The 87,364-nt window shown below is 51.9% G+C and carries 73 protein-coding genes and 1 riboswitch; of the genes, 10 read left to right on the plus strand and 63 right to left on the minus strand.

Features of this window, described 5'->3' with window-relative positions; genetic code table 11:
* Window positions 1-263: 263 nt before the first annotated feature.
* From M4D81_RS29830 to M4D81_RS29855, 6 genes are all read right to left on the minus strand, one after another.
* Complete coding sequence (locus M4D81_RS29830) at window positions 264-2,135, minus strand: M56 family metallopeptidase (RefSeq protein WP_260069125.1); 1,872 nt, start codon at window positions 2,133-2,135, stop codon at window positions 264-266.
* On the minus strand, window positions 2,135-2,545 hold the full coding sequence (locus M4D81_RS29835; RefSeq protein WP_071221516.1) for a BlaI/MecI/CopY family transcriptional regulator: 411 nt from the start codon (window positions 2,543-2,545) through the stop codon (window positions 2,135-2,137). Before M4D81_RS29835 ends, M4D81_RS29830 begins: the two co-directional genes overlap by 1 nt.
* Before the next feature lie 226 nt (window positions 2,546-2,771).
* Window positions 2,772-3,512: a hypothetical protein gene (locus M4D81_RS29840; RefSeq protein ID WP_260069126.1), complete on the minus strand. Its 741-nt coding sequence runs from the start codon at window positions 3,510-3,512 to the stop codon at window positions 2,772-2,774.
* Window positions 3,513-3,856: 344 nt separating this feature from the next.
* Entirely contained in the window at window positions 3,857-4,633 is a 777-nt protein-coding gene (locus M4D81_RS29845) for a DODA-type extradiol aromatic ring-opening family dioxygenase (protein WP_071221518.1), read from the minus strand.
* Between the two features lie 77 nt (window positions 4,634-4,710).
* The gene (locus tag M4D81_RS29850; RefSeq protein ID WP_260069127.1) at window positions 4,711-5,538 is read right to left on the minus strand and encodes an alpha/beta hydrolase; all 828 of its coding nucleotides are present in this window, start codon (window positions 5,536-5,538) and stop codon (window positions 4,711-4,713) included.
* A gap of 191 nt (window positions 5,539-5,729) precedes the next feature.
* Window positions 5,730-5,984: a hypothetical protein gene (locus M4D81_RS29855; protein ID WP_071221520.1), complete on the minus strand. Its 255-nt coding sequence runs from the start codon at window positions 5,982-5,984 to the stop codon at window positions 5,730-5,732.
* Between the two features lie 285 nt (window positions 5,985-6,269).
* On the opposite strand from M4D81_RS29855, the gene M4D81_RS29860 reads away from it, so the two are divergent.
* From M4D81_RS29860 to M4D81_RS29870, 3 genes are all read left to right on the plus strand, one after another.
* On the plus strand, window positions 6,270-6,605 hold the full coding sequence (locus tag M4D81_RS29860; RefSeq protein ID WP_009592352.1) for a PadR family transcriptional regulator: 336 nt from the start codon (window positions 6,270-6,272) through the stop codon (window positions 6,603-6,605).
* A gap of 2 nt (window positions 6,606-6,607) precedes the next feature.
* Entirely contained in the window at window positions 6,608-7,270 is a 663-nt protein-coding gene (locus M4D81_RS29865; RefSeq protein ID WP_071221522.1) for a DUF1129 family protein, read from the plus strand.
* Window positions 7,271-7,396: 126 nt separating this feature from the next.
* The gene (locus M4D81_RS29870; RefSeq protein WP_071221524.1) at window positions 7,397-8,335 is read left to right on the plus strand and encodes a hypothetical protein; all 939 of its coding nucleotides are present in this window, start codon (window positions 7,397-7,399) and stop codon (window positions 8,333-8,335) included.
* 145 nt (window positions 8,336-8,480) lie between these two features.
* Here the strand turns inward: M4D81_RS29870 and ilvA are convergent, their stop codons facing one another.
* Together ilvA and M4D81_RS29880 are read right to left on the minus strand one after the other, a co-directional pair.
* Window positions 8,481-9,749 carry a threonine ammonia-lyase IlvA gene (ilvA, locus tag M4D81_RS29875; protein WP_071221525.1) on the minus strand — a complete coding sequence of 423 codons (1,269 nt, stop codon included), beginning with the start codon at window positions 9,747-9,749 and terminating at the stop codon, window positions 8,481-8,483.
* A 147-nt stretch (window positions 9,750-9,896) separates the two neighbouring features.
* A complete protein-coding gene (locus tag M4D81_RS29880; RefSeq protein WP_260069128.1) occupies window positions 9,897-10,799 on the minus strand; it encodes a LysR family transcriptional regulator in 903 nt (300 codons plus the stop codon).
* 149 nt (window positions 10,800-10,948) lie between these two features.
* On the opposite strand from M4D81_RS29880, the gene M4D81_RS29885 reads away from it, so the two are divergent.
* A complete protein-coding gene (locus M4D81_RS29885; protein WP_260069129.1) occupies window positions 10,949-12,040 on the plus strand; it encodes an NADH:flavin oxidoreductase in 1,092 nt (363 codons plus the stop codon).
* 78 nt (window positions 12,041-12,118) lie between these two features.
* On the opposite strand, the gene M4D81_RS29890 is transcribed toward M4D81_RS29885, so the two are convergent.
* The 12 genes from M4D81_RS29890 to M4D81_RS29945 form a co-directional block, all read right to left on the minus strand.
* Window positions 12,119-13,996 carry a DUF2264 domain-containing protein gene (locus M4D81_RS29890; protein WP_260069130.1) on the minus strand — a complete coding sequence of 626 codons (1,878 nt, stop codon included), beginning with the start codon at window positions 13,994-13,996 and terminating at the stop codon, window positions 12,119-12,121.
* A 117-nt stretch (window positions 13,997-14,113) separates the two neighbouring features.
* The gene (locus tag M4D81_RS29895; protein WP_260069131.1) at window positions 14,114-15,250 is read right to left on the minus strand and encodes a glycoside hydrolase family 88 protein; all 1,137 of its coding nucleotides are present in this window, start codon (window positions 15,248-15,250) and stop codon (window positions 14,114-14,116) included.
* A gap of 18 nt (window positions 15,251-15,268) precedes the next feature.
* Window positions 15,269-17,143, minus strand: a complete 1,875-nt coding sequence (locus M4D81_RS29900; protein WP_260069132.1) for a heparinase II/III family protein — start codon at window positions 17,141-17,143, stop codon at window positions 15,269-15,271.
* Window positions 17,144-17,201: 58 nt separating this feature from the next.
* Entirely contained in the window at window positions 17,202-18,824 is a 1,623-nt protein-coding gene (locus tag M4D81_RS29905) for a response regulator transcription factor (protein WP_260069133.1), read from the minus strand.
* Window positions 18,817-20,628, minus strand: a complete 1,812-nt coding sequence (locus tag M4D81_RS29910) for a cache domain-containing sensor histidine kinase (protein WP_260069134.1) — start codon at window positions 20,626-20,628, stop codon at window positions 18,817-18,819. Before M4D81_RS29910 ends, M4D81_RS29905 begins: the two co-directional genes overlap by 8 nt.
* A gap of 98 nt (window positions 20,629-20,726) precedes the next feature.
* Window positions 20,727-22,097, minus strand: coding sequence for an ABC transporter substrate-binding protein (locus M4D81_RS29915; RefSeq protein ID WP_071221535.1), 1,371 nt, complete (start codon window positions 22,095-22,097; stop codon window positions 20,727-20,729).
* A gap of 155 nt (window positions 22,098-22,252) precedes the next feature.
* Window positions 22,253-23,092, minus strand: coding sequence for a carbohydrate ABC transporter permease (locus M4D81_RS29920; RefSeq protein ID WP_260069135.1), 840 nt, complete (start codon window positions 23,090-23,092; stop codon window positions 22,253-22,255).
* Between the two features lie 15 nt (window positions 23,093-23,107).
* Window positions 23,108-24,055 carry a carbohydrate ABC transporter permease gene (locus M4D81_RS29925; protein WP_260069136.1) on the minus strand — a complete coding sequence of 316 codons (948 nt, stop codon included), beginning with the start codon at window positions 24,053-24,055 and terminating at the stop codon, window positions 23,108-23,110.
* Window positions 24,056-24,201: 146 nt separating this feature from the next.
* Window positions 24,202-24,816, minus strand: a complete 615-nt coding sequence (locus tag M4D81_RS29930) for an alpha/beta hydrolase (protein ID WP_260069137.1) — start codon at window positions 24,814-24,816, stop codon at window positions 24,202-24,204.
* Between the two features lie 493 nt (window positions 24,817-25,309).
* On the minus strand, window positions 25,310-26,017 hold the full coding sequence (locus tag M4D81_RS29935) for a PIG-L deacetylase family protein (RefSeq protein ID WP_100540310.1): 708 nt from the start codon (window positions 26,015-26,017) through the stop codon (window positions 25,310-25,312).
* 35 nt (window positions 26,018-26,052) lie between these two features.
* A complete protein-coding gene (locus tag M4D81_RS29940) occupies window positions 26,053-27,009 on the minus strand; it encodes a GNAT family N-acetyltransferase (protein ID WP_260069138.1) in 957 nt (318 codons plus the stop codon).
* Between the two features lie 97 nt (window positions 27,010-27,106).
* The gene (locus M4D81_RS29945; RefSeq protein ID WP_260069139.1) at window positions 27,107-28,252 is read right to left on the minus strand and encodes a serine hydrolase domain-containing protein; all 1,146 of its coding nucleotides are present in this window, start codon (window positions 28,250-28,252) and stop codon (window positions 27,107-27,109) included.
* Window positions 28,253-28,688: 436 nt separating this feature from the next.
* Here M4D81_RS29945 and M4D81_RS29950 point away from each other — a divergent pair, with 436 nt between their 5' ends.
* On the plus strand, window positions 28,689-30,830 hold the full coding sequence (locus tag M4D81_RS29950) for an alpha-amylase family glycosyl hydrolase (RefSeq protein WP_260069140.1): 2,142 nt from the start codon (window positions 28,689-28,691) through the stop codon (window positions 30,828-30,830).
* Between the two features lie 619 nt (window positions 30,831-31,449).
* Here M4D81_RS29950 and M4D81_RS29955 read toward each other — a convergent pair.
* From M4D81_RS29955 to purE, 16 genes are all read right to left on the minus strand, one after another.
* Window positions 31,450-33,486: a methyl-accepting chemotaxis protein gene (locus M4D81_RS29955; protein ID WP_260069141.1), complete on the minus strand. Its 2,037-nt coding sequence runs from the start codon at window positions 33,484-33,486 to the stop codon at window positions 31,450-31,452.
* 131 nt (window positions 33,487-33,617) lie between these two features.
* Window positions 33,618-34,460, minus strand: a complete 843-nt coding sequence (locus M4D81_RS29960) for a sugar ABC transporter permease (RefSeq protein ID WP_071221547.1) — start codon at window positions 34,458-34,460, stop codon at window positions 33,618-33,620.
* Entirely contained in the window at window positions 34,460-35,773 is a 1,314-nt protein-coding gene (locus M4D81_RS29965) for a sugar ABC transporter permease (RefSeq protein ID WP_216532937.1), read from the minus strand. The genes M4D81_RS29960 and M4D81_RS29965 overlap by 1 nt, the downstream gene beginning before the upstream one ends.
* A 97-nt stretch (window positions 35,774-35,870) precedes the next feature.
* The gene (locus M4D81_RS29970) at window positions 35,871-37,181 is read right to left on the minus strand and encodes a sugar ABC transporter substrate-binding protein (protein WP_260069142.1); all 1,311 of its coding nucleotides are present in this window, start codon (window positions 37,179-37,181) and stop codon (window positions 35,871-35,873) included.
* 539 nt (window positions 37,182-37,720) lie between these two features.
* Window positions 37,721-38,989 (minus strand): phosphoribosylamine--glycine ligase, encoded by a 1,269-nt coding sequence (gene purD, locus M4D81_RS29975; RefSeq protein WP_260069143.1) that lies wholly within the window; start codon window positions 38,987-38,989, stop codon window positions 37,721-37,723.
* Between the two features lie 218 nt (window positions 38,990-39,207).
* A complete protein-coding gene (purH, locus tag M4D81_RS29980) occupies window positions 39,208-40,755 on the minus strand; it encodes a bifunctional phosphoribosylaminoimidazolecarboxamide formyltransferase/IMP cyclohydrolase (RefSeq protein WP_260069144.1) in 1,548 nt (515 codons plus the stop codon).
* Window positions 40,756-40,906: 151 nt separating this feature from the next.
* The gene (purN, locus tag M4D81_RS29985; protein WP_071221557.1) at window positions 40,907-41,518 is read right to left on the minus strand and encodes a phosphoribosylglycinamide formyltransferase; all 612 of its coding nucleotides are present in this window, start codon (window positions 41,516-41,518) and stop codon (window positions 40,907-40,909) included.
* Window positions 41,518-42,558 carry a phosphoribosylformylglycinamidine cyclo-ligase gene (gene purM / locus M4D81_RS29990; RefSeq protein ID WP_194540968.1) on the minus strand — a complete coding sequence of 347 codons (1,041 nt, stop codon included), beginning with the start codon at window positions 42,556-42,558 and terminating at the stop codon, window positions 41,518-41,520. Before purM ends, purN begins: the two co-directional genes overlap by 1 nt.
* Window positions 42,559-42,736: 178 nt before the next feature.
* Window positions 42,737-44,215, minus strand: a complete 1,479-nt coding sequence (gene purF / locus M4D81_RS29995; RefSeq protein ID WP_071221559.1) for an amidophosphoribosyltransferase — start codon at window positions 44,213-44,215, stop codon at window positions 42,737-42,739.
* Complete coding sequence (gene purL / locus M4D81_RS30000; protein ID WP_260069145.1) at window positions 44,200-46,443, minus strand: phosphoribosylformylglycinamidine synthase subunit PurL; 2,244 nt, start codon at window positions 46,441-46,443, stop codon at window positions 44,200-44,202. The genes purF and purL overlap by 16 nt, the downstream gene beginning before the upstream one ends.
* The gene (purQ, locus tag M4D81_RS30005) at window positions 46,421-47,110 is read right to left on the minus strand and encodes a phosphoribosylformylglycinamidine synthase subunit PurQ (protein ID WP_071221561.1); all 690 of its coding nucleotides are present in this window, start codon (window positions 47,108-47,110) and stop codon (window positions 46,421-46,423) included. Before purQ ends, purL begins: the two co-directional genes overlap by 23 nt.
* Before the next feature lie 4 nt (window positions 47,111-47,114).
* Window positions 47,115-47,360 (minus strand): phosphoribosylformylglycinamidine synthase subunit PurS, encoded by a 246-nt coding sequence (gene purS / locus M4D81_RS30010; RefSeq protein ID WP_012819094.1) that lies wholly within the window; start codon window positions 47,358-47,360, stop codon window positions 47,115-47,117.
* Window positions 47,361-47,410: 50 nt separating this feature from the next.
* On the minus strand, window positions 47,411-48,301 hold the full coding sequence (locus M4D81_RS30015) for a phosphoribosylaminoimidazolesuccinocarboxamide synthase (protein WP_260069146.1): 891 nt from the start codon (window positions 48,299-48,301) through the stop codon (window positions 47,411-47,413).
* A gap of 258 nt (window positions 48,302-48,559) precedes the next feature.
* Window positions 48,560-49,855, minus strand: a complete 1,296-nt coding sequence (purB, locus tag M4D81_RS30020; protein ID WP_260069147.1) for an adenylosuccinate lyase — start codon at window positions 49,853-49,855, stop codon at window positions 48,560-48,562.
* 3 nt (window positions 49,856-49,858) lie between these two features.
* A complete protein-coding gene (gene purK / locus M4D81_RS30025) occupies window positions 49,859-51,046 on the minus strand; it encodes a 5-(carboxyamino)imidazole ribonucleotide synthase (RefSeq protein ID WP_260069148.1) in 1,188 nt (395 codons plus the stop codon).
* The gene (gene purE, locus M4D81_RS30030) at window positions 51,043-51,528 is read right to left on the minus strand and encodes a 5-(carboxyamino)imidazole ribonucleotide mutase (protein ID WP_009592351.1); all 486 of its coding nucleotides are present in this window, start codon (window positions 51,526-51,528) and stop codon (window positions 51,043-51,045) included. Before purE ends, purK begins: the two co-directional genes overlap by 4 nt.
* A gap of 194 nt (window positions 51,529-51,722) precedes the next feature.
* A riboswitch (purine riboswitch) is annotated at window positions 51,723-51,824 on the minus strand.
* Between the two features lie 571 nt (window positions 51,825-52,395).
* Between purE and M4D81_RS30035 the strand changes: the two genes are divergently transcribed.
* Window positions 52,396-53,007, plus strand: a complete 612-nt coding sequence (locus tag M4D81_RS30035; protein ID WP_260069149.1) for a histidine phosphatase family protein — start codon at window positions 52,396-52,398, stop codon at window positions 53,005-53,007.
* Window positions 53,008-53,054: 47 nt separating this feature from the next.
* Here M4D81_RS30035 and M4D81_RS30040 read toward each other — a convergent pair whose 3' ends face one another.
* From M4D81_RS30040 to M4D81_RS30105, 14 genes are all read right to left on the minus strand, one after another.
* The gene (locus M4D81_RS30040) at window positions 53,055-53,333 is read right to left on the minus strand and encodes a winged helix-turn-helix transcriptional regulator (protein WP_260069150.1); all 279 of its coding nucleotides are present in this window, start codon (window positions 53,331-53,333) and stop codon (window positions 53,055-53,057) included.
* 188 nt (window positions 53,334-53,521) lie between these two features.
* A complete protein-coding gene (locus M4D81_RS30045; RefSeq protein ID WP_071221566.1) occupies window positions 53,522-53,956 on the minus strand; it encodes a universal stress protein in 435 nt (144 codons plus the stop codon).
* A gap of 137 nt (window positions 53,957-54,093) precedes the next feature.
* Window positions 54,094-54,357, minus strand: coding sequence for a DUF1294 domain-containing protein (locus tag M4D81_RS30050; RefSeq protein ID WP_071221567.1), 264 nt, complete (start codon window positions 54,355-54,357; stop codon window positions 54,094-54,096).
* Between the two features lie 231 nt (window positions 54,358-54,588).
* Window positions 54,589-54,726 (minus strand): hypothetical protein, encoded by a 138-nt coding sequence (locus tag M4D81_RS30055; RefSeq protein WP_181469949.1) that lies wholly within the window; start codon window positions 54,724-54,726, stop codon window positions 54,589-54,591.
* Window positions 54,727-54,827: 101 nt separating this feature from the next.
* Entirely contained in the window at window positions 54,828-56,963 is a 2,136-nt protein-coding gene (locus tag M4D81_RS30060) for a DNA topoisomerase III (protein ID WP_220686531.1), read from the minus strand.
* A 62-nt stretch (window positions 56,964-57,025) separates the two neighbouring features.
* Window positions 57,026-58,192, minus strand: a complete 1,167-nt coding sequence (locus tag M4D81_RS30065) for a bis-aminopropyl spermidine synthase family protein (RefSeq protein ID WP_260069151.1) — start codon at window positions 58,190-58,192, stop codon at window positions 57,026-57,028.
* A gap of 352 nt (window positions 58,193-58,544) precedes the next feature.
* Window positions 58,545-58,997 carry a GNAT family N-acetyltransferase gene (locus M4D81_RS30070; protein ID WP_260069152.1) on the minus strand — a complete coding sequence of 151 codons (453 nt, stop codon included), beginning with the start codon at window positions 58,995-58,997 and terminating at the stop codon, window positions 58,545-58,547.
* The gene (locus M4D81_RS30075) at window positions 58,997-59,650 is read right to left on the minus strand and encodes a sigma-70 family RNA polymerase sigma factor (RefSeq protein ID WP_071221571.1); all 654 of its coding nucleotides are present in this window, start codon (window positions 59,648-59,650) and stop codon (window positions 58,997-58,999) included. The genes M4D81_RS30070 and M4D81_RS30075 overlap by 1 nt, the downstream gene beginning before the upstream one ends.
* 258 nt (window positions 59,651-59,908) lie before the next feature.
* Window positions 59,909-60,730: an MBL fold metallo-hydrolase gene (locus M4D81_RS30080; protein ID WP_260069153.1), complete on the minus strand. Its 822-nt coding sequence runs from the start codon at window positions 60,728-60,730 to the stop codon at window positions 59,909-59,911.
* An 86-nt stretch (window positions 60,731-60,816) separates the two neighbouring features.
* The gene (locus M4D81_RS30085) at window positions 60,817-62,751 is read right to left on the minus strand and encodes an FtsX-like permease family protein (RefSeq protein ID WP_260069154.1); all 1,935 of its coding nucleotides are present in this window, start codon (window positions 62,749-62,751) and stop codon (window positions 60,817-60,819) included.
* Window positions 62,726-63,496 carry an ABC transporter ATP-binding protein gene (locus tag M4D81_RS30090; protein WP_260069155.1) on the minus strand — a complete coding sequence of 257 codons (771 nt, stop codon included), beginning with the start codon at window positions 63,494-63,496 and terminating at the stop codon, window positions 62,726-62,728. Before M4D81_RS30090 ends, M4D81_RS30085 begins: the two co-directional genes overlap by 26 nt.
* A gap of 576 nt (window positions 63,497-64,072) precedes the next feature.
* Window positions 64,073-65,059 (minus strand): sensor histidine kinase, encoded by a 987-nt coding sequence (locus M4D81_RS30095; protein WP_260069156.1) that lies wholly within the window; start codon window positions 65,057-65,059, stop codon window positions 64,073-64,075.
* A 9-nt stretch (window positions 65,060-65,068) separates the two neighbouring features.
* Entirely contained in the window at window positions 65,069-65,761 is a 693-nt protein-coding gene (locus M4D81_RS30100) for a response regulator transcription factor (RefSeq protein ID WP_071221576.1), read from the minus strand.
* A gap of 61 nt (window positions 65,762-65,822) precedes the next feature.
* The gene (locus tag M4D81_RS30105) at window positions 65,823-66,557 is read right to left on the minus strand and encodes an acyl-[acyl-carrier-protein] thioesterase (RefSeq protein WP_260069157.1); all 735 of its coding nucleotides are present in this window, start codon (window positions 66,555-66,557) and stop codon (window positions 65,823-65,825) included.
* Between the two features lie 196 nt (window positions 66,558-66,753).
* Between M4D81_RS30105 and M4D81_RS30110 the strand changes: the two genes are divergently transcribed.
* Complete coding sequence (locus M4D81_RS30110) at window positions 66,754-67,011, plus strand: GlsB/YeaQ/YmgE family stress response membrane protein (RefSeq protein WP_260069158.1); 258 nt, start codon at window positions 66,754-66,756, stop codon at window positions 67,009-67,011.
* 147 nt (window positions 67,012-67,158) lie between these two features.
* Here M4D81_RS30110 and M4D81_RS30115 read toward each other — a convergent pair whose 3' ends face one another.
* A complete protein-coding gene (locus tag M4D81_RS30115; RefSeq protein ID WP_260069159.1) occupies window positions 67,159-68,052 on the minus strand; it encodes an SDR family oxidoreductase in 894 nt (297 codons plus the stop codon).
* Between the two features lie 130 nt (window positions 68,053-68,182).
* Here M4D81_RS30115 and M4D81_RS30120 point away from each other — a divergent pair, with 130 nt between their 5' ends.
* The gene (locus tag M4D81_RS30120) at window positions 68,183-69,136 is read left to right on the plus strand and encodes a helix-turn-helix transcriptional regulator (protein ID WP_260069160.1); all 954 of its coding nucleotides are present in this window, start codon (window positions 68,183-68,185) and stop codon (window positions 69,134-69,136) included.
* Window positions 69,137-69,211: 75 nt separating this feature from the next.
* Here M4D81_RS30120 and M4D81_RS30125 read toward each other — a convergent pair whose 3' ends face one another.
* The 12 genes from M4D81_RS30125 to M4D81_RS30180 form a co-directional block, all read right to left on the minus strand.
* The gene (locus M4D81_RS30125; RefSeq protein ID WP_260069161.1) at window positions 69,212-70,186 is read right to left on the minus strand and encodes a ring-cleaving dioxygenase; all 975 of its coding nucleotides are present in this window, start codon (window positions 70,184-70,186) and stop codon (window positions 69,212-69,214) included.
* 333 nt (window positions 70,187-70,519) lie between these two features.
* A complete protein-coding gene (locus M4D81_RS30130; RefSeq protein WP_260069162.1) occupies window positions 70,520-72,118 on the minus strand; it encodes a response regulator transcription factor in 1,599 nt (532 codons plus the stop codon).
* A 21-nt stretch (window positions 72,119-72,139) separates the two neighbouring features.
* On the minus strand, window positions 72,140-73,483 hold the full coding sequence (locus M4D81_RS30135) for an ABC transporter substrate-binding protein (protein WP_260069163.1): 1,344 nt from the start codon (window positions 73,481-73,483) through the stop codon (window positions 72,140-72,142).
* Between the two features lie 15 nt (window positions 73,484-73,498).
* A complete protein-coding gene (locus M4D81_RS30140; RefSeq protein WP_071221583.1) occupies window positions 73,499-75,223 on the minus strand; it encodes a sensor histidine kinase in 1,725 nt (574 codons plus the stop codon).
* A gap of 79 nt (window positions 75,224-75,302) precedes the next feature.
* The gene (locus tag M4D81_RS30145; protein ID WP_071221584.1) at window positions 75,303-76,166 is read right to left on the minus strand and encodes a carbohydrate ABC transporter permease; all 864 of its coding nucleotides are present in this window, start codon (window positions 76,164-76,166) and stop codon (window positions 75,303-75,305) included.
* A complete protein-coding gene (locus M4D81_RS30150; protein WP_071221585.1) occupies window positions 76,163-77,119 on the minus strand; it encodes a carbohydrate ABC transporter permease in 957 nt (318 codons plus the stop codon). Before M4D81_RS30150 ends, M4D81_RS30145 begins: the two co-directional genes overlap by 4 nt.
* 118 nt (window positions 77,120-77,237) lie before the next feature.
* Window positions 77,238-78,587: an ABC transporter substrate-binding protein gene (locus M4D81_RS30155; RefSeq protein ID WP_071221586.1), complete on the minus strand. Its 1,350-nt coding sequence runs from the start codon at window positions 78,585-78,587 to the stop codon at window positions 77,238-77,240.
* Window positions 78,588-78,774: 187 nt separating this feature from the next.
* Window positions 78,775-79,755: a ketoacyl-ACP synthase III gene (locus M4D81_RS30160; RefSeq protein ID WP_260069169.1), complete on the minus strand. Its 981-nt coding sequence runs from the start codon at window positions 79,753-79,755 to the stop codon at window positions 78,775-78,777.
* Between the two features lie 176 nt (window positions 79,756-79,931).
* Window positions 79,932-81,248: an MBL fold metallo-hydrolase gene (locus M4D81_RS30165; RefSeq protein WP_260069164.1), complete on the minus strand. Its 1,317-nt coding sequence runs from the start codon at window positions 81,246-81,248 to the stop codon at window positions 79,932-79,934.
* On the minus strand, window positions 81,245-82,888 hold the full coding sequence (locus tag M4D81_RS30170) for an ABC transporter permease (protein ID WP_260069170.1): 1,644 nt from the start codon (window positions 82,886-82,888) through the stop codon (window positions 81,245-81,247). The genes M4D81_RS30165 and M4D81_RS30170 overlap by 4 nt, the downstream gene beginning before the upstream one ends.
* A 92-nt stretch (window positions 82,889-82,980) precedes the next feature.
* Window positions 82,981-84,048, minus strand: a complete 1,068-nt coding sequence (locus M4D81_RS30175; protein ID WP_260069165.1) for an ABC transporter substrate-binding protein — start codon at window positions 84,046-84,048, stop codon at window positions 82,981-82,983.
* Window positions 84,049-84,070: 22 nt separating this feature from the next.
* Window positions 84,071-85,108: an ABC transporter ATP-binding protein gene (locus M4D81_RS30180; protein ID WP_260069166.1), complete on the minus strand. Its 1,038-nt coding sequence runs from the start codon at window positions 85,106-85,108 to the stop codon at window positions 84,071-84,073.
* A gap of 173 nt (window positions 85,109-85,281) precedes the next feature.
* Between M4D81_RS30180 and M4D81_RS30185 the strand changes: the two genes are divergently transcribed.
* Together M4D81_RS30185 and M4D81_RS30190 are read left to right on the plus strand one after the other, a co-directional pair.
* The gene (locus M4D81_RS30185) at window positions 85,282-86,187 is read left to right on the plus strand and encodes a LysR family transcriptional regulator (RefSeq protein ID WP_260069167.1); all 906 of its coding nucleotides are present in this window, start codon (window positions 85,282-85,284) and stop codon (window positions 86,185-86,187) included.
* A 156-nt stretch (window positions 86,188-86,343) separates the two neighbouring features.
* A complete protein-coding gene (locus tag M4D81_RS30190) occupies window positions 86,344-87,213 on the plus strand; it encodes a hypothetical protein (protein ID WP_260069168.1) in 870 nt (289 codons plus the stop codon).
* Window positions 87,214-87,364: the final 151 nt, after the last annotated feature.

Genomic DNA, 87,364 nt, shown 5'->3' on the forward strand with positions numbered 1-87,364 from the left:
GTATTGCCAAAATAGCGGATCTGTGGTCCGATACTGCTGGGCCTAAGGACTGACCAAGTCACTGATCGGCAACTTATCGGGCTCTGTGTCCGATAAATCTTGCAATACTGTGCCGATAGCCAAAATAGCGGATCTGAGGTCCGTTACGGCCAGGCCGTAACTCGTTTGACATACCATTTCCTTAGCGGTTGTATAAAAGAGCCCATGCACTCCTACTTCCAGGACTGCATGGGCTTACCCAAGACCAAAGCTTGCTCAAAATATTATTTCTGCACCGCTGCTTTCAGAATATCGATCTTCTGTTCCTTGGACATATCCCATGTGGTTGAAATGCTGTATTCAAAGCCGCCTTCATGCCAAAACACGTATTTTGGATAGATATGCGCCGGGAAATCATCCTCAAAGAACCCTTTCTTCTTGCTTCCCTCTGAGTCCAACATAAATTTTGAAATGACCAGCGTGTCTTTCCCGTTCGTATATTCAAGACGAATGGTTGCCGCCTCTTTCCAGTCTATCTTTTTCGCGTAAATGGGTTTTCCGCTCTCCTTGCCTTCGGCCCTTACTTCATCAAGGAACTTTCCTTCGGTTGGACCTTCAATTCTCGCTTTGGAAAACTTATATCCCTCCGGCAAGTTGGCAGGCCGCTTCAGAATAGAACCCTCCAGCGTGGAAGCTCTATTCAAGTAGTCCTCGTAAGCAGTGAATTTTTCTATACCTCCCCAATAACTTAAGTCGAATCCGCTGTTAAGATCCTTATATTTATGATACAGAACATACATATCACCTGTCTCTTCGCTTAGCTTCTTCACTCTATTGGTCTCAGCTTCGATATACTTCTTATCCTCTGGAGTTAGAGCCTTGGCTGCTGCTTCTGCTTTCTTTTCGGCCTTTTCCAGTTCTTTTTTGTAAAGCTCGCGGTCAATATCCCCCTTGGGATAGATAATATCCGGCACGTTATTGACAACTTCTCCACCCTGTTCCGACTGCACGGAAGCCTTTGACGTGACGTTCCCTGCATCGCTTTCCTTAGCATTAACCAATGTCACGCTGCCTAGCGCGAGAATCATCCCCATCCCCAGAATGGACAGGCGATAGGATTTTTTGTGAAAATGTTTAATCATCGTAAGTCTCCTTTTCATTTGTTTATGTGTGGCGGACAGGCCGGCAAGCCCCGGCTGACGTTGGTTTCCTGAAAAATGGTCCAGCACATGGATGATCGTTTGTCCGTATGCATTGTTTTGCTGCGGGCTCATCCGATTCAAGGCGCATGCATCGCAGGCCATCTCCTGGTCTTGTCTCGCTTTATGTACGGCTAGCCATAATAACGGATTAAACCAATGAATGATCAGGATGATATGCATTAACCAGTTCACTGCAACGTCCCGCCGCTGAATATGTGCGAACTCATGCGCCAGAATATATTGAAGTTGATCCTTTTGCAGCGTGATGAGCAGACTGGGCGAAATGACAATCGCCGGTTTGTTAAAACCGACCACGGCAGGTCCAGGAATTCGCTCGCTGGCTACAAACTGCACGGTTTGCTTCACGCCTAATTGCTGTTTTGTCTCGTGAAACACGGTCAATAGAAAAGGCGTATCTATTTTTCGGCCCGTGCGCAGGGCTTGTTTCAATCGAAGCTGGTCGTATACCGTTTTGACGGCAAGAAGCAGCACACCCGCAAGCCAAACCGACATCAGTATATTGGTGAAGCCTATCTGCTTGAACCCATTCCACCAATAACCGCTGTTCTGCACGGGTCCCGATTCAAGGGATGGAGCAGGTACTTCCGAAGTTCCGCTTGCTTCCGGGTGTATAGAGCGCTCAACATGAATCGCCGCGCTTATTCTCCCCGTTTCCTTCCAAAGCGGTGAAACTTGAGTTTGTTGATGAATGCCGGGCACTATGGCCTCCAGAGACAAAACATTGTATAGGCTAAGCGAGGATTCCGGGGCCCAAGGGAGCAGCAAGCGAATGGCCACAGGAAACCAAAGCCAGTATCTCCATCTGGCTTCAATCTTGTTTTTTAGTAGAAATTGCAGCATCAGGACAAGGACGATCATGATGCCGGCCATGAACGATCCGCGAATGACCCAGCCGAAAAACAACAATAAATTTTCATGCAATGTATGACTCATCAGGGCTCTCTCTTTTCTGTTTCCCCGTCGCTGCTGTTCTCGTCAAACAAAGCCTTCAGATCCTCGATTTCTTGTGCATTCAGTTTTTTATCCTGCAGAAAGTTGGCCAGCATCGGCTTTAAAGCTCCCCCATAAAGTTTTTTCATGAAGGATTTGGTTTCAGACTGCAGATACTCCTGCTCGCTGATGATCGGATAAAATAGTTGGGTGCGCTTTGAACCCTTTTCCAGTTTCGCACCCGCTGCTTCCTTCTGCACCAGACGACTGAGGAGCGTCCGAGTTGTATTGGGGCTCCACCCCATCAGATCCGTCATTTTCTTTACGACCTCGCTGGAAGGACAGTCCGGATTAGCCCACAATACGCGCATAATTTCCAGTTCTGCATCCGTAATCGGTGGTATTTGATTCATGCATGAAACCTCCAATGTCAATTCAATAAAACTACATGTGTAGTTATGTTAATGCTACGATTGTAGTTTGATAATGTCAACATGTTTGGTGAAGAAAATTTTCTCGGTTTAGTTACATGCAGTATACTTGTACCGCTTGTGGGAATGTTGATCTGCAAAAGAACTCATGCCATCCTATTTCCAGAGCTGTATGGCCTGTCCGCAAGTCCTGCAGCTGACGCAAATGTTATTTTTTCACAGCTGCTTTCAAAATCTCGACCTTCTGTTTCCTGGACATATCCAAAGAGGAGGTTGAAATGCTGTATTCGAATTTGCCGCCATCATACCAAAAAACGTATTTTGGAAAGACATGCGCCGGCAGCTTATCGTCAAAGAAACCTTTTTTCTTGCTTCCCTTCGAATCTACCGTATACTTGGAAAAGCCCAGCGTGTCTTTTCCGCTCGCATATTTAAGACGGATGGTTGCCGCTTCTTTCCAATCGATCTTTTTCACATAGATGGGCTTTCCGCTCTTCTTGCCTTCGGCCCTTACTTCATCAACGAACTTTCCTTCGGTCGGACCTTCAATGACCGCTGTTAAAAACTTGTATCCCTTTGGCAGGTTGGCAGGCTGCTTCAAGATGGACCCCTTCAGAGTTGAGGCTTTTTTCAAGTAGTCCTCGTATGAAGTGAATTCATGTATCCCTCCCCAATAGCTAATATCAAATCCGCTATTTAATTTTGGGTACTTATGATACAGAACGTACATATCACCCGACTCTTGGGCCAACTCCTTCACTCTCTGGATCTCATCCTCGATAAGCTTTTTTTCCTCTGCAGAGATAGACTTGGCTGTTTCGGCTGCTTTCTTGACAGTAGCTTTTGGGGCTTTTTCGTAGGATTGCGCCTTCGCCGCGAGGTTTACGGAAGAACCCATTAATAAAATGCTGCTTAGTGTCGCGATTGCTACTTTCGTTGCTGCTTTCATTTGGTAATACTCCTCTCCGATAATTTTTATTTACAAACTACAGATGTAGTTTCAATACAATACTACAACTGTAGTTCAATAATGTCAACACGGTTGTGTAGAAAAATTTTTTGGGGTTTGGTTGAATACAAAAAAAAGAGCCGCAGCGCCTGCGGATCATGGCGAAAAAAGAGCCCATGCAATCTTATTTCAGACTGCATGGGCTTGTGTAGATCTATGGCACTACGTTCTTGTTCTCCGGCAAAATCAATCGAGCTAAGGTGCATCCCACCACCCCGCCTGAACATCTCATTTTTATCGGCCCACAACAAAAGCCGAGCTTGTAAACCAAGCCCGGCATCTCATTATTCGAATGACCAGCAGTTCAGACTCAAACTGCCATATTGGTAAGATTGAAACAATCGCTTTGCCTTGCGGCCGTTGTCGGCAGCACCCATTGCGTAGAACAAAGGGACAAAATGCTCCCGTCCATAAGAAGGGACAGCATCGCTGGCATGAGGCGCTTTTTTGTCAAACGCAAACAGATTATTCAGATTCCATTCCGTCAGCTGCTCCGCGATCCATTCATCGAATGCAGCCGCCCATTCATCAGGCTCATCGCTCTCGTGCACCATCCGCAGATTGTGCACCAAACCGCCGCTCCCGATAATCAGGATGCCTTCTTCACGCAGATCGGACAGCATCGTACCGATGGAATATTGTTCGTGCGGCGAGCGCTTGGAGTCCACGGACAAGGCCACCACGGGAATATTCGCATCGGGGTACATTTTTCGCAGAATGACCCATACGCCATGGTCCAGACCACGGCCGGTCACAGCTTTGGCATGCAGATTGTTAGCCTCAAAACGCTGACGAATCTGAGCAGCTAGCTCTGCACTGCCTGGAGCAGGATATGTGATCTTGTACATTTCCTCGGGAAATCCGTAAAAATCATGCATCGTGCCATGCTCGGCGTCTTCAGTAAGCCGCTGATCCGGATCGTCCCAATGGGCAGAAAATACAGCTATGCCCCTAGGCGTAGGCAGCTCCCGCCCCAACTGCTCAAGGAAGCGGGTGTACTCGTTGTCCTCCAGGGCCATCATCGGCGAACCATGGGCAATAAATAAAGCAGGTAACGTCATCGATGCCACCTCCAGCTTCAAAATCAAGGGACAACTCTATTGTACCGTTAAATCGCCCATTATGCCAAATAACTCCCTTAAATCATCCAGTGCTGCCATTCCTGCTGAATGTTCTCCTGCTCGTTCAACCAGTCCCGTGTCCGCTGAAGCAGCAGCTCGCGCTGTGGTCCGGCAGAGTACGTGTGATCGGCCTGGAAGATAATCTCCTTATCGCAGCGGCCTTCCTGGCGCATCCAGAACACTTTTTGGTACAAAAATGCGTAATCCACCGGAATGACCTCATCCGAGGTACCATGTATCACCAGCACATTGCCCGTAAACTTGATTGCTTCCTGGAAAGGCTGACCCTGTGCCAGCGATTCGAAAAAGACCGGGGTAAACGAGTATCCCAAATAATCGGCGGATCCCGACTTGACAGAGGTGTCGTATACATCGCGACCGGTGATTTTGACGATATCGTTGAACGGATATCCTACCGCAGACCACAGGATCAGATTCTTCACCCGCCGATCCCGAACGGCGGTTTGCAGGGCGACGGCGCCGCCCAAGCTATGCCCGATGAGTGTGATGCGCGTCGGATCGACATCGGTGCAGCTTAGTCCATAATCGAGGACGGAACGCGTCTGGGCAATCATCGAATCGAGACCCTCGCTGCCATAATTGCCCGAGCTCTCTCCGCATCCGATGTAGTCGAACCGGATCACCATGTACCCGTCTTCGGCAAACTCACGTGCCGTTTTGACAAACAGCCGGTCCACGCCGATCCGACTTCCAACGAAGCCGTGGCAGATAATGACCAGTGGGATCCGATTGCACCGGCCTCCTTGGGCCGCTTCCTTCAACGGGTAATGGATGGTTGCCGTAAGTTCCTCTTGATTATGCCGAATTGTAATTTGCCGCTCCATGCCGATTCCTCCTTGCGATAACACGCCGTAATCATAATATAAATAATTCCGATAAGTTTAATATGAATTAATTAAACTTATCTTAGCATCGTGATTATGGATTGTCAACGCATGGCAGATCGACAAACGCGGCATATTTCTTCACGCCTCAATTAATAGTTCCTTCCAGCTTTCGCACCGCACTCTCAGCCTTACTCGTAGCTCTGGCGGAACATGGCATGGGTCTCTTCGCGCCCGCTCCAATCGTTCATCCAGGTCTTCCCGATGGGGTCGTTCTCCCATAAGCTTGATGCAGACAGATCTGTTTCATCACCCTCGGAGGCGTATCCCCCTTCAGGCTGGCCAAATATCCCATCCGCTGTACTGCTGCCTGCAACAACATCTTGCCCATTGGCCGGCACAGCGTCTCCCCCATGCAATTCATCGTCAAAAAAGTTAGCACTCACCTGAGAACTCCTCCTTCTTATCCCTAAAGTGATTAGGGTGTCGTCTATAGATTCAGAATGCTTATTATTGTGAAATAGGAACGGCGGAATTATACCTAGTTCACGAATACGACATGGAATTTTCAATCTACCTTGCATTGCAAGTGTGTTGTTGGTATGATATATTGCATAACAAGGTAGTCGACAGTTTGTCACTCGTCATTCATCATTCCAATTGGCAGCCCTAGCCTCCACACGACCAACTACCTTGCATTGCAATATACTTAAAGGAGGATAATCCTATTCATGACCACCCAAAGTCAGATGCTAAAAGGCATTCTCGAAGGCTGCATTCTCTCGCTCATGGAGCATCGGGAGGTATACGGTTATGAGCTTAGCACGCTGCTGGAAGACAGCGGGCTAACGTTTGTGAGCGAAGGCAGCATTTATCCCCTGCTGCTTCGCATGCAGAAAGAGCAGTTAATCGAAGGGACACTTCGGCCTGCGCCCGGTGCCGGGGGGCCCCCACGCAAATACTACAATTTAACCGACAAAGGCCGACAGGTTCTTCAACAATTCAAGGAGCATTGGGGAACGCTTAAAGATAGTGTGGACCACATTCTAACCCGCGGAGGACAGTGAACATGAATACCAAACAGATGATTAAAGAGAACAATCGACTCCAGGATGCCATGAAACCAAACAACCTGAGCTATTACCAGGACATGGTGGTCTATATCCGCAGCAGCTCGGTGCAGGAACAAAAAGGCGAGGAGCTGCTGCTCGAAATCGCCCAGCACCTGCTGGACGCCCAATCCAAAGGTAAAAGCGCCGAGGACGTATTCGGAAGCGATCCCGAATCCTACTGCAAAGAGCTGGTAGAGCAGCTGCCAAAAATGAAGGGCCTCAGCAGTCTCCAATACCATCTCATGATCCCATGGATTGCTTTAACCTGGTTTTTCTTCGTCCAAGCGCTGGTCGGGTTCATCACGATGTGGGCCGGGGGACCGGTTGAACGCATGACGCAGGTCCGTATTTCTACCCTGATTCTGATAGCAGGCGGTTCCTATGTGCTGATCCACGCATTGTTAAGATCGATGAAGAGCGACACCTTCAAGCCGGAGGAGGACAAGCGCAAGATTAATGTCCGCAATATGGGGATTTATGTCGCCATCACCGTATTGATTCTGGTTGCCGGCGTGTGGCTGGGGCGGCTGCTCCCGGTTCTGACGATTGCGCCATGGATCAGTCTCGTCATATTCCTGGTCGGAATCGCCGGGACGAAGCTTCTTTTTTCGAGCAAATAATACAAACTCGTCATGATTTCGCGGCTTGCGCATAACAAAATCTTTAATATTTTTTCGTATATTGTAAACTAATGTTCTATAGAAGATGATAGGATAAGGGTAATGTGTGGTAAGGGAGGAATATATATGTCAAAATCCAAAAAGTCCGCGATTGCTGCCATCCTTGCACTTATTCTAACGATCCAGACCGGCGTCATCGCTAACGCAGCACCTGCATCCGTATCCCAAGCTGGTTCAACCGCAGTTTCAAGCAAAGCTACCGCCTTCGGCAATGCGGTGTACAACAAAGCGAGTAAACTTCTGAAGGAAACTGACGTGGCTTATGCCAAGGCTTACATCACCAAGCATATCCGCAGTGTTACCCCGTATCAGGCGACCCTGCTGGTGCTCAAACTGGAGAACGCGATGAATGATGCACTCCCGGCAAAAACCGATAAGGTGTATGAAATCGGCATTCAGGATAAGCTGATGAACCTGTACAAATTCGGGGAGCCGATTAACACGACCATTAACAAAGCCAAGGACGACACGCTTCGGAAGGTGCTCATCAATCTGCGGGACAGCGGCTACAGACTGTATACGACCGAAGGCGTCATCTTCCCGATTATCGACTATACGACACTGAAACCATATAAGCCTTACATCAATAAGGATCTTCAAGCCTACATCGACATCATGATTGTGGAGTCCGAGAAGCCTGCGGTCAGTGATGCCGCCCTGGTCATCCCTTGGTCCGAGGTCATTGAACGCGGACTCGCGCAGGAGGCTTTTATCACGACATATCCTAAATCAAACCGGACCGCTGACGTGAAGCTGAAGCTTCGTTTTACGGAGCTGAGTTTATTCTACGGTTATAACAATACGCCGCTATTCAAGTACGAGGACAATCTACTTGATCCGGAAGTGCGGCAAGCCTTCGATAGCGTGCTCAAGGACAGCGACGCCGTCTCCAAAAGCACTCTCCTGAAAAAGCTGAAGTCCTGGTCTGAAGTGCTTGAGAGTAACAAGGACAAGTTGACCCAGGAAGTGGAGCAGTATCGTGCGAAGGCGGTTCCGCTTGACTAGACGAACGAACCACAGACCATTCACCAACGTTAAACAAGATCGACAACCTAATGAATAGCTTATGAAAAAAAGCCGGATTCCCGTTTGTAGGAGAATCCGGCTTTTATACGTGGTCTGAGTCTATTTATCGCGGCCTGTGTACCTCTTAAATCAGCAGATTGAACAGGTTCATGTTCTTGTTCAGCTCTGTATAATCCAGACCCTTGCGCTGCATCCGCTCTACCAGCGGACCGTAATCCTCGGGCCTTAACAGCTCGATGCCCACCAGGGCAGGCCCGTCTTCCTTGTTATGCTTCTTCGTGTATTCGAAGCGTGCAATATCGTCGTCGGGACCCAGCACTTCTTCCAGAAACTCGCGGAGTGCTCCCGCACGCTGCGGGAAGTTGATCATGAAGTAATGCTTCAGCCCTTCATAAATCAAGGAACGCTCCTTGATTTCCTGCATCCGGTCGATATCGTTATTGCCGCCGCTGATGATGCATACGACCGTTTTTCCGCGAATCCGGTCCCGGTTCATATCCAGCGCCGCCACGGCCAGCGACCCGGCAGGTTCTACAACGATCGCATTTTCGTTATACAGCTCCAGGATGGTGGTGCAGGCTTTTCCTTCCGGTACCGTCACGATGTCATCGACAAGCTCGCAGCAGATATCGTAGGTCAACTGCCCGACACGCTTAACGGCTGCGCCATCCACGAATTTGTCGATCTCGTGCATGGTGACCACCTCACCCTGCTTCTTGGCCTCGATCATGGACGCTGCGCCGAGCGGTTCAACGCCAATGACTTGCGTCGTTGGGCTGACGGTTTTGACATATGTTGCTACGCCTGCGGCAAGACCGCCGCCGCCAATGGTGACAAACATATAATCAGCCGGAGCGTCCAGCTCCTCCATAACTTCCATCCCGATCGTGCCGTTGCCCGCGATGATCTTCGCTTCATCGAACGGGTGAATAAAGGTCATGCCATACTCATCACAAGCCTTGATCGCTTCAGCATAAGCATCGTCGAAGGTATCGCCTGTCAAAATGACCTCGACACTGCCCCCGCCAAAACGCTTCACCTGCTTCACCTTCTGATTCGGGGTTGTACTCGGCATATAAATCTTGCCTCTAATATTCAGCGCATTACAGGAGAAAGCCACCCCTTGCGCATGGTTTCCCGCACTCGCGCAAACGATCCCGTTACCACGTTCCTCGTCTGACAAGCTGCGAATCATATTGTAAGCGCCGCGGATCTTGAAGGAGCGAACCACCTGCAAGTCCTCGCGCTTCAAATACACTTCGCAGTCATACTTGGCTGACAGCACAGCGTCGCGCTGCAGTGGCGTCCGCACGATCACTTCACGAAGCACGTGGTGTGCGCGTACGATGTCCTCCATGCTGACTGCCCGTTTTGCCGTATACGTCTCTTCCATTCTCTCGATCACACTCCCACTTCGCTGCCAGGTAAACGTTGATCCTTCCGCTACCCTCATTTACGTATTTCTATCATTGTATCACTTTTCATGAAAATATCCCGCCCTTTTCTGGCAAGCTTTCGGAAACTGGTGATGTTTTCAAGATCAGGAGGCCTGAATTCCAGTCGAATTCAGACCGCCTGCTTCTCTGACGCATTCCGCGAAAGCGGCAAACGCCTTGCTGCGGAATGATTCATTGCGACGAAGTAGCCGGGTCGTGGCGCTGCGATACTCTTCCGGTACGGGGTAGGCACTTAATCCTGGATCGGACCAAGGAATCGCCGATGCCGGCAGAAGCGCGCAGCCCAGTTTGGCCCGTACGCAGCTGAGCATCGTTTCCAATGTGCTGATTTCGATCATGTTCGCTGCGGCGATCCCTTCGCTGCTAAGCCATTCTTCGTTAGACTTCCGGAACGGACATCCCTTGGGAAATACGATCCAGGAAGCACCCGTTAGTTCGAATGCCTTGAATGCCCCCTCTTCTTCGGATTCCACCGACGAAGCAAGCAGCGACACCTCCTCCCGGATTTCCAGCTCGCTCACAAGCAGCGACATATCATAATCACCGGTAATGAACGCACCGTCCAATCTACGGCTGAGCATGCCTTCATAATGCTGTGGAGATGTTCCGCTAACGAGAGATAGCGCGACCTCCGGATAGGTTCGTTGAAAGTGGGACAAGGCCTGAATAAAGGATGGCGATGTCGCCATCGTCTCCACGACGCCGATCACAAGCGGACCGCATGGATAGGGCGGCTCCTTCACGGCGGCAACGGCTTCCTCAGCCATGTCTAGAATCTCCTTGGCATATCGATAGAGAACGAGCCCCCTTTCCGTGGGAGTGACTCCTTTGGGGTGCCTATCGAACAAAGGAACACCCAGCTCGGACTCCAGCTTGCGAATGCGCGCCGTCACGTTGGATTGCACATACCCCATCTTCTCGGCAGCACCTGATACGCTGCCTTCCTCCACGATGACGGCGATCGTCCTCAGATCCGTTAAGTCCATCCAGCACACCTTCTTGGTATCATTTTTTTTGATACATGTATTAATTTCTATCATTTTACAGTATAGACCATGCGAAATACAATCAGAACATACCCACTAACAAGCGTCGGTCGCCATAAGACTGATCAACCAATGAGGAGGACAAAACCATGCATTCATATCCCAACCTGCTAACCGAGGCTTCATTAGGATCTTTGAAATTGCCCAATCGGGCCGTACTCTCGCCCATGACTAGAACGAGCGCGGAGCCAAATGGCTTGGCAAACGACCGAATGGTCCGATACTATCAGAGATTCGCAAAGGGCGGGTTCGGTCTGATCATTACGGAAGGCCTTTATCCGGATGACGTTCAGAGCCAAAGCTATCTCAACCAACCCGGCATGGCGAATGACCAGCAGGCCGCGTCCTGGAAGCCTGTCATCGAAGCTGTTCATCGGGAGGGAAGTAAAATCATTGCGCAGCTGATGCACGCCGGGGCCCTGGTTCAGCATGAGCGATTCATCCCGGTCGCGCCTTCAGCGGTGAAGCCGGTGGGCGCCATGCTTGAGGATCATGGAGGAAGCGGGGAATTCGCCACCCCTCGGGAGTTAACGCAGCCTCAGATTAAACAAACGATCCAGGATTTTGCGCAAGCGGCACTCCGCGCCAAGGCTGCTGGATTCGACGGGGTTGAAATCCATGCGGCAAACGGCTATTTGCTCGATCAATTCATAACCGATTACACCAACCGCAGAACGGATGAATACGGCGGGTCCACGGAGAATCGGATTCGAATTGTCGTTGAGGTGTTGGAAGCCATTCGGGCAGCCGTTGGCCCGGATTATACCGTTGGCGTGCGGATTTCCCAGGGCAAGGTGAACGATTTCCATCATAAGTGGGCTCAGGAAGTTGAGGATGCTAAGACAATTTTCGGTAAATTGAGCGGGGCCTCACCATCTTACATTCACACGACGGAGTACAAAGCTTACGCCCCCGCTTTCGCTGAAGGCGAGACCACCTTAGCCGAGCTTGCCGCAACATACGGCGGCGTTCCCGTCATCGCGAACGGCAAACTCGGCGAGCCGGTGGTCGCAGAACGAATCTTGGCTTCTGGCCATGCGCATTTCGCTGCGATCGGCACCAGCGCCTTGGTCAACCCGGATTGGGTGAATAAAGCTCGGGCAGGGACAGAGCTGCGGCCCTTTAATCACCAATTTCTGCAGCCCATCGCCACGATCAGGGAGGATGAGGTGCTTATATGAAGCGCACGAAAGCCGGGGTTATCAATCCCCCGGCTTTTGTGGTTTAGATTTATATGAAGGCGAATGAGGGCATGCCCTTCAGTCCATCGGAATCACGATGACTTTCCCCGTCTGTGTCGTTATTTCAATCTCACGCTGGCCAATCTCTACACCCAGACCCTTTGTTACGGCAACCATGGAAGGCTCTTCAACGACGTAAGGACCTGGATCGCCGTGTACAGCCGATATGAGCCAATGGGTTCCGGGTTCGAGCGCCGCCATCAACGTAGGAATGACGGTGCGGGGACGCAGGAGATTGGTATTGGCATGGGGATAGATGAGCTCTGCCGTATCGTAACCGAGCATGCCATAGATAGCGCTCGTACCGAAGGTGCCGGAAGCTGATGCTGCCCCTTCTCCCGCCATGGAGCTGTTTAGAGATCCCAAGCCTAAAGCAAACCCGCCTTCTGCAGCATCAAGCATTCTTCCCGTGCTGATCCGATGGATGCGAATATGCCAAGGGAGCCCCGCAGCTATCCAGGTCCGGACCTCCACGTCTCTCCACGGCTTCCATTGTGCATACAGCACATGCTCCTGAATCCATGTTTCTTCGCATAAGCGCTTGACCCGGAACAGCCGATCACCTTCGCTAAGCGCCAGCATGGAATCGTAAGCCCCCTGGGCCAGTCCCCATTCCGCCCTCGGAACGCTGAATGCAAAGGCGGTTGAGTAAACAAACTTCTCGTACTTGGCGGAAGTATGCGTATGCTCGTTCGTAGACGGATGGCCCGTATTGAACGCGGCCACATGGCCGGTCTGCTGATCCCGGCAAAACACCAGATGCGCTTGCTCCTGAACCGAAATATCTCCCGTCTCCGGCAGCTCCTGCTCCTCGGCCGTCCAGAACGGATGCTCGTCCGGCAAAGCCAGGATCAGGAACATCTTCAGCGACCAGTACACGGAGCCGGCCGCATTATAATTCTCCGACATGATCCGGTTTGGGTACGCGTAGCCGATCGTCAACACGCCGTCCCGGTCGAATATAGGCTGCTGAAACCACCATCTGAGATTTCTCAGGATCAGCCCTTTTAGCTCACCCGGACGAAACCCTTCCAGTCCGGCATAGGCCGCAGCCGACCAGAACGCCGACTGGGCAAAGCGGTACGTCAAGCTGCGCCCATAAGGAACGGCCGCCCCGTCGGGGGCGAACCAGTGGACGAAATCGCGGGCAAACAACGCCGCCCGCTCCCTGTAGCGCCCTGCGCGTTCCGGGTCCTCCTCTCCCATCAGCTGCGCATAGATCAGGCCGTAGAAATGAAAGGCATACGGCACGTAATAATCGCTGTGCCCCCCGATTCCGTCGCTGTACCAACCTGCATCCAGATAGAATTCCTCAATGCGCTGGAGATTGTTCTCCAGCTGCTCAGCATCGTGCGGCAAGCCTGCTTTGAGGAAGCCAACGTTGACAAATACATGGAAAAACAACCAATTGCAATCATGACAAGGGTGATAATTGATCTGATCGAGCCACTGATAGAGGTTTGTCCTCTCCTTCTCGTTCAGCGGCTGCCAGATTCGCTCCGGAATGAGGGCGAAGGCCAATCCGAATACCGCCATCTCCACCAGCCGTTGGTCATAATCATTCACCTTTCCCCAATACTCCGCATGCGTCGGATCCGTCCCTGAACGTATCCCTTGGAGAGACAGTTCCCACAGATCCTCATGGGATCCGCCGGCAACGGCGGGTACGAGTCCCCACAGGACTCGCGAGAAACCCTCCATCTCCGCAATATCGGAATAGGCGTCGGCTCCCGATCGTTCAAGGATTAATCGTGCTTGCCCCTCGCTGTACCGTTTATTCAGAGGCTCGAGCAGTTGGGTGAGTGCTTTCTGCACATCGTCTCTTGTCCGCAGCGGATTCCGGGCAACCGGATGGGTCAAGCCGCCATCGGGATTCCCCGTTGCTTGTATGCTCATCTTCCATTCTCACTCCATTTCCGGCATGCTTCTGTTATTCTGTAGAATCTACCTTACTATCCATTTCCCAGTGCTTCTTCTTCTCTTATCCTCTTACTCGCATGTACTTTTTTTACGTCATTCCCAGTAAAACGGCCCCTTCCCTCTCAGCCGCGCCACGCCTTCCACAAAGAAAAAGTCGCCATAAATTAAGGGCACGTCGATATTCCGTCCTTCCGGATAATGACTGGTCCCATGAAGAATCAAGCCTTCCTCCCCATCGTTGTCCCATGTACCGTAATTCCGGTACAGCGATTCCAAAATCCGGACCGCGGATTCCCGGTATACGGCTGCCTGTCCCTGATCCACCTTGTCGGCCAGAAGCAGCAGCCCGCTGGCGGCGCAGGCTCCGGCGGACGAATCCCGGTAGATGCGGGCTTCATCCGGCGCGCGGAAATCCCAGTATGGCACATGGTCTTCCGGAAGGTTCGCCAGAAAGAAATGTGCTACCGTTTTGGCTGTATCGAGGTATATCGACTTGCCCGTATGATGGTAGGCAAGCGTTAAGCCGTAGATCGCCCACGCCGTCCCCCTGGACCAGGCGGATTCGGGCGCAAAGCCCTGCCCGCCGATCCCTTCCACACGTTCACCGGTAGCCGGATCGTATCGAACGATATGATATACGGAACCGTCCGGCCGGACGAAGTCCCGGACCACCGTGTCCATATGGGCTTCGGCAATATGCCGGTAGCGGGGATCACCGCTAATCTCGGAGGCCAAAAACAACAAGGGGGTATTCATGGCGCAATCGATGATGGCAAGCCCGGCGTTATCCTCCCCTTCCGACCATGGATTCCAGGCTCGAATGTATTGGCCCTTCAGGTTGAAGCGTGCAGCCAGGTAGTTAGCCGCTTTGAGCGCGCGTACCTTGGACTCTTCGCTGCCGGTCAGCTTGTAGGAAGCCATACTCGTTAACGTCCACATGAAGCCGAGATCGTGATCCAGTCGTACATATTGGTTCAGCACGTCATCCAAAATGAGCTCGCACTGCTCGGCGGTCGTTCTAAACTCCGCCCGGCCGCTGTCGTTGTACAGAAGCCACAGCATCCCAGGCCAAAAGCCGGCCGTCCACCAATGCGGCGGCTCCAGCTGGTAGACTCCATTCTGGCTGGCATGCGGAAACCCCGCCCCAATCCGCGTTACGTTTCGCCGTGTCTTCGCAACCGACTTCTCCCAGGCCTCCGTCCACCAATCCAAAGCGATCTCCGTTTTCATTCCTCTCCACTCCTCTGTTCATATGAATTGAAATCTAAAGTCGATATTCGCATGTAAACCAGGGGTCTTCACTTTAAAATCAACGGCATACCAAGGTGATTCCTGGCCGAAGTGGTCACGGAAGACATGGCTTGTCAGCTCAGGCTCCACTAGCTTGCTGTCATATTGGATCAGCAGGCCTGGCCTGTCATCTAAGGCCTGAACAACTTCTGATCCTCCTGCCTCTGCTTGCTCATAAGTACCCGGTGCCCGCAACCTAACAACCTGCCGGCCATCCATCAGCACCAGCTCGGGCTGTTTCCTGGTGACGATCCGCTCCACCAGACTCTCCGGGGGTGAATCGAACGTAAACCGGTCGCTTAGCGTCAGCTCTGGCCGATTCCCCTTCTTGTTCCATTCCAGCGTCCTCGTGAATGCACGAAGCGCCGGAACCCGGTAGGCCGAGGTCAGCTCAAGCGCAAGCCGATCCACGGCTTCGCCATTCACCGCTTCGAGTACGACCGCAGCGCTATCCGGGCCCTCTCGCTGGTAATGGCCGTCGATAATCGGCACGGAGTGTCCTTGGGAGCCGTTGCAATCATAGCCATACCGTCCTTCGCCGAAATACTCCGCCGTGTACTCGCCGCAGCCGAGGTCCGGGCACCATACTTCCCCGGCGCCGTACAGGATAAAATGCCCGAGATCATTATGGTTGTGCGGCTCGCCGTTGCTGCCGCCCTTGGCGGCAAACGCGTACACTTCGTCTCCATGGGAGCTGCGAGAGATCAGCCACTGGGCATCAGGCAAATAATAACTCGCCTCTCCCCAATCGCTTCCCGCCAGCAAGGGGTTCCGCCAGATCAGGTTGCGCAAGGCCGGAGCCCAGCGGCTGCAATGGTCGTCGCGGTAAGCCGACCGGAGAGACTGCGGCGGAAACTCGAAGTCTCCGTACAATCCGGCCAGATAATGAGACAAGCCGATGTGCACCTTGCTTTCCGGTTGCGAATCGGAGAAGTTGACGACGGCCTTGCCTGCCAAAAAGCCCTTTTGCTGAAACAAGGCGATGCGGCCTACCTTCTCGGCACGGAACCAGTCCATCTCGCCTCGGGTGCGCTTGCGCAGCAAATCGGCATAATACACGAAATACCCGAACCCGTAATTCCAGTATCCCAGCCCTTCCAGACAAGCTCCATCGGGGCCAAAGCCCTGCAGATAATAGTCCATGCACCGCTCCGTCTTCAGCAGAATCTTCGCAAGAGATTCCCCTCTTTCCATAAGCAGCAGCGCGGCAGAGCCGATGGAACCGGCACAGACGGCAGACCAATTATGCGTCGCGGTCTCCCAGCCGTGCTCATGACTTAGGAAAGGGGTGAACAACCGCGCTTCAACCTCCTCCTCGATTCTAGAGATCAGCAGCGAAGGCAGATGGTCCCGCAGCAGCATGCGGATTTCGCTGAGGGTAAACCCGGTCTCGGCGCTGAACAGATCAATTGTCCCTTTGATGCCGCCCGGCGATTCCGTGTTCAGATGCGCCGGTAAACACCAGGTATACTCATCGCAGATGGACCAGATCATCTCCTGGAGAGCCGTCCGGTACCCTTCCCTATCAGGCTCGAGAAGGGTCAGCAGGGCAAACGTATTCAACCGGAGCCTTCGCTCGAAATAGACCTTCTCATAGTCCAGCCTCGTTCCATGCCGGGCAAACCGGGTGAATAGGTCATAGGTCAGGGGCGGATTCGGGACAGACAGCAGCCGTTCCCCTTCCTCGCGAATCTCGGATATGTCCTGCTCGTAATCTCCGCTTCGCCGAATGCCTTCCCAGAAGGATCTCTGGTCCCTGCCTTGGTAATACATCCGCCGATCGGCGGGAGCCATCCCGTTCACAATCGTTGTCAGCTTCTGCATCCTGTTCATCGGACTAAGGCCTCCTCCCCATTTCGGCGCCCGTTCAGACGCCCATTTCATCTCCCGTTCAACCGTTCCGGAACTCTACAGGGGTCACCCCCGCATAAGCCTTGAATGTCTTGCTGAAATAACTCACATTGTCGTAAGCCAGACTTTCGCAGATTTCCCCGACCGTGCGGTCCGTCTGCCGCAGCAGCTCCTTGGCTCGCTCCATCTTCATCCGGGTGACGTATTCGATGAAGGTGACCCCCGTTTCTTTCTTGAACATGCGGCTGAAATAGCTCGGATTCAGGTGCAGACAGCCCGCAACTTCATCCAGCGTGATCCTCTGGTCAAGCCGAAGGGACACGTATTTGCAGGCCTCCGCCACTTCCGATCTTCTGCTGCCCCCGAATCCCCGATCCATAGCCTGCATGGTGGATTCCAAATAATCGTGAAGCCAGGATTTCAGCTCGTTCAAGGAATCCATGTCCATGATCTCTTTGTGCAGCGCATCGGCCGTATAAGCGGGTGACAGCGAATGCAGAAGATGAAGCCTCAGCTTCAGATCCAGCAGAAGCTTCAACACCCAGTCCTTGACCGATTCCGGTGCGTACCGCTTGCCTTGAATCGATGCGATCCACCGATCGACCGTATCGCGCACCGCGCCGGAACCCTCTTTGCCGAGCAGCGATTCCCGCAGCTCCGAGCTGGCCCGGTCATAATAAATGAAGAGATCGGGATCCCCATGCAGACTGTTCTGTTCAAGCGCTCCGTTCAGTTTCGATATCTCCTGCGGCTCCAGATAGAATCGTTGCTGCCGGCTGGCCAACAGTCCATTGAGCCCTGCCTTTAAACTTTCTGGATCAGCGCAGCCCCGGCCGATCAGGAACGACATGCGGATTCGCAGCACGCGCTCGAGCGTCCGCTGCACTTCCTTCAGGCAGGCGGCGGCATCATCGTAAATGTTGCTGCCCAAGCCGGGTCGGTACGAGAACAGGAGCAGCGAAGACTTTGCATCGTATATGACATGGACCGCACTCGGATTCAGCTGCTCCAGCACCTCCCGCAGCACGTTGCCCAGGGCAAAATGCAGCGTCTGGTTGGAAGCGAAGCGGTGCTTGATATCCCGGACATCCTCCAGATGCCCGACGACGGGAAGGCAGTGAGAACCCGGCTTCAATATCCCGTACTCCGACAGCTCATGCCGCCATTTTTCGGGTGACAGCAGGGGCTGGTGTATGAAATTTTTGAGGCTCTGCTCCTTCCGCAGCTCCTTGGATTCGTCCACCAGATGGATCATCCGCGACCGCTCCCAGCCCTTCTGTGCTTCCTCGTCCATTGCCTGCTTGAAGCGCCTCAGCAGCTGTGCCAGCTCCTCGGGATCGAGCGTGTCCTTCAGCAGATAATCCTGCACGTTCAGGCGCATAGCCTGCTGGGCATATTGGAATTCGTTATGGCAGGACAAAATGGCGATCCGCACATCGGCTTTCACTTCTTTGATGCGTGCGGACAGCTCGAGCCCGTTCATTTTGGGCATGCCGATATCCGTAATCAGAATATCCGGAGGCGTAGACCTCGCATCCTCCCAGGCACTCATGCCGTTCTCATAACTTCCCATCAGATTCAAACCCAGCTCATTCCACGATATGGCCTCCGACAACAGCTCGATGACGGGATAATCATCGTCCACCAGCATCACGTTATACATCCGCATTCCCTCTTTCCGGTATAAACATCTCGATCACCGTTCCCTGGCCAGGCTCGCTGTAAACGTGACATTGAAAAGCCTCGCCGAACACCATACTCATCCGTTCCATCACATTTTGAAGACCGATATGGGAGAAACTGCCTCCGCTTGCCTCTTCCTGCGTCGAGGAACCGGCGGAGCCGCCTTGGATTCTGCGGGCAATCGACTCCCTGATGGCTTCATCCATGCCGATGCCGTCGTCCTTCACCGCCAGCACGAGGTGCCTGCCCTTCATGACGGCTGCAATCCGGATCATCCCTGCCTGCTGGTTGAGCCCATGGATTAACGCATTCTCCACGATCGGCTGCAGGAAAAAGCGCGGCACCTTAAAGAGGAAAGCCTCCGGCGCGATATCCAGCTCCAGCCTGACCTCCTCCTTCTGCCTGAGGTTCATCAGGGCCACATAATGCGAGATCAGGTCGATTTCTTCGTGAAGCGCAATCTCGTCCTCCTCGCGGCTGATCGTCATGCGGAGCAGCACGGACAGGGAGCCTATCATCTTGGCGCTTTCGGGATCGCCCCGTTTCATGACCTTCATCCGGATCGAATTCAGGACATTGAACAGAAAGTGGGGATGAATCTGGGCTTGGAGCATTCGGAGCTCCGCTTTTCGTTTTCTCGCCTGGTTCTCGGATATTTCCGATATCATGGCTTTGAACCGGTCCAGCATGTCGTCGAATAAATGACCGAGCCGACCAACCTCATCATTGCCATGAACATTCGACCTCACTTCCAGGTTTCCGCGCTGCACGGCGGTTGCCACCTTGCCGAGCTTGACCAACGGCTTCGTAAACGCGCGGACAAGGGCAATGAGCAGCAGCAGAAAGATCAGAAAGAAGCACATCTGAAACCAGAACACCTGGTTAAAAATCGAGTTGATATTGACGATCGCATCCTTGTACGGCTGCATCAGCACCAGGCGCCATCCGGCAAACGGAATGTCCTGGTGTACCATCAGCTGTTTCTCCCCCTTCATCGGTACGATCGAATACGGCTTATCTTGATCCAACTCATCAAGATAAGAAAAGGTCGTTCCGATCTGGTTCTGATAACTGCCGGAAACGATCGTTCCCTTGGCATCCAGCAGCACCATATCGTTGCCTTCCGAAAGGGAGTTGAAGATCCCACTGATCTGATCCTCCATGAACGTCACGATCACGTAGCCATATATCTCGGAATCCGGCAGCCTGAGCGTACGCACCACCGATAGCTGCGTCGGATGATCGATTTGGTCGGGGAGGAACATCGTCGCCTCCGGCTCCGTCCATAGAGACTCCAAGCCTTGCAGCTCCGAAATCCGGCTGAACCAAGGCCGCTGCCTGTAATCGAGCGGATTGTAATCGCTTACGGAATAATTCATGTAATAGGAGCCGTTCTCCAGGATGACGGTCACATAACTTTTCTCTCCGACCACCGTCAAGCTGAAAAGATGCTCCAAAACCCGGTTGGAGTCCATAAATCTGCGGTAAGGATCCGGGTCTTCGTTGCCGGAGACCACCTGCTTGAAGTAAGAATTCAACCCGGAATTCATCTGTATATAGTTGGCGATATTGATTTTGCTTAAAAGCAGATTCGTCACCGATCCGCGGACCAGCTGAAGGGCATCGCTTGCGTTGGATACCGCCTGCTGCCGCAAGGCTTCCTTCGTTAACGAATTATACAGAATCAAGCTGACGATGGCGGGAACGACGATGCAGGTGATGGCAGCTAATATCAGCTTATGCCTGATGGAGCTCGGGATCAGGCTCTTGAGTCGTGCGGGCATAGGATCCACCTCGGGTATGGCGTGACGGGAATGATGTACGCGAATTCAAAAAAAGGGACGAAGAATTCCGTCCCGATTTTTTTGTCTATTATACCAGATCATTTTTTGTTGGATTCTATAATTTTGTTCACTCGGTCCTGCGAATTCGCAACGGTCTGGTCGATATCCTGATTGCCCAGGATCAGCTTCTCGTACTCCTCGTTCACCGCCTCGTACACTTCCGCCTGATAAGGTGCCGGAGGCACGATGGCAGAGGCCTTCGAAGCGACCAAGGTGTCCACAAGCGATTTCTTGTCTACCTTCTCCGGACTCTTCGTGGCCGACAGAATGGTGTCGATAATCTCTTCCACCTGTTCAGTTTTCACCTGCTGCCAGGCCGGAATGTTCTTGCCCTGCACGATTTGCCCTTCCGTTGTGTACCAACGGACGAATTTATAAGCTTCTTCCTTATGCTTGGACTTAGCCGCCACCGCCACGTAATCCGTGGTGACCGGCGTAAGCCCCGTCGGATCGCCTTTCTCGTTTTTCGGGAATGGGGCAACGGCGACATTGAAGTCCAGCGGCACTTTATCCGTTCCGCCGATCTCCGTATTCATCCAGCTGCCAATCGTGATCATACTTGCGGATTGATTGAAGAATTGCGTCCGGTAATTCAGCTTCTGGGAGATCATGTCCGTGTACGGCACCGAGGATTGGTCCTCCTTCTCCATCCGCACGCGCAGCTCCAGCGTCTTCCTGAAGGTCGGGTTATCCAGATTGGAAGAGCCGTCGGCCTTCAAATAATCGGTATCTTGAGGCTGATTCGCCATCATCAGCTTCAGAAACTCCAGCCATCCTCCCCCTTGCGGACCATGGAAGTATGTTCCGTAGCGCTTTGACGCTCCTTCGCCCTGGGTCAATTTTTTGGCATAATCCGCATATTCGTCCCAGGTCCAGTCCGTCGGAACCGGCAGTCCCGCTTCCTCCAGATGATCCTTGTTCAGCAGCACATACCACGGGTTGAACTTGCCGGGCAGCGCGTAGACTTTGCCGTCGAGGCGTGTATCTACTTTATAATCCGTTTCCACGCTGTAGCCGTCCTTCGCAATGAAGTCATCCAGCGGCTCGGCCATGCCGAGCGCCACCCGCTGCGCGTAACCCGCCGGATCGCTGAACATCAGAATGTCCATCTGGGCCGAAGATGCCGCCTCCAGGTCGAGCTTCTTGAACGCCTCCTGCGTATCCCCCTTCTCGCTGAGCTGGACCAGCTCAATGGTCACGCCAGGCGTTGCCTCTTCATAGGCTTGGATCGTTTTCTTCCAATTGTAAGCTTCCTCCGTGCCATAGGTGTAAAGCCTCAGATTAGTCTTGCCCCCGCCTTGTTCGGAACCCTCTTGCGCCGCATTCTCCTTCGCTCCGCCGCAGCCGGACAGCAGGCCGATCACCATTGCAGCCGTAAGAACGCCTGACCACCATTTCTTGTTCATCATTGTCTATAACCCTCCCCATTGATATCAATATCGGTATGTAAGGTCGTGACGATTCTAGCTGTACTATCCCCATTATATAGAGCGCTTACATCTTAACCATAAAACAATCTTTACTGATGTTGGAACTATTTTTACCCCATTCATTCCCGGGGCTCTTAACCCTTGACCCCGCCCAGCGCGATGCCCTCGATGACACTCTTCTGGCCGATGATAAAAACGATTAGCAACGGGAAGATCGCCGACACGGCAGCAGCCATAATCAGGGAATAGAATTCTCCGCTCAAGGACGTGAATTTCTGCATCGCCAGCGGAATCGTGAACAGCCGGTCCGTCCGCAGGAAGATGAGCGGATTCTGATAATCGTTCCACGTCCAGATGAAACGCAGGATCGCATACGTGGCAACAGCGGGCTTCACCAGCGGCAGTGCAATCGACCAGAAGATTCGCGGATGGTTCGCGCCGTCGATTTTGGCGGATTCGATGAATTCCTGATGCACGCCCATGAAGAATTGCCTGAGCATAAACGTTCCGAGCACGCTGAAGCTTCCCAGCATAATGAGGCCGAAATGGTTATCGAACAGCCCGATGTTGCGGTACAGAATAAACTGCGGGATCAGGATGGCCTGGCCCGGAATCATGTAGGTAACCAGCACGATGATGAACAGCCAATTGCCTGCGGCGAACCGGATTTTGGAGAAGCCGTAGGCCGCCAGAGCGGATACCATGGCCGAGATGATTGTGGTCAGTATGCTGACCTTGATCGAGTTCCAGTAATAGAGATAGAAGGGATAATCACCGAACCATACCTCCTTATAATTCTCGATGGCGTTCCACTCCTGCGGAATCCACTGGATCGGATATACGAATACGTCTTTCTCCACCTTAAAGGATGTAACCAGCATCCATATAAAAGGAAGGAGAAACAGAATGCTCACCGCAAACATCGCGATCGTAACAATGAGCTTGCGCCAGTCGACGCCGACTCTTGTCCCCATATAGCGCCCTCCTTCCTAGTAGTTGACCCACTTCTTCTGAGCAGCCCACTGACCCAGCGTAATCAGCATGACAAAACCAAACAGAACCGCGGCAATGGACGATGCGTAACCAACCTTCAGGTTGACGAATGCCGTATCGTATAAATACCAGACCATCATGGTTGTCGATCCAATTGGTCCGCCTTGGGTCATAACAGCAATGATATCAAAGACCTTAAACGTGGAGATGACGCCCGTCACCAGCAGGAAAAATGACGTTGGCGACAGCAGGGGCAGCGTAATGCGTCTGAACTTGGTCCACCCGTTCGCTCCATCGATGTCCGCCGCCTCGTACAGATCCTTCGGAATGGACTGCAGCCCGGCGATATAGATAATCAGATTGAAGCCGATGGAGATCCAGATCGATATCAGCATGATGGAAATCAGCGCGAAATTCGGATCTGCGATCCACTTGGGCGGATCGGATATCCCGAGCGTCCGGAGGATTTCGTTGATCGGCCCGTAGGACGGCTGGAAGAGCACCTGCCATACGACGGCCACCGCCACGATGTTAGATATGTAGGGCATGAAGTAGGCCACTTTAAAATAGCCCTTCATATAGACAAACCGGTCGATCAGGATGGCCAGCGTCATCGAGATTATCATGTAGACCGGAACCGTCAAGAGAAACAAGATGTTGTTGCGCACCGACTTGATAAACATGTCATCCTCCAGTAGCTGGCGGAAGTTCTGAAACCCGACCCACTGAATGCCATCCCAGCCTTGAACGAAATTCCAATCGGCAAAACCCAGCACAAGCGTTGCCAATATCGGAAACAGCACCAATATGATGACGCCGATCAGCATCGGGCTTACGAATGCGATCCCCCATAGGTTCTCACCCCGCTGCAAGGATCCCCGGGATCTGTGTCCCCGCGTAGGCTGGGTGCCATGCTTCTTCATCGTCTCCATTGTCTGTGCCATGTCGGACCCCCTCGATTCTTATTCGATGGGTTAAGTATAAAAAAAATACCGCCAGCATTTTGACGGTATTTTGATCATATTCGCTTTCATTTTTACTTATTAGGTAAGGAATGCATGGTGCTTGGCATATCATGGCATCCTTGGTATTAGAGGAACTTCTCCTTAAACCAGGCAGCGGCCATCCCAACCTCTGCACGGCTCAGCTGATGCCCCCCGTTCTCCCAATGCAGCTTCACGTCCGCCCCTGCCACACTTAGCATTTCATTCAGGTCCTCGCTCTCCTGCGGGGTGCACATCGGATCTTGACGACCGGCCGCGATGAAGACGGGAATGCCAGTCAAATCCGGTAAGACCTTATCCCGCAGCGGAACCATCGGATGGTGGAGGATAGCCCCTTGCAGCGCATCTCCCTCGTGGAACAGCAGGCTTGCGGCAATGTTGGCGCCGTTCGAATAACCAACCGCTACGATACGGCTGCGGTCAAAACTGTATTCGGCGGCTGCCCAATTCAGGAATTCATTCAGGTCCTGCGTGCGTTGCACGAGATCTTCTACGTCGAATACGCCTTCAGCGAGACGACGGAAAAATCTTGGCATGCCGTTCTCCAGTACATTTCCGCGAACGCCGAGCACATTCGATGCGGGCGAGATCATCTCGGCCAGCGGCAGCAAATCCTCCTCATTCCCCCCGGTACCGTGCAGCAATAGTAAGGTTGGTGCCTCCGGAGAAGTTCCTTGGCGGTAAATATGCGTATGTTCCATTTGTATTGTCTCCTTTCGATTGGATATATGGTTAGATTTCGTTATACAACCATGAATGTTACAATTCCATTGAATAGCCCAATAGGACCATAGGCTACCCTAAAAATCACATTATAAACTAGGCTGCAATCCCTCTAGAGACTGCGCTAGAATCCCTTATTAATATCTTTAATTTAAGATTCTTTAAATACATAATACCACGGAATTATAAAAATGCAACAGCATCCCTTCCGCATCCCGGTCAGAGTTGCACTCGGAGATGCTTTGTCGGCATTATTCTCAGCCTTTGACAAATGAAAAGAGAGGAAGCCTCCATATGGAAGACTTCCTCTCCTGTTTGTATTCTCTATATGATTCCGTACGTGTTCCCCCGTAACATCACTCATTATATCAAAAGATAGGTATAATGTCAGTGGATGTTTTGGCATTTCCCACAATTTTTTTGTGATTTCATTAGGTATTATTCCAATTGTCTGGATGTAAAAGCATATAATTAGAAAAACTGTAATCGTTTAGTCAATGCACCTCTCGGCACGGCAAAGGCTTGTGCCCGCTTGAAGTTCACCGGAGCCCCCCTTACAATCGTGAGCGCTTTGTAATATTCGATAAACGGGAAGCCATACGTTTCCCCACGCGCATAAGCATACACGTTCATGGCTCTCACCCAAGTTTCATAGGCTTCGTCCGGAATATCGATAAACACCTCAGGGTGAAAATCGTACGGGTCCTCCCAATTGTCCGCATAGTATAAATGCTGGGCATAATGGGCCGGAAGCTCTCGTTCAATCGTCTTCAGCCCTGCATAGAAGCGGGCGTCCTCCACAATGTAATGGGTATTGGAGTGGTCCTTGTGGATGCTCTCCTTCCAATGCGTGATGATGATATCGGGCTTCACTTCCCGTATGACGTCCGCTACCTGATATTTCACTTCCTCATCGAGCGGCAGCTCGGCATCCTTGTAAGCAAGGAAACGGACATCCGCGCCAACGATATCGGCAAATTGGTGAGCCTCGTCAATCTTCTGCTTCGCGTATTCCTCCGGCGTCAGACGGGGGTGTCCCTTCTCCCCTGGCGTTAAGTGAAGAAACGTTGCTTTGTGGCCAGCTTGTGTGTATTTGGCGATCACGGCGCCCGCCGTAAGATCCATATCGCCCGCATGTCCGCCAATCGCCAAAATATGATGCTGCTTTGCTTCCGTCAAATCGGATCTCCCCTTTGTATGAAAAGTAGTAGAATCTATTGGAGCGTTTTGCTCATAATATCGAACCGGCGCGTCACATGAAATCCGGCCTTGCGGTACAGATGCCCTGCCGGGCTTTGTTCGCCCGTCCAGAGGAACCAGGCTCCATGCAGCCCCTGCGCACGCATAAGGGCGAGGCAATCATATAACAGAATTTTCCCAAGGCCCTTCCCTTGCATCGACGGGTCCACGCCAAACGGTCCAAAGCGTTCAGCCACGCCTTCATATCCGTTATTCAGGCAGAATCCCACCAGCTTTCCTTGATCGCGCGCGATCAGGATCTGATCCGTTGTTAATCGCTGCAGCAATCCCTCGCGAATCGCCCGACCCCAATCCGGGTTAAACACGTCCGTCGCAAAATCGATCAGTTCCACCAAATCGCTGTCCTGAGCCAGCATGAAGGTGAAGCCTTCTTGCTCACGCTGCCGCTTTAATTCCGCAACCTCCGGCGGCATACGAAAATGCACCAGGGAGCGATCCATCGCAACCGCCGTATAATTGTGGGTAAAGCCGCTTGCCGCAAGCCACGCCAAGCCCTCCGGATAGCGCTCGCCATCGATTCCAGGAACGATATAATTCGGGGCATACGAGGAGAAAAAGACTTTGCTGCGTCCATGATCGCGAAGATAGTCTTCGCCTTCCTGCAGCAGCCGCGATGCCACCCCCTGTCTCCGAACCGATGGATCGGTATAAAAGAAGGTGATCCACCCGCGATCCGGCTCCAGTTCGGTTCCGATCATCGGCAGCCTCCGGCGTACCGCATACAGGACGCCTACTATACAGCCCTCCTTCTCCGCAATCCGCAGTCCTTGCGGATCAAAGTTCGGATCAAGCAGCACCAAGTTCCGAAAGCGAAGCCGAGTCATGGGATCTCCCGGTAGACAGGCATTCCACAGGGTAGTGATAGCGTCTTCGTCTCCAGGCCGGTAAGCCCTGTAGGCTAAACTCGTCATTGCATATTCCCTCCTTATTGTCGTCATGGTTCAGATTTGCTTGGATTCGCTTCCATTGCCGCGAAACGATGCCAATCGAACACGACTCATTCCCATCTCACCATGTCACGCTTCCCGTCAATGCGTTGTGGACCTGGGCCCGCAGCTGGGCAACGCTGCTGCTCCGTCCCCCGTATACGCGGTTTGTCAGCAGTACGACCGCGAGATCCAGCTCGGGATCGATCCACATGCTGGTTCCGGTAAATCCGGTATGTCCGTAACAGCCTGGGCCCATCCAATCACCTGAAGCGTCCATCTTATCCCTTTTCAGTACCCACCCCAGGCCACGATTGGAGCCTTGAATATGCCCCGTATGGGTACGAGTAGCCGTAACCGCCGCCGCCCTAGATAAGACGCGGAATTCGCCGCCTCCTGTCTCTGGACTCACCGTTGCGGGGATCGCCCCTTGTGCCAGCCACATTCGGGCGTATTGCAGCAGATCGCCTGCGGTCGCAAACAAGCCGGCATGACCGCATACACCACCCAAGGCCCGTGCCTTCTCGTCATGCACAATTCCGCATAGATGATCCTGGATGGTTTCCTCATACTCCGTTGCTGCATAGCGGCCAGCCTGTTCCGGCGCAGGAGTCAGCGTCGCATGACGCATGCCGAGCGGATCCAACACCCGTTCCTTTACTACCTGCTCTAAAGACATTCCCAGTACCTTCTCAATCATGCAGCCAAGCGCCAAATACCCCAGATCACTGTAAATCACCTCGGTATCCGGCTTGGTCACGAGCGGTGCGGAAAGAACGGCATCCCACATCTGCTCCGTATCCCAGCCCTGCGAATGCAGGTTCATGTCCGCCTGGAGCCCGGAGGTATGCGTGAGCAGCTGTCCTACCGTAAGCTCTTCTTTACCGGCCGTTCCGAATGGAGACAGAATGTGACTTACTTTTGTGCTTAAGGTCAAGACTCCCTCATCGATCAATTGCAGAATCAACGGGAGTGTAACCACCACCTTCGTTAAAGACGCACAATCGTATAACGTATCCCTGCTGACCGGCACAGGCTGACCCTGCTTTGGTCTGGGGTTGGCATAACCGGCACTATAAAACCACTGCTTGCCTTCATGCATGACACCCAACACGGCACCCGGCGTCGTACCCGCGGCTATTTCGCGTTCAATGGCGGTGCACGCCGCCTTCACTCCCTTGATTCCCAAGCCCAGCTGCTCTGCACCGGCTTCCGCGCTGCTCGCCATCCCATCTTCCCTCCTTTGCTGCAAGTCCTTAAGTTTGGAATACTAAATAACAGACACATCTTTTAACTCCACAGTACCTTTAAAAATGTAAACGTTTCCTAAACCTATTATATGGCCTGTAAAATTTTGTTTCAATATTAATTAATTATTATAAAATTTAATTTCACCACATCCTACTTAAATTTTCCTTTTATTTGGATATAACATATTGACACTTGAATACGCTTCCATTTACAATAATGTTGAAATCAAACACTCGCATAATTTAAGGGCCATGCATTCCGTCACCGCACACCCGGTATGGAACAACCCCGGTTTCTCTACAGGAGATTCCGGGGTTTTTTGTTGCCCGATTTAGTATGGGAGGTGAAACTCAAGCAGCCGATAAGCTAGTAAAACCAGCCTTCTCTATATCAATTACATAGGAGGAATGACGATGAAAAAGTTTTACAAACTGACAACTGCTCTTGCCCTTAGCTTGTCCCTGGCCTTGAGCCTTCTCGGCCCTGCTCATGCGGCCCCGGATACTTCGGTGTCCAATAAACAAAATTTCAGCACGGATGTCATTTATCAAATCTTTACGGACCGTTTCTCCGACGGCAATGCGGCCAACAACCCGACCGGACCTGCCTTTGACGGTACCTGTACCAATCTGAGGCTATACTGCGGCGGTGACTGGCAAGGGATCATTAACAAAATCAACGACGGCTACCTGACCGGCATGGGCGTTACCGCCATCTGGATCTCCCAGCCTGTTGAGAACATCTACAGCGTCATCAACTATTCCGGCGTGAACAACACCGCTTATCACGGCTATTGGGCCAGAGATTTCAAGAAAACGAACCCGGCTTACGGCACGATCGCCGATTTCCAGAATCTCATCGCAGCCGCTCATGCCAAGAACATCAAAGTCATCATCGACTTCGCACCGAACCACACCTCTCCCGCTTCATCGGACCAGCCTTCATTCGCGGAGAACGGCAAGCTGTACAACAACGGCACCCTGCTCGGCGGATACACGAACGATACACAGAATTTGTTTCATCATAACGGAGGCACCGATTTCTCAACAACAGAGAACGGGATTTACAAAAACCTGTACGACCTTGCCGACCTGAATCACAATAACAGCACCGTGGATACCTACCTGAAGGACGCCATCAAAATGTGGCTCGATCTGGGCATTGACGGCATTCGAATGGACGCGGTGAAGCATATGCCGTTTGGCTGGCAGAAGAGTTTCATGGCTACCGTCAACAACTACAAGCCGGTCTTCACCTTCGGCGAATGGTTCCTCGGTGTGAACGAAGTAAGCGCCGAGAACCATAAGTTCGCCAACGAATCCGGCATGAGCCTGCTGGACTTCCGTTTCGCGCAGAAGGTACGCCAGGTATTCAGGGACAACACCGACAATATGTACGGTCTGAAGTCCATGCTGGAGGGCTCGGCAACCGATTACGCGCAGGTGGAGGATCAGGTTACGTTTATCGATAACCATGACATGGAACGCTTCCACAATAACAGCGCTAACCGCCGTAAGCTGGAGCAAGCGCTGGCCTTCACGCTCACTTCCCGCGGCGTGCCGGCCATCTATTACGGAACCGAGCAATACATGTCCGGCGGCAACGACCCTGACAACCGGGCACGAATTCCTTCTTTCTCTACAACGACGACAGCTTACCAAGTAATTAAAAAGCTGGCGCCACTGCGCAAATCCAATCCGGCCATCGCCTATGGAACGACCCAAGAGCGCTGGATCAACAATGATGTGCTGATCTATGAACGCAAATTCGGCAGCAACGTGGCGCTTATCGCTGTAAACCGCAACGTGAATACGCCGGCCTCCATTACCGGATTGGCGACTTCATTGCCTGCAGGCAGCTATGCCGACGTGCTTGGCGGACTTCTGAACGGCAACAGCTTGACCGTTGGCACAGGCGGAGCAGCTTCCAACTTTACGCTCGCTGCGGGCGGTACGGCCGTATGGCAATATACCACGGCCGTGACTTCGCCAACGATCGGGCACGTAGGACCGATGATGGCCAAACCAGGCGCAACCATCACCATTGACGGCCGCGGCTTCGGCGCAACCAAAGGCACGGTATACTTCGGCTCAACGGCCGTAACAGGCGCTAACATTACGGCATGGGAGGACACGCAGATCAAAGTGAAGATCCCTGCGATAGCCGGTGGTGTATATAACATCAAAGTCGCCAATAGCGCTGGCACTTCAAGCAATGTACACGACAACTTCGAAGTGCTGACCGGGGATCAAGTCAGCGTCCGGTTTGTGGTGAACAATGCCACCACTGCGCTCGGACAAAACGTGTACCTGGCTGGCAGCGTAAGCGAGCTCGGCAATTGGGATCCTGCCAAAGCCATCGGACCGTTGTACAACCAGGTCATCTACCAATACCCAACCTGGTACTATGACGTCAGCGTACCGGCAGGCAAAACCATCGAATTCAAATTCCTGAAAAAACAAGGCTCGACGGTAACGTGGGAGGGCGGCTCGAACCATACCTTCACGGCTCCAACGAGCGGCACAGCCACCATTAACGTGAACTGGCAGCCGTAAGCCCATAAAAACGCACCATTCCTCTGCTGCTCCGGCTACCGGCACAACCACCGTGAATGGGTATAGCCGCCGACCATAAGTCTTTACCGAAGAGCGGCACCTTAACAAAACCAGCTCCGGGACAGTTCCCGGAGCTGGTTTTAATTCATGTAGGTTAATAAATGATTCCAGCAACAATACTCGGTAACCGAAGTAACCGATTGATCCCTGTCCCTGCACAACTTAAAAAGCGATTCCCAAAGGGAGAGCGTCCCAGCAGGTAGTAACTCAACAAGCGCACGAGGAAACTCAACGGACCCGCGCTATTTTCCAGCACGCCCGTAACACGCCTCCAACAAAAAGCCGATGAAGTTGGTTTCCCTTCATCGGCTTTTTTCGTCCCCCCACTAGCGTAAATGGTTTGGTGTTTAGCATGCAGTAGCGAAAGAGGACGAATCGATTCCGGAAAAACGATAGTGGTCGCCTTTGCCCCCGATTTTCTACCGCAGAATTATAATTCCAAGAAAATTGGGGGCAACAGCGATTGGAGGAACGATACGTACTCGCAGCGCCTCACTTCAACGGAGCATGCGGAGTGCTGCATAAGCCACCCACCATTTCACGTAGTAAGAGTAACCATTTACGTCCTAAATATCACCAATGACTTGCGCAAGTCCTCCGACAGCTCCTCCAAGCGTGAAGACAGGGCAACCAGCTTCTCGCTCACCTTGAACTGCTCGGATGACATCGAAGCAACCTCCTCCGTGGCGGCGCTGGTCTCTTGAACGATCGAGCTGGCCTCCGAGATCGAGTCGGTCAGGGTAAGCTGAGAACCGATCAGTACCTCTACCGACCGGGTCGATTCGCGGATCTCGGCTAATAGAACATCCATCTCGTCGCGTACATGATCGAATACGCCCTGGGCTTCCTGTACCGAATGCAGCTGCTCGTCAAAGAGCGGTGATGCCGACGTCAAAGCATCAACGGAGCCTTGTACTTCAGAGCGGATATCCTTGATCATCGCGCCTACGGTCTGGATCGATTCCTTGGAACGATCCGCCAAGCTGCGCACTTCATTGGCTACGACCATGAAGCCGCTGCCTGCTGCCCCCGCACGGGCCGCTTCAATCGTCGCGTTAATGGACAGCACGTTGGTTTGATGGGTGATCTCCGACATCAGCTCCAATATTTTGTGAATCGACGCAGTGTTATCCTTCAGCTTCTCCGCATTCTGGACAATGGCCCGGTTCACTTGATTAATCCGCGTGGATTTCTCCACCAGATTGTCCATATGCCGTGCGCCCATTCCCGTCACCTGAAGCACGCGATCAGCCGCGGCCTCCATCACTTGATTCGAATCCGATACCTTACTCATCTGAACGCCAATGTTCTCAGCCAGCTGATTCTCCCGTTCGGCCTCCATCGCCAGGCTTGCGCTTCCCTGTGCAATCTGCTCCATGGCCGATGCAATTTCACCAGCCGTCAGCGAGGTTCCCTTCGATACTCCCGCCAGTTCCTCCGCCGTGGCCAGCACTTGCTTCGCGGAAGCATTCGTCTGATCGACCAAAGCCGAAATTTGCCCCATCATCCGGTTGAAGCTGTGGCCGAGACGACCAATTTCATCCGCACGCCGGAACTCGGTCCGAACCTTCAGATTCCCCTGCTCTCCCTCTTCCATCAGACGGCACATCTGATTCAGGGGGCGGCCGATGGAACGCAGCATATAATAGCCTAGCAGTATCGCAACCAGAACCGCAGCCACAATAACCCCGAGCGTTACAACCAATAGTTTGTCCGTGGCTTGCACAAAATCGCTAACAGGAGCAAAGCCGACCATATGCCAAGGAGCCGTCTTCAGCGGGGTATACACCACCATCTGCTCGTCGGCGGTGTAATAAATCCCTCCTTCTTCGGCATCTTGAGGAACCGTGATGGCGGACGGCTGCATCAGCTGAGCCGAGTCCATGTCGTGTACGATCCGGTTATCCTCGGCAACGATTCGCATCCGGCCGTTGTTCCCTATTTTTAAATTGGCCAGCACCCCTCCGACCGCCTCTTCCTTGATATCCATCAGCAGGATATACTGCGCATCCGGATTCTGCAGATTTTTCAGCAATCTCCCCATCGACATGGTAGCGGTTTTCTCGTTCTCCATAAAGCCTTGAGCCTCGGTCGGAAACCATACCGGTTCGCCATCGGCCTGTATAATCCGGTCCATCTTCGCCTTCACGCTATCTGCGGAAGACATTCCCGTTAAGCCCGTTGAGTTATAGGAGCTTTGAGCTTGAAGATTGGGTGCAACCAGGCGCATGCCCTGCAGACGTTTATCCGAAGAAGCCATCCCGTTCAATTTCTCCCGGATTCGGTTCTCGGCCTGCGTTTTGTCCCGAATGCCGATACCCGCCGTACTTACCGTAACGAGGTCCTCGCGAAGAACCGTATCCAGCGCCCATTGCCGGGAAGCGGCTTCATATTGGGCCAGCAAGAAATCCAGCTTGTCCGCCGCCTGCATCATCTGCCCCGAAGTCGCTTCCGACACCTGATCCATCACCGTGTCTTTGGAGATGGAATACGATAATAACCCGAGCGCCGAGGATAACAGCACGATCGTGGTAAAAAAGATAACAAACAGTTTCATCCCAACCGCTTTGAATTGAAAACGTCTCATCATGTTCATATGTATATGTCCCCCTGCATCGCATGTTTGAAATGCAAAAAGACACAGCTAGCGGTTACCGGCTGTGTCTCTTCGCTGTTCTCTCTATCTATCTGTCTTATGATGAATTCATACGATTAGCTATCCGTACCTTACCCCTTGCTTGCACCAGCCGTCATGCCATCGACCAGCAAACGCTGCAGGAAGACAAACAGCAAGGTGATCGGCAGTGCGATCAGCACGGATGCCGCCGCGAACAACGTAAAGTTACTGTCCTGGGTGGAGTTGACGAGATCCCATAGGCCGACGGCGAGCGTCCAGTTTTCTTTTGTCCGGAGCACAAGTCTCGCAAAGATAAAGTCTACCCATGGACCAACGAACAGCGTCAAGCCCATATACGTGATCATTGGCTTCGACAACGGCAGAATGATTTTGCGGAATATCTGGAAGTTGGTAGCTCCGTCGATCTTCGCCGCTTCATCCAGACTTCGCGGTATCGTATCCAGGAAGCCTTTCATGATCAGGGTTCCGCCTAGCGGCGCCCCTGCCGCATACACGATAATCATCGCCGCATGCGTGTTCAGCAGATCCAGGGAGTTCAGCAGGATATACAGCGCGATCATACTCATGAAGCCCGGGAACATCCCCAGCACGAGAATGACCGATAGCGCATTCTGCCGGCCTTTAAACCGGAATCGGGAGACCGCATAACTTGTTAGCAGGACAAGAATGGTCCCGATAATCATGGAGAATATCGCAATTTTCAACGTGTTCATGTACCATGTGCCAAACAGAAAGCTCTGGGACGTAAACAATTCTTTATAATGACTGAGCGTAAAAGATTCTGGAATCAAGGACTTGCTGTACAACGACTTTCCGGGACGGAAAGAGGCCAGAACAATCCAGAGCGCCGGGTAAATACAACCGATCGCAATGATGACAAGCGTGATGTAACTTGCCGTCAGGCGAATCGCATTTCTCATTTTAATTCCCATTATTGGATCATATCCTCCTCTTTAAAGGATCTGGTTCTGCGATAATTGTAAATCGAGAAGGTCGCAATAATCATGAAGATGATAATACCGATGGCCGATGCCATGCTGTACCGCTGCTGATCCAGCGTCAGTTTATAGAGCCAGGTTACCAGCAGGTCCGTCGCACCCGCGTATTGATAATCACCTACAACCGGGTTACCGTTTGTCAGGAGGAAAATCAAGTTAAAGTTGTTAATGTTACCGGCAAATTGCGTAATCAGCACCGGTGCCGTCGAGAACAAAATCATCGGCAGGGTGATGATCTTGAATTTCTGGAATCCAGTCGCCCCGTCCACATCGGCCGCTTCATAAAGATCCTTCGGAATCGTAGTCAGGACACTCATAACGAGAAGCATGGATACCGGGATACCTACCCACATATTAACGATAATAACGGTCACTTTGGCCCAGACCGGATCGGTCAGCCATGGCAGGCCTTCCAAACCGAAATATCTTAAATACTGGTTGATCGGTCCGAATTGCCCGTTAAACATATTACGCATAACGAGCAAGGAAATCAGCTGCGGAATCGCATATGGAATGATCAGAATGACACGCCATACGCCTTTGAAACGAATTCCTTTTTGTTGAATAAGGAGTGCAACGAGCACACCGCCAAAATACGTCGTTACCGTTGCCAGCACTGCCCAGATGATCGTCCAGGTCAGGACGCCGAAGAACGTATGGCTCCATGATTTCAATGCAACGAGATTGGTGAAGGTTTTGAAACCGACCCAGTCAACCAAATTTGCCGGCGGCAGATTGTTTGGAGCGGAATAGTTCGTAAACGCCAGCATGACCATGAAGATAATCGGCATGACCGTAAAAAACAAAATACCGATGGCCGGCAGCGTCAGGAAAGATTGCGCGAATTTCCATTCAAAAATATAGTAAAGGGTCTGTCTGAAGTTGTTGGGTTTTCCACCCTGTTCCCTTAGTTTTCCAGCGTTATATGCGTTTTTGATATTGGCGTAATACCCAATAAGAAAAAGCGCAAACATAATCATGGTGATAAGTCCTTCAATCAGCAGATTGATGGAATGGTCACCTGCTACCATTTGGGTTAACCCGTTGACTTTCTCTAAATGGCTTCCCTGTTCCCCCAAAGTTGTCATTCCCCAGATGGCATCACCCAGGTTGTTGATGAAGTAATACAGACTGAATATACCTACGATAAGTAAAATAACGCCTTTGATCCATTGCCGATTGTAAAGCTGACCCAGACCCATACAGATGGCTGATAATACGGCTGCTGTCGTACGATGTTGACGCATGCTCCCTCCATTCTCCTCTCCATATAATCGAGGAATCACCCGCCGGTTGTTCGGCGGGTGAACTTCTTCATCTATCTCGCATTATATAAGAACGTAATTACTCGCCAGCTCCACCACTGTTGAGATCTTTCACTTGATTTACAGCTTTATCAAGCGTTTCTTTCACGTCTTTGTTGTTATCCCAGATCTCAGCCAGTGCAGCGCCTACAGGAGACCATACGTTAGCCATTTCAGGAACGGATGGCATCGGTTGGGAAGATTTGAACTGCTCTGTAAATGCCGATACATACTCGTCATTCTTGATTTGATCGTCTTCCTGAGCTTCGTTGTTAGTTGGAACCGATCCAACCAGTGCGCTCAGTTTCAATTGAGCTTCCTTGCTTGTTGCAAAGTCAGCGAACAAACGAGCGGCTTGCGGATATTTCGTGAACGAGCTTACGTACCAAGCTTTGATACCGGAGAACGATACAGCAGGCTGGCCGCCGATGGTTGGGATTGGAGCAACGCCAAGCTTGTCGCCAAGCGCTTCTTTGTATCCGCCGAGCTCCCATGGTCCGTTAATGTCCATAGCCAGGTCCCCGCCCGTGAACAATCCGCGTTTGATATCAGGCGTAATGTCGCCGGATTTAACCGGAAGAATTTCTTTCAGGCTTGCATACACTTCCATACTCTTGACTGCGCCTTCGTTGTTGAGGCCGATATCGTTGACATCTGCGCCGCCGTTACCGAAGATGTAGCCGCCATTGGAAGCAAGGAATGGATATGCGAAGTACAGGTTGCCTGTTTCGAACATGATTCCATATTTGTTTTTGGATTTGTCTGTGAAGGTTTTGCTGAACTCAATAACTTCTTCCATCGTTGTTGGAACTTCTTTTACCAGGTCTTTGTTGTAATACATCAGGTATGTTTCAGCAGCGCGCGGGTATCCGTACAGAACACCGTTATAGCTTACGCCTTGGATAGCGGCTTCCGAGTTGCTGCTCTTCGTTTTTTCTTCGAAGTAATCATTTGGCAGAACCAGGTTTGTAGCTACGGCCTTACCCAGATTATCGTGAGGGAACAATACAACGTCAGCGCCCAATCCGGATGGTCCGTCTTGTTGAAGCTTGGTAACTTGGTCGGTTGGGGACAATTCTTCGATGGTTACTTCAACGCCGTATTTCTCGGTAAATTCTTTAGCAACCGCATCGGTGTAGGCTCTTTCGTCTCTACTTTCCCATACGATCAATTTAGCGCCTTCCTCTGGCTTAAGTTCCGGTGCTTCTGTATTTTCGGCCGGCGTCTCCTGGGCTGGTGGATTCTCAGCAGGTGCCTCAGCAGCAGGAGCAGGTGAATTTCCTCCGCACGCTGTAATGGAGAACGCCAACGTGAAGGTTGCAGCTAGCGTAAGTAGTTTCTTCATCTTCATTCCATGATTACCCCTCTCAATAAATGATCAGAAAATGTTGGAAATCTGCGCAAACGATTTCAGAAATTTTCAGCGTCTCTTTTTCTATGTAGCATCTGGCGAGATACTCAGGAAAAATCCCGTTGAGAAAGCGCTTCATTCACTGAAAACATCATACAACATTTATTATCGAATGTAAAAACGTTTGCACAGATCATTTTTACCCGTTTTAAGCATATAATCTCTTGTTACCTTCACTATTCACTGTATTTCGTAAGTTATCATAAAAATAGTTGTGCATATGCAGTGCAATTCAGTCATTTCGCACGTTATTTGAGACAAGAGTCCAACATAAATGGTTACTTGTTGAACAAACGTTTGCACACTAATGTTTATAAGAAACCATTAGCTCAACATGCCAATGGGCAACCTTAAATTTTCAGCTAGGCTTCCCCATTTGTTTCCGATAACAGCAAAAAAAGGACTGCCGCTCATGATCTTTGAACACAGATCAGCGGCAGTCCTTCGATCGTATATGGCTGATACCTATTGAAGCTCCGTTATTGCAGCGCCTTCAGCGAAATATCCGTCCGGTTCTGCTTGCCTTCAAACAAAATCGCTTCTGCACGCTCATACGCTTTCGCCCGTGCGGATGCGATATCTGCCCCTAGTCCGACAACGCCCAGGACACGGCCGCCATTCGTTCTCCACGTTCCATCAGCATCGCGGGAGGTTCCCGCATGAAATACAATCGTTCCGTCCTGCTCGTTATCCAGCCCACTGATCGCTATCCCTTTCGGATACGATGCAGGATACCCGCCGGAAGCCAGGATGACACATACCGCTGCTTCGTCACTCCACTCCAGCTCAAGTTCGGCCAGGCTTCCATTTACGGCAGCAAGGAAGACGTCGAGCAGATCGGTCTTCAGACGAGGCAATACAACCTGCGTTTCCGGGTCGCCGAAGCGGGCGTTGAATTCGATGGTCTTCGGTTTGCCATCCGGCGTAATCATCAATCCGGCGAATAGAACACCCCGGAACGGACGCCCTTCGGCTACCATCGCTTTTGCCGTAGGCTTGATGATCGTCTCAATGGCCTCCTCAATAATGGATGGCTGAATATGAGGCAATGGCGAATACGTTCCCATTCCTCCGGTGTTCGGCCCCTCATCTCCATCATAAGCCGGTTTATGATCCTGTGCCGCCGACATCGGCTTCACGGTTTCACCATCCACAAAGGCGAGGATCGACATTTCCTGGCCTTCCAGGAACTCCTCGATGACCACCCGGCTTCCCGCATCGCCAAACACCTTCGACTGCATGATGTCGCTGAGCGCCTGCTCGGCTTCCTCGATCGTCCGCGCAACGGTAACACCCTTGCCGGCTGCGAGCCCGTCCGCTTTCACGACAATCGGCGCGCCCTGCTGGCGCAAGTAAGCTAGCGCCTTCTCGTATTCGTCGAACTTCGCGTAAGCTGCCGTTGGAATGTCGTATTTATGGAGCAGATCCTTCATAAAGGTTTTGCTGCCCTCAATTTCGGCTGCATTTTTGCGCGGACCGAATACCGGGATGCCTGTAGCGTCGAATGCATCTACGATGCCGTCAGCCAGCGGATCATCCGGACCGACAACAATGAGTCCCACCTGCTTCTCTACGGCGAATGCCGCCAGCTTCTCAAACTCCGATACCACGATCGGCACGCACTCGGCCAGCTGTCCGATACCGGCGTTGCCGGGTGCGCAGTAAATCTTATCCGCTTTCGGGCTCTTTGCCAGTGCCCATACGATGGCATGCTCTCTTCCGCCGCCTCCGATAACCAAAATATCCATGGTTTACCCCTCCCGATTCATTTCAACTTTACCGTCAACATTTCATAACATGAATGATTTACAGGGCGAAGCGTGAGGTCATCTTCACCTTCTGTTCCCCTTAAACTTAAAGGCGGCGCGCTCGAAAGAGCGGCGTCGCCTCTATATGTTGCTGATTGAAAGGTGATCTTCAGCTGCAGCCTCATGGTTGCAGCGAAGCCCCTTTTTATGCTCATGAATTAGTGTTTAAAATGCCGCACGCCAGTAAAGACCATGGCGATCCCGTATTCGTTGGCTGCCTTGATGGATTCCTCATCCTTAATGGAGCCGCCCGGCTGAATGATGGCGGTAATGCCGGCTTTCGCTGCAAGCTCCACGGTATCTCCCATCGGGAAGAACGCATCGGAAGCGAGAACGGCTCCCTTGGCTTTCTCTCCTGCCTGTTCCACCGCAATACGCGCCGAGCCGACACGGTTCATTTGGCCTGCGCCAACGCCAATGGTCATGTTGTCTGCAGCCAATACGATCGCATTAGATTTCACGTGCTTGACCACTTTCCAGCTAAAGAGCAGCTGTTTCAGCTCTTCTTCCGTTGGTTTACGGTCCGTTGCAACTTTCAGGTCAGCGGCGTCAAGGGAATGCACATCGCTTTCCTGTACAATCATGCCACCTTCGATGGTTGTCACCGCAAGTGTGCTTTGGCGCTCCTTGGCCGAACCGAACTCGCCCATCTTCAGTAGACGGATATTTTTCTTTTTCGTCAGAATCTCCAGCGCCTCTGGTGTGAAATCCGGTGCCAGGATAATTTCAAGGAAAATATCCTTCAGCAGATCCGCCGTCGGAGCGTCAATTGTCCGGTTCGCCGCCACGATGCCGCCAAAGATGGATGTCGGATCAGCGTTGTAAGCTTTTTGGTAAGCTTCCAGCACATTTGTCCCGATGCCGACGCCGCAAGGGTTCATATGCTTTACGGCCACCACGGTTGGCTCGTCGAATTCCTTCACGATCTGCAGGGCCGCGTTCGCGTCATTGATATTGTTATAGGAGAGCTCTTTGCCGTGCAGCTGCTCCGCGGTCGTCAAAGTACCCGCTGGTGCCAGCGGTTTACGGTAAAATGCCGCTTTTTGATGTGGATTCTCGCCATAACGAAGGTCCTGAATTTTCTCGTAGGTGACGCTAAAGCGCTCAGGAAGCGGATCACCCGTTACATTCGACAAATAGTCGGAAATCAACGTATCGTAGGCCGCCGTATGACGGAATACCTTGGCTGCAAGACGTTTACGGGTTTCCAGCGTCGTGTCGCCGCCGTCACGGATTTCTTCAATCACGCTGCCATAATCCGCCGCATCGACAACCACGCTCACAAAAGCATGGTTTTTCGCAGCCGAACGCAGCATCGTCGGCCCGCCGATGTCGATATTTTCGATCGCATCTTCATACTCGACATCCGGCTTCGCGATCGTTTCCTGGAATGGGTACAGGTTCACCACGACCAGATCAATGTAATCGAGGCCCAGCTCCTGCATCTGACGCTGATGCTCCTCGCTGTCGCGAATGGCAAGCAGGCCGCTGTGCACGGCTGGATGAAGGGTTTTGACGCGTCCGTCCAGAATCTCAGGGAATCCGGTCACATCGGAGATGCCGATGACAGGAACTCCTTCCTTGGCGAGGAGGTTCTTCGTTCCCCCTGTCGAAATGATCTCTACACCCAATGAAGACAACTCGCGGCAAAACTCCACGATGCCGGTTTTATCCGAAACGCTGACCAAAGCTCTTTTGATACCCACGTTCATACCCCCTATTATGAATGAAATTAACTAAGTAAGCCTGTCTTGATTCCGTAGATGCTGTCGAAGATCCATAATTGCAAATTATTTCCCGAGAAATATCGAACATGTCGATTCACCGAAAGACCTTGTCCCCTTTTATTACAAAAGCCTATTCGGTAATCGTCACATTCCGCCCGTTCAGCGAAATTCGCCCCTGGGCGAACCAGGAAACGACTTCAGAGTATAACTTCTGCTCCACGGCATGAATGCGTTCTGCCAGCACTTCTGCCGTTTCGCCTTCCTTGATCTCTACGGCTTTTTGAGCAATAACAGGTCCGGTATCCATGCCGCCATCCACGAAATGAACCGTGACACCAGTCATCTTCACACCATAGTCGAGCGCTTGGCCAATCGCGTCTTTTCCTGGAAAAGCAGGCAGCAGCGATGGATGAATGTTGATGATCCGGCCGCTATAGAACTCGACAAAGGACGGACTCAATAACCGCATATATCCTGCAAGAACAATCAATTCGACACCGCGCTGCTGAAGCTCTACCGCAATTTCACGTTCGTAATCTTCCTTCGAGGCATAATCCTTCGGCTGAAAGGCGAATACATCCACATTCGCCGCTTGAGCCAGCTCCACCACGGGAGCCTGTGGCTTATCGCATACCAGGATGCTGATCACGCCGCCCAGGGCCCCCCTGTGCTGCGTATCTACCAAAGCCTGAAAGTTACTGCCCCTGCCGGAAGCGAAAACCGCAATCCGAAACGGCCTCATTACACCTCAGCTCCCGTAAAGGTTACGATGCGCTCGCCTTCGGTGACCCGGCCGATCACATAAGCCTCTTCGCCTGCGGAGCGGAGGTATTGAAGCACTCCGTCTGCATCCTGTTCTTTGACGACAAGCACCATGCCAATTCCCATATTAAATGTCGTAAACATATCCTTGTTCGATATGCTGCCTTTTTCCTGCATCAGCTTAAAGATCGGCAGAATCGGCCAAGAGCCGTATTCGATGTCGACATTGACGCCATCCGGCAGCATACGCGGAATATTCTCGATGAATCCGCCGCCCGTGATATGCGCCATGCCCTTTACTTCGATCTCTTTCAACAGTCCGAGCAGCGGCTTCACATAAATCTTGGTCGGTGCAAGCAGCACGTCGCCAAGACGTCCGCCCAGTTCCGGAAGCTCTTGCTGCAGGGAGTAGCCTGCGTCCTCCAGAAGCAGCTTGCGGACGAGCGAGAAGCCGTTGCTGTGCACGCCGCTGGAGGCTAGACCAATCACTGCGTCGCCTGCCGCGATATTCGACCCGTTGATCATTTTGCTTTTGTCGACAATCCCCACGGTGAAGCCCGCGATGTCATACTCGCCTTCACTGTACATGCCCGGCATCTCCGCCGTTTCCCCGCCGATCAGGGAACAGCCCGCTTGGTTGCATCCGTCGGCGATCCCTTTGACAATGGATTCGATTTTGGACGGAATGACCTTATCACACGCTAAATAGTCGAGAAAAAAGAGCGGTTCTGCGCCTTGCACCACAATATCGTTCACACACATCGCTACCGCATCAATGCCGATGGTATCATGTTGGTCCATCGCGAATGCGAGCTTCAGCTTTGTGCCGACGCCATCCGTGCCTGAGACGAGTACCGGCTCTTCATATTGGTCTTTATTCAGCTTGAACAGTGCGCCAAAACCACCGAGGTCCGTCATGACTTCCGGCCTGAAAGTCGTTTTGACATGCTTTTTCATCCGCTCTACCGCTTCGTTGCCTGCAGCGATATCGACGCCTGCTTGTTTGTAAGTATCCGACACGCGCTCAACACTCCTTTTTCGTTATGACGAAAGTATCTGTTCACACATCATTTATGGGCTTAATCAATAACCAGCTTAAAGAGGTTGTTCAAACCAACCTTCTCGGTGCTGAAAACCGACCTTTTTGAACCTTCACTTAAAAGATAAAACCGAGAAAAAATGGCTGTCCACTGCAGAATCAGCAGCTGCAGCCCATCTTCTCTTCCCCGTTAAAATCAATCTGCGTCGGGTAATCATTGTCAAAGCAAGCCATGCACAAGCCGCCTTTATGGCTCTGCTCATCATAACCGCCTATGGCGGATATAAGTCCCTCCGGACTCAGGAACGATAGGGAATCGGCGTTGATCTCCCGGCAGATTTCCTCGACGCTTTTCTCGGAAGCGATCAGCTCCCTGCGGTCGGGCGTATCGATGCCGTAGAAGCAAGGGTTCTTGAACGGCGGCGACGTAATCCGCACATGCACTTCGGTCGCGCCCGCTTCGCGAAGCAGATTGACGATCCGGCGGGACGTAGTTCCCCGTACAATGGAGTCATCGATCATAACCACCCGTTTGCCTTCGACCACGCGCCGTACCGCGCTCAGCTTCATCTTCACGCCCTGCTCGCGCAGCTCCTGGCTCGGCTGAATAAACGTCCGGCCTGTATATTTATTCTTGATCAATCCCAGCTCGTAAGGAATGCCCGTTTGCTCGGCATAACCGATAGCAGCCGAGATGCTGGAATCCGGTACGCCTGTAACCACATCGGCATCCACGAACGATTCCAGGGCCATCTTGCTGCCCATCCGTTTGCGGGCCGAATGCAGATTGGAGCCGTTCAGATCGCTGTCAGGACGGGAGAAATAAATATATTCCATCGCGCACAACGCTTTGCGTCCCGCTTCCGTATACCGTTCTTCCCGAAGCCCGTTCCGATCAAGGATCAGCAGCTCCCCGGGAGCAACATCGCGGATGGCTTCCGCCCCGATGACTTCAAGCGCACAGGTCTCGGAAGTGAAGATATACGCATCACCCAGACGACCCATCGTGAGCGGACGGAGTCCGTTCGGATCCGAAGCGACGAGCAGCTTGTCATTGGTCATGAGCAGAAAAGCGAACCCGCCCACCAGACGCTGCAAGGCGTCTTTGGCAGCCTCAACAAAATCCTTCGGCGAACGCGCGATCAGATGCGCAATGACCTCCGTATCGCTGGTCGTCTGGAATATGGAGCCCTCCATCTCCAGCTCGCGCCGAAGCTTCGGCTCATTGACGATGTTGCCGTTCGTAGCAATCGCCAGATTGCCCTCACGATATTTAAAGACAAGCGGCTGCGCATTCGTCAGTCTGCTGTCCCCGCTGGTCGAGTAACGGACATGCCCGATCGACATGCTGCCCTGCAGCGATTCCAGCTTGTCTTTATCAAACACTTCTTTTACAAGTCCCATCCCGCGGTGATAATTGAAATTCTCGCCGTCGGCGACGCAGATTCCTGCGCTTTCTTCGCCGCGGTGCTGGAGGGCGTGAAGCCCGTAATAGGAAAGGGAGGCGGCATCGGGATGCCCAAACACCCCGAATACGCCGCACTCTTCTTTTAATGTATCAAAAATATCGCTCTGACCTGTTCCCTCATTGTAGTAATCCCCTGTCCACAGTCCTTCGGGTATCAGTTCATGAGACATGGAATGGCATCCTCCCAGACGGATTTCAAAGCCTCCACGGATTCTTCCAGCGCAGAAGCACCGTTAATGTTAATGCTAAGCTTATTCCCGCCGACTACGCCAAGCGCGGTAAATGGAACGTCCGCTTCTTGCAGGAGCTTCTCCAGCGCATTCTTATGATCAGGAGACACCGACAGCACGATCCGGGATTGGCTCTCGCTAAAGAGCGCTACGTCGTTACGCAGATCGGTTGACCATTGCACGCTCGCCCCAACGTTGCCGCTGATGCAGCTCTCCGCCAGTGCGGCTGCAAGTCCCCCCTCCGACACGTCATGCGCGGATTGTACCAGACCGGATTGGATGGCCTTCAGTACGCCGCCGAGCAATTTCTTCTCGGTATCCAGGTTCAGTTCCGGCGGTCTGCCTTCCGATACTCCATGCATGATCGCTTGGAACTCGCTGCCGCCCAGTTCCGCACGGGTATCGCCCAGAACATAGATGGCATCGCCTTCCGCCTTGAAGCCTTGCGTCGTAATATGATCCGTATCATGGATCAGGCCAACCATGCCGACAACCGGCGTCGGATAAATCGCGCCTTTGGCATTCTCGTTGTAGAGACTCACATTACCGCCGATGACCGGCGTTTCAAGCACACGACAAGCTTCTGCCATGCCGTCCACGGCTTTTTCCATCTGCCAGAAAATTTCCGGCTTCTCCGGGCTTCCGAAGTTCAGGTTATCCGTAATCGCCAGCGGCTCGGCGCCGGAGCACACGATATTACGCGCTGCTTCGCTGACCGCGATTCTGCCGCCAAGCTCAGGGTCGAGGTAGACGTAACGTCCGTTACAGTCCGTTGTCATCGCAAGCGCTTTGCGCGTTCCATGCACCGTTACGACGGCAGCATCCGAACCCGGACGAACGGCCGTGCTGGTGCGAACCATATAATCATATTGGTTGTATACCCATGCTTTGCTTGCAAGGCTTGGCGAACCGAGCACCTTCTTGAGGGCACCGCCCAAATCCTTCACTTCTTCATAACGAAGCGTATCCACCGCAGCCTGCTCTTGGTAATAAGCCGGTTCTTGGGATGGTTTGTTATAGATCGGGCATTCGTCTACGAGCGCTTTAACCGGCATGTCGCCTACCACCTCACCGTGGTGGATCAGCTTCAAGCGGCCATCGTCCGTCACTTTGCCGACTTTGGCGCAGATAACGCCCCAGCGTTCGAAGATTTCTCGGGCTTGTTCCTCATGCTTCGGCTCAACGACGAACAGCATCCGTTCCTGGGACTCCGACAGCATCATTTCATAAGGCGTCATGCCTTCTTCGCGCTGAGGCACTTGGTCCAGGTACAGCTCAAGACCATTGCCTGCTTTACTTGCCATTTCCGCACTGGAGCAAGTCAATCCAGCCGCGCCCATATCCTGAATGCCCAGCACGATGCCGGAATCAATCAGCTCGAGGCAGGACTCCATCACAAGTTTCTCCATGAACGGATCGCCTACCTGAACGGCCGTGCGGTTCGCTTCGGATTCCTCCGTCAGCTCAACGGAAGCGAAGGTTGCGCCGTGGATGCCATCGCGGCCGGTTGGAGGCCCGACATAAAAGACCGGATTGCCTACCCCTTTTGCAACGCCGCGCTGAATCTTGTCATGGTCGATAACGCCGACGCACATCGCATTGACCAGCGGATTGCCTTCATAACTTTCGTCGAATACAACCTCGCCGCCCACCGTCGGGATCCCGATGCAGTTGCCGTAACCGGCAATGCCGGACACCACGTGCTCAAACAAATATTTAACGCGATCGCTCTCCAGCTTGCCGAAACGAAGCGAGTTAAGAATCGCTACCGGTCTTGCCCCCATGGAGAAAATATCGCGGATAATGCCGCCAACGCCCGTGGCTGCGCCTTGATAAGGCTCTACAGCGGACGGATGGTTATGGCTTTCGATTTTGAATACAACCGCTTGGTTGTCGCCGATATCAACGATCCCGGCGCCCTCGCCCGGTCCCATCAGGACGCGCGGGCCGCTTGTCGGGAAACGACGAAGCAGCGGCTTGGAATTTTTGTAGGCGCAATGCTCGGACCACATGACACTGAATACGCCGATTTCCGTGTAATTCGGCTTGCGTCCCATGAAGGAACAGATCAGCTCATACTCGCTGTCCGAAACTCCCATTTGCTTGTAAATCTGATGCTCTGCGATCTGTTCTGCTGTCGGTTCCTTAACGGACGTTTGCTGCGCCATGAGTATCCCTCCATGCCTGTAATATGGATGTAAACATTGCTTTACCGTCATCCGAGCCGAGCAGGCTGCTGACCGCGCGCTCCGGATGCGGCATCATGCCGATTACGTTGCCCCGCTCATTGCAGATGCCTGCGATATCCTCGATCGAGCCGTTCGGATTGTTTTGATACGTAAATACGATTTGCCGGTTGTCCCGGAGCTTTTGAAGTGTTTCTTCATCACAGTAATAGTTGCCCTCGCCATGCGCGATCGGAATGACAATCTCTTGCCCCTCCACGTAATCTCGCGTAAACGGCGTTGTATTATTGTTCACTTTGAGCACCGTGTCATGACAGCGGAATTTCATCGAATCGTTGCGGCGCAGAGCTCCGGGAAGGAGTCCGGCTTCCGTCAAAATCTGAAATCCGTTGCAGATGCCAAGAATATACTTGCCCTCTTCCGCCGCCTTCGCCACTTCGCTCATAACCGGGGCGAATCGGGAAATCGCACCACACCGGAGATAATCTCCATAAGAGAATCCGCCGGGTACCAAAATGCAATCATATGGAGAAAGGTCCGTAGCCGTATGCCACACATAATCCACCGGCTGACCAATCGTCTCTTCTACCGCCTTATAACAGTCAATATCACAATTGGAGCCAGGAAAGACCAGCACTGCAAATCTCATTGGTTTAGCCCTCCAATTCATAACGGTAGTTCTCAACCACCGTATTGGCCAAAAGCTTCTCGCACATTTCTTTCACTCGCAGCTCGGCTTCCTCACGGTTGTCCGTACCCAGCTCAAGTTCCATATATTTACCGATCCGCAGGCTTTCCACTTCCTTGTACCCTATCGAATGAAGTGCACCTTGCACCGCTACCCCTTGAGGGTCCAATACGCTCTGCTTAATCGTGACGTAGACCTTTGCTTTCAACATTGTATCCTGTTCCTCCTCGGTATATATGAATGAAATGGTTTATAAAAGCTTTACAGGCTTACACCCGTGATTCGACTGTAAATATCGGTATAGCGGCGCGTCGTCTCCTCTACCACGGCCTGCGGCAGGGGATCCGGCTCACTGTTCTTATCCCAATCGGACGAAGCGAGATACGTGCGGACGGGCTCCTTATCCATACTGTCAATCTCAATGTCTAGCGCGTAATTCTTCTCATCCCAGAAGCGGGAGGAATCCGGCGTGAAAATCTCATCGATCAGAATGATCTCTCCATCGATTAAACCGAACTCAAACTTGCAATCGGCCAAAATAATGCCGTGCTTGCTGCAATAATCGCGGGCGAACTTGTACAGCATCAGGCTTTTGTCCTGCAGCTGCAGCGCCAGCTCCTCGCCGACAAGCTCCTTCATGCGCGATAGCGGGATGTCCTCGTCATGACCGACATCGTTCTTGGCAGCCGGCGTGAAGATCGGCTCGGGAAAAGCCTCATTCTTGCGCAGACCCTCCGGCAGCTTCATGCCGTTAACCTCGCCAGAGGACTGATACTGCCTCCAGCCTCCGCCGGTGATGTACCCGCGCACCACGCATTCGATATCGATACGCTCGGCCTTGCGGCACACCATGATGCGTCCGTCCAGCAGCTCCTTGTCCTTAACGGCATCGCCCAGCAGGTTCACGTCTGTATGCACGACATGATTGCTGATGAGCTGCGCCGTTTGTTCGAACCAGAAGGCGCTCAGCTTGTTCAGCACGATTCCTTTGGCCGGCACGGGCGGCTCCAGCACATAGTCAAAAGCGGAAATACGGTCGGTTACTACAATGAGTACGTGCTCGCCCAGGTCGTACAATTCACGAACCTTACCCTTGTACAGCAGCGGTACGTTGACCAGATGAGTCGCGGTCGATAATGCCGGTAATGTCATGTGTTCCTCCCCTTAGACTAGAGATTGTCTGCATATCATCACTACGAATGCGGATTATTTTTCCGATCTCTGTTGCCCCCAGATTTCTATTACATAAGATTTAATGGTTGAAATCCGGGGGCAGCATATGCTTTCGATGCTAGCTTTCTTACGGAAAGCTTTCAGGGGACCGCTGACGCTTCTACAAAATAATTCCGCCTTCTCCGTTGTAGTGATTCCAAAATTCATAGAGCCTTCAGGCGCTAATAAAAATTCTTACTACTCCAATCCCAGCTTGGCAAAAATCGTATCCACATGCTTCAGGTGCCAGCTTGGATTAAATGCATCTTCGATCTCCTCGGTGCTGAGCACCTCGGTGATCTCAGGCGTGGATTCCACGATCTCGCGGAATTGACGCTGCTCTTCCCATGCCTGCATGGCCCGAGGCTGAACGGTATCGTACGCTTGCTCGCGGCTGAAGCCCTTGTCGATCAGCTTCGTCATGATCCGGCCCGAGAAAGGAACGCCGAACGTGCGAGCCATGTTGCGCTTCATGTTCTCCGGGAAGACGGTCAGGTTCTTCACGATGTTGCCGAAGCGGTTCAGCATGTAGTTTAGCAGCATCGTAGCGTCCGGCAGGATGATACGTTCTACCGAGGAGTGGGAAATATCCCGCTCATGCCAGAGCGACACGTTCTCGTAAGCCGAAACCATGTGGCCGCGAATGACGCGCGCAAGACCCGAGATGTTCTCCGAACCGATCGGATTCCGTTTATGCGGCATTGCGGAGGAACCTTTTTGTCCTTTGGCGAATGCCTCTTCGACCTCGCGAACCTCACTCTTCTGGAGTGCGCGGACTTCGGTAGCGAACTTCTCGAGCGAAGTCGCGATGAGCGCAAGTGTTGCCATGTATTCCGCATGACGGTCACGCTGCAGCGTCTGGGTCGAGATCGGCGCCGGCTTCGTGCCAAGCTTGCGGCAGACGAATTCTTCAACCGAAGGATCGATGTTGGCATACGTTCCAACGGCTCCGGATATTTTGCCGTACTGCACGCCGTCGGCCGCATGGCGGAAGCGCTCCAGGTTGCGGATCATTTCTTCATGCCACAACGCCATTTTCAAACCGAAGGTTGTCGGTTCTGCATGCACCCCATGCGTTCTGCCCATCATCGGGGTATGCTTGTAAGCCAGTGCCTTCTCTTTCAAAATACCGATAAAGCGCAGGATGTCCTGCTCCAAAATATCGTTGGCTTGCTTGAGCAGATATCCCATCGCGGTATCCACCACATCCGTCGAAGTCAAACCGTAGTGGACCCATTTGCGCTCCTCGCCAAGGCTTTCCGAAACCGCGCGTGTAAAGGCGATAACATCATGGCGGGTTTCCTGTTCGATTTCATAAATCCGATCCATATTAAAGGTTGCATTCTGGCGAAGCTTAACGGTATCTTCCTTCGGAATGACGCCGAGATCCGCCCATGCCTCACATGCGCACAATTCCACTTCCAGCCATGCTCTGAATTTGTTCTCCTCGGTCCAAATCGCCCGCATTTCCGGTCTGCTGTAACGTTCAATCATCGTTTAATCCTGCCTCCAAATATTAGTTTTCTCTACCCATTCGAGCGCGTCATCGACATCCCCGCACAAGAGGTTGATATGTCCCATCTTGCGGTTAAGCTTCGATTCGCTCTTGCCGTATAGATGAAGCTTAGGCACAACACCGAGAGACTCTGCAAGCGCGTCGTGCTCTCCAAAGCGCCGTACCGCTTCCTCCAGATGCTGTCCCAGGAGGTTCACCATGACGACCGGGCTCAGCAGCGTTGTGTCCCCGAGCGGCAGATCGCAGATCGCTCTTACATGCTGCTCGAATTGAGAGGTTGAGCATGCCTCCATCGTGTAGTGACCCGAGTTATGCGGACGAGGTGCAAGCTCATTCACGTACAGCTCCCCATCCTCGGTCACAAACATCTCGACAGCCAGCAGGCCAACAGCTCCCATGCCTTCAGCTACGCGTTCCGCGAGCTGACATGCTTTGCGCTGTACTTCGCTTGTCACGCGAGCAGGCACAATCGACAAGTGCAAAATATTGTTGACATGCACATTCTCTGCCGGGGGAAAGCTCTTCACGATGCCGCTGGGCGTACGCGCCGCGATCACGGAGATCTCGCACGCGAACTTCACGAACTTCTCCAACACCAGCTCCGTCCCGCTGGCAGCCAGCTCTTTGTAGGCTGATTCCAGCTCATCTTCGCTGCGGAGAACCGCTTGCCCTTTACCATCATAACCTCCCATGGCGGTCTTAAGCACGCACGGAAGTCCAAGTTCAGAGGCGGCGGACTGTAAATCTTCCAAGCTTGTTATTTCACGATACGGCGCAACCGGTACGCCGGCCGCTTCAATTGCGGCCTTCTCGCGCAAGCGGTGCTGCGTGGTGTACAGCAGCTTGCTTCCCTGGGGAACATAAGACTGTTCCTCCAGAAGCTGGGCGACGCCCGCATCGACATTTTCGAATTCGTACGTAATGACGTCCGCTTTGACGGCGAGCTGCCGGGCAGCCTCAACGTCGTCATACCGGGCCGTAACCTGCTCAGCCATCTGGCCAAGCGGGGAGTTCGGCGTCGGATCAAGGGTGACAAACGAATATCCCATCCGGATCCCGTCCAGCGCAATCATCCGTCCGAGTTGTCCCCCGCCAAGTACACCAATGACGGAACCAGGCAGTAGCTTTTTGCTAGAGACCTTCGTCTGCTGTGCTCCGTTCTCCATCATAGGTTATCGCTGCTTTCCAGCACTTCGTCACGGATACGGTCCCGGCGCGCTTGCACTCTTTCCCGAATCCCTGCATCCGAAGTGCCTAAAATCTGGGCGGCGAGCAATCCGGCGTTAGTTGCTCCCGCTTTACCGATCGCTACGGTTGCTACCGGAATGCCGCCCGGCATCTGCACGATCGACAACAATGAATCCAGCCCCTTCAGCGCTTTCGATTTAACCGGAACGCCGATAACCGGCAATACCGTCTTCGAAGCGACCATTCCGGGCAGGTGAGCGGCCCCGCCGGCTCCGGCTATAATGACGCGAAGCCCCCGGCCCTCCGCTTCCTCGGCATACCGGAACATCAAGTCCGGCGTCCGGTGAGCGGATACGACTTTTTTCTCATAAGGAATTTCAAGCTCGTCTAGCACCTGGCATGCATGGGACATCGTATCCCAATCTGATTGGCTTCCCATAATGACTCCTACTTGTGCTGTCATGAGTTACCCCCGCTTTCTTCGAAATTCGACAATATAATGGCTGCTGCTGAAAAAAAAGTCCGATCCCGTAAACACAAAATCTGTGCAGGTCTCGGACATACAAGGATTACGAACGCTGCTGCCTGCGTCAAGCAGAAGAGTCTTGCGCATCCGCCGCCAAAGAGGCAAACATGAAACCAAGCCCCGTCGTAGCCGCACCGTTTGTATTCCCTCGTAGTCCGAAAATTTACGGTTTCCGGGTAGAGACTTCCGGGCCATATCCCCGGCTTTATACGAGAAATATTAAATTTCATCAATCACGCTTTATAAGTTATTTTGAACCTCAACATCCTCAGTTTATCAATTTCTGACACCAAATGTCAACCTAAACACGAACAATCGGATTTACATAAAAAATAATGTTCGTATCTAGGGAGTGAGCAATACAGCTGCAAAAACTTCTTGGAGATTGCGGGCTTTATTGAAGGCAAGGGCAACGGTCGTTCATAAAAAAGGTGCTGGCAGTGATGACAGCGCTGCGCTGACGCATCGTGATTCCGATCGGCTGTTAAACACAGGAAACTGGATTGAACAATATAGGGTGTTTCCCGTGTTTAAAGGCGAACGCTGGCGCTTCTCCATCCACGATTCGTCCGCTCCGCTGGAGTGGGAACCTTTTTTTTGCTGCTGCATAGAGGGTAAGGGAAAAGTATTATCGCAGAATAAAATAAGGCCGTGTTCTGCTCTTTAATTGTAGCTACTTACAAGGAAGATGGGGGCGAGTGTCGAAATCTTATCATCCGACATGAATATGAAGTACGACAAAACTTTAATCCGATATCTATATTTGAATATTACTAAGCAGAATCTATTACTAAGGAGGAACCAATGGCTATTTATCTCGTAAGGCATGGTCAAGATGAAGAAGGGTACCGCGGAGGGTGGAGCCAGCGCGGGCTCATAGACGAAGGGATCAGGCAAGCGGAGAAGCTGGGGCAATACTTGAACGAACACAAGCATGATTTTAATATCCACCGGATCGTGTGCAGCGATCTGCAGAGGGCTTATCAGACTGCTGCCATCATTGCCGATAAGCTTGGCCTCCCATTTCGTAACTCTGAGGATTGGAGGGAAATGAATAACGGTCTGCTTGCCGGAATACCCAACTCTGTAGCGGAAGAAAAATTTCCCGGGTTGTATTTTTCCAGCTTACGGATGGACGAAAGATACCCTGGCGGTGAGAGCCCCCGGGAAAATTTTGCGCGGATTAAGAAAACCTTCACGAGGTTATGCCAGGATCAGCTTGCAACAAACGATCATGAGAACGTATTGGTTGTCACTCACGGCGGAGTTATCAATATCATTTACCATATGATGAAGGATATGGAGTGGAGCAATAAGAACCCGTTCTTCCCGGCGGCAAATACCGGGCTGCACAAGATCGAATACCTCGGCGGACGTTGGGAACTTACCCTGGAGAATGCAACACCTCATCTATAACAGAAAGAAACTGCCTTTCACGCCCTGTTCACTGAAAAAAGCATAGTTTACTGCTCGCCATACTTGATTGCATCTACATATTGTTTGGCTTCAACCAAAGACAATCCTAATTCTTCCCTTACAATTTTAATCGCTTTAATATCCTGCCCGTCGGCCAGCAGCTGTTTGACATGATCAAGAACCGGCGGCTCGGGTATTCCTAGTTGGTTTGCGATTTGATTTAACGTGTTCTGCTGCTGTTTCATTCGCTTCTCCATCGCCGTCATTCGGCTGGAGACCATAAGACCGACCAGTACAACGAATATAATTAGAACATAAATTTCCATACGAACCTCCTCTAACAAAAAAGCACCTACCCGCCTCACGAACCGCTGTTAAAGGAAATATGTCCTCGAGGTATTTTCTCTGAAAACGGCTTTAGCGGAAGTTTATTCTCCGAGTTAAGAATAGGGAGCCTCTGACGTTAAACTTTCCTATCTCTATAAAAAAGGGACGCCTAAGCGTCCCAACAACATTATTTTACTACCAGCACCGGAATCTTTGCATGCTGCACTACATTATGGCTGACGCTGCCCAGTACGAACTCGCGGATACCGCCAAGACCGCGGCTGCCGATGACAATCAGGTCACTGCCGTTCTGATTCGCATACTCCAGAATGACTTCAGCCGGAGGACCCTGGATCATCTCCACTTGGCCGTTGACGCCTGACTTCTCAATCCGCTCGCGGATTTCCTCTGTCGTCTGCACAGCAAGATCGTAGACATCTTTATTAAGTGAAGCTGGAATTGGGGCAAGCCCTTCCCCAACGAAGAAACGCGGAAAATCGTAAGCATGAATGACATCCAGCGTAGCTCCCGGTGTTACCTTGGCAAGTTCAACCGCACGTCCGAGCGCTTTATTCGCTGCTTTGGAGCCGTCGTAAGCTAGAAGAATTTTAGTAAAAAGCATACAGGCCACCTCTTTCTATAGTTAAGAGACCTACTACAGTTAAAAGACCTACTACTTATTATTAAACAACTTCATACCGTTATGAAACGAGCTTGCTCACTCGCTGAGATATTCCTATGTAGTTCAGATTAAACAGATTATCCCCAGAAGTACGTGTATAGCGCGACATTCACGACTAACAACAGCGGCACGCCCATTTTAAATGATAAATGCCTCGTTTTATGACGCTTGCGGTACATGGCAATCCATACACCCAAGGCCCCGCCTATAGCAGCCAGCAGAAACAGCGTTCTCTCCGGAACCCGATCCCGTCCCATTCGGGCACGCCGTTTATCCTCCGACATGACCAGGTAGGCTACCGCATTGATAAAAATAAACCAAACGATCAGTGCAGGTCTCACGTTGGTTCACGCCCCCCCCATTCCAACTGATCGATCTTCCCCAATCAGCCATTTGCTATACATTCTATGGCTATTATAAAACTGCAGGCTAATGAAGACAATGCCGGCTAAATAATCTTGGATCATGCCCCTCTATGAATGCCATTATTAGGACACGGCCGACGTCATAATTCCAACGAACCCGTGTCCGGTATAATGACAACCAGGCCATGCTCAACCACTACTCAAAACTTATGATTCATTCTTGGATATTTCATTCAGGCTCGGAACATAGTCTGCAGCCTTTTTCGGTTTGAGGGTCTTGCTCTCCTCAAGAATGCTTGATTTGTTCTGCTGGTTTTCGCTTTTTCTTGCTTTATGATTCGGCATGCAAATCACCCCCTGTCCGTAGAATGAGCCATTCTACCCGAGGTTATGCTAGCGACGGCAAGAAAATCGCTTTTCAGCAATTGGGAGAAGCTTTATGCAGATTATTCCTTCCCCTTCTGCTCGAGGGCCGCCTTCAACAGGTCGCCCAGGTTCGAACCGATCGACTCCTGTTTGCTATATTGCTGAACGAGCTTCCGCTCCTCGCGTTTGTTCACATGCTTGGCATCCTTCTTCAGCGTTTCCGTAATGCCGCAGCCCAGACACTGCACGAACAGCCCCGCCTTGCCTTCTTTCATCTCCATCTTCTTGTGGCACTGCGGACAGCGGCGATTGGACAGGCGCTTCTCGCCTGAACGCTTGTATCCGCAATCGTCACTCGGGCAGACAAGCAGCTTGCCGCGCTTAGTCTTCTTCTCCAGCAGTCTTGTCCCGCAATCCGGACAGTGGCTGTTCGAGACATTATGCGGTTTGTACTCCGCTTCGCTTCCCTTCACATCCGTGACCAGCTTCTTGGTCATGTCCCGAATTCCACGCAAGAACGGTTCCGGCTTGCCTTGTCCTTTCGCGATCCGTTCGAGCTCGGCCTCCCAGCGTGCCGTGAGTTCCGGTGTTCTCAGCTCTGGAGCGACAAGCTCGATCAGCTGCTTGCCTTTGCCTGTCGGATGGAGGGTTTGCCCCTGCCGTTCGATCGTATCCGAGCTAACCAGCTTCTCGATGATATCAGCCCGAGTCGCGGGGGTTCCCAGGCCGTGCTTCTCCATCTGGGAGAGCAGCGCCGCTTCGTTATAACGCTTCGGCGGCTGGGTGCGTCCCGGTTTCAGTACGCAGCGGACCACCTTCACCGACTCTCCTTCTCGCAGTTCCGGCAGGAGCTTGCCTGAAGACTGGCCCTGAACATCGTCCTGCTCGTCTTCAGCGTCATCGTCATAATCGCCGCCATATACCTCGCGCCAGCCGCTGTCCTTGATCGTAGTTCCTTTTGCGTAGAGCTGTTCTCCCTCAATCTGAACGGTAACCGATACGTTATCGTAGCGTGCAGGAGGATAGAACAAGCTGATGAAACGGCGTACGATAAGATCGTACAGCTTGCGTTCATCCACTGACAGCTGATTCAGCAGCACGGTCTGTTCGGTTGGAATGATGGCATGGTGATCCGTAACCTTGCTGTCATCCACGACCCGTTTGCCCGGCGATAAATTTTTACGCAGCAGCGGACGTGCAATGGAGGCATAGGGCCCGATCGCGATGCTCGACAGTCTCTCCTTCAACGTTCCGACCATATCCGATGTCAGGTAACGGCTGTCCGTACGCGGATAGGTGACCAGCTTATGCTGCTCATACAGGCGCTGCAGTACGTTCGAGGTCTGCTTGGCAGAGAACCCGAATCGGCGGTTGGCATCCCGCTGTAATTCGGTCAAATCATAGGCCAGCGGATGCGGCTCGGTTTTCTCGCTCTTTTTCACGCTGACGATTTTACCGGTGCTGCCCTCCAGCTTCTGCTTCAGCTTGGCCGCCTTATCCTTCTCGAATAGACGACCGTCTCCGCCGGCCGGACGCCACGAAACCTCAAAATTCCCAAGATCCGCCTGCAGCGTCTCATATTCCTGAGAGCGGAAATTCACGATTTCCTTCTCCCGGTCCATGATCATCCCGAGCGTTGGCGTCTGAACCCGGCCTGCCGACAACTGTGCATTAAATTTGGTCGTCAGCGCACGCGTCACATTCAGTCCAACCATCCAATCCGCTTCCGCCCGGCAGCGTGCGGACTCATACAGCCGGTCGAACTGCTGCCCCGGCTTGAGTGATGCAAAACCTTCCTTGATCGCCTTATCCGTCTGGGAAGAAATCCACAGCCGCTTGAACGGCTTGTTCCACTTCGCCATTTTGAGGATCCAGCGTGCAAGCAGCTCCCCTTCACGGGCAGCATCGGTGGCAATAATCATCTCGCCGACATCCGGGCGCTTCATCAGATGCTGAACCGTCTTGAACTGGTGGCTTGTTTCCTTCAGCACCTTAAGTCTCGTGTTATCCGGGAGGATCGGCAAATCCTCCAGCGCCCAGGTCTGGTACTTCTTATCATAGTCCTCGGGTTCGGCAAGTCCTACCAAATGTCCAAGCGCCCAGGTCACAATATATTTCGGTCCTTCAAAATAATTCTTCTGCTTCTCGCGGCTGCCCATTACTCTCGCAATTTCCTTGGCAACGGACGGCTTCTCAGCCAATACTAATACTTTCATAGCCCTCCCCTTCCTCTGTCCTCCTATTATAACCTCCCCCCGATTGTTTCCACAAAGATAAGTCAGATCGTTTTCTTAGCCAGCCATGTGAACGTAAGATTGGCACATACGGGACAGCCCTGCTTCTTCAAATCCTCGATCGTGGAATAATCACCCTGCACGCCTACCTGCAGCTCGCCCTGACATTGAATGCATCTGTAGGTTCGGACCGTTCGCCTAACCTCGCCTGTGTAGAGCTCCTCCTCGAAAGAATCCGTAATATGCGGCTCCGTAAATTCCGTCGTTGTTAGCACGATCATCTGACCGCTATTGCCGATCATCTGCGCTCCGATATATTGATTGAAATGAAGCAGCACCTGCTTTACCGACAAACCCATACGGACGAATTCACGCTGCATGGACCATGTGAAATCGGGAGATTTGTGGGCGAAGGAGAGAAAGATGGGGCATCCCTTCTCGTGTTTCAACGCGCTAATCCCTCTGGATAAGAACAGGGTCAGCCCTTGAAGCGTGTACGGCGGATCCGTAAAAAAGCAATCATATTGCCCGTTCCAGCCCTCAGGCAACGGCTGCCTAAAATCGATATGTCTGCATGCAACCGATAAGCCTTCTTTTGCAGCCGCGCCCTGGATAAACCGCAGGAATCGCTCATCGATATCCATTACGGTAATGGCGGCTCTCTGGTCCTTTGCGTTCGGGAACAGCCGTTTAAGCAGCAGACCCAGCGAGATGCTCACGAGGTCGTCATCGCCAACGCACAGGATGTTCTTGCCGATCAGGCTGTTCTCCCTCAGACACAGAACGGCTCTCCGAAGACTCGTCTCAACCGTGCATTGGGATTGGTCGATCTGAACATCGACTTGGGGGCGCTGCTCCAGGATCTCCGTGAGCCTCGCTAGTACATCAGAAAGCTCCGGCTGCCAATCGGTTTCCTCGGCCATAAGCTTCTGATACAGATCTTGATCGATCCCGCCGTATCCCAGTTCATGTTCAACATACACCTTCCCGGCAGAGGTGCAGCGAACTCCCCGCTCTTGAATGAGAGCACCTGCCTTGATGAGCTCCTTCTTGATTGCGGCAGTGATTGGAACGGGTAGATACGTATGTCGTGCCAGTTCTTTGGTTGAAATACCGGGCCGCATATAACTCGCTACCAGCAGCTGTTCAATCACCTGAACGCCTTCCTGCAAACGAACCTTGGTTTTCACTTCTTCTATATAATTCATCATGTGAATCACGCTCTTTTCCTGAATATGGGGTGGTTATTGCCCCTGGAAAAGAACACACGTAACCCCATACGTGCTGCAGTAATAAAAAAAGGACAGAAGTCCATGAACCATCGTCCACCTTCTGTCCCCCAGCGGGAAGCCGTGCCCGGGGCACGGCTGTACAGTCAATATATAAGGGATGGCTGTTGTGTTCTTAACCAGGTGGACTCAGAGCCTTCGCGCCATGACAAATAAACCTCACATAAAGTGGGTTTTTGCCAAAACACAAGCCAGAGTCCTATACAATTTGGTTAGTTATGAACACGCACCGACATCAAGACAGCTCCCCTATTTTCAATATAAATCCCGCCGACTAAAATCTGTTGGCCATAAAAATGATATCCTTCTTCACTTCAAAACCGTGTTTCCGATAAAAATCTTCCGCCGGAAGATCCTTTTCCGTAAGCAGCACCATGCAATGAATGTTAATCGATTTCAAATACTCCTTTATGCCATGCATTAATGCCGAACCTAGTCCGCCGCCCTGCAGATCGGTATCGATATAATACTCCTGGATATAGTATTCCTCACCGCTATACCAGCTCTTCGTATGACCAAAACAAGCTCCCAGTATCTTACCATCCTGTTCTATAACAAATCCCAGGAATACCGGATTGTCCATAAATTCCCCGAGGTATTGCTGCACATGCTGCACGGAGTCCCACTGATCGAACCAGGGTTCGCCGCTAAAGACCTTGAGCATCAACTCGGAACATGCTCCAAGGTCGGGTTTGTCCATCAATCTGACCTTCTGTTTCGTTTCCATCAAGCCGTTACACCCCATGATCTGTGAATGATATCGTAATCCCCGATAAGCCTAACCGTCCGGATCATCATGAGTATAGGAGCAAAGTTCTTCAGACTCGGCTCCTTACATACTATCGGGTCATGGCTCACGTTCCTTTCCGTGGAAGGATCCAATCTTTCCGCCAATATGGCACGCGCCCGGTACAGCCGGGATTTCACCGTTCCTTCCGGTATACCTACCATCTTGGCGATATGGTTGATCGGTATATCCCGATAATAGTGAAGCTGAATAACTCTGCGTAAATCATCTTCCAAATGGGTCACGGCTTCGTTGAGTTCGATCGCTTCATACGGCAGTGCATCGGCACCCCCATTGGCAAGTTCAACCGTCCGCAGCCGCTGCTGGGAGCGCAGCAGTTGCAGGCATTCATGAATAAGAATGCGGGACAGCCATGTTCTAAAATAAGCAGGCTGCTTTAAGGTCGACATCGCTGCGAAGGATTTATAAATCGCTTCCTGTACGGCATCCGCGCAATCCTCTTCCCGCCTCAAATACAAGCGGGCCAAGCCATACAAATTACGCTCACAAGCGTGGACCAGCCTGCTAAAGGCTTCCCGATCCCCATGCTTGGCAAGCTGGACATCGCGTTCTATATTGGATTTCTTGTTCACATTGGGAGACCTCCTCTGCAACACTTCCTTGGCCTTACATAAGTTAGATGCCTGAGAGCGCGATTAGGTTCACGCCAGTTCATCTTTTTTTTAAAAATCTGGTGTTGCCATCACCTTCATTTTCGCACAATTCCGTTAATCATTTCCATATTGAATATTCAGCCTATGAAAAAACACCGCAAGGTCATCGCCCTTACGGTGTCTCGTTCAGCCTATAAATCGTTCATGTCATGAAACGGATGATTGATCCGTTCTCATTCAATTCGGTTCCTTATCCACATATCGACCTTGCTCGGGAACGGCCAAACGATCAAAATCTCGAGCTAGCCGTTCAAGTGAAGCGGTAAGCTCCTCACCCCGCATCGAAACTCCGTGTCCCGTGATCAGAACTCCGGGATTCAAGCTTGACAGGCGGCGAACCGACTCCCGCGCAAGATTCCAATCCGGGGTAAAATACATCGGCGGACCATGCAGCTCCTTCTCCTGCCCGATGACGGCTAACGCCGACTCTTGCTTCACCGTAATCACCGCGTCTCCCGCTACGAGTACTCGATCTCGTTCGCGGAACAGAGAAATATGGCCGGGGCTATGGCCCGGTGTCGGCAGCCATTTAAATTCAGAAAGACCCGGCACGCTGCCGTCCTCCGGCAGCGGTTGTATCCTGGAGCCCAGATCGATGGCTTTGTTCGGATACATCGGGGCAACGCGGGCCATCAATCCGCCGCCCACGCTTGGATCACCTGGTGGATAGTCTTCTTTTCCCGTAAGGAATGGGAGTTCATCCCGATGAGCGTAGACAGGTACGCTCCAGCGGTCCGCCAATTCCTTCACATTCCCGACATGGTCGAAATGGCCATGGGTGAGCACAATGCAAACCGGCGGCTTTCCGAATCTTTTCTCAGCTTCTTCTACAATGGATCCTTCGAAATTTCCGAGTCCCGTATCAATCAGTACCCAGTCGCCCGTCCCCGGCGTACCGATCATCTGGACGTTCACCATAACCGTACGCAAGGATAGAATATCCGGCGTAATCTCTTCCGTCTCTACTGCACCAGTCTTTAACATGCTGTGATCATTCATTATGGAATCGCCCCCACTTCTCGTTGTAAATGCTTCTTGTAATAACATACCCGTTTTGGCACTTTTCAACGAAGAAATGGCGATTTTTACTGAATGATTTTGTTGAGACGGTCCAGATAACGCCAGCGAGTAATAAAGAAATATATGACCTGGATGCTCAGGAAGAAGATAAAGATCTTCAAACTGTGCCCAACAATCGAGAAGTCTACCAGTTGCTGCAGGGCTACGAAGGCAACGCCGCTATGAATGAGTGCGATCAGCATCGGCAAAAAGAACATAATGACAAGCTGCTTGGTAATGATGGTGCCAAGCTCTTTTTTGCTGAGTCCGACCTTCGCAATCATGCGATACTGCTGTTCGTCCCGGGCAAGATCCGCGTACAGCCGGAAATAAACAAAGCTTGCCGCGAAGGTGAAGAACACGATGCCGACCAAGCCGCTTACCATAAGCAGAATGCCGTTCTGCTGCTGAGCACTTTTCCAATCCATATACAATGATTTTACATAATAACTGTAGTCCTCATTCTCGTTGAGACGATCCAGAATCGCTCTGGATACATCCCCAGTATTCTTCCAATCCTGAACGAAAAACGTATGGTATGCCGCATAACCGTACTCCTCATCCTGATCCTGCTGTGCCTTGAACGCATCGTCGTACAAGCGGTCGGATACGACCAGCGTCTCGCCATAGGTTGCCGGTACGGCAATAAACGTTTCGGCTTTGAGCACCTTGACGATTTCCGATTTCTTGCCGTTTAATACCTCGAACTGACTATTTAAAGGACCGTTGATTCGGTAGCTGTTCTTCTCCGAGACTGTTCCCGGAGTCAAGATTCCTTCCAGATCGCCCAATGTTTCTGCCGGGTAACCCAGTGACTGAATGAGACGGTTATATTGGCTAAGCTTAACCAGCTGCACCCCGTTATCCGAGAAAATCGGGGTAACCTCCGCCTCCTTATAATCGAACCCGCCTTTTTTAATCTCCTCCCTGATGATATCAAGATGCCGATTCCCTTTATCAGCGTCCTCATCATACATGGAGTATGTGTAGGCATAAGGATTCTCCATGGCCGACAGGCCCGGATCTCCAATTGCGAGCGTGGTCCCGATGCCGGTAAAGGCAGATGCCGAGATAACCGAAACGAGGAAAAACATCACCGCATTGTCCTTGATTCTGTACAGCAGCTCCGAGATCGTCAGCAGATTGGTACGACGGAAGAAGAACCGTTCTTTCTTCTGCAGATACCGCATAAAATATACGCTGAACTGGGTGAAGAGAAAATACGTGCCGATGACAACGAGAACAACGCCTCCAAACAGCAGAATAAAATTAAAGATTTGGAGAATCGCAAAAGCCAAAACCATACCGTATCCGGCACTAATCAACAGGACAGCCAGCACAGCCAGCCAAGGAGAGGCTTTGGGCTGCGGTTTGGGACTTTCCTCTGCTTTCACCAGGGCGAGCAGCGTGCCCTTCCGCAGCATGAACGAGGAGAACAGCGCAATCAGCAGGAACAATACGGCATAAGCTGCTGCCGTGATCATCAGCGATTCGAGCGGAAAATAAAACGGAAGTCCGGTATCCACGGCCAGCAGCTTGGCGCTGATTAACAGAATCAGCTTGGAGAACAGCAGGCCCGTTCCGATGCCGACCACGATCGCCGCTGCGCCAATCAGGATGTTCTCGATGAACAGCATCCGGTTCAATTGCTTGCGGGACATGCCAAGGATCAGCAGAATGCCGAACTCCTTTTTCCGGACCTTGATGAAAGCCCCCACCGAATACAGCAGGAAGAAGAATGAAAACACAAACACGATGTATTGCGATACCGTCATGCCCATTGTGCCCAGCATGGACATGGTATCGCTCGAGGAGACCAGGCCGTCCTTCAGCTGCGGGTGAAACGACAGCAGCCCATAAGTAAAGAAAATCATGACGGAGAAGGCACTGCTCAGGAAATGGGCAATATACGTGCGCTTGCTGCGCAGGACGTTGTTAATGGCGAACTGGCGAAAATTCATGTCCCGAACCTCCCAGCAGCGATAACACGTTGATGATTTTTTGGTAGAAGGCCGATTGGCTCTCGCCGTACGTGATTTCGTTGTACAACTGTCCGTCCTTGATAAACACCACCCGATTGCAATAGCTTGCTGCCACCGGGTCATGGGTGACCAGCAGCATCGTCACTTGGTCTTCCTTGTTTCCCCGGTCCATAATCTCCATGACGTCGCGGGCCGACTTGGAGTCCAGGTTGCCTGTCGGCTCATCGGCCAGAACCAGCTTCGGTACATGGATCATGGCCCGTGCTATCGCCGTCCGCTGCGCCTGTCCCCCCGATATTTCATAAGTCCGCTTATCCAGTATCGATGTTATGCCCAGCTTCTCGGCCAATATCCCTACCCGGCGATTCATCTCATCCAGATCCACCCCGTCCAGCGCCAAGGGCAGCAGGATGTTCTCCTTCACCGTCAGCGTATTCAGCAGGTTGAAGGACTGAAAGACAAACCCGAGCTCTCGGCGGCGAAACATCGCGAGTTTATCCTGGGATAAACGGAACGGATCTTCCCCGCCAATAAGAATCTCCCCGGATGTGGGACGGTCGATGGTGGATATCATGTTAAGCAGCGTTGTTTTTCCGCTCCCGGATGGTCCCATGATGCCAACGAATTCTCCTTCGTTGATGCTCAGATTGATATTGGAAAGCGCCTCGTGGGACACCGCGGCCTTGTAGACTTTGCCCAGATTGCGCACGTTTAGTATTTCCATCTTGTAAACCTCACCTTCGTTATTCATATCTTGTAAGGTTAGTGTATAGCATCCGGCGGAGCTTCTCCTATCGATCACTCTTTCACCAATCTTACATCGGTGTAAGATTCATGTTTTTACCAAAAAAGTAATAGAGCTCCGAGCACGTCACTTTTGCGCTTTTAGACCGCTCCAGGTACGTAACGTTCCTACGATCGCTGTTGCCCCCAAATTTTCTGAACGATTACACTGTGGTGAAAATTCGGGTGCAAAGGCGACCGCTTCGCTTCTTCGGAATCGTTTCGTCCTCTCCGCTGGCGCGTGCCGATACCTACTCATTACATAAAACAAAAGAAAGAACCTTATCTCAGGGCTTCATGATGATTTCAATAACCATCGTTTATCCGAGATAAGGTGCTATCATAAAGTTTTTATGTGCATTACTGTACCGCTCCATAATCTAAGAATGACTTAATATTGTCTGATTGACCCTACTCGGCGCCTAAATCCATCCGGTTATCTTGATCTTGAGACAGCCTCCAACTTACTTGACATCATAAGCATCCACCAGCACAAAAGAACTACTTATCCCGAGTCTCACCCCGAAAAAATCAACCTCACGGTCGTTCCTTTCCCCTGCTCGGATTCCAGCTCGATTTGGTGGTTCATTTTATGAACGACCTCCTTGACGAGATATAAGCCCATGCCGGTGGATTCCTTAAGCTTGCGTCCGTTTTCCCCGGTATAGAACGGGTCGAACACCCGCTTCATGTCGGATTTGGGTATGCCTATCCCGCGATCCGTGATCTCCAGCACAACATGACGGTGATCCTCGCTCCGGTGGGCTTGGATCGTCACTTTAAGGCCGGTACCGGCGGAATATTTGACGGCATTGGACAGCAGCTGCAGCATGATGAAACGAAGCCACTTGGCATCCGTCTGGACGGTGAGGTCCGGGTCGATCCGGACTTCCGGATACACATGGCTGTGAATAAAGTAGCGCTTGTTCTCGTGAACTGCATCGACTGCAATCTGGTGGAGCTTCACAGGCTCCACGCTGAAATCCTGTTCAAATGTTTCGAGCCTGGACATGTAAAGCACCATCTCAAGCCCGCGCCGAATCCGGTCGGACTCTTCGGATATACTCTTGAAGGAATCGTTATCATCCTCTTGCGTGATCACCTCAATGACGGACAGCGGCGTTTTCATCTGATGTACCCATTGATTCATGAAGATCATATGCTCTTTCCGCCGGCGCTCCCACTCCTCCATGACCGTTCGGTATTGACGGTATTGCTCTTCCATAAGCTCGCTAAGGGCCGTGGGCAGCGGGGCGGATTCATTATGCTTGATCGATTCCTCCAGCGACCTGATAGGCTGTGACAGCCGCTCATAGAAATCCCGGTGCGTGAAGTACCGGAATGCCAAGTATCCGCCCAGAATGGTCAGACCGAGGAAAACGGCATAGGCGGCTGTCACCGGATGATCATAACCGTCATACCAGAATACGAGCAGCACCACAAACAACTCGGCGACCGTAAATAGTATCAAGGGTAGTTGCTCACGCCAAAACAGCTTTTTCATAGCCTTCCCTTACCTTTTCCAAACCGTGTGCAGTCGATATCCCGAGCCGCGGATCGTTTCCAGCGCATTCTCAATCCCTAACTCCGCAAGCCGTTTGCGCACCCGATTAATATTCACGCTGAGCGTATTATCGTCAACGAATGTATCATCCCACAGCTTCTCCAGAATCGTCTCGCGCGTGACCAGCCGGGGGCTCCGGCTTAGCAGCGTTTCCAGGAGAATGGTTTCTTTTTTGGTGAGTATGGATGTCCGGTCCTCAAGGATCAGCTCCATCCGTTCGGGATACAGGACGAGCCCGTCCTTCTCAACCGTACGCTCGGCGGATGCTGCTGCATAATCACCGTATACGCGTCGAAGCTGGCTGTGGATCTTGGCGATGACGATATCATAAGCAAACGGCTTGGTGATATAATCATCCGCGCCGTTCTCCAGCGCCCGTAACTGATCAGGGGTCCCGTTCCGAGCGGATATGAAAATAATCGGACAGGTTGATACCGACCTGATCTGGCGGCACCAATAATAGCCGTCAAAGCTTGGCAGATTCACGTCGAGCAGAACAATATGCGGCTTTATCTCATGGAATCGCTCCAGCACATGATCGAAATCCTCGATGATGGTTCCATCATTTCCGTACCGTTCGATATGCGATTGCAGCAGCCCCGCCAGCTTGGGGTCATCCTCAACAATCATGATTTTGTACATCCGTTCACCCTCCATGAAGCGTCAGGCCGCTCTTTCCCTTCGAAAGAATTCGCCTGATGGTTTATGATTCCCTAACGATAGCCGCCTCAAAAAAGTTGGTTCCGTCCGGCGACGTACCCTGTACGTACACCCTGTTGTTCTCCTCCGCCGAACGTCTGATCAGGATCGTATCCTTCAGCCTGGCCTCGTTATGATATGTAATCTTGAAGCCCGTCACTTGCCCTTCCCGAAGCTCCTGCTCACTCAGCACGTCAAAGCACAGGTCTGCATAACGGGCATTATTCAAATGACCATTCGTATCGATTCCGCTATACCGGACCATGTACGTATACGCCTCATCCAGCTGTACTCCTTCCGGTAATACAGCTTTGTTTGGCAGTTCTCCAACCGTTTCCTGACCGATCGGCACCTCATATGGAAACATGGACGGACGCAAAATTTTCCGCTTATGGATATCCACCAGCGCCCATACCGAGCGGGCTTCGCCCAGCATTTCTCCATCACCGTTCTTTATCCGGTAATCCCGGTGCCACAGCGCTCCTTTGGACCCGCGGCTCCAGGTGTCAACATATACAGTGTCCATATCCCTTGGCATCCGCCGCATATCAAGCTCAAGCGTTATCAGCATCCAGCCCATTCCCCGCTCGATCATCTCCTCGCGACTGATCCCGAGCGCCTCAATATGCCGGTCAGCCGCTCTTTGCAAAATACTGAGCAGCGAAGACCAACGGCAATCCCCTTTAAAATCCGCATCAACGGATTGAATCGTATATTCTTCAGTCCATTTCTCAACCATGAGTCCCATGCCAGCTCCTTTATTATTATCAACCTAACGATAATTCAAGCATAATCAAAAGCCCCGCATTTATCAAAGAATGACACGACATTTCGTCTGCTGGAAAAAAGTGATTTTGTTATCATCCGGTTTAAAAGTCACGTCTTTGGTTAATAGTAAGGCACAAACAACTATAACTTATACGAGGTGATAAACAATGAATTTTCTTTGGTCATTAATCGTTGGTGGTATCATTGGTTGGATTGCGGGCTTGATTATGGGCAGAGACATTCCCGGCGGTATCATCGGTAACATCATTGCTGGTTTTGTCGGTGCTTGGCTTGGTGGACTTCTGCTCGGATCTTGGGGACCGGAAATGGGAGGATTCTTCATCCTGCCTGCTCTGATCGGTGCCGTGGTGCTTGTCTTTATCGTCAGCCTGATCATGGGTTCGATGAGACGCGGCCGTTCCTAACTTGATTGAATAGGATGAAGGCTTTCATGGTGCGATTTACCGGCAACTGCCACGATTCAGATTACGCAGCGGTTAAATCCACAACAAAACAGGGTGACCTATTCGCCATCATGGCGGTAGGTCACCCTGTTTTACATGCCCTTTCTTTTATAAAAGAGGTAAGCCTTGCTTCTTCGCATAATTACCCCAATGCGGTCTGCGTCCATCGATGTCGCTAAATCCGTATTCATCCGACAAATCCCAGCTGGAGAGCGCCCTGCCGCTCTTGTCGGCTACATTTGGATCGGCTGCCAGCGCAGCAATGCCCTGCGCAAGGAAATAGGGGGTCTCCGACTCGATGAAATGCGGCTCCTGCGCTGCGGCATCCTGCCAATTGTCTTCCGTCACGCCAAAGTGATCCAGCATTTGTTCGGAACGCAGAAATCCTGGTGTAACGGACAGCGCTGTTACCTGATAGGGACGCAGCTCTTCCGCCATGGCAGCAGCCAGGTGGATCGCCGAAATTTTTGCCAAGCTGTAGTACAAGTTCCCGCGATACCGATACGTAGATCCATCCGTAACTTCAATGACCAATCCCCCGCCGCTGTCCACCATCAGCGGAACACCGTAATAACTTGTAATCATGTGCGTGGTAACCGCCCGCTCCTGCATCAACAATCCATCGGACAGAAACTGCTCCCAGAACGGGATATTCCAGTGCGTAAGGTTCTCGCCTCCCCATATATCATTAACGAGGATGTCCAGCCGTCCTTGCTGCTCCTCGCGAACTCGTTCAAACAATGCCTTTACTTGCTCCTCTACGGTATGGTCACATTGCACGGCGATGCCGATCCCGCCCCGCGCCGTCACCATATCCGCCGTGTCATCAATCGTCTCAGACCGCTTGATATCCGACACCTGACCACGTACGCTCCGTCCCGTGCAATACACCGTTGCCCCTGCTGCACCCAGCATCACCGCAATGGCACGGCCAGCCCCCCGGGTCGCTCCGGCAACGACGGCCACTTTACCTTGTAATGGCTTAAACTCATCCTTATTCATAGCGTAACCTCCAACCTGTATACTGAATATTCTCAACATCCTTATCCTATCAGTCATATATGACATCCCTTGTCTTATATCCGTGCTACAATACAATTATCTTCTACAGATAGTAAAGAGGTGACATAACTTGAGGGCGGATCGTCTATTGTCCATTATGCTGATGCTACAGAACGGGGGTAAGAAAAACACCCGTTATTTAGCGGAGCAGCTCGAGGTATCGGAACGAACGATCATACGCGATATGGAAAGTCTAAGCTCGGCCGGTATTCCCGTCTATGCGGAAAGAGGCTCCCTCGGCGGTTGGGTGCTGGAAGAGAGCTATCGAACGAACCTGACCGGGATGACGCCTGACGAACTCATCTCCCTGCTGGTTTCCAGTCACAGCCCGCTGATCGGGGATCTAGGAATCCGCAAGCAGTTTGATGCGGCCTATCAGAAATTATTGGCCTCTTCCCCCAGCTCCGTAAGGCAGGACGCCGAAATCATTCGGGAAAAAATCCATATTGATGGCGCAGGCTGGCACTCCTACCGTGAGTCGCATCCGTATCTTACAGTGCTTCAGGAGGCGCTGTGGCTGGATCGCATCACCCGAATCCAATATATGAAGGGGGAGGAGCGGGTCGAAAGAATCATTTATCCGCTCGGGCTTGTTGCCAAACGCAGCACCTGGTATGTGGTCGCGGAATCCGAAGGCGAACTGCGAACCTACCGTGTATCGAGAATCGTGGATGCCGTCATGTCCGAGGATACCTTTGAGCGCCCGACCGATTTTAATCTAGCCGAGTATTGGGAGGAGTCGCTGACACGGTTCATGCAGAATCTCCCGAAGTATCCGGCACAGGTTCGAATGACCGTCTCTCTGATCAAACGCTTTGAGCGGGAGCGATACGTAAAAATAATCCGATGCGACATGGAAAGCCAGAACGACAGGTGGATAGCGGCCGATTTGGAATTCAACACCCTGGAATCGGCCTCCGCATTCCTTCTAAGCTGCGGAGCGGAAATCGAGGTGATTGCGCCGCAGGAGCTGCGCGAGCATGTCGGCACAGCCGCAAAAGCCATTTCACAGCTGTATGAATAGATCAAAAAAAAGCACCCGGCATATGCCTCAAAATGGAGGCTTGCCCGGTGCTTTTTGCTGCGCGTATATGCGCCATCATGATGGAATGGTATGAAGAGGCTTCAGGTGCGCTTCAATCTGTTCCCGCTTCGGCTCAAGGAACGGCGGCAGCGCCAGGGATTCGCCGAGATGATCGATATGCTCATCCGTGTCAAAGCCCGGGCCGTCGGTAGCCACCTCGAACAAAATACCGTTAGGCTCTCTGAAATACAAGGAACGGAAGTAGAAGCGATCGACAAACCCCGAATTCGAAAATCCCACATCGCCAATCCGGTCGATCCATGCCCGGAGCTCCTCCTCGTCCTCTACGCGGAATGCAACGTGATGAACGCCGCCCCGACCAAGCCGCTCCTGCGGAAGGTCCGTTCGTTCCTCGACGTGCACTTCCGCTCCCGTTCCGCCTTCCCCTGTCTCAAAAACAAGGATATCCGGCTGCCCGTCTACAGGCGAGGCATACTGACCTTTGTAGCGGAAGCCCATCAGCTCCGTCAATACCTTTACGGTCTGAACCGGATTAGGCACGGTAAGCTGCACCGGACCTAATCCGATAATGGCGTATTCCGCCGGAACCGGTCCCTTTTCCCACGGGATGCCCCCAGGAACGCCCTCATTATGTTCATCCGAAACCAGAATGATGCGCTGGCCCTCGAAATCCCTGAAGAGAAGTGTCAATCGGCCGGCACGTTCCTTGATCTCCTCGCGTTCTACACCGTGCTCATCCAGCCGCCGGGTCCAGTATTCCAAAGCGCGGTCACTGGGTACGCGAAGGGATGTTGCCGAGATGCTGTTGTTTCCCTCACGGGTCCGACCGGCCATCGGAATTTCGAAGAAGGTAAGCTCCGTCCCAGGGTTTCCTTTTTCGTCGCCGTAAAACAGATGGTATACCGAGACATCGTCCTGGTTCACCGTCTTCTTAACCAAGCGCATGCCAAGAACCTGCGTATAAAATTCGAAGTTCCGAGAAGCCGCAGCCGTTAACGCGGATACGTGATGAATTCCTTTAAACTTCATGACTTCAACCTCCATTTATATTTGATTTATTCTTCATTAACGAAACCCATGTGAACCATCCAAGTCACCTGTCTGTTATAATTAAACACCTTATTCAAAAAGCTGCTTCACCCTTGCTTCTTCAACTTATCTTGTGCATCTGGTGCTTAATCTCAGTTTAGTATTTAACTCAGGAATCGTCAAGTCTTAATATTAAGATATTTAAAATAAAAATAACAGAACTCTTTTTCCCTGATCAACTCCGGAAAAATGGATCTGTTATTCATTCCCTGCTATGCTGAAACCTATCCTCGCATGATTGGCCCATTACACCACGAACGGGTCTTCGCCTCTTTAAGTCTTGGATATCGCCTCTTCCCGATACTCGGAGGGCGTTTTCCCTGTTATTTTTTTGAACACCTGCGTAAAATAGCGAGGGTCCTGATACCCTACCATTGGCGCTACCTGGTATACCTTCACATCCGTATTCAGCAGGATACTCTTTGCCTTCTCGATCCGGCATTCCGTTAAGTACTCCAGAAACGTATATCCCGTTGTTCCCTTAAACAGGGTACAGAAATGGCTGATGCTCAAATCCGCCAGCTCCGATACCTCTTCAATGCTGAGATCCTTCTGGTAATTTTCCGCGATGTACTCCTTGGCTTTGCCCATAACGGCCTGGACATTGTCCTTGGCCTGCCCGGACCGGCTCTCGGCAATCCACTTGCTGAAATGGCTTTTCACAACGTCCATCAGCTGCTGAAGGGTGCCGGATGCATGAAGCTCCTGCAGCAATTCCTCCAGCGACCACTCAAACAGAACCTTCATATGCTCAAACTGCCGATACAGCACGACGCTCATTTCCAGCAGCACCCGCTCGGTCATCTCCCTGCTGAACGCATGCTCCTCAATATAAGCCTTCGTCTCGTCAAAAAGCTCCAGCAGCCGCTCCTTGTGAAGCGTGCGGATGCTTTCCACCATGAGCGACTCGAGATGCTTCGGATACTTCGCTTCGCTGGCCGTTTCCATAACGGAATCGGGCGTTCCGAGAAACACCCCCTCTTCCCCGGAATAAAACCGCTGGTATAAGGCGCGAACAGCGGTCTCGTAAGCCGTTCCCAAGCGGTCAATCCCGGCCATGCTGGGACTGAAGCCGACCGAGCAGGACAGCTTCGTATTCCGCTTGATCAATTGCACCAGATCCCGGCCGATCTCCTCCTGCCGCTCCCTCGACAGGTTCGGAAACAGCAGCACCCATTCACCGCTGCGGAAAGGAAATACCGTCAGTCCGCCATGCTGCAAGGACCATTCCTCGAGGACGTTCCGTACGGCAAACAGCCACAGGCGCTTCTCGTCCATGCTCCATAACTCGTTAAGCCGCAAGTAATGATCCAACTGAATGACGGCCATCGTGTATCCATGCTCCAGCTCGCTGTCTTCCAGCCACTGCATATGCTGCAGGGGGCTTCGGTTCCCCTCGATGAATTCCGTCAGCATTCGCTCCCGGGCCAGCAGAGATAAAACCTTGATCGAGTGCAGCATTTGATCATCCGCAATCTGTTTCTCCAGGGTTCTGGCCGCCTTGGCTATCGTTTCCGTCAGCTCATCGTGATCGATCGGCTTCAGCAAGTAATCGAAAGCCCCTTCGCGCAGCGCTTCCCTTGCGTATTCGAATTCGCCATACCCGCTAATGAAAATAATGATCCGCCGTGCCTGATCCGCCTTCAGCTCCTTCATGAGCGTAATGCCATCCATACCCGGCATGCGTATATCGCTGATGATCATATGCGGCGACACTTCACGCGCCAGCTTGAGAGCGCTGTCCCCTGTCTTGGCCTCCCCAACGACTTCGAGATCCAGCTCATCCCAGGGGATGGCTGCCCTTAGACTGCGCAGAATGATCGGCTCATCATCGACCAGCATAACTCTGAATTTGCCTTCCGATCCGCCCATGACGTTCCCCCTGTCTCCTGTTTACTCTGCTGTCGTATTCCGCCTAAGCTTCCAATACCGCACCGAGGACTTCTGAATTTGCTCCAACGCGCCGGCAGCATCGATCCGTCCTCCAATCATATCCTCGATCACCTTAAGGAACGAACTGTTCACCTCGGGTGATAACGTGTTGTCGTAAGGCAGAAACGTGCTCGTGGATTCCTCCATCAATTCCGTGACTTGGGCAAAAACCGGCCCGGTTTTCTTGGAATCATAATCAATCTTCATCGAAGGGACGCGCAACCCTTCATACACCAGCCGAGTCTGCACCTCCGGGGTATAGAACATGCCCAGCAGTTCCAGAGCCGATTGCTTTTTCGTTTCATCCAAGTCCGATGACAGCCCGATGCCGATTGTATATCCCCCTGCTAATGAACGTTCTTCGCCGGGAAGGAGAGACGGAAAGGGAATGACGCCGATTTCATTCTGAAAACCCGGGTAATCCTCATTCTGCAGCAGCGTAATATCCCAGCTGCCGTTCATATACATCGCTGCTTTTCCTTCCGTGAACTGGGCAATCGCTTCTTCCGTGGAAAGATCATTTGCGTTCGGGCTGAACGCCCCATCGTTGATCCACAGCTCCAAGTGCTCAAACGCCTCCAAATACGACTCTTGCACAAAGCTGGCCTGATCATCTCCTTCGACCAGCCGGTCTATCAGTTCCGGCCCGGCGTAGCGATCCATGAAATAGTGGGCAAAAATTCCCGCCGGCCACCTGTCTTCGTTGCCGACCGCAAAGGGGATGATATCGTTATCCCGAAGAACACGAATAGCTTCGTCCATCTCCCCCAGCGTCTTCGGAGGCTCCAGCTTCAGCTGCCGGAATAAAGCCCGGTTATAATAGATCGGCTCTGCGTGTCCCTCGAAGGGCAGGCCATAAATCCGGTCCTCGAAGGTCCAATGGTGCAGATCTTTGAACTGCTCCTTCAATCCGGTATCCTGCAAAAAATCCGTTAAATCCATCAACCGGTTGGATCTGGCATAAGGCACGATCTCGGCTCCTCCGAACAAAACAAACATATCCGGCGGCGTGCCGGTCACCATCTCGCTCTTCAGCTTTTGTTCCCGGTGAATCGTCTGATCGATGCTCTCGAAGTTCACCTTTACGTTTGGATGCGCTTTCTCATACGTGCGGACGATGCTCTCGAATACGGCCAGCACCGGCTTGTCATGCTCCTTGTTCCAGAAATGCCGGAACGTCAGCGTGATTTTCTCCGGCTGTTCCTCCTGGGCCGGTCCCTGATTCTGTACCGTCACCCACACGACAGACAGCGACAACAGAGCGGCATATCCGACGATCCAGCCCCAATTCCAAAACCATCTCACCCTGCAGCCCCCCTGTCATGTCAGTATTTTCGGTATTCGGATTCGGATCAAGGAGCCGTAACCTGGGGAGGAACAGATCATCAGGCCGTAACGGCTGCCAAACCGGATCCGCAGCCTTTCATGGACATTCTTCAATCCGACTCCGTTCTCGCGATACTTCTTGAGCTGTCCCGGATCCGAATTCCACAGCTTCATCAGCGTTTCCGGCTCGAAGCCCGGACCGTTGTCCTCCACGTCAATCACGATATCCTCGCCGTCCTCGGACACCCGGATGGAGATCAGTCCGCTTTCCTCCATCGGCTCGATCCCGTGATATAAAGCGTTCTCAACAATCGGCTGAATAATCAGCTTTTGCGTAACGTAGTGCCTCAGTTCATTCGGAAGCTCAATGCCGTAATCGAATTTTTCTTCAAACCTGAATTTCTGTATCCGCATATAATGCTGGACATGCTCCAGCTCCATGCTAACCGGTATGAGTTCGTGATGCTCGCTGATGCTGATACGCAGCAGCTTTCCAAGGGAAACCACCATCTTGCTGATATCCTTGTTACCCTGAAGCACGGCCATCGAATTGATCGATTCCAGTGAATTATAGATGAAGTGCGGATTGATCTGAGCGACAAGCGCCTGCAGCTCCGCTTCCTTTTTTCGCGCTTGTTCCGTCTCGACCTGTCCAATCAGCTCCTGGATCTGCGTGCTCATCCGGTTAAAGCCGTCGATTAACAGATCCGTCTCGTCTTCCGCCACGTTATGCGACGGGATCGGAACGAAGATGCCCTGCTTAACGCGCTTCATCCCGTTCACCGCGCTGATGATGCTGCGCACCATTCTGCGCACAAAAAAACGGTCGAACAGGAACGCCGACACGAGCGAGATCAACCCCAGGATCAAGGCTAGGTTGCGAATCGGGACCGATTCAGCCGAAATCAGTTTACTTGGCGTGATGGCGACCAGAAACCAATCTTTATTATGAGAAGGTGAATATGTGATCAGCGATTTTTCGCCTGCATATTGATCGATATAGTAGCCTTTTCCATTCGTCTTGTAACTATCCGAGAGAAACGGGAACTCCGTCCGCTCCCCGATATGCCCGCCTGACTTGCTAAACACGATGTGCCCCTGCTGATTGACCAGCAAAATGTCTCCCTGCTTCAGCGTTGCCGCCTCCCAGAACACCTGATCGAGAAGATCCGGCTTCACGTAGATGACCACGGTTCCGATATCCTCCAGCGAGTAATAGTCCTTGATGATCCTGGATTGAATCAAAACGGGAGCGCCGTCAGCCGCAGAGCCGTTCTCGCCGGGTCCGACCCATACGGGACGCCCCTCCGCCTTCTCCACCGCTTCATACCATGCCTGCTGCCTCAGTTCCTGAAGCTCCATTCCGCCATTCGTGTTATACATCAACCGGTCATTCGAATAAAAAGCAAACGACGCAATCATCGGATGATTGATCAGATTGTTGATCTCCTGCCGCCGTTCATAGGTAACCGCGTATTCCGGCTGTTTCAGCATCTGCTGAACCGATTGCTGGGTAATCGCCGAGTTCGAAATCGTCGTGATTTCGTTCAAGGCAAACTTCAGTTTGCGATCCGTTTCCAGAAGCGAAATCCAGTAGAAATCATTCGATTTCTTCTCCATCGCTTCCGAAAAGCTGTAATAGGATACCCCGCCCAGCGCGATGACCGGAATGAAGACCAGAAGAATAATAGCCAGCAATATCTTTCGGCGGAGTTTCATGGATCCTTCCTCCCTCCACTCTACTATGTCTATTATTCTTCATGACAGGCCGCATTCCTTGTCGACTTCACCTTGCTTGTTAACTTTTTATGGCGCCTGATGTCAGTCCCGCGATGACGTAGCGGCTGAACAATAGAAACACAATGAGAAGCGGCAGCGTCGCCGTGAAGGTGGCCGACATGATCATTCCAAAATCAAGGCCATCCTTATTGGTGAACAATTGCTGCAGCGCAATTTGAATGGTGTAATTTTCTCTGTTTTTCAATACGACGAGCGGCCAGAAGAAATCATTCCACACGTTCATGAAATTCAGAATCCCCAGTGTAGCCATCGCCGGTGTTACGACAGGAATGGCGATGTTCCAGAAAATCCGGAAGTGTCCGCCGCCATCAATCCGCCCCGCTTCGATCAGCTCAGTATGAACGGCGGAAGCGATGTACTGCCGCATCCAGAAGATGCCGAAGGCATTGACCATGGCGGGTACGATCAGCGCTTTGTAGCTGTCGATCCAGTGCAGCTTGGCCATGATGACGTACTGTGGAAGCACGCCCAGCTGGGCAGGTACAAGCATCGTGGCAATGACAAAAACAAACAGCGTCTTCTTCAAAGGAAATTCATACTTGGCAAAAGCATAACCCGCCAGCGTACAGAGGAACACAACGGACAATGTAACGGCGGAAGACACAACGACCGAGTTCATCAATGCCCTGAAAAAATCCGTTCGCTCCAGCACGCGCGAGAAGTTATCCAGGAACTCCGTTCCGGGCGTAAGGAGCGGCGGAATATGAAATGCCGCATCCTTGTCATTCGTAGCCACGACAAACATCCAGTAGAACGGGAAGATCGAGACCAGTGCGCCAAGGATCATGAAGAGGTAGAAAAAGAATTTGGCGATAATACCGGGTTCATCCGGTTTTTTCCGGCTTATGGCGACTGTGCTCATGCTTTTTTACCTCCCGTATCTTTACCTTCGCGACCCACCATCATGTTCAATACCGAGAATAGAATGGTGGCGATAAACAAGAGCACCGCCGTTGCCGCAGCCGTACCGAAAAATCCGTTCTTAAATGCTTCATTATACAGATACGTGACCATCGTTACCCCTTCCTGCCGCGTAGAGCCCGTGCCGGACTGACCTAGGAATACATAAGGCTCCGTAAACAATTGGAGCGCGCCGATCGTCGATACCAAGGTAACGAACAAAATGAATGGCCGAAGAAGCGGCAGCGTGATATAGAGCAGCTGCTGGCCTCGGGTGGCACCGTCGATTTTGGCTGCCTCATAAATATCGGTCGGAATGCTCTGCAGACCCGACAGAAAAATAATGGCGTTATAGCCCATCCACCGCCACATGACCATGGACGATATTGCGATTTTGACTCCCCACCAGCCGGAGTTGAACGGTACGCTTTCCGCGCCGAAGGTGTTCAGGAGCCAGTTGACCATCCCGTTGTTGCCAAACATCGTACTGAACACCAGCGTTACGGCAACGATGGAGGTGATGTTCGGCATAAAATACAGAATACGGAACGTGTTCTTGAATCTGTTCAAGGCCGAGTTGAGCATAACCGCAACAAATAATGCCACAATCAGCTGCGGCACGGTTCCCATCAAAGCCATAATGAGTGTGTTGCTAAATGCGATCCAGAAGGTCGGATCGCTTGTAATCAGCTCGTAATTCTTGAAGCCGACGTATTTCATCGGTCCGAGCGCATCCCATTTGAAGAAGGACAAATAGATGGTAAACAGGATCGGGTACAGACCGAAGATTGCGAACAAGATGAAGAATGGCGATATGAACGTATAAGCCGTAAACCGGCTGCGCACGGTCTCCGTCAACAAGCGCCGCCTAGGGGGCACCGGTTGCGGTGACTCTGCTGTAACTGTGTCTGCCATGAATGCACCTCCAGGTAGATAAGGATAAATCCGAATCCGAGCGAAGAGAGCTTCCTCCCTACTCGGATTCGGACGGATTACGGGCTGAATGAGCTGGCGAGGAAGAATGCTCCTTTTCCTAGCTGCGATCAACCAGCGTCTTGATTTGTTTCATTGCGCTTTCCCATTCTTTTTGCGGGTCGGCTTTTTTCTCCAGCACGTTTTTGAGCGCGTTCTTGATGATCGTGTCGGTCTGGTCGTGAAGCGGTCCGTAGTAAACCGGCTTGATGCGTTCCGCTGACTTGGCATACGCTTCGGAAATGACTTGACCGCCGAAGAATTCATCCTTCTCCTCCGTGAATGAAGGCTCGCTGTAAACCGCCGGGATGGACGGGAACAAGCCGCTGTCCTTGAACGATTTCAGCTGATTCTCTTTGTTAAGCACCCACGAGATGAATTCGTAGGCTTCCTTCGAATGCTTGCCTTCCTTCGGCAGGGTCAGGAACGAACCGCCCCAGTTGCCTGCTCCTTCAGGAAGCTGGGCAATCTGCCATTTGCCTGCGGTATCCTTCGCATTGCGGATCGTGCCGGCAATCCAAGCCGGGCCGAGCATGACGCCAAAGTCTCCATCATTGATCGCTTTTTGCCATTCAGGAGACCACAGAATCCAGTTGCCGATCCAGCCTTCCTGAATTCCTTTTACCGTAAAGTCGTAAGCTTTTCTCACTTGCGGGTTCGTATCTCCGATAAAGGAGCCATCTTCTTTGTTGAAGTAGATTTGATCCGGGGACTGGTCGCGCACCCCGTTATATACCAGGTCCGTCAAGTCGGCGAACGGCTTTCCTGTTTTGCTTGTGAAGTCCTTGGCTACGCTGGCGAATTTGTCCCATGAATCAATCGCTGCGCTAAACCCGTCCGGATCCGTCGGCAGTCCGGCTTGCTCTGCCAGATCCGTACGGTAATATACGACCGTAGGACCGATGTCTGTTGGCAGACCGAGTTGGAAGGTGCCGTCAACCGAAGTAGCCTGCTTCCATTTCCACTCCAGGTAGTTGCCTTCTAAGTCTTTAGCGCCGAGATCGTACAGATTGTAGAATTTATCCTGGTTGTTGATAAAACGCTCCATAAACGCGATTTCTAATTGGAAAATGTCAGGCGCGCCCGAGCCAGCGGACAATGCTGTCGTCAGGTTGTTGTGATGTGCGGTTTGATCCGACGTATTCTGGAATTTGAACGTGATGTTCGGATGCTCCTTCGTATATTCCTTTGCCAGATCCTCATAGTTGGTTGTTCCCAGCGACCAGAAGGAGAGCTCGATTTTCTCTGTGGACTCGGTTCCTTCTTTCGTATTGCCTGTCTCTTCGCTGCTTCCTCCCCCCGGAGATTCAGCCGTACTGCTTCCGTTACCGCCCCCGCCTCCACATGCGGCAAGCGTAAACACCATGATGACACTCAGGAGCAGCAAGCTCCATGACTTAAATCTTTTCATCGTTCTACCCCTCTTCCATGAAACGTATTTTTCTTCTTTAGTCTAATGAAAGCGACGCCAAATTTTGAGGTGGTAAACTTTCGAATTTGAGTTGAATTTATTACGATTCAGGCTCGGTCATCCAAAAATCGCAGCACAAAAAAACCGCATATCGTATGTCGATAGCGGTCTTATAGATATTAAGGAATCATATCGTCCATTTGACGATGGAGCCGGCATAGGTCATTCCCCCGCCAAACCCGTAGAGTAAGACATGGTCTCCCACTTTGAGCCGTCCTTCATCCACCGCCAGCTGAAGTGCAAGCGGAATGGAGGCTGCCGACGTATTCCCGCGGTACTCGACGCTGGTTAAAGTGCGATCCATTGTAAATGGCCCACGCTCGTTAATCGCCTCGATCATGCGAAGATTGGCGCTATGCGGGACAAACCAATCCACTTCCTCCGCGGTCATGCCTCCTTTGGACAGAAGAGATCGAACGCCGTCCGGAATGTTCCGAATGGCCCACTTATAAATTTCACGACCATTTTGAACAAGGCAGCCGCTCTTTAATTCCGTGCCGTCCATTTGCTCGGAGAGCGCTGTTTTATACAGATGTATGCCGCCCTCGCCAAAAGTTCCCGATACAGATGCTATGACACTTGGCGAATCCTCATCTTTCTCCAACAATACGGCACCGGCGCCGTCCCCAAACAATACGCATGTCGTTCGGTCGGTGTAATCCGTAATCTTCGATAAGGTTTCTGCGCCGATAACCAGAATCTTACGGTAGGCTCCCCCGGATATTAATCCGTCAGCCATCTGGAGTGCATATACAAATCCCGCACAAGCAGCATTCAGATCCAGCGCACCCGTGCTTGCAATGCCCAGCTTCGATTGGACCCGTGAAGCTGTACTGGGAAAAGAATATTCCGGCGTGCTTGTGGCCACAAGAATCATATCAGCATCCCGCACGGTAACGCCGTATCGATCAACCATATCCTCTACAGCCTTGATGGCGAGATCCGACACGAACTCATGCGGGGCAGCAATCCGGCGCTCCCTCATGCCTGTTCGCTGCACAATCCACTCATCACTGGTTTCAACCATCTTTTCTAAATCGGCATTGGTTAGTATCCGTTCAGGAACATAGGTCCCGATTGCCGTAATTCTTGACTTTGATTGGCTCATCATTCACACCTCCAAGTTTGTAACTATTATATCACCAAGTACTAGTACTTGGTACTAATTTATTTTTACATATGCTCATTACAGCCTTCACCAACTTCACCTGCATCTAAACACACAACCGCCATTCCGCACAAAAAACCTTTATCGCGAAAGCGATAAAGGTTCTCCAAGCACGACTAGAAATAGACTTCCTCACCAACCGACATGGAATAAATGTGAAGGTTGGGGTTCGGTGCTTCCTCTGTCAGACGGGCTCGTAACCGGTCCGTTTCTCCTTTGTCTGCATGGACGAGTACGGTATGCAGTGCCGGAACGCCGGTTATCATCTGGCGCACATCCGCCAGACCCTGGTGTACCTTATACCTGATTTTCGTGACAGAGCAGGCACCGTACGAGGCCGGATGTTGAAGGAGGCGATGTCCAAAGGACCCCTGGGAAACATGGCCTGTGAGCAGAACCAGATTCCGGGTATCGCCGGACATCTGGCGGTAGTACCACTGCGCAAGATTCGACTGCATCATCCCATCCGTTACGAACCATAGCGATGCCCCGTGCTTATGGAGCAAGGACTCACGTTCCGCTTGGCTAGCGGGCACGATCCAGTCGTTCCGGTTCAGCAATAACTCCAGCTGATCCCTCATTCCTTGATCGGATTCCTGGCTGCGAAGCCACTCCGAACGAGCAAGCAGTCGCTTCATTCCTTCGATCAGCGGCGCTTCGATCATGATCGGCACATTTCCCCAATTCCTGTATGCCCATAGGATCATTTCCTGCCCTCGGCCGGCGGCCGGCACCGGTATCAATACCTTCCCGCCGGTTTGCAGCGTGCTCTCAATCTTATGTTCCAACTGCTTTAGCTTATCGGCCTGTGATGTAGCGTCCGTTCCGTAAGCCGCATCCACTATAGCCAGATCCAGCAGCATGGAAGAGGGCTTGTCTACCAGCGCTGGGCTGTCATCCTCAAGCAGCAGCGATTCCGATGTGTAGTCGCCTGAATAGAAGATTCGTTTTCCCTCAGCCTGTACCAAAAACCAAACAGCCCCCACCATATGGCCGCTTCGTCCCCACATGATCTCCACGCCCGGAAGCGCCTCAAACCATGTCAACTTCTCAGCCTCTTCCTCCAGATACCGGTAGCGGATCGCCAGCTGATCCTCCTCCATATAAGGAAGCTCTACGCCTGCCCTTGCCGTGTACTCTTTCCAGGAGGCAAAGTAGGCCGTTAACTGCGCTGCCGTCTCCCGGGTGGTCCATACCTCCCCTTGGTAGCCAAGCCGGTACAGGAGCGGAATCGCCACCGAGTGGTCCTCGTGGGCATGCGACAGAAACACGGCATCCAGCTTCGGTACCTGTTCTTGTTGGATCATGGGATAGTCCCCCGATCCTTCCTTCTTGACGCCGCAATCCAGGAGCAAATGAACCTGGCTGCCGCTCAGTAAATACGCGGAGCGGCCATGCTCGCCTGCACCGCCCCATACCGTCAGTTTCATCATGATGCATTCCACTTTCTTTTAGAATTCATAGCTTCGACCAGCAGCAACAGCAGCACCGTCATACCGACGGAGACAACGGCCATCGCCATCCCGAGAGATACCTGTCCCTGCTCAAACTGGGCAAAAATATACGTAGCCGATGTCTGCATCGATGGCGGCAGAATGAGCAGTGATCCGACCAGCTCCCGTGAAGCAATCGTGAAGGTCATGATCCATCCCGCCAGCATGCCGGGCATAATCAGCGGCAGCAGAATGCGCCGCAGTACAAGCAGAGGACCGCCGCCAAATACTTGACCCGCCTGAAACAGAGTACCGTCAATCTGCGTAAAGCTGGCCTTTACATATTGCACCGTATAGGGGAGGAACAGCACGACATATGTCAGCACCACCATCCCATAAGTATTGTAGAGCGTAACCGGCATCCATGGCGCATTCCAGAGCAGGATCAAACCGACCACCATCACAATGCCGGGAACCGTATTCGGCAAGAGACTTAACAGATCGATGACCCGCTGCATCCGTGCCTGGGACTTGCCGATTGTCAGGGCAAAACCGGTACCGAGCAGAACGGCAACGGTAGATGCCGCAAGCGACAGGCCCAGACTGTTCCCGAGGGCTTTCTGGCTGACCGATCCCCAGGACAGCAGCTCCTTGTAATGAGCAAGCGTCAGATTATCTAAGGACAATCCGGCTCCCCGGAGTTTCATCAGAGATGCCGCAATGACGGAAAAATAAGGAATGCCGACAGACAATACGAGCAGCAAACCGATGTAAAGAGCGCAGATGGCACCTTTGCTGCCGCGCAGCGAATATCTCTTGGAGCGCTGACCTTTGCCGCCGACTAGACGGTAGGTAAATCTCCGGCTGATCGTAGACTGCATGTACCACATCACCAGACAAACCGACAGCAGGACCGATGCCAGCGAGGTCGCTTTACCGAAATCGATGGGCCAGCTTGAAATATATTTGTGGATTTCCGAGGTCATTACATAATAGCCGATGCGGCGACCGAACGTTGCCGGGGTGCCGAATTCCGCAATGGTTTTGACGAACACCAGCATCGCGCCCATGCCGTAAGAGGATAACAGCAGCGGCAGTATGATTCTTCTAAACCGGTATCCAGCGCTTGCGCCGTGAACCGCGCCGGCCTCCTCCAGATTACCGCCGATCCGAATCAGAGCGTCCCGCAGCAGCAGATAGAGAAACGGGAACAAATGCAGACTCATGATCAGCACCATACCTCCGAAGCTGAAGAAGGAATCGCTCCATCTCGCGGTTCCCGGCAGCCACTGCTGCAAATATCCGCCCTTTTGCACAAACAGAATCCAGCCCATCGAACCGATATACGGCGGGGTCATGAACGGAATCATCAAAATCACGTCCACCCACCGATGCTGTCCTAGCCGTGTTTTGGCCATCATCCAGGCGAGCGGCAGCGCGAGCAGTGTCGATCCTGCCACCACGCATACCCCCAGCCAGATGGATTGCAGCAAAATACCGGACAGCTCATGACCGGCTATCGTTCGTATCGGCGCCAGCCAATCGAAGTGCTGATCCGGGTATACACTTTGCCAGAAAATAAGCAGCAATGGCACACCGATGCCTATAAGAAGAAGAAAAAGGGCGAGAATAACGCCCATTTTCCGTAAAAAACGCTGACTGTCCATGATGACAGGTCTCACTTTTCGGTTCACCTCACATTGCCTTCCTGTGGTGGTTCACTCTAATGCACTTACTTGAATACTTCGGAAAAACGTGCCGCCGTCTCATCACCATGGTCATTCATCCAAGCCCAATCCACTTTAAACACCGGAATATCGTTCAGATTGGTCCGGCCTTCAGCCTCCACATCGACACGGCCCGGAATCAGATAGGCATCCGCCACCAGCTTTTGTGCTTCGTCCGACAGCAAGTAGTCGATGAAAGCCTTGGCATTATCCACGTTCGGACTGGATTTCAAAATCGCAGCCGGTCTCGGGCTCACGACGGTTCCTTCTTCCGGGTATACAATGTCAAGCGGCTCGCCTTTGGCTTTGGCCGAATACGCCATGTAATCCACGCCTGCAGCAACCAAACTCTTGGCACCGGTGATCACAGGATCCAGCGCTTCCTGATTCGCTCCTGCCATAGCCGTGCCATTGGCTTTATAATCCTCGAACAGTTTCCAGCCTGCGTCACCCTTCACACTCAAATAACCCGTGATAAAATCCAGCGCCGATCCCGACAGCGTCGGATCCGGAATATTGACCGCATCCTTCCACTCCGGCAAGCCCAAATCAGCCCAGGTTTGAGGCGGCGCAGAGACCAGATTGGTGTTGTATACAATCCCCAGCGCCGATGCGCTAGTGCTGAAATAGTTTCCTTCGGCGTCGGACCAATCCTTATTCAGCTTGTCCGCATTCGCGGCTTCAGGATAAGGCAATGTCAGACCATCCGCCTTCAGCGCTTGTGCGGAGGGGAGAGATGCAAGAATGACCACATCCGCAACCGGATTCGATTTTTCCGCTTCCATCCGTGCCAAAATTTTGCCCGTTGTGCCTTGGAACATCTCTACCTTCACGCCGGTCTTGGCTTCAAAACCGCTCACGATATTGTCGGCAAGCTTTTGAGGACCTGCGCTGTATAGAACGAGCTTGCCTCCGACTTGCGTACTCCCGGATGCAGATGATTTGCCTGTATCCTGTGCCGGTATAGTAACGGAATCCCCATTTGGGGCACTGCCGCATCCAAACAGACTTAGGCTCATGACAGATGCCAGCAACAGCATCGCGCTTTTTCTCGGTAACTTCAATTGACTCATTTCTCCCCAACTCCTCTTCATCTTAGCCTGCAGCAGCAGGCGTACGTTTTGCTGTATTTTGATGCATGTCTGTATTCTTATCAGGACTTGTTCCTTCACCCATCCGACAGACCTTATGTGGAGACACGTACAGATTTACGCGTTCTCCGACAGGCACCCTCTTGTCCAGGTAAGCGGTCCACTTGTCCAAGCCCTCCACCTGCAAGCGAATTTCGTATCGCTCGCCTACATAGCTCACGCTTAGCACGGTTGCCTGATAGCATACATCCTCCGTGCTTGTCCTGCTCCAGGTCACATGCTCCGGTCTCACCATGGAATGATCCACCGTCAGCCAGTTGGACTTGCCGATAAACGAAGCCACAAAGGGATGGCTAGGTGTTTCATATATCATCTCCGGGGTTCCACGCTGCAGGACTTCTCCCTTCCGCATGACCACAATTTCATCCGACATCGACATGGCTTCCACCTGATCGTGTGTGACATAAAGGGCAGTCAGCCCCATATCCTTCACAAGCGACATCATTTCGATCCGCATTTCCTCCCTAAGCACGGCATCCAGCGCACTCAGAGGTTCATCGAACAGTACCAGTGCCGGACGAATGGCTACTGCTCTGGCAAATGCAACCCGCTGCTGTTGTCCACCGGACAGCTGATGCGGATAACGTTCCTCCATCCCCTCTAAGCGGACCATGGCCAGCGCTTCGGTTACTTTTTGTCTGAGATCCGCCTTAAGCTTGGCCGCTTTTAATCCGAAGGCAACATTCTCGTATACCGTCATATGCGGCCAGAGGGCAAAATCCTGAAATACCATCCCGAAGCTGCGTTTGTGCGCCGGCACGTCAATCTTTTGGTGTACGGAGTAGATACACCGGTCTTCCGCATAGATTTCTCCTCCGTCCGGCTGTTCCAGCCCTGCGATCATCCTGAGCAGTGTCGTTTTGCCGCAGCCTGACGGCCCGAGCAATGTGGTGAATTGACCGTGACGCAGTTTTAAATCGGTAGGAAGTAACGCGGGTGTGCCTTGGAATGATTTTTGAATGCCCCTGATTTCAATATCCACTTTCGATCCCAACCTGTCTTCTTAAGCTATTTCCAGTGTAAGGGCTACGTTTAAGCGTTGTATTAGACTAATGTAAACTTGGAATTAACTTTTTGTTTGAATTCTGTTGATACTCATAGATTAAATCTATATAGAGAGCATAAATAAGGAATAATCAAGGGAGAGATATACAAATGAATCTGATGAAGCTGCAAATTGTGGAGCTGATCGACCGCCATCATCATATGACCAGCGTGGCAGAAATACTTGGCATTAAGCAGCCCACGGTTACTTTTCATATGAAGTCACTAGAAGAGGAACTACAAGTGCGGCTGTTCGAGTCCCGAAGCGGAAAAACGTTTCTCACCGAGGCTGGACAAGCTCTGCTGCATTATGCGGTAAAAATAAACGCGCTTGCCAAGGAGTCGGAACGAGTCGTCCGCGAATACGACAGCTTATATCGGGGAACGCTGCACATTGGAGCCAGTTATGTCCCTGCCACCTATCTGCTGCCCGCGATATTGAATACCTTTGCCCGTGAGTTTCCCGGTATCCGGATCTCCTTATCCGTCAAGCCTTCACCGGTTATCCGCGACATGCTGGCGCGGCACCAGATTGATCTGGGCATTATTTCTTCTGAGCCCTTTACGGGTCCCAGTCTCCAGGCCGAGTCCTTGTGCAGGGATGATCTGACCCTAATATGTTCGCCTGACCATCCGCTAACCAAAACGGATTCGCTGCAGCCCGAGCAGATCATTCGCACTCCCTTTGCCTTGCATGGAACCGAATCCAGCACGAGACAGCTGACGGACCTGTGGCTTGCGCAGCATGGTTTGCATATGAGGAGTCCGGTTGAGCTGGACTCGCTGGAAGCGATCAAACAACTTGTATTGTTAGGGGACCATATTTCCTTTATGTCGCGGATGGCGGTACAGCGGGAGCAGCAAGAAGGCTTACTGCACGTATTGCCGATCCCTGGCCATCGGGCATCCCGGCATATATACAGCGTCCATAATCGGGACCGTCTTCCTTCCGTACAAATTCAGCGTTTTCAAGAGGTCTTGCGCGAAGTGGGCAAACAATTAGAGCAAGTCCTGTAATATAGGGGACACTGTAACCACGGGATGGATTAACAAAAAATGTATGTCACTATTCAATAATTCTATACATATTTGATACAGTCGCCCTCCCTCGTTAACAACTCACAATTATTTAGCGTTTAAAGTAAGCTGTGTACCTAAATCCAGCTTATGGGAGTGATTGTATTGAGAAAATGGAAACAGCTGACGTTGTCTTTCATGGTAGGTTTCGCGGCTTTAGGAAGTGGATTAACCGGACTCCAGACAGCGGAGGTTTCGGCCGCCGCCAATGCCGTACCTTCCTATGAAGTGAAGCTTCTTGCCAAACCAGAAACCGTGCTGGAATCCGGTGGAAACCTGCGGAGCGAAGTCATTCAAGCATTCGGAATAGCTTCTGCACCCCAGGCAATCGGTGTAGCTTACTATGACACGAACAATTTGGGGCTGAATGCCGAAGGCTGGGACGTCCGTTTTCGCAAAAAAGAGGATAAAGATAACTACGAGCTTACCTATAAGAAACGGTATCCCATCGTGAATGGAGATATTAACGCCGCACTTAGCTTGGCAAACCAGGAAGGCTTTGATGCTTCGGATGACAATTACGAGGCCGAGATTGATTGGAGCTACGGCAAACAAACGCTTAGCTTCTCCAACACCAAGAAAATAAGCACGAATACAACCGGCACTACGCTCCCATCCGAACAAGACGCCTTGGCTTTACTGCTGGACAAACTGCCTGGAAAGCTCAAAAAATGGTCCTCCCCGAATTGGGGTGAACAAGAGCTCTCACAGTCCCGAATCCATGGACCGCTGACGTTCTACCGCTATGAAGGATCTTGGCATGGCCAGAAAATGAGCCTCGAAGTTTGGCCGATTCGTAATGCAGACGGCACAGGCACCGAGAATTTAATCGAAATCTCTTTTAAAACATCCGATGTCTCGGTTGCTTCCCAACTCCGATCAGAGCTTATGGACACCCTCGAGTCTAACGGTTGGCTGCTTCCTATGGACGGCTTGAAGACACAGCTGATCTTGGAAAGATATTAAGCTAAGAAAACATGTTAGATAAGGAAGCTTATTAAGGTAAAGAAAAGAAGGGCGCCCGAGGGTACCCTTCTTTCTGATGATTCATGATTACTTTTTATGTATAACAAAAAAAACCGCTATCGATGACTCGATAACGGTCTTTATGGTTGTT

Source organism: Paenibacillus sp. p3-SID867 (assembly GCF_025142895.1).
Classification (GTDB): Bacteria; Bacillota; Bacilli; order Paenibacillales; family Paenibacillaceae; genus Paenibacillus_AQ.

Bases quoted from the DNA above. Each gene is read 5' to 3' on its own strand.
- M4D81_RS29830 (WP_260069125.1), bottom strand. From the start codon at position 2,135: ATGAGTCATACATTGCATGAAAATTTATTGTTGTTTTTCGGCTGGGTC.
- M4D81_RS29835 (WP_071221516.1), bottom strand. From the start codon at position 2,545: ATGAATCAAATACCACCGATTACGGATGCAGAACTGGAAATTATGCGC.
- M4D81_RS29840 (WP_260069126.1), bottom strand. From the start codon at position 3,512: ATGAAAGCAGCAACGAAAGTAGCAATCGCGACACTAAGCAGCATTTTA.
- M4D81_RS29845 (WP_071221518.1), bottom strand. From the start codon at position 4,633: ATGACGTTACCTGCTTTATTTATTGCCCATGGTTCGCCGATGATGGCC.
- M4D81_RS29850 (WP_260069127.1), bottom strand. From the start codon at position 5,538: ATGGAGCGGCAAATTACAATTCGGCATAATCAAGAGGAACTTACGGCA.
- M4D81_RS29860 (WP_009592352.1), top strand. From the start codon at position 6,270: ATGACCACCCAAAGTCAGATGCTAAAAGGCATTCTCGAAGGCTGCATT.
- M4D81_RS29865 (WP_071221522.1), top strand. From the start codon at position 6,608: ATGAATACCAAACAGATGATTAAAGAGAACAATCGACTCCAGGATGCC.
- M4D81_RS29870 (WP_071221524.1), top strand. From the start codon at position 7,397: ATGTCAAAATCCAAAAAGTCCGCGATTGCTGCCATCCTTGCACTTATT.
- ilvA (WP_071221525.1), bottom strand. From the start codon at position 9,749: ATGGAAGAGACGTATACGGCAAAACGGGCAGTCAGCATGGAGGACATC.
- M4D81_RS29880 (WP_260069128.1), bottom strand. From the start codon at position 10,799: ATGGACTTAACGGATCTGAGGACGATCGCCGTCATCGTGGAGGAAGGC.
- M4D81_RS29885 (WP_260069129.1), top strand. From the start codon at position 10,949: ATGCATTCATATCCCAACCTGCTAACCGAGGCTTCATTAGGATCTTTG.
- M4D81_RS29890 (WP_260069130.1), bottom strand. From the start codon at position 13,996: ATGAGCATACAAGCAACGGGGAATCCCGATGGCGGCTTGACCCATCCG.
- M4D81_RS29895 (WP_260069131.1), bottom strand. From the start codon at position 15,250: ATGAAAACGGAGATCGCTTTGGATTGGTGGACGGAGGCCTGGGAGAAG.
- M4D81_RS29900 (WP_260069132.1), bottom strand. From the start codon at position 17,143: ATGAACAGGATGCAGAAGCTGACAACGATTGTGAACGGGATGGCTCCC.
- M4D81_RS29905 (WP_260069133.1), bottom strand. From the start codon at position 18,824: ATGTATAACGTGATGCTGGTGGACGATGATTATCCCGTCATCGAGCTG.
- M4D81_RS29910 (WP_260069134.1), bottom strand. From the start codon at position 20,628: ATGCCCGCACGACTCAAGAGCCTGATCCCGAGCTCCATCAGGCATAAG.
- M4D81_RS29915 (WP_071221535.1), bottom strand. From the start codon at position 22,097: ATGATGAACAAGAAATGGTGGTCAGGCGTTCTTACGGCTGCAATGGTG.
- M4D81_RS29920 (WP_260069135.1), bottom strand. From the start codon at position 23,092: ATGGGGACAAGAGTCGGCGTCGACTGGCGCAAGCTCATTGTTACGATC.
- M4D81_RS29925 (WP_260069136.1), bottom strand. From the start codon at position 24,055: ATGGCACAGACAATGGAGACGATGAAGAAGCATGGCACCCAGCCTACG.
- M4D81_RS29930 (WP_260069137.1), bottom strand. From the start codon at position 24,816: ATGGAACATACGCATATTTACCGCCAAGGAACTTCTCCGGAGGCACCA.
- M4D81_RS29940 (WP_260069138.1), bottom strand. From the start codon at position 27,009: ATGACGAGTTTAGCCTACAGGGCTTACCGGCCTGGAGACGAAGACGCT.
- M4D81_RS29945 (WP_260069139.1), bottom strand. From the start codon at position 28,252: ATGGCGAGCAGCGCGGAAGCCGGTGCAGAGCAGCTGGGCTTGGGAATC.
- M4D81_RS29950 (WP_260069140.1), top strand. From the start codon at position 28,689: ATGAAAAAGTTTTACAAACTGACAACTGCTCTTGCCCTTAGCTTGTCC.
- M4D81_RS29955 (WP_260069141.1), bottom strand. From the start codon at position 33,486: ATGAACATGATGAGACGTTTTCAATTCAAAGCGGTTGGGATGAAACTG.
- M4D81_RS29960 (WP_071221547.1), bottom strand. From the start codon at position 34,460: ATGGGAATTAAAATGAGAAATGCGATTCGCCTGACGGCAAGTTACATC.
- M4D81_RS29965 (WP_216532937.1), bottom strand. From the start codon at position 35,773: ATGCGTCAACATCGTACGACAGCAGCCGTATTATCAGCCATCTGTATG.
- M4D81_RS29970 (WP_260069142.1), bottom strand. From the start codon at position 37,181: ATGAAGATGAAGAAACTACTTACGCTAGCTGCAACCTTCACGTTGGCG.
- purD (WP_260069143.1), bottom strand. From the start codon at position 38,989: ATGGATATTTTGGTTATCGGAGGCGGCGGAAGAGAGCATGCCATCGTA.
- purN (WP_071221557.1), bottom strand. From the start codon at position 41,518: ATGAGGCCGTTTCGGATTGCGGTTTTCGCTTCCGGCAGGGGCAGTAAC.
- purF (WP_071221559.1), bottom strand. From the start codon at position 44,215: ATGTCTCATGAACTGATACCCGAAGGACTGTGGACAGGGGATTACTAC.
- purL (WP_260069145.1), bottom strand. From the start codon at position 46,443: ATGGCGCAGCAAACGTCCGTTAAGGAACCGACAGCAGAACAGATCGCA.
- purQ (WP_071221561.1), bottom strand. From the start codon at position 47,110: ATGAGATTTGCAGTGCTGGTCTTTCCTGGCTCCAATTGTGATATTGAC.
- purS (WP_012819094.1), bottom strand. From the start codon at position 47,360: ATGTTGAAAGCAAAGGTCTACGTCACGATTAAGCAGAGCGTATTGGAC.
- M4D81_RS30015 (WP_260069146.1), bottom strand. From the start codon at position 48,301: ATGACATTACCGGCATTATCGACCGCGACTCATCTGGTCAACGTACCG.
- purB (WP_260069147.1), bottom strand. From the start codon at position 49,855: ATGATTGAACGTTACAGCAGACCGGAAATGCGGGCGATTTGGACCGAG.
- purK (WP_260069148.1), bottom strand. From the start codon at position 51,046: ATGATGGAGAACGGAGCACAGCAGACGAAGGTCTCTAGCAAAAAGCTA.
- purE (WP_009592351.1), bottom strand. From the start codon at position 51,528: ATGACAGCACAAGTAGGAGTCATTATGGGAAGCCAATCAGATTGGGAT.
- M4D81_RS30035 (WP_260069149.1), top strand. From the start codon at position 52,396: ATGGCTATTTATCTCGTAAGGCATGGTCAAGATGAAGAAGGGTACCGC.
- M4D81_RS30040 (WP_260069150.1), bottom strand. From the start codon at position 53,333: ATGGAAATTTATGTTCTAATTATATTCGTTGTACTGGTCGGTCTTATG.
- M4D81_RS30045 (WP_071221566.1), bottom strand. From the start codon at position 53,956: ATGCTTTTTACTAAAATTCTTCTAGCTTACGACGGCTCCAAAGCAGCG.
- M4D81_RS30055 (WP_181469949.1), bottom strand. From the start codon at position 54,726: ATGCCGAATCATAAAGCAAGAAAAAGCGAAAACCAGCAGAACAAATCA.
- M4D81_RS30060 (WP_220686531.1), bottom strand. From the start codon at position 56,963: ATGAAAGTATTAGTATTGGCTGAGAAGCCGTCCGTTGCCAAGGAAATT.
- M4D81_RS30065 (WP_260069151.1), bottom strand. From the start codon at position 58,192: ATGATGAATTATATAGAAGAAGTGAAAACCAAGGTTCGTTTGCAGGAA.
- M4D81_RS30070 (WP_260069152.1), bottom strand. From the start codon at position 58,997: ATGGAAACGAAACAGAAGGTCAGATTGATGGACAAACCCGACCTTGGA.
- M4D81_RS30080 (WP_260069153.1), bottom strand. From the start codon at position 60,730: ATGAATGATCACAGCATGTTAAAGACTGGTGCAGTAGAGACGGAAGAG.
- M4D81_RS30085 (WP_260069154.1), bottom strand. From the start codon at position 62,751: ATGAATTTTCGCCAGTTCGCCATTAACAACGTCCTGCGCAGCAAGCGC.
- M4D81_RS30090 (WP_260069155.1), bottom strand. From the start codon at position 63,496: ATGGAAATACTAAACGTGCGCAATCTGGGCAAAGTCTACAAGGCCGCG.
- M4D81_RS30095 (WP_260069156.1), bottom strand. From the start codon at position 65,059: ATGAAAAAGCTGTTTTGGCGTGAGCAACTACCCTTGATACTATTTACG.
- M4D81_RS30100 (WP_071221576.1), bottom strand. From the start codon at position 65,761: ATGTACAAAATCATGATTGTTGAGGATGACCCCAAGCTGGCGGGGCTG.
- M4D81_RS30105 (WP_260069157.1), bottom strand. From the start codon at position 66,557: ATGGTTGAGAAATGGACTGAAGAATATACGATTCAATCCGTTGATGCG.
- M4D81_RS30110 (WP_260069158.1), top strand. From the start codon at position 66,754: ATGAATTTTCTTTGGTCATTAATCGTTGGTGGTATCATTGGTTGGATT.
- M4D81_RS30115 (WP_260069159.1), bottom strand. From the start codon at position 68,052: ATGAATAAGGATGAGTTTAAGCCATTACAAGGTAAAGTGGCCGTCGTT.
- M4D81_RS30125 (WP_260069161.1), bottom strand. From the start codon at position 70,186: ATGAAGTTTAAAGGAATTCATCACGTATCCGCGTTAACGGCTGCGGCT.
- M4D81_RS30130 (WP_260069162.1), bottom strand. From the start codon at position 72,118: ATGGGCGGATCGGAAGGCAAATTCAGAGTTATGCTGGTCGATGATGAG.
- M4D81_RS30140 (WP_071221583.1), bottom strand. From the start codon at position 75,223: ATGAAACTCCGCCGAAAGATATTGCTGGCTATTATTCTTCTGGTCTTC.
- M4D81_RS30145 (WP_071221584.1), bottom strand. From the start codon at position 76,166: ATGAGCACAGTCGCCATAAGCCGGAAAAAACCGGATGAACCCGGTATT.
- M4D81_RS30150 (WP_071221585.1), bottom strand. From the start codon at position 77,119: ATGGCAGACACAGTTACAGCAGAGTCACCGCAACCGGTGCCCCCTAGG.
- M4D81_RS30155 (WP_071221586.1), bottom strand. From the start codon at position 78,587: ATGAAAAGATTTAAGTCATGGAGCTTGCTGCTCCTGAGTGTCATCATG.
- M4D81_RS30160 (WP_260069169.1), bottom strand. From the start codon at position 79,755: ATGAGCCAATCAAAGTCAAGAATTACGGCAATCGGGACCTATGTTCCT.
- M4D81_RS30165 (WP_260069164.1), bottom strand. From the start codon at position 81,248: ATGATGAAACTGACGGTATGGGGCGGTGCAGGCGAGCATGGCCGCTCC.
- M4D81_RS30170 (WP_260069170.1), bottom strand. From the start codon at position 82,888: ATGGGCGTTATTCTCGCCCTTTTTCTTCTTCTTATAGGCATCGGTGTG.
- M4D81_RS30175 (WP_260069165.1), bottom strand. From the start codon at position 84,048: ATGAGTCAATTGAAGTTACCGAGAAAAAGCGCGATGCTGTTGCTGGCA.
- M4D81_RS30185 (WP_260069167.1), top strand. From the start codon at position 85,282: ATGAATCTGATGAAGCTGCAAATTGTGGAGCTGATCGACCGCCATCAT.